Annotated in this window: 100 protein-coding genes and 6 pseudogenes (2 of these 106 running past the window's edge); 55 read left to right on the top strand and 51 right to left on the bottom strand. The window is 72.7% G+C overall.

Translation table 11 applies throughout. The features are described from left to right. From ACH4LD_RS19400 to ACH4LD_RS19430, 7 genes and pseudogenes are all read left to right on the top strand, one after another. Positions 1–721 (top strand): annotated as a pseudogene (locus ACH4LD_RS19400) (DUF6397 family protein); its annotated part reaches 116 nt to the left of the window's first position; the annotation flags it as partial. 582 nt (positions 722–1,303) lie between these two features. Continuing rightward, a pseudogene (locus ACH4LD_RS19405) lies at positions 1,304–1,536 on the top strand (PucR family transcriptional regulator); the annotation flags it as partial. Further along, a pseudogene (locus ACH4LD_RS19410) lies at positions 1,529–1,684 on the top strand (sodium-independent anion transporter); the annotation flags it as partial. The pseudogenes ACH4LD_RS19405 and ACH4LD_RS19410, both read left to right, overlap by 8 nt. A 46-nt stretch (positions 1,685–1,730) precedes the next feature. Continuing rightward, positions 1,731–2,089: pseudogene (locus ACH4LD_RS19415) on the top strand (DUF4396 domain-containing protein). A gap of 40 nt (positions 2,090–2,129) precedes the next feature. Next, positions 2,130–2,513, top strand: a complete 384-nt coding sequence (locus tag ACH4LD_RS19420; protein WP_398056341.1) for a hypothetical protein — start codon at positions 2,130–2,132, stop codon at positions 2,511–2,513. Positions 2,514–2,586: 73 nt separating this feature from the next. Continuing rightward, complete coding sequence (locus tag ACH4LD_RS19425; protein ID WP_398056340.1) at positions 2,587–3,600, top strand: YihY/virulence factor BrkB family protein; 1,014 nt, start codon at positions 2,587–2,589, stop codon at positions 3,598–3,600. 576 nt (positions 3,601–4,176) lie between these two features. Next, positions 4,177–4,812, top strand: a complete 636-nt coding sequence (locus ACH4LD_RS19430; RefSeq protein ID WP_398056339.1) for a LysE family translocator — start codon at positions 4,177–4,179, stop codon at positions 4,810–4,812. Between the two features lie 55 nt (positions 4,813–4,867). Here the strand turns inward: ACH4LD_RS19430 and ACH4LD_RS19435 are convergent, their stop codons facing one another. Then, a complete protein-coding gene (locus tag ACH4LD_RS19435) occupies positions 4,868–5,590 on the bottom strand; it encodes a LuxR C-terminal-related transcriptional regulator (RefSeq protein ID WP_398056338.1) in 723 nt (240 codons plus the stop codon). 225 nt (positions 5,591–5,815) lie between these two features. On the opposite strand from ACH4LD_RS19435, the gene ACH4LD_RS19440 reads away from it, so the two are divergent. The 4 genes from ACH4LD_RS19440 to ACH4LD_RS19455 are packed head-to-tail and all read left to right on the top strand — an operon-like array spanning position 5,816 to position 9,695. Then, positions 5,816–7,363, top strand: coding sequence for a tryptophan halogenase family protein (locus tag ACH4LD_RS19440; protein ID WP_398056337.1), 1,548 nt, complete (start codon positions 5,816–5,818; stop codon positions 7,361–7,363). After that, a complete protein-coding gene (locus ACH4LD_RS19445) occupies positions 7,363–8,637 on the top strand; it encodes a cation:proton antiporter (RefSeq protein WP_398056336.1) in 1,275 nt (424 codons plus the stop codon). The genes ACH4LD_RS19440 and ACH4LD_RS19445 overlap by 1 nt, the downstream gene beginning before the upstream one ends. 1 nt (position 8,638) lies before the next feature. Next, a complete protein-coding gene (locus ACH4LD_RS19450) occupies positions 8,639–9,208 on the top strand; it encodes a flavin reductase family protein (protein WP_398056335.1) in 570 nt (189 codons plus the stop codon). A gap of 1 nt (position 9,209) precedes the next feature. Continuing rightward, positions 9,210–9,695: an aminoacyl-tRNA deacylase gene (locus ACH4LD_RS19455; protein ID WP_398056334.1), complete on the top strand. Its 486-nt coding sequence runs from the start codon at positions 9,210–9,212 to the stop codon at positions 9,693–9,695. 122 nt (positions 9,696–9,817) lie between these two features. On the opposite strand, the gene ACH4LD_RS19460 is transcribed toward ACH4LD_RS19455, so the two are convergent. The 5 genes from ACH4LD_RS19460 to ACH4LD_RS19480 are packed head-to-tail and all read right to left on the bottom strand — an operon-like array spanning position 9,818 to position 15,703. Beyond that, positions 9,818–11,005, bottom strand: a complete 1,188-nt coding sequence (locus ACH4LD_RS19460) for an NAD(P)/FAD-dependent oxidoreductase (RefSeq protein WP_398056333.1) — start codon at positions 11,003–11,005, stop codon at positions 9,818–9,820. Continuing rightward, entirely contained in the window at positions 10,995–12,002 is a 1,008-nt protein-coding gene (locus ACH4LD_RS19465) for an L-tyrosine 3-hydroxylase (RefSeq protein ID WP_398056332.1), read from the bottom strand. The genes ACH4LD_RS19460 and ACH4LD_RS19465 overlap by 11 nt, the downstream gene beginning before the upstream one ends. Further along, the gene (locus ACH4LD_RS19470; protein ID WP_398056331.1) at positions 11,999–12,499 is read right to left on the bottom strand and encodes a VOC family protein; all 501 of its coding nucleotides are present in this window, start codon (positions 12,497–12,499) and stop codon (positions 11,999–12,001) included. The genes ACH4LD_RS19465 and ACH4LD_RS19470 overlap by 4 nt, the downstream gene beginning before the upstream one ends. A gap of 24 nt (positions 12,500–12,523) precedes the next feature. Continuing rightward, the gene (locus ACH4LD_RS19475) at positions 12,524–14,326 is read right to left on the bottom strand and encodes a gamma-glutamyltransferase family protein (RefSeq protein WP_398056330.1); all 1,803 of its coding nucleotides are present in this window, start codon (positions 14,324–14,326) and stop codon (positions 12,524–12,526) included. 9 nt (positions 14,327–14,335) lie between these two features. Beyond that, complete coding sequence (locus ACH4LD_RS19480) at positions 14,336–15,703, bottom strand: TrpB-like pyridoxal phosphate-dependent enzyme (RefSeq protein WP_398056329.1); 1,368 nt, start codon at positions 15,701–15,703, stop codon at positions 14,336–14,338. Positions 15,704–15,936: 233 nt separating this feature from the next. Between ACH4LD_RS19480 and ACH4LD_RS19485 the strand changes: the two genes are divergently transcribed. The 4 genes and pseudogenes from ACH4LD_RS19485 (at position 15,937) to ACH4LD_RS19500 (ending at position 18,313) form a co-directional block, all read left to right on the top strand. Further along, positions 15,937–16,311, top strand: coding sequence for a nuclear transport factor 2 family protein (locus tag ACH4LD_RS19485; RefSeq protein WP_398056328.1), 375 nt, complete (start codon positions 15,937–15,939; stop codon positions 16,309–16,311). Between the two features lie 150 nt (positions 16,312–16,461). Next, complete coding sequence (locus ACH4LD_RS19490) at positions 16,462–17,229, top strand: SAVMC3_10250 family protein (RefSeq protein WP_398056327.1); 768 nt, start codon at positions 16,462–16,464, stop codon at positions 17,227–17,229. A gap of 92 nt (positions 17,230–17,321) precedes the next feature. Further along, positions 17,322–17,480, top strand: a pseudogene (locus ACH4LD_RS19495) (IS256 family transposase); the annotation flags it as partial. 32 nt (positions 17,481–17,512) lie between these two features. Beyond that, complete coding sequence (locus ACH4LD_RS19500; RefSeq protein ID WP_398056326.1) at positions 17,513–18,313, top strand: alpha/beta fold hydrolase; 801 nt, start codon at positions 17,513–17,515, stop codon at positions 18,311–18,313. An 83-nt stretch (positions 18,314–18,396) separates the two neighbouring features. Here the strand turns inward: ACH4LD_RS19500 and ACH4LD_RS19505 are convergent, their stop codons facing one another. Together ACH4LD_RS19505 and ACH4LD_RS19510 are read right to left on the bottom strand one after the other, a co-directional pair. Next, positions 18,397–19,266, bottom strand: a complete 870-nt coding sequence (locus ACH4LD_RS19505) for an acyl-CoA thioesterase II (RefSeq protein ID WP_132788283.1) — start codon at positions 19,264–19,266, stop codon at positions 18,397–18,399. A 40-nt stretch (positions 19,267–19,306) separates the two neighbouring features. Further along, positions 19,307–21,820 carry a DUF3516 domain-containing protein gene (locus tag ACH4LD_RS19510; protein WP_398056325.1) on the bottom strand — a complete coding sequence of 838 codons (2,514 nt, stop codon included), beginning with the start codon at positions 21,818–21,820 and terminating at the stop codon, positions 19,307–19,309. A gap of 145 nt (positions 21,821–21,965) precedes the next feature. Here ACH4LD_RS19510 and ACH4LD_RS19515 point away from each other — a divergent pair, with 145 nt between their 5' ends. Then, positions 21,966–22,760, top strand: a complete 795-nt coding sequence (locus tag ACH4LD_RS19515; RefSeq protein WP_398056324.1) for a metal-dependent hydrolase — start codon at positions 21,966–21,968, stop codon at positions 22,758–22,760. A gap of 32 nt (positions 22,761–22,792) precedes the next feature. On the opposite strand, the gene ACH4LD_RS19520 is transcribed toward ACH4LD_RS19515, so the two are convergent. The 6 genes from ACH4LD_RS19520 to ACH4LD_RS19545 form a co-directional block, all read right to left on the bottom strand. Next, positions 22,793–23,056: a type B 50S ribosomal protein L31 gene (locus ACH4LD_RS19520; RefSeq protein ID WP_014671210.1), complete on the bottom strand. Its 264-nt coding sequence runs from the start codon at positions 23,054–23,056 to the stop codon at positions 22,793–22,795. Positions 23,057–23,106: 50 nt separating this feature from the next. Beyond that, positions 23,107–23,574, bottom strand: a complete 468-nt coding sequence (locus ACH4LD_RS19525) for a DUF5709 domain-containing protein (RefSeq protein WP_103815734.1) — start codon at positions 23,572–23,574, stop codon at positions 23,107–23,109. Between the two features lie 649 nt (positions 23,575–24,223). Continuing rightward, entirely contained in the window at positions 24,224–26,005 is a 1,782-nt protein-coding gene (locus ACH4LD_RS19530; RefSeq protein ID WP_398056323.1) for an ABC transporter ATP-binding protein, read from the bottom strand. Then, complete coding sequence (locus tag ACH4LD_RS19535) at positions 26,002–27,807, bottom strand: ABC transporter transmembrane domain-containing protein (protein WP_398056322.1); 1,806 nt, start codon at positions 27,805–27,807, stop codon at positions 26,002–26,004. Before ACH4LD_RS19535 ends, ACH4LD_RS19530 begins: the two co-directional genes overlap by 4 nt. A 422-nt stretch (positions 27,808–28,229) precedes the next feature. Further along, complete coding sequence (locus tag ACH4LD_RS19540; RefSeq protein WP_398056321.1) at positions 28,230–30,167, bottom strand: N-acetylmuramoyl-L-alanine amidase; 1,938 nt, start codon at positions 30,165–30,167, stop codon at positions 28,230–28,232. 260 nt (positions 30,168–30,427) lie between these two features. Beyond that, positions 30,428–32,005, bottom strand: coding sequence for a M1 family metallopeptidase (locus ACH4LD_RS19545; RefSeq protein ID WP_398056320.1), 1,578 nt, complete (start codon positions 32,003–32,005; stop codon positions 30,428–30,430). A gap of 148 nt (positions 32,006–32,153) precedes the next feature. On the opposite strand from ACH4LD_RS19545, the gene ACH4LD_RS19550 reads away from it, so the two are divergent. After that, complete coding sequence (locus tag ACH4LD_RS19550; protein WP_398056319.1) at positions 32,154–33,764, top strand: peptide-N4-asparagine amidase; 1,611 nt, start codon at positions 32,154–32,156, stop codon at positions 33,762–33,764. Between the two features lie 101 nt (positions 33,765–33,865). Here ACH4LD_RS19550 and ACH4LD_RS19555 read toward each other — a convergent pair whose 3' ends face one another. Further along, a complete protein-coding gene (locus ACH4LD_RS19555) occupies positions 33,866–34,315 on the bottom strand; it encodes a MarR family transcriptional regulator (protein WP_132788271.1) in 450 nt (149 codons plus the stop codon). A 112-nt stretch (positions 34,316–34,427) separates the two neighbouring features. Here ACH4LD_RS19555 and ACH4LD_RS19560 point away from each other — a divergent pair, with 112 nt between their 5' ends. Together ACH4LD_RS19560 and mltG are read left to right on the top strand one after the other, a co-directional pair. Next, positions 34,428–36,233: an ABC transporter ATP-binding protein gene (locus ACH4LD_RS19560; RefSeq protein WP_398056318.1), complete on the top strand. Its 1,806-nt coding sequence runs from the start codon at positions 34,428–34,430 to the stop codon at positions 36,231–36,233. 62 nt (positions 36,234–36,295) lie between these two features. Then, positions 36,296–37,201, top strand: coding sequence for an endolytic transglycosylase MltG (gene mltG / locus ACH4LD_RS19565; RefSeq protein WP_398056317.1), 906 nt, complete (start codon positions 36,296–36,298; stop codon positions 37,199–37,201). Between the two features lie 19 nt (positions 37,202–37,220). On the opposite strand, the gene ACH4LD_RS19570 is transcribed toward mltG, so the two are convergent. The 5 genes from ACH4LD_RS19570 to ACH4LD_RS19590 form a co-directional block, all read right to left on the bottom strand. Then, the gene (locus tag ACH4LD_RS19570) at positions 37,221–38,297 is read right to left on the bottom strand and encodes an NAD(P)-binding domain-containing protein (RefSeq protein ID WP_132788267.1); all 1,077 of its coding nucleotides are present in this window, start codon (positions 38,295–38,297) and stop codon (positions 37,221–37,223) included. Between the two features lie 42 nt (positions 38,298–38,339). Beyond that, positions 38,340–39,353 (bottom strand): ABC transporter substrate-binding protein, encoded by a 1,014-nt coding sequence (locus tag ACH4LD_RS19575; protein ID WP_398056316.1) that lies wholly within the window; start codon positions 39,351–39,353, stop codon positions 38,340–38,342. A 31-nt stretch (positions 39,354–39,384) separates the two neighbouring features. Beyond that, positions 39,385–40,122 (bottom strand): ABC transporter ATP-binding protein, encoded by a 738-nt coding sequence (locus ACH4LD_RS19580; RefSeq protein ID WP_398056315.1) that lies wholly within the window; start codon positions 40,120–40,122, stop codon positions 39,385–39,387. Beyond that, the gene (locus ACH4LD_RS19585) at positions 40,095–40,997 is read right to left on the bottom strand and encodes an ABC transporter permease (RefSeq protein WP_398056314.1); all 903 of its coding nucleotides are present in this window, start codon (positions 40,995–40,997) and stop codon (positions 40,095–40,097) included. Before ACH4LD_RS19585 ends, ACH4LD_RS19580 begins: the two co-directional genes overlap by 28 nt. Before the next feature lie 164 nt (positions 40,998–41,161). Beyond that, positions 41,162–41,245: a putative leader peptide gene (locus tag ACH4LD_RS19590; protein WP_313884353.1), complete on the bottom strand. Its 84-nt coding sequence runs from the start codon at positions 41,243–41,245 to the stop codon at positions 41,162–41,164. 122 nt (positions 41,246–41,367) lie between these two features. Between ACH4LD_RS19590 and ACH4LD_RS19595 the strand changes: the two genes are divergently transcribed. Then, positions 41,368–41,790 carry a secondary thiamine-phosphate synthase enzyme YjbQ gene (locus tag ACH4LD_RS19595; RefSeq protein ID WP_103815746.1) on the top strand — a complete coding sequence of 141 codons (423 nt, stop codon included), beginning with the start codon at positions 41,368–41,370 and terminating at the stop codon, positions 41,788–41,790. A gap of 128 nt (positions 41,791–41,918) precedes the next feature. Here ACH4LD_RS19595 and ACH4LD_RS19600 read toward each other — a convergent pair whose 3' ends face one another. After that, the gene (locus tag ACH4LD_RS19600; protein ID WP_398056313.1) at positions 41,919–42,734 is read right to left on the bottom strand and encodes a response regulator transcription factor; all 816 of its coding nucleotides are present in this window, start codon (positions 42,732–42,734) and stop codon (positions 41,919–41,921) included. 270 nt (positions 42,735–43,004) lie between these two features. After that, positions 43,005–43,415: a DUF5997 family protein gene (locus ACH4LD_RS19605; RefSeq protein ID WP_398056312.1), complete on the bottom strand. Its 411-nt coding sequence runs from the start codon at positions 43,413–43,415 to the stop codon at positions 43,005–43,007. 376 nt (positions 43,416–43,791) lie between these two features. On the opposite strand from ACH4LD_RS19605, the gene ACH4LD_RS19610 reads away from it, so the two are divergent. Beyond that, positions 43,792–44,607, top strand: coding sequence for a LysR family substrate-binding domain-containing protein (locus ACH4LD_RS19610; protein WP_398056311.1), 816 nt, complete (start codon positions 43,792–43,794; stop codon positions 44,605–44,607). 5 nt (positions 44,608–44,612) lie between these two features. On the opposite strand, the gene ACH4LD_RS19615 is transcribed toward ACH4LD_RS19610, so the two are convergent. From ACH4LD_RS19615 to ACH4LD_RS19625, 3 genes are all read right to left on the bottom strand, one after another. After that, the gene (locus ACH4LD_RS19615) at positions 44,613–46,112 is read right to left on the bottom strand and encodes an MFS transporter (protein WP_398056310.1); all 1,500 of its coding nucleotides are present in this window, start codon (positions 46,110–46,112) and stop codon (positions 44,613–44,615) included. 358 nt (positions 46,113–46,470) lie between these two features. Next, positions 46,471–47,160 (bottom strand): HAD family hydrolase, encoded by a 690-nt coding sequence (locus tag ACH4LD_RS19620; protein WP_398056309.1) that lies wholly within the window; start codon positions 47,158–47,160, stop codon positions 46,471–46,473. 20 nt (positions 47,161–47,180) lie between these two features. Beyond that, positions 47,181–47,657: an Lrp/AsnC family transcriptional regulator gene (locus tag ACH4LD_RS19625; protein ID WP_398056308.1), complete on the bottom strand. Its 477-nt coding sequence runs from the start codon at positions 47,655–47,657 to the stop codon at positions 47,181–47,183. 237 nt (positions 47,658–47,894) lie between these two features. On the opposite strand from ACH4LD_RS19625, the gene ACH4LD_RS19630 reads away from it, so the two are divergent. Then, positions 47,895–49,385: an FUSC family protein gene (locus ACH4LD_RS19630; protein ID WP_398056307.1), complete on the top strand. Its 1,491-nt coding sequence runs from the start codon at positions 47,895–47,897 to the stop codon at positions 49,383–49,385. A gap of 167 nt (positions 49,386–49,552) precedes the next feature. After that, complete coding sequence (locus tag ACH4LD_RS19635) at positions 49,553–50,590, top strand: lactonase family protein (RefSeq protein WP_398056306.1); 1,038 nt, start codon at positions 49,553–49,555, stop codon at positions 50,588–50,590. A 125-nt stretch (positions 50,591–50,715) separates the two neighbouring features. On the opposite strand, the gene ACH4LD_RS19640 is transcribed toward ACH4LD_RS19635, so the two are convergent. The 3 genes from ACH4LD_RS19640 to ACH4LD_RS19650 all read right to left on the bottom strand — a co-directional run bounded on the left by ACH4LD_RS19640 (position 50,716) and on the right by ACH4LD_RS19650 (position 53,792). Next, positions 50,716–51,642 carry a hypothetical protein gene (locus ACH4LD_RS19640; RefSeq protein ID WP_132788246.1) on the bottom strand — a complete coding sequence of 309 codons (927 nt, stop codon included), beginning with the start codon at positions 51,640–51,642 and terminating at the stop codon, positions 50,716–50,718. Between the two features lie 275 nt (positions 51,643–51,917). Next, positions 51,918–52,595, bottom strand: coding sequence for a uracil-DNA glycosylase (locus ACH4LD_RS19645; protein WP_398056305.1), 678 nt, complete (start codon positions 52,593–52,595; stop codon positions 51,918–51,920). Positions 52,596–52,703: 108 nt separating this feature from the next. Continuing rightward, positions 52,704–53,792, bottom strand: a complete 1,089-nt coding sequence (locus ACH4LD_RS19650; RefSeq protein ID WP_398056304.1) for a WD40/YVTN/BNR-like repeat-containing protein — start codon at positions 53,790–53,792, stop codon at positions 52,704–52,706. Positions 53,793–54,065: 273 nt separating this feature from the next. Between ACH4LD_RS19650 and ACH4LD_RS19655 the strand changes: the two genes are divergently transcribed. Beyond that, on the top strand, positions 54,066–54,659 hold the full coding sequence (locus ACH4LD_RS19655; protein WP_398056303.1) for a hypothetical protein: 594 nt from the start codon (positions 54,066–54,068) through the stop codon (positions 54,657–54,659). A 146-nt stretch (positions 54,660–54,805) separates the two neighbouring features. Here the strand turns inward: ACH4LD_RS19655 and ACH4LD_RS19660 are convergent, their stop codons facing one another. Then, positions 54,806–56,806: a HEAT repeat domain-containing protein gene (locus ACH4LD_RS19660; RefSeq protein ID WP_398056302.1), complete on the bottom strand. Its 2,001-nt coding sequence runs from the start codon at positions 56,804–56,806 to the stop codon at positions 54,806–54,808. 163 nt (positions 56,807–56,969) lie between these two features. Further along, positions 56,970–58,649: an acyl-CoA dehydrogenase family protein gene (locus tag ACH4LD_RS19665; protein ID WP_398056301.1), complete on the bottom strand. Its 1,680-nt coding sequence runs from the start codon at positions 58,647–58,649 to the stop codon at positions 56,970–56,972. 70 nt (positions 58,650–58,719) lie between these two features. Between ACH4LD_RS19665 and ACH4LD_RS19670 the strand changes: the two genes are divergently transcribed. Then, complete coding sequence (locus ACH4LD_RS19670; RefSeq protein WP_398056300.1) at positions 58,720–59,490, top strand: PaaX family transcriptional regulator C-terminal domain-containing protein; 771 nt, start codon at positions 58,720–58,722, stop codon at positions 59,488–59,490. Between the two features lie 557 nt (positions 59,491–60,047). Here ACH4LD_RS19670 and ACH4LD_RS19675 read toward each other — a convergent pair. Further along, positions 60,048–60,836 (bottom strand): pectate lyase, encoded by a 789-nt coding sequence (locus ACH4LD_RS19675; RefSeq protein WP_398056299.1) that lies wholly within the window; start codon positions 60,834–60,836, stop codon positions 60,048–60,050. A 356-nt stretch (positions 60,837–61,192) separates the two neighbouring features. On the opposite strand from ACH4LD_RS19675, the gene ACH4LD_RS19680 reads away from it, so the two are divergent. The 4 genes from ACH4LD_RS19680 (at position 61,193) to ACH4LD_RS19695 (ending at position 68,941) form a co-directional block, all read left to right on the top strand. Then, complete coding sequence (locus ACH4LD_RS19680) at positions 61,193–62,509, top strand: PHB depolymerase family esterase (RefSeq protein WP_398056298.1); 1,317 nt, start codon at positions 61,193–61,195, stop codon at positions 62,507–62,509. A 125-nt stretch (positions 62,510–62,634) separates the two neighbouring features. Then, positions 62,635–63,960, top strand: a complete 1,326-nt coding sequence (locus ACH4LD_RS19685) for an SGNH/GDSL hydrolase family protein (RefSeq protein ID WP_398056297.1) — start codon at positions 62,635–62,637, stop codon at positions 63,958–63,960. Between the two features lie 136 nt (positions 63,961–64,096). Then, the gene (locus ACH4LD_RS19690) at positions 64,097–64,642 is read left to right on the top strand and encodes a hypothetical protein (protein ID WP_398056296.1); all 546 of its coding nucleotides are present in this window, start codon (positions 64,097–64,099) and stop codon (positions 64,640–64,642) included. A gap of 9 nt (positions 64,643–64,651) precedes the next feature. After that, positions 64,652–68,941, top strand: coding sequence for an HAD-IC family P-type ATPase (locus ACH4LD_RS19695; RefSeq protein ID WP_398056295.1), 4,290 nt, complete (start codon positions 64,652–64,654; stop codon positions 68,939–68,941). 41 nt (positions 68,942–68,982) lie between these two features. On the opposite strand, the gene ACH4LD_RS19700 is transcribed toward ACH4LD_RS19695, so the two are convergent. Further along, a complete protein-coding gene (locus ACH4LD_RS19700; protein WP_398056294.1) occupies positions 68,983–70,062 on the bottom strand; it encodes an NADH:flavin oxidoreductase/NADH oxidase in 1,080 nt (359 codons plus the stop codon). 132 nt (positions 70,063–70,194) lie between these two features. On the opposite strand from ACH4LD_RS19700, the gene ACH4LD_RS19705 reads away from it, so the two are divergent. Continuing rightward, positions 70,195–70,551, top strand: a complete 357-nt coding sequence (locus ACH4LD_RS19705; protein ID WP_398056293.1) for an ArsR/SmtB family transcription factor — start codon at positions 70,195–70,197, stop codon at positions 70,549–70,551. Here the strand turns inward: ACH4LD_RS19705 and ACH4LD_RS19710 are convergent. Continuing rightward, positions 70,468–71,859, bottom strand: a complete 1,392-nt coding sequence (locus tag ACH4LD_RS19710) for a nucleobase:cation symporter-2 family protein (RefSeq protein WP_398056292.1) — start codon at positions 71,857–71,859, stop codon at positions 70,468–70,470. The two genes, ACH4LD_RS19705 and ACH4LD_RS19710, sit on opposite strands and share 84 nt — an antisense overlap. A gap of 120 nt (positions 71,860–71,979) precedes the next feature. Continuing rightward, positions 71,980–73,317: an FAD-dependent oxidoreductase gene (locus tag ACH4LD_RS19715; RefSeq protein ID WP_398056291.1), complete on the bottom strand. Its 1,338-nt coding sequence runs from the start codon at positions 73,315–73,317 to the stop codon at positions 71,980–71,982. Positions 73,318–73,515: 198 nt separating this feature from the next. Between ACH4LD_RS19715 and ACH4LD_RS19720 the strand changes: the two genes are divergently transcribed. Next, positions 73,516–74,166 (top strand): DUF6214 family protein, encoded by a 651-nt coding sequence (locus tag ACH4LD_RS19720; RefSeq protein ID WP_398056430.1) that lies wholly within the window; start codon positions 73,516–73,518, stop codon positions 74,164–74,166. A 17-nt stretch (positions 74,167–74,183) separates the two neighbouring features. Here the strand turns inward: ACH4LD_RS19720 and ACH4LD_RS19725 are convergent, their stop codons facing one another. The 4 genes and pseudogenes from ACH4LD_RS19725 to ACH4LD_RS19740 form a co-directional block, all read right to left on the bottom strand. Continuing rightward, positions 74,184–74,852: a TetR/AcrR family transcriptional regulator gene (locus ACH4LD_RS19725; RefSeq protein ID WP_398056290.1), complete on the bottom strand. Its 669-nt coding sequence runs from the start codon at positions 74,850–74,852 to the stop codon at positions 74,184–74,186. A 153-nt stretch (positions 74,853–75,005) separates the two neighbouring features. After that, positions 75,006–75,690: pseudogene (locus tag ACH4LD_RS19730) on the bottom strand (HAD family hydrolase). A 10-nt stretch (positions 75,691–75,700) separates the two neighbouring features. Then, the gene (locus ACH4LD_RS19735; protein ID WP_398106178.1) at positions 75,701–76,468 is read right to left on the bottom strand and encodes a phosphatase PAP2 family protein; all 768 of its coding nucleotides are present in this window, start codon (positions 76,466–76,468) and stop codon (positions 75,701–75,703) included. Between the two features lie 285 nt (positions 76,469–76,753). Further along, positions 76,754–77,323, bottom strand: coding sequence for a DUF5134 domain-containing protein (locus ACH4LD_RS19740; protein WP_398056288.1), 570 nt, complete (start codon positions 77,321–77,323; stop codon positions 76,754–76,756). Between the two features lie 163 nt (positions 77,324–77,486). Here ACH4LD_RS19740 and ACH4LD_RS19745 point away from each other — a divergent pair, with 163 nt between their 5' ends. From ACH4LD_RS19745 to ACH4LD_RS19755, 3 genes are all read left to right on the top strand, one after another. Further along, positions 77,487–79,199, top strand: coding sequence for an FUSC family protein (locus ACH4LD_RS19745; protein ID WP_398056287.1), 1,713 nt, complete (start codon positions 77,487–77,489; stop codon positions 79,197–79,199). Beyond that, positions 79,196–79,789, top strand: coding sequence for a MarR family winged helix-turn-helix transcriptional regulator (locus tag ACH4LD_RS19750; protein WP_398056286.1), 594 nt, complete (start codon positions 79,196–79,198; stop codon positions 79,787–79,789). The genes ACH4LD_RS19745 and ACH4LD_RS19750 overlap by 4 nt, the downstream gene beginning before the upstream one ends. A 129-nt stretch (positions 79,790–79,918) precedes the next feature. Continuing rightward, positions 79,919–80,482: a GNAT family N-acetyltransferase gene (locus ACH4LD_RS19755; RefSeq protein ID WP_398056285.1), complete on the top strand. Its 564-nt coding sequence runs from the start codon at positions 79,919–79,921 to the stop codon at positions 80,480–80,482. 3 nt (positions 80,483–80,485) lie between these two features. Here ACH4LD_RS19755 and ACH4LD_RS19760 read toward each other — a convergent pair whose 3' ends face one another. Next, positions 80,486–81,799 (bottom strand): cytochrome P450, encoded by a 1,314-nt coding sequence (locus tag ACH4LD_RS19760; protein ID WP_398056284.1) that lies wholly within the window; start codon positions 81,797–81,799, stop codon positions 80,486–80,488. A 548-nt stretch (positions 81,800–82,347) separates the two neighbouring features. On the opposite strand from ACH4LD_RS19760, the gene ACH4LD_RS19765 reads away from it, so the two are divergent. Beyond that, positions 82,348–83,202, top strand: coding sequence for an N-acetyltransferase (locus ACH4LD_RS19765; RefSeq protein ID WP_398056283.1), 855 nt, complete (start codon positions 82,348–82,350; stop codon positions 83,200–83,202). A gap of 29 nt (positions 83,203–83,231) precedes the next feature. Here the strand turns inward: ACH4LD_RS19765 and ACH4LD_RS19770 are convergent, their stop codons facing one another. Further along, positions 83,232–83,624: a VOC family protein gene (locus ACH4LD_RS19770; protein WP_398056282.1), complete on the bottom strand. Its 393-nt coding sequence runs from the start codon at positions 83,622–83,624 to the stop codon at positions 83,232–83,234. 70 nt (positions 83,625–83,694) lie between these two features. On the opposite strand from ACH4LD_RS19770, the gene ACH4LD_RS19775 reads away from it, so the two are divergent. Further along, positions 83,695–84,234, top strand: a complete 540-nt coding sequence (locus ACH4LD_RS19775) for a GNAT family N-acetyltransferase (protein ID WP_398056281.1) — start codon at positions 83,695–83,697, stop codon at positions 84,232–84,234. 40 nt (positions 84,235–84,274) lie between these two features. On the opposite strand, the gene ACH4LD_RS19780 is transcribed toward ACH4LD_RS19775, so the two are convergent. After that, complete coding sequence (locus ACH4LD_RS19780; RefSeq protein ID WP_103816195.1) at positions 84,275–84,958, bottom strand: glycerophosphodiester phosphodiesterase family protein; 684 nt, start codon at positions 84,956–84,958, stop codon at positions 84,275–84,277. Positions 84,959–85,313: 355 nt separating this feature from the next. Here ACH4LD_RS19780 and ACH4LD_RS19785 point away from each other — a divergent pair, with 355 nt between their 5' ends. The 5 genes from ACH4LD_RS19785 to ACH4LD_RS19805 all read left to right on the top strand — a co-directional run bounded on the left by ACH4LD_RS19785 (position 85,314) and on the right by ACH4LD_RS19805 (position 89,786). After that, positions 85,314–86,711, top strand: coding sequence for a DUF6421 family protein (locus ACH4LD_RS19785; RefSeq protein WP_398056280.1), 1,398 nt, complete (start codon positions 85,314–85,316; stop codon positions 86,709–86,711). Positions 86,712–86,749: 38 nt separating this feature from the next. Further along, positions 86,750–87,505, top strand: a complete 756-nt coding sequence (locus ACH4LD_RS19790; protein WP_132790852.1) for an SDR family NAD(P)-dependent oxidoreductase — start codon at positions 86,750–86,752, stop codon at positions 87,503–87,505. Next, a complete protein-coding gene (locus ACH4LD_RS19795) occupies positions 87,502–88,572 on the top strand; it encodes a threonine aldolase family protein (protein WP_398056279.1) in 1,071 nt (356 codons plus the stop codon). The genes ACH4LD_RS19790 and ACH4LD_RS19795 overlap by 4 nt, the downstream gene beginning before the upstream one ends. A gap of 91 nt (positions 88,573–88,663) precedes the next feature. After that, positions 88,664–89,254 (top strand): transglutaminase family protein, encoded by a 591-nt coding sequence (locus ACH4LD_RS19800; protein ID WP_398056278.1) that lies wholly within the window; start codon positions 88,664–88,666, stop codon positions 89,252–89,254. A 31-nt stretch (positions 89,255–89,285) separates the two neighbouring features. Next, entirely contained in the window at positions 89,286–89,786 is a 501-nt protein-coding gene (locus ACH4LD_RS19805; RefSeq protein ID WP_398056277.1) for a hypothetical protein, read from the top strand. A 96-nt stretch (positions 89,787–89,882) separates the two neighbouring features. Here the strand turns inward: ACH4LD_RS19805 and ACH4LD_RS19810 are convergent, their stop codons facing one another. Beyond that, the gene (locus ACH4LD_RS19810; protein ID WP_398056276.1) at positions 89,883–90,611 is read right to left on the bottom strand and encodes a lysophospholipid acyltransferase family protein; all 729 of its coding nucleotides are present in this window, start codon (positions 90,609–90,611) and stop codon (positions 89,883–89,885) included. Positions 90,612–90,920: 309 nt separating this feature from the next. On the opposite strand from ACH4LD_RS19810, the gene ACH4LD_RS19815 reads away from it, so the two are divergent. From ACH4LD_RS19815 to ACH4LD_RS19835, 5 genes are all read left to right on the top strand, one after another. Continuing rightward, positions 90,921–91,322: a thioredoxin family protein gene (locus ACH4LD_RS19815; protein WP_132790862.1), complete on the top strand. Its 402-nt coding sequence runs from the start codon at positions 90,921–90,923 to the stop codon at positions 91,320–91,322. A gap of 208 nt (positions 91,323–91,530) precedes the next feature. Further along, complete coding sequence (locus tag ACH4LD_RS19820) at positions 91,531–92,040, top strand: flavin reductase family protein (RefSeq protein ID WP_398056275.1); 510 nt, start codon at positions 91,531–91,533, stop codon at positions 92,038–92,040. Positions 92,041–92,268: 228 nt separating this feature from the next. Beyond that, entirely contained in the window at positions 92,269–93,054 is a 786-nt protein-coding gene (locus tag ACH4LD_RS19825) for an electron transfer flavoprotein subunit beta/FixA family protein (protein WP_132790863.1), read from the top strand. A 52-nt stretch (positions 93,055–93,106) separates the two neighbouring features. Further along, entirely contained in the window at positions 93,107–94,069 is a 963-nt protein-coding gene (locus tag ACH4LD_RS19830) for an electron transfer flavoprotein subunit alpha/FixB family protein (RefSeq protein WP_132790865.1), read from the top strand. 185 nt (positions 94,070–94,254) lie between these two features. Further along, positions 94,255–95,553, top strand: a complete 1,299-nt coding sequence (locus tag ACH4LD_RS19835; protein ID WP_398056274.1) for a DUF6986 family protein — start codon at positions 94,255–94,257, stop codon at positions 95,551–95,553. Between the two features lie 179 nt (positions 95,554–95,732). On the opposite strand, the gene ACH4LD_RS19840 is transcribed toward ACH4LD_RS19835, so the two are convergent. After that, positions 95,733–96,782 (bottom strand): LacI family DNA-binding transcriptional regulator, encoded by a 1,050-nt coding sequence (locus ACH4LD_RS19840; RefSeq protein ID WP_398056273.1) that lies wholly within the window; start codon positions 96,780–96,782, stop codon positions 95,733–95,735. Between the two features lie 211 nt (positions 96,783–96,993). On the opposite strand from ACH4LD_RS19840, the gene ACH4LD_RS19845 reads away from it, so the two are divergent. Next, complete coding sequence (locus tag ACH4LD_RS19845) at positions 96,994–97,947, top strand: ROK family protein (protein WP_398056272.1); 954 nt, start codon at positions 96,994–96,996, stop codon at positions 97,945–97,947. Positions 97,948–98,323: 376 nt separating this feature from the next. Here the strand turns inward: ACH4LD_RS19845 and ACH4LD_RS19850 are convergent, their stop codons facing one another. Further along, entirely contained in the window at positions 98,324–100,342 is a 2,019-nt protein-coding gene (locus ACH4LD_RS19850; RefSeq protein WP_398056271.1) for an NPCBM/NEW2 domain-containing protein, read from the bottom strand. A 197-nt stretch (positions 100,343–100,539) separates the two neighbouring features. Between ACH4LD_RS19850 and ACH4LD_RS19855 the strand changes: the two genes are divergently transcribed. Next, complete coding sequence (locus ACH4LD_RS19855; RefSeq protein ID WP_103816181.1) at positions 100,540–100,731, top strand: hypothetical protein; 192 nt, start codon at positions 100,540–100,542, stop codon at positions 100,729–100,731. 153 nt (positions 100,732–100,884) lie between these two features. Continuing rightward, positions 100,885–101,928 (top strand): NUDIX domain-containing protein, encoded by a 1,044-nt coding sequence (locus ACH4LD_RS19860; protein WP_132790875.1) that lies wholly within the window; start codon positions 100,885–100,887, stop codon positions 101,926–101,928. On the opposite strand, the gene ACH4LD_RS19865 is transcribed toward ACH4LD_RS19860, so the two are convergent. Both ACH4LD_RS19865 and ACH4LD_RS19870 read right to left on the bottom strand, forming a co-directional pair. Further along, entirely contained in the window at positions 101,898–102,632 is a 735-nt protein-coding gene (locus ACH4LD_RS19865; protein WP_398056270.1) for an MBL fold metallo-hydrolase, read from the bottom strand. The two genes, ACH4LD_RS19860 and ACH4LD_RS19865, sit on opposite strands and share 31 nt — an antisense overlap. Before the next feature lie 62 nt (positions 102,633–102,694). Then, positions 102,695–104,050 (bottom strand): dipeptidase, encoded by a 1,356-nt coding sequence (locus ACH4LD_RS19870; RefSeq protein ID WP_132790879.1) that lies wholly within the window; start codon positions 104,048–104,050, stop codon positions 102,695–102,697. Positions 104,051–104,178: 128 nt separating this feature from the next. Here ACH4LD_RS19870 and ACH4LD_RS19875 point away from each other — a divergent pair, with 128 nt between their 5' ends. After that, complete coding sequence (locus ACH4LD_RS19875; RefSeq protein WP_398056269.1) at positions 104,179–105,420, top strand: geranylgeranyl reductase family protein; 1,242 nt, start codon at positions 104,179–104,181, stop codon at positions 105,418–105,420. Here ACH4LD_RS19875 and ACH4LD_RS19880 read toward each other — a convergent pair. Further along, positions 105,410–105,859 carry a nitroreductase family deazaflavin-dependent oxidoreductase gene (locus ACH4LD_RS19880; RefSeq protein ID WP_398056268.1) on the bottom strand — a complete coding sequence of 150 codons (450 nt, stop codon included), beginning with the start codon at positions 105,857–105,859 and terminating at the stop codon, positions 105,410–105,412. The genes ACH4LD_RS19875 and ACH4LD_RS19880 overlap by 11 nt on opposite strands. Before the next feature lie 165 nt (positions 105,860–106,024). Here ACH4LD_RS19880 and ACH4LD_RS19885 point away from each other — a divergent pair, with 165 nt between their 5' ends. The 3 genes from ACH4LD_RS19885 (at position 106,025) to ACH4LD_RS19895 (ending at position 108,773) form a co-directional block, all read left to right on the top strand. Beyond that, positions 106,025–106,717 carry a TetR/AcrR family transcriptional regulator gene (locus ACH4LD_RS19885; RefSeq protein WP_398056267.1) on the top strand — a complete coding sequence of 231 codons (693 nt, stop codon included), beginning with the start codon at positions 106,025–106,027 and terminating at the stop codon, positions 106,715–106,717. Positions 106,718–106,890: 173 nt separating this feature from the next. Next, positions 106,891–108,111 carry a sensor histidine kinase gene (locus ACH4LD_RS19890; RefSeq protein WP_398056266.1) on the top strand — a complete coding sequence of 407 codons (1,221 nt, stop codon included), beginning with the start codon at positions 106,891–106,893 and terminating at the stop codon, positions 108,109–108,111. Then, on the top strand, positions 108,108–108,773 hold the full coding sequence (locus tag ACH4LD_RS19895) for a response regulator (RefSeq protein ID WP_398056265.1): 666 nt from the start codon (positions 108,108–108,110) through the stop codon (positions 108,771–108,773). Before ACH4LD_RS19890 ends, ACH4LD_RS19895 begins: the two co-directional genes overlap by 4 nt. Here ACH4LD_RS19895 and ACH4LD_RS19900 read toward each other — a convergent pair. Both ACH4LD_RS19900 and ACH4LD_RS19905 read right to left on the bottom strand, forming a co-directional pair. Beyond that, entirely contained in the window at positions 108,734–109,018 is a 285-nt protein-coding gene (locus ACH4LD_RS19900; RefSeq protein WP_398056264.1) for a DUF6332 family protein, read from the bottom strand. The two genes, ACH4LD_RS19895 and ACH4LD_RS19900, sit on opposite strands and share 40 nt — an antisense overlap. A gap of 79 nt (positions 109,019–109,097) precedes the next feature. Beyond that, positions 109,098–110,588, bottom strand: coding sequence for an MFS transporter (locus tag ACH4LD_RS19905; RefSeq protein WP_398056263.1), 1,491 nt, complete (start codon positions 110,586–110,588; stop codon positions 109,098–109,100). 86 nt (positions 110,589–110,674) lie between these two features. Here ACH4LD_RS19905 and ACH4LD_RS19910 point away from each other — a divergent pair, with 86 nt between their 5' ends. Continuing rightward, positions 110,675–111,076 (top strand): MarR family winged helix-turn-helix transcriptional regulator, encoded by a 402-nt coding sequence (locus ACH4LD_RS19910; RefSeq protein WP_398056262.1) that lies wholly within the window; start codon positions 110,675–110,677, stop codon positions 111,074–111,076. Positions 111,077–111,182: 106 nt separating this feature from the next. Here ACH4LD_RS19910 and ACH4LD_RS19915 read toward each other — a convergent pair whose 3' ends face one another. After that, on the bottom strand, positions 111,183–111,923 hold the full coding sequence (locus ACH4LD_RS19915; RefSeq protein ID WP_398056261.1) for a maleylpyruvate isomerase family mycothiol-dependent enzyme: 741 nt from the start codon (positions 111,921–111,923) through the stop codon (positions 111,183–111,185). 80 nt (positions 111,924–112,003) lie between these two features. On the opposite strand from ACH4LD_RS19915, the gene ACH4LD_RS19920 reads away from it, so the two are divergent. Beyond that, the gene (locus tag ACH4LD_RS19920) at positions 112,004–112,483 is read left to right on the top strand and encodes a hypothetical protein (RefSeq protein ID WP_398056260.1); all 480 of its coding nucleotides are present in this window, start codon (positions 112,004–112,006) and stop codon (positions 112,481–112,483) included. 46 nt (positions 112,484–112,529) lie between these two features. On the opposite strand, the gene ACH4LD_RS19925 is transcribed toward ACH4LD_RS19920, so the two are convergent. Next, positions 112,530–112,611, bottom strand: partial view of an aminopeptidase C gene (locus ACH4LD_RS19925; protein WP_398056259.1) — the 3' portion only. It continues 1,280 nt past the right edge of the window; 82 of the gene's 1,362 nt are visible here — the last part of the coding sequence; the start codon falls outside the window, past its right edge — the gene reads right to left on this strand; its stop codon occupies positions 112,530–112,532.

Genomic DNA, 112,611 nt, shown 5'->3' on the forward strand with positions numbered 1-112,611 from the left:
CCGGACCGTGCCCGACGAGGGCGGCGGAGGAGGCCGGCGCGTGGAACACGCGGAGATCGAGCGCCTCCGCGCGCAGGACGGCTTCCCCGAATCCCTGCGCGAGCGGGTGCAAGTCGTGGGTACGGCGGAGGGCGCCGCCCTCATGGAGATCCCGGCCGGCCGGTTCAGCCGGCTCGCCCGACTGGGCCTGCTCGTGCCCGTGAAGTTTTACCTCAACCGCTATCGTGCCGTGGTCTGGCTCTATCTCGCGGAGGAGCTGCGCCAGTTCACGGCGAGCCCGGAGCACGCGCACCTGCTCAAGGGGCGGACGCCCGAGACCCTGAGGGGCCAGCTGGCTGCGGGAGTGGATCTGCGGGCCCGCAACTGGCGCGCACGCCAAATCGGATTCCTGTTGCGGCAGGCCGAGGACCCGTGGGCCCGTGCCGGAGCCATGGCCGCCTTCCTCGCGCCGGTCGAGGTCGCCGACATCGTCAAGGACCCCCACGAGCGCGCTCACCTGCACCGGTTCCGGCCCGCGTCACCAGGGCACGGGGCTTCCGGCTCTCCTTCCGCTCATCTTGCCGAGCGGATCATGACGGCGCAGGACGCGGACGAGGTCGGCTGGCTGCGCAGCGAGTTGGCGCGCTCGGTCGAGGAGGCCCGCGACAACTCGCCGGCCCCGCGCCCGGCCACCCACCGGGTTCCGCCGGCGATGCGAGCGGTCGCACGACCCATCCCACCGATGGCACGGACGGTCACCCGCCCCACGGAAGAGGCGACGAGGCCGTGGGAGCCGGCCGCACGGTACCTGAAGCCGGCGGCGCCCCCTGCGAAGCCGACAGCACGGTCCCCGGAGCCGGTGCGCGGGGCGACACTGTCCCCGGAGACGGCGACACTGCGCCCCGATCCGGCGACACCGCTCCCCGGTTCGATGCCACCGCTCCTCGATTCGGCGACACCGCTCCCCCATCCGGTGACACGGCATCCGCAGGAGGCGACACGGCCCCCGGAGCTTGGACCCCGCGTCCTGCGGATGCGGACGCGGCTTCCCGAGTCGGTGGCGACACAGCTCATGGAGGCCGCGACAGCGCACACGGATTCCGCCGTGCGGCACCCCGAGTCGCGGGTGCGGCCCAGGGCGCTGTACGTCGTTCACCGGGAGCCGGCCGTCCGGCCGGCGGTGCCACCGGTCCCTCGCGACCACGAGCCGGCGCAGCCCGGTCCGGCGCCCTCGTCCCGGGGTCTTCGGGCCTGGCTACGGCGGAGAAGCGCACGGCCGGCGCGGCCCGCGGGGGTCTGATCAGCCGGTGCCGGCTTCCGTCGCCGGCTGCTGTGCATCACCCCCGGCCACGAGGACGAGGTCCTGCCCTACGTCGCCAAGCAGACACACGCCGCCACCGACGGCGGTACGGTCGCCATCGGCCGCCCGCAGCCCGGCCCCGGCGGGGTCGTCCAGTCGTACGAGGAAGCCTTGAACGCCCTCGAACTGGCTGAGCGGCGGGCCTGGACGACCCCGTACTGCGGGCCGCTGACCTGCTGGTCTACCCCGTCCGCACACATCTGGGGCGCCTCCTCCGTCGCCGCGCTGGACGCCTTCGAGACGAAGTACGCCCAGCGCGGCAAGACCGTGGAGATCACCGGCCTGAACGACCCCAGCGCGCACCTGCACGGCAAACTCACCGGCGAGCTGGCGGCCAGCCACTGAGGAACGAGGCCAGCCGGACGCCGAGAAGTCGCCCGAGTGGCAGGTGATGTCCAAGGCGGTCAGTCACTGCGGTGCCGGCTGCACGCTCGGTGACATCGCCGGCGAGTGGATCATCTTCGCCACGGGACTGACCATCGGTACTTCACCATCGTGCCGATGCGCGATATGGGGCGAGCGGAAGGAATCCGTGCCGCCATCAAGGCCGACACCCTTTCGATCGTCGCCTTTCAGACGGGTCTCCTTCTCGCGATGCGGGTGTACCAGGACGTCATCTTCTCGCCGGGCCTGCCGATGACATCGGCCGTGTACTGGATGATGATGCAGGTGTCGATGGTGATCGGATGCTTCACCGCGTGGCCTGTGAACGCCTGGCTGGTCAGGGCCGGGCTGAAAGAACGGATGTGACATCGTCCAGCACGCATGACCTCCGAGGAGGCGAAGCGACATGTGGAAGCGCCGGAAGAAGCGGGTCCGCGCGGTCCGTCTTGAGCTGTGTGACCTCTGCGCGGCGACGTTCCCCGAGGACGAGGCCGTACGCGGATACGTGCCCGACTCCTCGTCCGTAAGTCTCCGGAACGACTGGTTCGATGGCCTGCGGCTCATCACGGCGTGCAGCACCGAACACTTCGCCGCGCTGAGGACGACCTATGAGCGGCGGCCCTTCACACAAGAGGAACTCTGGGCGGCGAAGGTCAACCGCGTTCTGACCAGTGGCCCGCCGGCCCTCACGTTCGTAGAGCTGGAGTGCCGCACCGGCTTGGACGAGACGGAGATCAGGCGTGCCATCGCCTGGCACAACGAACACGGCTGGTGGCGAACGGTGCAATGACCACGTTCCCGCCGGACGGACCTCGTTCGCTGTCATCGCAGTCCCCCGGACCGATACGACCCACGTGCCGGCCATGAGGTTCCTCGCGCGCGCCGACGGTTTCCAGAGACGGCACCGCTGGGTCGGGCTGCCGGTGGCCGTCGTGTACAAGTTCTACGACGATCAGGCCGTCTACCTCGCGGCCCTCCTCACCTACTACGGCTTCCTCTCCCTCTTCCCGCTGCTCCTGATCCTCTTGGCCGTCCTGAGCACCTTCCTCAGCGACGATCCCGCTCTGCGCCAGCGGATCATGGACTCGGCGCTGAGCGAGTTCCCGGTGATCGGGGACCAGCTCGGACACAACATCCACTCCTTCCACAGCAGTGGCGTCGCCCTCGCCGTGGGCATCGCGGGCAGCCTCTACGGTTCCCTCGGCGTGGCACAGGCCGCGCAGTACGCCCTCAACAAGATCTGGGCGGTCCCCCGGCACGCGCGCCCCGACCCGCTCCACTCGCGGTTGAAGGGCCTGCTGTTCCTGCTGCTCCTCGCCGTGGGGCTGGGCGCCTTCACCCTGCTGTCGGTGGCGGCTTCGCAGAGCTACCTGTTCGGCGCGCCGCTGAGAGGCGGGACTCGGATCCTTGCCACCGTGGCGTCCGTGTGTCTGAACGCCGTTCTGCTCCTCCTGGGATACCGGCTGCTGACGCACCGAGCGCTCCCGCTGCGTCGGCTGGCCGGCGTCGCGCTGGGCGGAGCCTGTGCCTGGGAGGTGGTTCAGTGGGCGGGCACCTACTACGTCAGCCACGTCCTGCGCGGCGCAACCGCGACCTATGGCATGTTCGGCATCGTCCTGGGACTGCTCGCCTGGCTCTACGTCGGCGCGCTGATCTTCGTCACGGCGGCCGAGGTGGCGGCCGTTCGGGTGATGCGCCTTTGGCCGCGCAGTCTGCTGACGCCGTTCACAGACCGAGTGCACCTGAGTCCCGCAGACCGCCGTGCTTACACGTCGTACGCCGACACCGAGGCGTTCAAGGGGTTCCAGAAGATCCGGGTTCACTTCGACCAGCCACCGAAGCCCCTGCACGAGGAACCGCCGGACGACACCTCCTGAGCGAGCAGTTCATGGGCCTTTCACGAGACGTATGACATCCCCCCGGGTGCCGTATTTGATCCGTCAAGGGATGGCTGCCCGAGGGCTGCGGGGGAGACAGCGGAGCCCAGGATGTTGATCTCTTCGGACGCGACGGGCAACGTCGAGTGAGGTGGATGCCAGGTGATGATGTGGCACCCTTCGTCGCTGTGGTGCCGATCGCAGCAGCTCCGAGCCGGCAGGTGGCTGCCCAACTGTCCGCGCCGACGCCCCTGCTCCCGTCCCCGGTGACCAGTGCGGGGCGTTGGCTGTCGGCGGGCTCGGAGGCCGTGGCATCGGCTGGTGTGGCCGGATCGCTGCACTCGTGCCGTGGCCGATGCGATCCCATGGGGTGCTGGAGCGGCGTGTTCAGGAAAGAGTGCGTGCGCGCCCCGGTGTTGTCCTGTTGTCCTGGTGTAGCTCTTTGCCCATATACCGCAGATGCTTTCTTGGAGAAGGCGGCTTGTTGTCGAGCATGCCGGACAAGACCCGGATGAGAAGAGCTGCCGATTTCCTCGAATCGCAGGGCGGCGAGGGCGGGGCGCGTATCCTGTGGTGGTGATCGGATTAGATCGTCTGGCTGTCTTCCTGACTGTGGTGACCGTGCTGATCTCTGTGCCGGGGCCGAGTGTCTTGTTCGTGGTGAGCCGGGGGGTGGCGCTGGGGCGACGGGCCGCCGTATCCACTGCGGTGGGGAATGAGGCGGGACTCCTCGTTCAGGTCGTACTGGTGGCGTTCGGGTTGGGGGAGGTACTAGCGCGATCCCTCCTGGTCTTCTCGATCCTGAAGTTCGCCGGCGCGCTCTACCTCGTCTATCTCGGTGTTCAGGCCTGGCGGCACCGCAAGCTGCTGGTGGTGGGGGAGAAGGCCGAGGCGTCGGCCGGCCGTCCGGGACGGGTCTTCCGGGAAGGTTTCATCGTCGGGGTGAGCAATCCCAAGGGCCTGCTGATCTTTGGTGCGGTCCTGCCGCAGTTCGTCGACTCCTCGGCGGGGAATGTCCGGGTGCAGTTGTTGCTGCTGGGCCTGATCTGCGTCCTGATCGCGTTGGTTTCCGACGCGACATGGGGCCTTCTCGCGGGAACGGCCCGCAATTGGCTTGCCAGGTCACCACGTCGGCTGTCGTGGATCGGCGGAGCGTCGGGAGTGGTGATGGTCGGACTGGGAATCCGGCTGGCGTTCAGCGGACGCGAATGAGGGAGGCGCGAATGAGGGAGTCAAGGGGTCGCCTCAGCTGACCCGTCCGACCACCTCACCGCGGCCATTCACCTCGGGTGATGCCCAGTTCGTATGCGACCGCGACCGCGCTGGCCCGGTTCCGTAGGCCGAGCTTGATCAGCAGATTCTGTACGTGTGTCTTGACCGTACTCTCGCTGACCACCAGTTCTCCGGCGATCTCGGCGTTCTTCATGCCGCGCGCCAGGAGTTTGAGCACTTGTCGCTCGCGGAGTGTGAGCAGGTCGAGTGCCGTATGGCGGACGGACTTCCTGGGAGGCAGCCTGTTGTCGGGCTCCTCTTGGTCAGGTATGCCGATCCGGTAGCCTCCGGAGACGAGCCTGATGGCGGACACCAGGAATTCCGGTTCTTCCCAGGCCAGCACCACACCCCCGGCGCCCAGCTTGTCGGCATCCGCGCGGATGGGATCGTTCGCGTCATTGGTCACCAGCAGCATGCGCGAGACACCAGAACCGGAGTAGTGGACAGCCCGGTGCATCAGGTCCACTACGTTGATGGACCGGCACGCGGTGTTGATGATGAGCACGTCCAACGCGGAGTCGAGGGTGGCTTCGAGTGCCGTCGGGCTGTCCCGGGCGCTGCCGACGAGGGTGAGGTCGGGGTACTCCCGCAGAACATGCGCAAGCCCGGCGTGTACCAGGCTCGAATCATCGATCAGGAAGATCCGTAATGGTTCCGGCTTCTCACCGCCGGCCAAGTCGCTCGACGCTGGATTCCGGTCGGATCGAACTTCGTCCACGAGCCCCCCTGCACCGCGAGTAGCGGCTACGGACAGAGTCGAACACGCCTCATCTAATCCCACGGCCGCGACCCAGAGCACACGATTTCTTGCCACATTCAGCTGGCAAATGCAGAAAGGGTGAGAGCCGGTCACTTCGGCCTAGTCCGTTCGGCTCCTGGCCTGCCGTGATCCGTCCGATCTACCGAAGACACCACCCGGAGATCACGCCTAGAGTCACGAGCCATGACACAGAGCGTGGTGATCCTGGGTGGTGGAACGGCTGGGTGGATGACCGCTTCCTACCTGCGGGCGGCCTTCGCGGACAGAGTCGACATCACTGTGGTGGAGTCCCGGCGGATCGGCACCATCGGGGTGGGCGAGGCCACCTTCAGCACGGTCCGCCACTTCTTCGACTACCTCGGTCTCAGCGAGGCCGACTGGATGCCGGAGTGCAACGGCACGTACAAGCTGGCGGTGCGCTTGGAGAACTGGCGGGCGCCCGGCACGTACTTCTATCACCCGTTCGAACGGATGCGGGTCGTCGACGGGGTGCCACTCACCGACTGGTGGCAGAAAGTCGGCGGGACGGACCGCTTCGACCGGGACTGCTTCCTCATACCCTGGCTCTGCGACGCGAAGGCGTCCCCCAGGTATCTCGACCACCGGCTCTTCGAGCAGGACTTCGACGAGGACCCCGACCGTCCGCTCTACCGGACCACGCTCGCCGAACAGAACACCCAGTTCCCCTACGCCTACCACTTCGACGCCTCGCTCCTCGCCGACTTCCTGTGCCGCCACTCCGTCGGACGCGGCGTCCACCGAATCATCGACGACGTCGTGGACGTGCGCCTCGACGAGCGGGGCTGGATCGACCGTCTCGTCACCCGCGAGCACGGAGACCTGACCGCGGACCTGTACGTCGACTGCTCCGGCTTCCGCAGCCGGCTGCTCGGCGACGCACTCGGCGAGCCCTTCATCTCCTTCCAGGACTCCCTCCCCAATGACCGCGCGGTGGCACTGCGGGTCTCCGTCGACACCGCGGTGCGGGGCATCAGGCCGTGCACCACGGCCACCGCTCAGGACGCCGGATGGATCTGGACGATCCCGCTCTACGACAGGATCGGCACCGGATACGTCTACGCCTCCGACTACTGCGAACCCGAGGAGGCCGAACGCGTCCTGCGCGACTTCGTCGGGCCCGCCGCCGCGGACCTGGAGGCCAACCACATCCGGATGCGGATCGGCCGTTCCCACCGGGCCTGGGTCAACAACTGCGTGGGCATCGGACTCTCCGCCGGCTTCGTCGAACCGTTGCAGTCGACCGGCATCTTCCTGATCCAGCACGCGATCGAACAACTCGTCAGGTACTTCCCCGGCACGGACAGGGATCCGGTGCTGCGCGACACCTACAACCTCAGCACAGCCCGGGCCATCGAGGGCGTCCGGGAGTTCCTGATCCTGCACTACCGGGGCGCCGCGCGCGTGGACAACGACTACTGGCGCGACGCGAAGAAGCGCGCGGTGCCCGAGGACATGGCCGTGCGCATGGAGCAATGGCAGAGCAAACTGCCCGACAACGACACCACCTACCCCTACTACCACGCCTTCGAGCCCTACAGCTACGTCTGCATGGCCCTCGGCCTCGGAGGCATCCCGCTGCGCCACCCGCCCGCGCTGGACCTGTTCGACACCCGTGCGGCGCGGGCCGAGCTGGCCCGGGTCCGGGAACAGGCGCGCAAGCTGGTCGACACGCTGCCCAGCCAAGTGGAGTACCTCTCGGGGCTGCGCTGATGGTCGCAGCCCTCCACGCCATGGTGGTGCTGGCCGTGGTGCTCCTGGCGGCCCGGCCGGCCCGCCGAGCGGCGACGCTGATACGCCAGCCACCCGTCATCGGGGAAATCGCCCTCGGCCTCGTCGTCGTCCCCGTCCTGACGACGGCCGCCGGACCCGGCCTCGTCGAGACGGCGCTGCCGTCCGGGGTCACCGGCCACCTGCACACCATCGGCCTGGCCGGGCTCGCGTTGTACCTGACGGGCGTCGGACACAGCGCCCGCCCGCGGCGCGGCGAGGTGTCACCGTGCTCTTACGGGTGGCTGCTGGCGGGCTCCCTGCTGCCCGGGCTGGTCGCCGGGGCGTTGGTGTCCGTGTGGGTGGTGTGGCGGGACGCGGCGGGGGAGCGGGGTACGGCACCCACCGCCGCGCTGGTGCTGCTGCTGGCCACCGCCTTCGCCGTCACGGCCGTTCCGGTGCTGGCGCGGATCCTCACCGACCGGGACATCGCCGACACGACCGAGGGCCGACTGTCTCTCCTCGTCGCCGTCTCCATCGACGCCCTGACCTGGCTGCTCCTGACCTCCGCGCTGGCCGCCGCCGCGGGCGGCGGCAGACAGGTCGTCCGCTCCGCGGCGGTGATCGCCGTCGGCACGGCGGTGGCCGTGGCGCTCCGGCGGCTGCTGGACCGGAAGGCCGTCGGCAGACTGTGCGCCCGGTGGCCGGCCGCCGCCTCGGCCACCCTGGGCGCGGTCGCGATCGCGGCGGCCCTGGCCACCGAGCGGGCGGGACTCACAGCGATCTTCGGTGCGGTGCTGGTCGGTCTCGCCGTTCCCCGGGACGGCGAACAGGGACCGCGGACCGAAGCCGTACGGAGCGTCGAGCGATGCGGCCTGCTCCTGGTCCCGGCGTTCTTCGTGACGGTGGGCTTCCGGACGGCCACTGACGGGCCGGACGGTTTCTCCTGGATGACCCTCGCCCTGGTTCTGCTTCTCGCCACGGTGGCCAAGCTGGGCGGCGGCTACGCCGGCGCGCGTGCCGCGCGGTTGCCCGTCGGGACGGCACTGCGCTTCGGGGTGCTGATGAACACCCGGGGTCTGACGGAGATCGCCGTACTCCAGGCCGGACTGTCGGCCGGGATCCTCTCGTCCGGACTCTTCCTCGTCATGCTGCTGATGGCGCTCGTGACCACGGCTGCCACCGGCCCGCTGCTGTCGTTCGCGGACCACCGTTTCCCCGCCACCGGGGCCCTGCCACGTTCCGCGTCCGAGGAGCTGTCCCATGACAAGGCCTGACATGTCTGCCACGGCCATCCGGGAAACGACGGTGGGTGAGGGCGACTTCAGGACCCTGATGTCCTTGTTTCCCACCGGCGTCGCGGTCATCGGGGCCCTGGACGGCGCTCGCCGGCCTTGGGGCATGACGTGCTCGTCCCTGTGCAGCGTGTCCCTGAACCCGCCCATGCTCCTGGTCTGCGTGCGAACCGGCAGTCCCACGCTGGCCGCGCTGGAGCGCACCGGAGCGTTCAGCGTCAACCTGTTGCACGACTCTGCCCGGGACGTGGCGGAACTGTTCGCCTCGGGCGACCCGGACCGGTTCCGGCGGACGGCCTGGGACCTGCCCGACGCGGCGGCCGGCCCGCACCTGCTGGACGCCGCGCACGCCGTGGGCGACTGCCGGGTCGACGTGGTGCGGCAGGCAGGGGACCACACCATCGTCTTCGGCCGGGTGTTCCGCGTCAGTGTCCGCACCGAGCACGGACGGTCCCCGCTGCTGTACGGGCTGCGCCGGTACGCCGCCTGGCCGACGAGCGGTAGCGTGGCGGAGCCCGGCCGGTCCCGGCCGGACCGAGCCGACGAGGAGTGAGATGTCGCAGCCGGCGGAGCCCACCAGTGTCCTGTCACCCGAGGAGGTGCTCCGCAGGTCCGGGGTGCCGTTCACGGTCCTCGACCACGTCCCGATCGTCGGCCGGGAGGATGCCGAGACCACACTCGGCCTCACCACCGAGCAGTTACTGAAGACCATGGTCTTCCGGACGGCCGACGGCGGCTTCGTGCTTGCCGCCCTGCCCGTCACCGGACGCGTCAACTACGGCCGGCTGGCCCGGGCGGCGGGCGTCTCCCGCGCCAAGCTCCGGCAGGCCGAACCGGGGGAGCTGAGCCTGCTGGGCATGGAACCGGGCGGCGCGAGCCCGGTCTGCGATCTGCCGGACGTCGTGATCGTCTTCGACACAGCGGTAACCCGGATGGGCACCGTGTACTGCGGCAGCGGTCGCGCCGACCGGACCGTACGGATCGAGGCCGCGCAACTGATCGAGCTGGTCGGGCCGAAGGTCGAGGAACTGTCCCAGTGATGAGGCAGGCCGTGTCACGCAGTGGCCCGACCTCGGCCGGACGCCCGCCCGGGTGAACCGGAAAGGCGGTGCGAGCCGGATGTTCGGACCGCACCGCCTCCCTCATGAGGGGGACACCTGTCCTACTCCCGGTCGTCGAACCGTTCCGGGGCGAACGGGTCGGCACCCGCCGGTCGCCGGCCGGACACGAGGTACTCCGTCAGGAGCCGGGCCGTGCCCGGTGCCAACGGCATGCCGTCGATGCCGAACCCGGTCAGGAGCCACAGTCCCGCGGCCCCGGACGCCGGGCCGACAATGGGCAGACCGTCGGGGGACATGGGGCGCACACCCGACCACGCCGCGCGCACCGGTGTCTTGGCCAGCACCGGGGCGTGCCGGGCCGCCGCCGCCGCGATCAGCGGGACCGCCACGTCGCCGTCCCGTACGTCATCGAGCTGGAGTGCCGGACCACTGCTGGAACCGAGCACCACCTCTCCACCCGGCAACGGCTGCAACGAGAAGACCACCTGAGTGGCCGTGGCCTCGGGAGCGGCGATGTCGGCCAACAGCGGGGGGCCGTTGCGCCTCAGGCCGACCGGGCCGTGCCAGGTGGACTGCATCAGGGTGTGGCGGAACACCGCGCCCGTGACCGGCGCGGTGCGCAGCAGCCAGCCACGTGCCCCGAACACCGGCACATCGCTGCCGGCCTGCTGAGTCAGGCTCCGTGACCACGGCCCCGCCGCGAGCACCACGTTTCCCGCCGCCAGTGGCCCGTCGTCCGTGACCACACCGGTGACCCGGTCGCCGGCCGTGGTCAGACCCCGGACCGGTGCGTGCGTCCGGATCTCGGCGCCCGCGCGGGCGGCCCGCCCGGCCAGGGCCGCGGCGGCCAGTACCGGGTGGAGGGCGTACGCCCCCTCGACGATCACCGCTCCCGCCAGGTCAGGCGCGAGACCGGGTTCCAGATCCCGCAGTTCATCAGTGCTGACCGCGTGGGCCGGGAACCCGGCCGCGGACAGCGCGTGGCCGTGGGCGTGGGCCCGGTCCATGTCCTCCGCGCCCGCGGCGACCAGCAGGTAGCCGTGCGGGCGGAACCTGAACGGCACCTCGCTCTCCAGTCCGGCCTGTTCGTAGTAGGCCACCGCCTCGGCGAACAGCCCGCCGCACGCGGGCAGCGGACTGGGGAGCAGACCGCCCTGGTTGCGGCCGGTCGCACCGCCGGCCAGGGCGCCGCGCTCCAGCAGAAGCACGCTCAGCCCCTGCCCGGCCAGCCGCTCGGCGACCGTGCAGCCCGCTATACCGCCGCCGACCACGATCACGTCATGTGCCATGGGATCCGCTTCCTTCCAACGGGTGCTGGTACACGCGGGTGGGGGACGGAGCGCGTGCCTCGGGAGTGGTGAGCCGCACGCAGTCGCGGGCGATCCTGCCGAGGAGCTGGGGAACGGTGCGCTCGATCTCCTCGACCCGTGCCGTCCGCAGTGCGTCCGGCTTCTCGGCCCGGCTGGAGGCGGCGGCCGGGTACAGGCCGTTGGCCGCCAGGTCGTCCCGCACCACCCGTATCCGGCGCAGGAGCTGGGCGGCGACCTCCGCGGGCGAACAGGGCGCGCGGAGGGTGAGGAAGTACGTGTCGAACAGAACTGCCCGGACGTCGCGCGGCAGGGCCCGGCCGTCGCCCGCCGCCGACTGGAGCAACGAGGGGGCGTCGGGCACCAGCTTCGCGGCGATGCCTTCGTGCACGGCGTCGTTGAGCGCGCACTCGTCGAGCAGGACGTCTGCCCAGCCGCCCCAGGCTTCGGGGAGCCGCCCCCGCAACAAGGCCCGCACGGGGCCGTAGTCACGCGCCCAGGCACCGCTGAACGCGGGATGGTGCAGTGCCATGCTCGGCCGGATGATCCGGTGGTAGACGTCCCGGGTGCACGACGCCGTGTACAGCAGCATGGCCGAGTAGCCGCGCATCAGTCGGGCCGCGGCGGACACCTCCTCCGGTGGCGCTGGGACGGCGGCCTCGGCGGCCCGCCGTCCCAGCTCCTGCCAGAGCATGAAGGTGAGTTGGTGACCGGTGATCCACCGGAACCAGAACAGCTGCTCCTCGGAGCCCGCGGCACCCAGTGGCACCAGGGCACCCGGATCGACCGCACCAGGCTCCGTGCGGGTGCGGGGGGTGCCGAGGAGTTCCGCGTACCGTCGGGTCAGGTGACCGTCGCCGTTGCTCGGCACTGGGGCGGGCGGCAGCACCAGAGGTTCGAGCCCGTAGGCGCGGCCGCCGTACTCGGCGACGCCGGCTTCCAGCAGACCGGTGGTCGAGTTGCCGTCCAGCGCGCTCACCGTCCCTCTGCCTCCACCGGTATGTGGGTGAACTCGTACTCCAGCCCGTTGACGTCGTAGGCGTAGAAGCTGCTCACCCCGTCCGAGTCCACGACGATCTCCGTCGATGGCTCGGGACGGGCGAAGACGTAGCGTCCGGAGGCGAACAACCGCTGCCAGCGGTCCCGCCAGGCCCGTAACTCCTCGGCCGTCGCCGCGGCCATGCACACATGCTGGAACTGGAACGTGTCCGGATGCGGGAGGGAGTAGGCGGCCGAGCGGGTGAACAGATGGAACCGCATGCCGGCGGCGGCCACCTCGGTCAGCCGGGTGATGCCGGGCAGGCGGTCGCGGGTCAGGTCGGAGAAGGTGTCGAGGGTCCAGGTGGCGGTGCCACGGAAGAAGTCGGTGTACCACGCGACACAGTTGTCGAGGTCGGCCGTTTCGACCGCCAGGTGGTGCAGTCCGGCCCGCAGGGCTCGACCGGCCGCTGGGGGTCCGTCAACAGGGAGGGGCACGGTTCGGGAATCCTTTCCGATGGTTCATCGGGCGACGGCGTACGCCTGCTCGCCGCGCGGTGACGCTGCGGCGCGCAGCAGGCCGTCACCCGGTTCGACACCCACGGCGCACACCTTGCCCAGCGACCAGTCCGGTACGGAGACCAGAGCGTGCCCGCGGCGGGTGAGGCCGGCTGCGGCCTCGTCGCTGCGACGGCTTTCGATGCGTACCGCGAGCGGCCGGTGTGTACGGGGCGTGAACGAGGAGGGGACGTGCTCGGAGTGGAAGGCGAGGGTCTCGGCGGCGCGTTGCAGGTCCAGTCCGAACTCCGCGTGGGCCAGGAAGAACCCCAGCGTCCACTGGTCCTGCTGGTCCCCGCCCGGCGTGCCGAACGCCAGCCGGGCCTGGCCGTCCTGGACGACGAGGGTCGGGCTCAGGGTCGTACGGGGGCGCTTGCCCGGTGCCAGGGAGTTGGGGTGGCCCTCCTCCAACCAGGCCATCTGGCCCCGAGTGCCCAGTGGGAAGCCGAGCCCCGGGACCACGGGGGAACTCTTCAGCCAGCCGCCGCTGGGCGTCGCGGCCACCATGTTGCCGTGCCGGTCGGTGACCGTCAGGCAGCAAGTGTCACCGCGGGCCTCGGTCGCCGCCACGACCGGGGGAACCACCGTGGGTAGTCCGTCGTACAACTGGCCCTGCCAGGAGGGTCCGACGGGCGGTTCCGCACGGTCCAGCGGCGGGATCCGTGGCGGCCGTCCCGCCGGCGCACCGGGACGCAGCGTGTCGGAGGCGCGGTCGCCGACCAGTCGTCGGCGCTCTTCGGCGTAGTCACCGGCCAGCAGCGCGGACAACGGTACGTCGGTGAAGTCCGGGTCGCCGTACCAGGCCTCCCTGTCCGCATAGGCCAGCTTGGCGCACTCGATCACGGTGTGCAGATAGTCGGCGCTGTCCAGGCCCATCGCCGCGAGGTCGAACCCCTCCAGCAGGGCGAGTTGCTGGAGGAACACCGGGCCCTGCGACCAGGGGCCCGGCTTGTGCACCTCCAGACCCCGGTAGGCGCGGTGGACCGTGGCCTCCGTACGCGGTTCCCAGCGAGCCATGTCGTCGCCGGTCAGCAGGCCCGGGTGCCGCCTGCCCGTGGCGTCCAGGGCGGCGGTGCGCAGATGCGCGTCGATGGCCTCGGCGACGAAGCCGCCGTAGAACGCCTGGTGGGCGGCGCGTATCTGCTGCTCACGGCCGGGTCCGGCGGCCTCGGCTTCCTTGATGATCCGCCGGTAGGTCTCGGCCAGCGCCGGGTTGCGCAGCCGGGAACGGGGCCGGGGCGGCGCGCCGTCCACCAGATACGTGCGGCCGGACTGCGTCCATTCGTCACGGAACAGCTCCGCGAGAACGGCGATGGCCTCGGCCGCCTTCGGCAGGACCGGGTAACCGTCCGCCGCGTAACCGACGGCGTACTGGAGGACCTGCGCGAGCCGCATCGTGCCATGTTCCTCCAGCAGCCGCAGCCAGGCCCCGAACGCGCCGGGGACGGTGGCCGGGAGCAGACCGGAGCCGGGGATCCGGGGCAGGCCCAGCGCCCGGAACGCCTCCGGTGTCGCCGCCTGCGGCATCGGCCCCTGCCCGCAGATCACCTGGGCGCGACCCGATGCGGCGTCGAAGAAGAGGATCGGCACATCGCCGCCAGGCCCGTTCAGATGGGGTTCCACCACCTGGAGTACGAAGCCTGTCGCGGCGGCGGCGTCGAAAGCGTTGCCACCGGCCTCCAGGGTCGCCATGCCCGCCGCGGAGGCCAGCCAGTGTGTCGAGGACACCGCGCCGAACGTACCCCGCAGTTCGGGACGCGTCGCCATGACCGCCCCTCAGACCGAGGCGGAGGGCGACGGCAGATCGCTCAGGCTTGCCGCGATCTGCTCGTCCGTGACCGTCGGATTCTCCATCGTCCCGGCCAGGAAGGAGTCGAAGGCGGCCAGGTCGAAGTTGCCGTGCCCGGAGATGTTGAACAGGATGACCCGTTCCTCCCCGGCCTCGCGGGCAGCCAGCGCCTCGACGAGCGCCGCCTTCAGCCCGTGCGACGACTCGGGGGCGATGACGAAGCCCTCGCTCCGCGCGAAGCGCACCGCCGCATCGAAGATCTCTGTCTGGGGAAAGGCCCGGGCCTCCACCAGACCGTGCTCCTTCAGCAGGCACAGGCTGGGCGCGTCGCCGTGGTAGCGGAGGCCGCCGGCGTGGATGGAGCCGGGGATGAAGCCGTGTCCCAGGGTGTGCATGTACAGGGGCGGGGTCAGGCCGGTGGTGTCCGGGTAGTCGTAGGCCAGCTTGCCGCGGGTGAGTGTGGGGCATGCCTCGGGCTCGGCGGCGACGAACCGGGTCCGCGGGCGTTCGCCGCTCAGCCGGTCCCGCAGGAACGGGTAGGCGAGCCCAGCGTAGTTGGATCCGCCGCCGACGCAGCCGATCACCACATCGGGGTACTCGCCCATGATCTCCATCTGCTTCCTGGCCTCCAGACCGATCACGGTCTGGTGCAGCAGCACGTTGTTCATGATGGAGCCCAGCGCGAACTTGGTGTCGTCGCGGCTCAGCGCGTCCGCCACGGCCTCGCTGATGGCGATGCCGATGCTGCCGGGCGAGTCCGGGTCCTGGGCCAGGACCTGACGGCCGGCCTCGGTCCGCCGGGTGGGCGAGGCGTAGACCTGGGCGCCCCAACTCTGCATCAGCGACTTGCGGTAGGGCTTCTGCTCGAAGGACGCGCGGACCATGTAGACGTTCACTTCCAGGCCGAACAGAGCACCGGCGAACGACAGCGCGGAACCCCACTGGCCTGCCCCGGTCTCCGTCGTCAGCCGGCGGACGCCCTCCTCGGCGGCGTAGTACGCCTGGACGACCGCGGTGTTCGGCTTGTGCGAGCCCGAGGGGGAGACACCCTCGAACTTGAAGTAGATGTGTGCCGGGGTGTCGAGCGCGCGCTCCAGTCGCTCCGCCCTGACCAGCGGGGAGGGCCGCCAGATCTTGTAGACGTCCCGCACCCGCTCCGGGATCTCCACCCAGCGGTCCTGAGTGAACTCGTGCTCGATGACCTTCTGCGGAAGCAGGTCGACCAGATCCCCGGGCTGTAGCGGAGCCATCGTCATGGGGTTGAGAGGGCCGGGGAGAGGCGTGGGAAGATCGGGAAGGATGTTGTACCAACGGTCGGGCAGGTCGGTCTCGGAAAGCAGGACTCGCTTCAACACCGGTGATTCCCTTCGAACGCCACGACATTCCTGTTGCAGAATCATAGGAAGAGGAAAGCCGGACAGCTTCGCCCTTTCTGCCTGCTTGCGGGGATGAGCACTCCGCAGATCTGACTAGTCACAAATGCGCACGACTCTCCACCCTGCCCGGATGCAAACTGGCTGCTCGAATGCACTGCGAGTCGCACCTGCCAAGCTTGTGGCATCAAGGCGGGCCCTGGGCGGAGGAACACGTGGCGGCAACTGACACGGACGTCATTCGTGAACTGGAGAAACGCCGTTTCGGCACCCTTGTGGCACACGACCTCGCAGGCTTCGCCAATCTCTGTCATCCCGACCTCACCTACGTTCATTCGAGCGGAACCCTGGACACACTCGATTCGTTCGTCGAGAAGTGCGAGAATTCCCATTACGTGTACCATCGAATCGATCATCTTGTGGAGAGCGTCAAGGTGATCGGCGACACCGCCGTGGTAGTCAGCGACATGCATATCGACATCACCGCGGGGGGAGTGCGAAGAGAATTGACCAACCGCGCGCTCGGAGTGTGGACCCGTGTCGATGGCGGATGGAGGTTCCTCGCGCACCAAGCCACGCCGAAGCGGTAGGGGGCTGGGCGTCGCCATTGTCCACGCCCCGCTGCCGACGTCGCCGCAGCCCGGCCACTTCGGGCGCGTGCCTGCGTTCTCACGGCGGCCGCGCCACAGTCCCCACGGCCCGGACCCTAGAATCAGGGCACTCGACATGGGGGTGGCTCGATGCAGGAATTGGTCTACTTGTCGGACGCCAAGTTGCGGCAGTTCGTCCCCGAAGGGAGGCCCTTGACCTGGCTCCGCCGCCTCACCAGGGCACGCATGGATGTCACAACGCCCGCAGGAGGGGGTGGCGTCGAGGTAGAGCTGGCAGAGCCCCAGAACGGGCAGAGCGTCCCAGACCGTCTCGCTGCGGTGATGAAGCATCTCGACGAGCGCTCACTCTGGTACCAGGACCCAGGGGCTCGTGCGGGACGGTGGGTGTACTTCGAAGCCCCCTTCAACACCGTTGTCGTAGAAACCGGTGAGAGCTCGAAAACCGTCTTGTTTCTGGACTCGATGGCAACGAGGGCGAACGAGTCGGAGCGCGACGGGGTCGGGCTCCTCCTTCATGGCAGTGCCCGCCATTTGCGAGTCGATATGTCCTCCACCATCTCCCGAACTTCACTGTACGGTATCGTGGGAAGTGGGCTTCACATGGCCACGCGTCGTCTTGAATCAACTCCTCCGCTTCCAGCGGCGGAACGCCTGCTTGAGACAGAAATCGAACCTGTTGAACTGCCGGGCGCCGAGCGGAACAGGTTCTTGGCAAGATTCATTCAGGCGAGCAGTATGAGCCCTGAAACTGCGGCTTGGATGCGCGGTTACGCACGGGTGACGATGCGAGCGGACCGACCCGAGCACCGTTTCGGACTGCCATCGGTGCTCGCGGCGACACCGCTGTACGTCGAGTATGCGCACGACCTACCTGAGTCGGGCGAGGTATGCCGCTGACCGGCCAGGCGAGTGCGGCAGTCAGCGGGGATCGGTGTCCTGGCCGTCGGCATGCCGGCGGCCAGTGCCGTCGTCCACGCGCAGGCGGTCGCCCCGTAGCCCGTTGTGCCGGCGTTCCGGTCAAGCTCGTCGAGTCCGCCCAGCAGCCGTGGCGGGCCGTGAACGCGCCCCACCTCGTCGCCCTCGTCCAGGCTAGGGCCCGCTTCGAACGCGGCCGGCTCGTCGAGCGCACCGAGGCGGTTGCGGCATGATCAGGGCCAGCCGATTTCCCTGGGGGGCCGACGTGGCATGGTCTGAACACGTGGTGGTGCGAGAGGGTGTCCGGATTTCCTGCCGGGACTGGGGCGGGCCGGGACAGCCCATCGTGTTGTTGCACGGCCTGGCCGGTCACGCGGGTGAATGGGACGTACTGGCACGGAGGTTGAGTTCCCGGTATCGGGTCGTCGCGGTCGACCAGCGCGGGCACGGCGCCAGCGAGCGCCACCCGCAGGACGTCTCCCGCGCCGCCTACGTCGCCGACGTCATCGCCGTTGTCGATCAGCTGGTGCTGCAGCGGCCCGTCCTGGTCGGCCAGTCGCTGGGCGGACACACCGCCATGCTCACCGCCGCCGCACATCCCGAAGCCGTCCGCGCGCTCGTGCTCGTCGAGGCCGGCCCCGGCGGACCGAACCCGAACGGCCCTGTAGACATCGGCGGATGGCTCGACTCATGGCCGACACCGTTCCCCTCACGCGAAGCGGCAGCCGCGTTCCTCGGCGGCGGACCGGTCGGCGCGGGCTGGGCGGCCGGGCTGGAGGAACGCGAGGGCGGATGGTGGCCCCGCTTCGACCGGGACGTCATGGTCCGCTCGCTGGCGGAGAACGCCCAGCGTTCCTTCCGGCACGAGTGGGGGCAGGTCGCGTGCCCCACCCTGGTCGTCCTGGCCCAGTCCAGCTTCATCCCCGCGCGGGAAGCCGACGAGATGCTCCGGCAGCGACCCGCCACCATGGCCATGAGCATCCCCGGCACCGGCCACGACCTGCATCTGGAACAGCCCGAGATCCTGCACACCGCGCTCACGGGCTTCCTTGAGGGCCTCGGCTGAAACTCCTGCGCGGCCACAGGACACTGAAAGGCCAACCAGCCGCGTCCCCCACCTCACAGGGCAATACAACGCGAGACCGCAGGTCAGCCCAGCTTCCGGAACAGTCCCTCCTGGACCACGGACACGATCAGTTGCCCCTGGAGGTTGTAGATGCGGCCCCTGGCGAGGCCGCGGCCGCCCACCGCGATCGGCGACTCCTGGTCGTACAGGAACCACTCGTCCGCGCGGAACGGCCGGTGGAACCACATGGCGTGGTCGAGCGAGGCCATGTCGAAGTTCCGCGGTCCCCACAGGGGCTCCACCGGGAGGCGCACCGCGTCCAGGAGGGTCATGTCGCTGGCGTAGGTGAGCGCGCACGTGTGGACCAGCGGGTCGTCACCGAGCGGGCCGACGGCGCGCATCCACACGGCGCTGCGCGGCTCGGCGCCGTCGATCTCCTCGGCGTTCCAGCGCAGCCGGTCGACGTACCGGATGTCGAACGGCTGGCGGCGCGCCATCCGCTCCAACTGCTCGGGCAGGGCTCCCAGATGCTTGCGGATCTCCTCGGAGACCGTCGGCAGCGACTCGGGGTCCGGCACCTCGCGGGCCGGCGGCAGCTGGTGCTCGAACGGTCCTTCCTCGGGCTTGTGGAAGGAGGCGGTCAGATTGAAGATCGTGCGGCCCTGCTGTACGGCCGTGACCCGGCGCGTCGTGAAGGAGCGTCCGTCGCGGACCCGCTCCACCTGGTACACGATCGGCACGCCCGGCCGGCCCGGGCGCAGGAAGTACGCGTGCAGCGAGTGCACCGGGCGCTCGCCGTCCGTGGTGCGGCCGGCGGCGACCAGCGCCTGGCCCGCCACCTGGCCGCCGAAGACCCGTTGCAGGGACTCCTGCGGGCTGCGGCCACGGAAGATGTTGACCTCTATCTGCTCCAGGTCGAGGAGGTCGACCAGTCTCTCGGCCGGATTCGTCATCGGTGGGGTTCTCCTTGGCTTGCCACTGGCCGGGGACGGTTCACAGCTGGCCGACGTCGGTGACGCGGACGATCGCGCGCCCCTCGGCGTCGGAAGCCGCGAGGTCGATCTCCGCGCTGATGCCCCAGTCGTGGTCGCCGTTCGGGTCGTCGAAGATCTGGCGGACGCGCCAGAGGCCGTTCTCCGGCTCCTCGTGGATGACGAGCAGCTTCGGGCCGCGGGCGTCGGGCCCGGTGCCGAGGTCGTCGTACTCGTCCCAGTACTTGTCCATCGCCTCGCCCCACGCCTCGGCGTCCCATCCGGACTCGGCGTCCAGCTCGCCGAGTTCCTCGACCTGGTCCAGGGCGGCCAGCTCCACGCGGCGGAACATGGCGTTGCGGACCAGGACGCGGAAGGCGCGGGCGTTGGTGGTGACCGGCTTGACCTCGTCCGCCTTCTCCTGGGCCTCCTCGGCGGTCATCTCCTCCGGGTTGGCGAGCTGCTCCCACTCGTCCAGCAGGCTGGAGTCGACCTGGCGCACCATCTCGCCCAGCCACTCGATCAGATCCTGCAGATCCTCGGACTTCAGGTCGTCCGGGATGGTGTGGTCCAGGGTCTTGTAGGCGCTGGCGAGGTAGCGCAGGACGATGCCCTCGGTGCGGGCCAGCTCGTAGAAGGACACCAGCTCGGTGAAGGACAGGGCCCGCTCGTACATGTCCCGGACCACCGACTTCGGCGACAGCGGGTGGTCGCCGACCCACGGGTGGCTCTTGCGGTAGGTGTTGTACGCGTGGAAGAGCAGCTCTTCCAGCGGCTTCGGGTACGTGACGTCCTGGAGCCGCTCCATGCGCTCCTCGTACTCGACGCCGTCCGCCTTCATCGCGGCCACGGCCTCGCCGCGCGCCTTGTTCTGCTGGGCGACGAGGATCTGCCGGGGGTCGTCCAGGGTGGATTCGACGACGGAGACCATGTCGAGCGCGTAGGACGGCGATTCGGGGTCGAGGAGTTCGAACGCGGCCAGGGCGAACGTGGACAGTGGCTGGTTCAGCGCGAAGTCCTGCTGGAGGTCGACGGTGAGCCGGACGATGCGGCCCTCGGCATCCGGCTTGTCCAGCTTCTCCACGATCCCGCCGTCCAGCAGCGAGCGGTAGATCGCGATCGCCCGGCGGATGTGCCGCAACTGCTGCCGGCGCGGCTCGTGGTTGTCCTCCAGAAGATGGCGCATCGCCTCGAACGCGTTGCCCGGCCGGGCGATCACCGACAGCAGCATCGTGTGCGTCACGCGGAATCGCGAGGTCAGCGGCTCCGGCTCCGACTCGATCAGCTTCTGGAAGGTGTTCTCCGTCCAGCCGACGAAGCCCTCCGGCGCCTTCTTGCGCACCACCTTGCGCCGCTTCTTCGGGTCGTCGCCCGCCTTCGCCAGCGCCTTCTCGTTCTCGATGACGTGCTCAGGCGCCTGTGCGACCACGAGCCCCGCCGTGTCGAAGCCGGCCCGGCCGGCCCGGCCCGCGATCTGATGGAACTCACGGGCCCGCAGCGTGCGCACGCGACTGCCGTCGTACTTGGTCAGCGCGGTGAACAGCACCGTGCGGATCGGTACGTTGACGCCCACGCCGAGCGTGTCCGTGCCGCAGATGACCTTGAGCAGACCGGCCTGGGCGAGCTTCTCCACCAGGCGCCGGTACTTGGGCAGCATGCCGGCGTGGTGCACGCCGATGCCGTGTCGGACGTAGCGCGAGAGGTTACGACCGAACTTGGTCGTGAAGCGGAAGTTGCCGATCAACTCGGCGATCTGGTCCTTCTCCTCGCGCGAGCACATGTTGATGCTCATGAGCGCCTGCGCCCGCTCCACGGCCTGCGCCTGCGTGAAGTGCACGATGTACACCGGCGCCTGCTTGCTCTCCAGCAGCTCGGTGAGCGTCTCGGTGAGCGGGGTCAGTTTGTACTCGTAGGAGAGGGGCACCGGGCGGGTCGCCGAACGGACCACCGACGTGGGGCGGCCGGTGCGGCGGGTGAGGTCCTTCTCGAAGAAGGACACATCGCCCAGAGTGGCCGACATCAGGATGAACTGCGCCTGTGGCAGTTCCAGCAGCGGGATCTGCCAGGCCCAGCCGCGGTCACCCTCGGCGTAGAAGTGGAACTCGTCCATGACGACCTGGCCGACATCGGCGTCCTTGCCGTCGCGCAGCGCGATCGATGCCAGCACCTCGGCGGTGCAGCAGATGACGGGCGCGTCGGCGTTCACGGAGGCGTCGCCGGTGAGCATGCCGACGTTCTCGGTGCCGAAGAGCTTGCACAGCTCGAAGAACTTCTCCGACACCAGGGCCTTGATCGGCGCCGTGTAGAAGGTGACCTCGTCCCGGGCCAGCGCGGCGAAATGCGCGCCCGCGGCGATCATGCTCTTGCCGGAACCGGTGGGCGTCGAGACGATCACGTTCGCCCCGGAGACCACCTCGATCAGCGCCTCTTCCTGGTGGGGGTAGAGGGTGAGGCCGCGCTCCTGCGCCCACGACTCGAAGGCTTCGTACAGGGCGTCGGGGTCGGCGGTCGGCGGCAGCTGATCGATGAGGGTCACGCCCCCATCTTGCCTGGCCTTGAGCCCGAGCGGGGAATCGGCTGGGGATGCGAAGATCACGACCGCTACGCTGTGTCGCCGACGCGGCGTCAGCGCACCAGGTCAACTGGTCAGCGGCACACGAGGAATGGGGCGGGAAGCGGCCATGATGGGACCAGCACACTCACTGTCGGGGGCCGCGGCCTGGCTCGGCGTCGGAGCCGCCACCGCGGCGGCCGGACACCCGATGCCCTGGCCGGTCCTCCTCTCCGGCGCCCTGATCTGCGCCGGCGCCGCACTCGCCCCGGACCTCGATCACAAGGCCGCCACCATCTCCCGGGCCTTCGGCCCGCTCTCCCGCTGGCTCTGCGAGATCGTGGACAAGCTGTCCTACGCGGTCTACAAGGCGACCAGGAAGCAGGGCGACCCGCGCCGCTCCGGCGGGCACCGCACGCTGACGCACACCTGGCTGTGGGCCGTTCTGATCGGCGCCGGCTGCTCGGCCGCCGCGATCACGGGGGGCCGCTGGGCGGTGCTGGCGATCCTGTTCGCGCACATGGTGCTCGCCATCGAAGGTCTGCTGTGGCGGGCGGCCCGGGGCTCCAGCAGCGATGTCCTGGTCTGGCTGCTGGCGGCGACCAGCGCGTGGATCCTGGCGGGCGTGCTGGACAAACCGGGCAACGGCTCCGACTGGCTGTTCACCGAGCCCGGGCAGGAGTACCTCTGGCTGGGGCTGCCGATCGTGCTGGGCGCGCTGGTGCACGACATCGGGGACGCGCTGACCGTGTCCGGCTGCCCGATCCTGTGGCCGATACCGATCGGCCGCAAGCGCTGGTACCCGCTGGGGCCGCCCAAGGCGATGCGGTTCCGGGCGGGCAGCTGGGTGGAGCTGAAGGTGCTGATGCCGGCGTTCATGCTGCTCGGCGGAGCGGGCTGTGCAGCCGCCCTCAACCTGATCTGACGGGGCCCCGGAGGGTGGGGACACCCACCTGGTCAGGTCGCCTCGCCCGCGTCCGCCGCACCGTACCGGCGCTCGAAGCGGGCGATGCGGCCCTCGGTGTCGACCGTGCGGGCCTTGCCCGTGTAGAAGGGATGGCTCTCCGAGGAGATCTCCACATCGATCACCGGGTAGGTCTGGCCGTCGTCCCACTCGATGGTCTGCTCGCTCCGCGCCGTGGACCGGGTCAGGAAGGCGTAGCCGGCGGCGCGGTCACGGAAGACCACGGGGTGGTAGTCGGGGTGTTTGTCCTGCTGCATGGCGGCTCCTTGCGCGGGGCGCTCGGGACGGGGGCGGCCGAAGGCCGGGCTCAGCCGGGGAGGGAGTCCTCGTCGACGATGTGCATCGCGGCTTCCTCCGCGGAGGCGGCGGCACCGTCGATGCCGACGTCGGTCGCGACGAGGGCGGCCTCCTCGTCCTCGTGCGCACCCTCGTCGGGGGCCACCAGCCGGCCGGAGCGGAAGTTGCCGACCTCGTTGTCCAGAGGCTCGCCGTCCGTGCCGTCGACGTCGCCGATGCCGTCGCCGTCGGGAGCGGCGAGGTCCGGCTGCTCCTCGGCGAGCCGCTGGTCGAGGGTCTCACCCGCCTGGCGTTCGGCCGCCGTCACGCCGGTGTGCTCGACCGCCCACGGGCGCTCCGGAGGGGACCAGCCGCGGTCGAGGGGTTCGGCGACGCCGTCGAAATCCAGGGTGTCCTCGACGTCGAGCACCCCCGAGTCCTCCGGGATCTCCGAGGGATCGGGCTGGTAGACGTCGTCCCCCCAGCCGTCCGTGTCCACGACTACCTCCAGGTGGTGAGCACGGCCCGGTGCCGTCCCAGTGGGCGGCGGACCGTCGGCACGCAGGGCTCGGGGACACACCGAGAACCGCCAGGTTCCCGGACACACCCCGACCCGGTGCCGCTTTCCAGCCTTCCACCCCTGCTCGGCACCGCGCAACGGCACGGGTCCCGGCGGGACCGCGCGCCCACGCACCCAGGGCCTGGCCGGACTCGCCGGGGCCCGGCCCCGGCAACCCGGCGGCCGGACAACCCGGTGCCGTCCCGGTGCCCTGGGGCCGACAGCGGCGACGGCTTCCACGCCGCGAGGGCGGGCTTCGCCAGCGGTCGAGCCGACCGAGGGGCGCGACGGGGCCGGGCCGATCAAGCGGACCGAGTGGGGGCCGAGCCGGCCGAGCCGATACGACTGCACCGGCCCGGCCGTCCTCATCGCCCTTGCCGTCACCGCGACCCTCATAGCCGCCGCCGGCCCGGCGACCCTGACTGTCCCAACGACGTCATCGCCCCGCCGCCCCGGCGGTCCTCATCGCTCCCACCGTCACAGCGACCCTTGTCGCCCCAGTCACCCCCACCGACCCAGCAGCCCCAGTACCCCCTACCACCTCCGTCGGCCAAGCCGCCTCCCTCGCTGCGGCCCCGCCGTCCAGGTGTCACCCGTGCCAGGACCGCCACAGCGCCGCGTACGCTCCGTCCGCCGCCACCAGCTCCTCGTGGCTGCCCAGCTCGCTGATGCGGCCGTTCTCGACGACGGCGATCACGTCGGCGTCGTGGGCGGTGTGCAGACGGTGGGCGATGGCGACGACGGTGCGGCCGTCGAGGACACGCGCCAGCGAGCGTTCCAGGTGACGGGCAGCGCGCGGGTCGAGCAGCGAGGTCGCCTCGTCCAGGACCAGCGTGTGCGGATCGGCCAGCACCAGCCGGGCAAGCGCGATCTGCTGGGCCTGTGCCGGGGTCAGGGCCAGGCCGCCGGAGCCCACCTCGGTGTCCAGGCCGTCGTCCAGCGCCCGCGCCCACCCGTCCGCGTCGACCGCTCCGAGGGCGGCCCACAGCTCGGCGTCCGTCGCGCCGGTGCGGGCCAGCAGGAGGTTGTCACGCAGGGAGCCCACGAAGACGTGGTGCTCCTGGTTGACGAGGGCCACGTGGGAGCGGACGCGTTCCGCGGGCATCCGGGACAGCTCCGCCCCGCCCAGGGTGACCCGGCCGTCCCGGGGCGCGTAGATCCCGGCGAGCAGCCGGCCCAGCGTGGACTTGCCCGCGCCGGACGGCCCGACGAGGGCGAGCCGGGTGCCCGGCGCGACCTCCAGGGAGACCTTCCGCAGCACGTCGACGCCCTCGCGGTAGCCGAAGTGCACCCGGTCGGCGTGCACCACCCGGCCGTCGGGGGCCAGCCTGGCCTCCCCGGCCTCCGGCTCGATGTCCCGCACGCCGACCAGCCGGGCCAGCGACACCTGGGCGACCTGCACCTCGTCGTACCAGCGCAGTATCAGGTTCACCGGATCGACCAGCATCTGCGCGATGAGCGCGCCGGTGGTCAGCTGGCCCACTCCGATCCAGCCGTGCAGGACGAAGACGCCGCCGACCATCAGGACCGAACCGAGCACGAGGAGGTGGACGGTGTTGATGACCGGGAAGAGCACGGAGCGGAGCCAGAGGGTGTAGCGCTCCCACGCGACCCACTGCGTGATCCTCCGCTCCGACAGGGCCACGCGCCGGGCGCCGAGGCGGTGGGCCTCGATGGTGTGGCCCGCGTCCACGGTCTCGGCGAGGGCGGCGGCGACGGCGGCGTACCCGGCGGCTTCCGAGCGGTAGCCGGACGGAGCCCGCTTGAAGTACCAGCGGCAGCCGGCCACCAGGACCGGGACGGCGAGCAGTACGGCGGCGGCCAGTGGCGGGGCCGTCACGACCAGCCCGCCGAGCAGCAGCAGCGCCCACACGACACCGATGGCCAGCTGGGGCACGGCCTCGCGCATGGCGTTGGCCAGGCGGTCGATGTCGGTCGTGATGCGGGAGAGCAGGTCGCCGGTGCCCGCCCGCTCCAGCACGCCCGGCGGCAGTCCGACGGACCGTACGAGGAAGTCCTCGCGCAGGTCGGCCAGCATCCGCTCGCCCAGCATCGCGCCCCGCAGCCGCACCTGCCGGACGAACCCGGCCTGCACGGCCAGCGCGAGCACGAACAGCCCGGCGGTCAGGCCCAGGTGCAGCTCCGCGGCCTTGTCCGTCACCCGCTCGACCAGACCGCCGAGCAGGTACGGGCCCACCATGGAGGCGATCACGGCCACCGTGTTGACGGCGATGAGCAGCAGGAAGGCCCTGCGGTGCCGGCGGAACAGCTCGGTGACGTAGGCGCGTACGGTCGCGGCGGCGCCGACGGGCAGGGTGGTGGCGGTCGTCGGGGCCGCCGGGTCGTACGCCGGTGGCGCAACGCCGATCATGCGCTCTCCTCGATCTCTTCCAGCTCCTGGAGCGCGTCCAGCAGCATGCCTTCGTCGGTCGCGGTCAGTTCCTCGTCGGTCTCGCGGGTCACCACGGCCCGGTACCGCGGCTCGCCGTCGATGAGTTCACGGTGCACGCCGACCGCCACGACTTCCCCCTCGTGCACCAGGGCGACCCGGTCCGCGCGGTCGAGGAGCAGCGGGGAGGAGGTGAAGACCACTGTCGTCCGGCCCGACCGCAGCCGGCGCAGCCCGTCCGCGATCCGGGCCTCCGTGTGCGAGTCGACCGCGGAGGTCGGTTCGTCCAGCACCAGCACCTCGGGGTCGGTGATGAGCGACCGGGCGAGGGCGAGCCGCTGGCGCTGGCCGCCGGACAGGGAGCGCCCGCGCTCGGTGATCCGGGCGTCCATCGGGTCGGCCGCGTCCAGCGAACCCTGCACGAGCGCGTCCAGCACGTCCTCGCACTGTGCTGCCGCCAGCGCGTCCTCGGCCCGTACGGCACCGGAGGCGGGCACGTCGAGCAGTTCGCGCAGCGTGCCGGAGAGCAGCACCGGGTCCTTGTCCTGGACGAGGACGGCGGTGCGCGCACTGTCGAGGGGGAGTTCGTCCAGGGGGACCCCGCCGAGCAGCACCGACCGGCCCGGCTCCGTGGGGTGGCCACCCAGCCGTTCGGCGAGCCTGCCCGCCGCGTCCGGGTCACCGCAGACGACGGCGGTGAACCGGCCGCTGGGAGCGAGCAGACCGGTCGCGGGGTCGTACAGGTCGCCGCCGGGTACCTCGGCCGCGCGGGTGCCGTCGGTGGCCGTGGACCGCTCCAGCGAGAGCACGCGCGCGGCGCGTTTGGCCGAGGGGCGGGAGAAGGAGTACGCCATGGCGATCTCCTCGAAGTGCCGCAGCGGGTAGTTCAGGATCATGACGGCGCTGTAGACCGTGACGAGTTCGCCGACCGTGATCCGGCCCTGGCGGGCCAGCCCGATGCCGTGCCAGACGACGGCGATCAGCAGCAGGCCGGGCAGCAGCACCTGCACGGCGGAGATCAGCGACCACATCCGGGCGCTGCGCACGGCGGCGTGCCGTACCTCCTGCGAGGCCCGGCGGTAGCGGTCGAGGAACAGTTCCTCGCCGCCGATGCCGCGCAGCACCCGCAGGCCGGCGACGGTGTCGGAGGCCAGTTCGGTGGCCCGCCCCGCCTTCTCCCGCTGCACGTCGGCGCGGCGCGTGGCCCGGGGCAGCAGTGGCAGTACCGCGAGCGCCACGACCGGCAGGCCCACGGCGACGACCACGCCGAGCGCGGGCTGGTACACGACCAGGCTGACGCAGACGACCAGGACCGTGAGCGCGGCGGCGGTGAACCGGGAGACGGCCTCGACGAACCAGCCGATCTTCTCCACGTCGCCGGTGGAGACGGCCACCACCTCACCGGCGGCCACCCGCCGGGTCAGGGCCGAGCCCAGCTGGGCGGCCTTGCGCGCCAGGAGTTGCTGGACGCGGGCGGCCGCGGTGATCCAGTTGGTGACGGCGGTCCGGTGCAGGAAGGTGTCGCCGACGGCGATGCCCGTTCCGCACAGCAGCATCAGAGCACCCGTCAGGGCGAGCCGGGTGCCGGAGCGGTCGACGGCCGCCTGCACGGCGAGGCCGACGCAGAAGGGGAGGGCGGAGACGGAGACGAAGTGCAGCAGGCCCCAGGCGAGCGACTTCAGCTGCCCGCCCAGCTGATTGCGCCAGAGCCACCACAGGAATCGGGGACCCGAGCGCGCGTCGGGCACGCCCGGATCGGAGTACGGAAGGTCTTGAATCTGCATGACGTCCCAGTGGCTCGTGTCAAGGGCAGGGAAGGAGCGGAACGCCGCGGGGAGCGGCGACAAGCCGTGAAAGGTTCGCGTCGCAGAGTGGTGAATTTCAAACGGTTTTCTCTTGGGCGCGCGCAAATCGCCTTTTTCTGGCCATGGCGACAGTTGCGGTCAGGCCGGGCGCTCTCTCTGCCGAGCACCGTGCGGCCGTCCGCCTGCGGCACGACCGCCAGACCGCCGCGCGACCCCGTCCGCCCCCGGGACAGGACTGGAACGGCGGCTTCAGGTCGCCCAGGACCACGGCAGCGGCACCTCGGCCCGTGCCGGTGCCCGCGAGAAGGCCGTGAAGTGCCTGCGCACCTCACGGCCCGGTGAAGGCGCCGTACCGCGGCTCCTTCCGAGTGGGAGGCGGATCGATCCCGGCTTCCGTGACGTCAGCGCCCGCCCGGTCCGGCCGCCTCCTGCCCCTGCGGTCCCGCCGCGCCGGACGAGTTCACCACGTCCACGTCGCCGGCCCGGACGTAGGCGAGCCGGTGGCCCAGCTGGATCTCGTAGTACCGCTCCCGGCCCCACACCACCGGGTTCGGCGTGTCGCTGAAGGACTTGGCGGTGTAGGAACTGCCCACGCCGGCCTGGGTCACGTACCGCTGGCCCGCCAGGATCGGGTACGGGAGCGGCGACTCGGCCGGCCCGTCGACGTCCTCGGGGTAGGCGTCCTCCTCGGGGAGCGCGCGGCCGTACGCCGGGATCTCGTCCAGACCTTCCTTCGGTGTGATCATGCGCCCGCTCGCACCGACGGCGGTCGGGTGCTTCTTGGGGTTCTCGAACCACGCCTTGTGGCCCTGGAACCAGATCGCCGTCCAGTCGCCCCTGCGGTCGGCGACGGCGAAGGTCTGGCCGGTGGAGACGCGTGACCCCAGGTCGTTGACGTCCTTCGTGGAATCCTCGCCGTCGGGCTTGCGGCCCGGGTCCTGGATCAGCGGGGCCTTCGCGTCCGGTTCGGTGTGCAGACGGACGGCGCTGGAGCCGTGCGGCGGGCACGGTTTGCCGCTGCCGCCGCATCCCGTGTAGTCGGGCTTGTGCCGGGCGAAGTCCGGCAGGATCGTCACCATGTCGCTGTCCGGGCCCGCCGTGGCCTTCAGCGGCGCTCCGAGGAGGTCGAAGTAGTGCCGCCAGTCCCAGAAGGGACCGGGATCGTCGTGCATGTCGGGGATGGTGTCGGCGGTCGGGGCGGGCACGTTGTCGTGGCCGAAGATGTGCTGCCGGTCGAGCGGGATGCTGTACTTCTGCGCCAGGTACCGCACCAGGCGCGCCGAGGCCTGGTACATCCGTTCCGTGAACCAGGTTCCGGGCTGCGTGAGGAACCCCTCGTGCTCGATGCCGATCGAGCGGGCGTTCACGAACTGGCTGCCGGAGTGCCAGGCCTCGTCCTTGGTCCTGACGTGCTGGGTGACATGGCCGTCGCTGGAGCGGATCGAGTAGTGCCACGACGACTCCGTCGGGTCCTGCACCGTCTGGAGCATGCTCGGCAGCACGGCCTCGGTGTCGTGGATGACGATGTACTCGATCGGCTGGTCCCGGGGCCGGTCGGCCAGGTCGTGGTTGCCGTAGTCGCCGTCGTCGATCTCCTCGTACGGCGCGCCGAGCCAGTCACAGGCCAGTTCGGCGGGGCACTCGACCTGCTCCGGCCGCTGTGGGCCCTGCGCCCGGGGAGTGTGCGGGTGCGGCTGCAGGCCGGGGGTGGCGGGGAGCGCCACGTCCTGTCCTTCGGCGGTGGTGCGGTGCGCTCCCCGCCGGATCAGGGCGAAGACGTCGTCGGCGTAGGCCGCGGCTGACGCGACGTCAGGGGTGCCCGGGAAGCGCGCGACCGTCTCCCACCAGTCCGCCGGGTTGGCGCTCAGGGGCTTGCCGAGCTGGCGTTGCGTGGCGGCGAGGAGTGCCGCTCCGCCGCGGACGTTGGCGACGGCGTCCGTGCGCAGGCGTTCGGCCGGAACATGGATCAGGCGGGCCGCGTTCCGCAGGTCCGCCGGCTGCACGGCGCGTCGCCCCGTGGCGGGCGTTCCCGCCGCGCCCGTGGGGGGCTGGGTCTGACCGTCGAGCGGTGCCTGTGGTGCGGACGGCGCGGCCGAGGCCTGGAGGCGGTCGGCGTCCACCAGGTGCATGGGCCCGAAGCCACCGGCGACGCTGGGCGCGCCCGGGTGGGAGTCCCAGCGGGACTGCATGTAGGACACGCTCATGAGCACACTGCGCGGCACGTGGAACTCGCGCGCGGCGTTCGTGAAGGCGTCCTGCAGAAGCCGGTCGTCCGCGTCGTCGGCGCCGGACATCGGGAGGATCAGCAGCGGCGGCAGCAGAGCCGCCCCCGCGATCACACAAGCCGTACGGCGGCACCTCCGGATGGCAGCAGGGACATGTGCAGAAACAATTCTTCTCATCGCAGAGGCTCTCCCAACCACGCTCGATCGCACCAGGACAAAGGAGTTGCCCGTAGCGCCACCCCTTGTACGTTTCCGTGCCCCGGGCGCCGTGTCGTGGCGAAGGTCACCGGGGTGGACCAGCGGTCCGGCCGAGGCCACCCGGTCGGCGGCAGCGACTCGGCTGCCTGGGGCAACCACGGGCGACCGGATGCGGCTCAGTCCTCGACCGGGTCCACCTGCCAGTCGGGGTGGCCCGGCATGGGCGGGGTGTGCGCGCCGTGGAGCCACGGATTCAGAAACGGTGTCAGGTCCTCGCCGGCGACCCGGGAGGCGAGCGCGACGAAGTCCCGGGTGCCGGCCGCACGGCCCCGGTACTCGGTCACCCAGGCACGCTCGATCCTCTCGAAGGTCTCCGCGCCGACCTTCTCCCGCAGCGCGTACAGCACCAGCGCAGAGCCGTCGTACCGCATCACCTTGAACAGCGTCGCCTCGGCGGGTTCGGCGGGTGCCCCTTCGTCGTGCCGCCACTGGTCGTGCTGCTCGTACGCCGACCGCATCACCGACTCCAGGCTCACGCCGCCGTGCTCCTCGGAGTACAGGCGTTCGTAGAAACGGGCGTGACCCTCGCTCAGCCACAGGTCGGACCAGCGCCGGATGGCGACGCTGTCGCCCGTCCAATGGTGGGTCAGCTCGTGGACGAGGTTGCGTTCGGCGTCGACCCGGTCGCCCAGCAGGTCGTCCCGCGGCAGGACGGAGAGCGACTGGGTCTCCAGGGCCACCGGCAGGTCGGTGTCCCCGACGAGCACGCCGTAGCGGCGGAACGGGTAGGGGCCGAGCCGCCGTTCCAGCCAGGCCAGATGGTCCGGGGTGAGCGAGCGGTACTCCTCGGTGTCGGTGACCAGTCCGTCCGGGACCACGTCCCGGACGGGCAGCCCGCGCGGGCCGCTGCTGTCGACGAAGGTGAACCTCCCGATCGCGAGCTGGACCAGTTGTGCCGCGAGCGGATGCTCGGAGTCGTACGTCCACCGGGTCCGGCCGTCGGGCCGCCGGACGGTGCCGACGAGCCGGCCGTTGGCCACCGCGCTGAGCCCCGGCGGGGTGGTGATGTGGAACGTGACCGGTGCCCGCAGGCTCGGGTGGTCGTTCGCCGGGAAGATCATGCGGGCGCCGTCCGGCTGCGCGCAGACCACGGTGCCGTCGGAGGTGGGCACCCAGCCGTAGTCCTGGATCGCGTCGTCGCGGTGCCGTCCCTGCGTCGGGTCGGCGGTGTAGGCGACGCGGACGGTGAAGGCGCCGCCGCGCGGGATGGGCCGCGCGGGGGTGACGACGAGTTCGTCGCCGTCGCGTTTCGCGGTGGCGGGCGTGCCGTCGACGGTGACGCGGTGCAGCGCGTTGCCGGCGAAGTCGAGGTCGAAGCGGGACAGGGCCTGTGTGGCGGTGGCGCTGATGGTGGCGGTGGCCTCGAAGGGTGTGCGGGGTGCCCGCCAGTCGAAGTCGAGGGTGTAACGGCGGACGGTGTAGCCGCCGTTGCCGGCGAGCGGCATGAGCGGGTCGCCGATACCCGGTGCGCCGGGGGTCGGGGGTGGGCCCGAGGAGGCGGCCGGACCGGGCGCCGGCGGGCCGTCGGAGCCGTGCGGGAGCATGCCGGTGAAGACGGCCGTACTGGTCAACGCACCCGCTCCGGCGAGGGTGAGGGCCAGGGTCGCGCGACGGGTGCGGAGGACATGGCGGGGCCGTTCGCTCCGGGACTCCTGATGTGCGGATTCCTCGCGGGACCCCTTTGTGATCTCCATGACCGCACTATGCCAGTAAGATCCGTTTATATCATTGAATGTTCCCTCGCTGGGTGCTTGCCCGAGGCCGTGCGGTGACCGGTCTCATCGCGCCGATCTGTCCGAGGCGTCATTGCGGGGCGGCCCGCCTGCCCGTAGAACACCGGCCATGAGAAGACGGATCGTCATGTCCATGCTCGCCGGGGCGACCCTCGTGGTGGGCGCGCTCTTCGGCACGGGAACCGCGACGGCACAGGCGGCCGATGTACCCGCCGAGTTCGGCACCGACTGGCACGACCCCGTGACCGCGGCACCGCCTGTCGACCGGCCGCACACCAAGTCCTGCCAGGTCACCCTCGCCGACGCCCGGTTCCGTGACTTCACGCCCTACCGGGGCGCGTACACACCTCCCGAGGGCTGCGGCGACCGCTGGAGCAAGGTGGTCCTGCGCCTCGACGGCAAGGTGAAGGGCCGTCAGTACGACCGGCTCGGCTATCTGCACGTCGGCGGCGTCGAGATCCTGCGCACCTCCACACCGGAGCCCTCGCCCGACGGCATCGTGTGGCACGTCGAGAAGGACGTCACCCGCTACACCGACACCTTCCGGACCGCCCAGGACGTCGAGATGCTGATCGGCAACGTCGTGGACGACACGTACACCGGTGTCATCGACGTCCACGTCACGCTGACCTTCTACGCGGGACGCCCCTCGGCTCCCGCCCCCGACCGCGTCCTCACCCTCGCCGGCACGCCCGCCGGTACGACCCTCACCACTCCGCGCAACAGCGAACGCGTCGTCGCCGAGGTGTACGCGACGGGCTCGGGCGGTGGCTGCGAGGAGTTCTGGTACCTGACCGTCGCCGACCCGGCGCCGTACTCGTGCAAGGCCGACCGCGGCCCGTACCGCGAGGTGCAGATCAGCGTCGACGGCCGGCTCGCCGGCATCGCGGCTCCGTTCCCGAACGTCTGGACGGGCGGCTGGTCCAACCCCTTCCTCTGGTACGTCGTCCCGGCCCCGCGCGCCTTCGACGTGCGGCCGATCGAGTACGACCTCACGCCCTTCGCCGGGCTCCTCAACGACGGCCGCCCGCACCGCGTCGAGGTGTCCGTCGCCGGTGTGCCCGCGGACCGGCCGGGCTGGAGCGCGCCGGTGAACGTCCTCGTCTGGCAGGACCCGCACCGCGCCCGTGTGCCGGGCGCGCTCACCGAGGACAGGGCGACCGGCCTCGCCGACTCCTCCACCTTCACCCCCGGTGCGGAGAACCGCGTACGCACCGAGGCGGGGCACCGGCTCGCCGTCTCGGGACACCTGGACACCTCGCACGGCAGTGTGACCACCACCGTCACCCGGACGCTCGCCCACACCTCCGTCCACCGCTGGACCGACGGCGAGGCGGTGGACGGGCTCGACGCGACCTGGACCGACGACGAGGCGGTCGCGGTCGTCGGCCACGGCCCCGCGCGGACGACCCGCACGCACCGGACGTACACCATGAACGGCGCCACGACCCTGGGCCCGGACGACCGGCTGCGCACCGTGCTGACCCTGGGCGACCGGGCGTCCGCGGTGACGCGCGAAGGCGGCCGGCGCACCGCGTGGTCACGGCTGGACGACACCTACAGCGGCGACGCCACGTACACGGTCGACGTCCCGCGCGACCAGCGGCACGCGGTCGGCACATCGGCCGAGCGCTACCGGCTCCTGGGCCCGGACGGCTGCTACGACCGTTCGCTGACCACGGTGCAGGGGGTGCTGACGGAGGACCGCAGCCGCTGCTGAGACGCGTGGCGCGGGACGCGCCCCCCCCCGTGGGCCGAGCCGCGGGGCCGGGCGGTCGGGGGACCGCCGTCCCGCCGGAGGCGGGCAAGGGGCGTCGCCGTTCAGCAGCGCTGGGCGGCGTCCCCGTCGATCAGGCTGTCCAGCAGGACGCCGAGCACCTGGCGCTCCTTCTCCGTCAGCGGCGCCAGTATCTCCTCGGCCGCCGAGCGGCGGGCGCCGCGCAGTTCGCGCAGGGTCGCGCGTCCCTCGTCCGTCAGCTCGATCCGGGTCACGCGGCGGTTCGCCGGATCCGGCACCCGTCGCACCTTGCCGCTCGCCTCCAGCCCGTCCACCAGCGTCGTCACCGCGCGGGGCACGACCTCCAGGCGCTCGGCGAGGTCGGCCATGCGCGGAGGGGAGCCGTAGTGCGCGAGGGTGCGCAGCAGCCGGGACTGCGCCGGGGTGACGCCCAGGTCGCGCTGTTCCAGATGGCGCTTCTGGATGCGGTGCACCCGGCGGGTGAGCCGCAGCAACTGCTCGGCGAGCAGGCCGTCGGGATCGGGGGTGGTCATGCGGGAACAATATCAGGATGCCGTTCATTGTGAGTATAGGTAACAATGAGCTATGATCCGTTCCGTTGCCGCCGGTCGGCCCCGACCGGCGCCCCGCTCACCGTAGGAGCCCATGCACCCCGACCGTGAACCCTCCTGGACCCCACCTGCCGACGCCGGCGAACAGCCCCGGCAGGTGCGCCGCATCCTGCGGCTCTTCCGCCCCTACCGCGGGCGCCTCGCCGTCGTCGGCCTGCTCGTCGGCGCCTCGTCGCTGGTCTCGGTGGCCACACCGTTCCTGCTGAAGGAGACGCTCGACGTCGCGATCCCGCAGGGCCGCACCGGCCTGCTGAGTCTGCTCGCGCTCGGCATGATCCTCAGCGCCGTCCTGGGCGGCGTCTTCGGCGTGCTGCAGACCCTGATCTCCACCACCGTCGGCCAGCGGGTCATGCACGACCTGCGCACCGCGGTCTACGGCCGTCTGCAGCGCATGTCGCTCGCCTTCTTCACCCGCACCCGCACCGGTGAGGTGCAGTCCCGCATCGCCAACGACATCGGCGGCATGCAGGCCACCGTCACCTCCACCGCCACCTCCCTGGTGTCCAACGCCACCAGCGTGGTCGCCACGATCGTCGCGATGGTCGCCCTGGACTGGCGGCTGACGATCGTCTCCCTGCTCCTGCTGCCGCTGTTCGTGTGGATCAGCCGCCGTGTCGGCAACGAACGCAAGAAGATCACCACCCAGCGGCAGAAACAGATGGCCGCGATGGCGGCCACGGTCACCGAGTCGCTCTCGGTCAGCGGCATCCTGCTCGGCCGCACGATGGGCCGCTCCGATTCGCTGACGGCGTCCTTCGCGCAGGAGTCCGAGGGCCTGGTCGACCTGGAAGTGCGGTCGAACATGGCCGGGCGCTGGCGGATGGCCGTCATCTCGATCGTCATGGCCGCGATGCCCGCCGTCATCTACTGGACCGCCGGCCTCGCCCTCCGGTTCGGCGGCCCCGAGGTCTCCCTCGGCACCATCGTCGCCTTCGTCTCGCTCCAGCAGGGCCTGTTCCGCCCGGCCGTGAGCCTGCTCGCGACCGGCGTGCAGATACAGACCTCACTCGCGCTGTTCCAGCGCATCTTCGAGTATCTGGACCTGCCCGTCGACATCACCGAGCGCGAGCGGCCGGTCCACCTGGACCAGATCAAGGGCGAAGTCCGCTTCGAGGACGTCGAGTTCCGTTACGACGACAAGGGCGGCCCCGTCCTCGACGGCATCGACGTCACCGTACCGGCCGGCACCAGCCTCGCCGTCGTGGGCCCGACCGGCGCCGGGAAGTCCACGCTCGGCCATCTGGTGCCCCGCCTGTACGACGTCACCGGTGGCCGCGTGACCCTGGACGGCGTCGACGTCCGCGACCTCGACTTCGACACCCTCGCCCGAGCGGTCGGCGTCGTCTCGCAGGAGACGTACCTCTTCCACGCCTCGGTCGCCGACAACCTGCGCTTCGCCAAGCCCGACGCCAGTGACGAGGAGCTGCACGGGGCGGCCAGGGCGGCCCAGATCCACGACCACATAGCGGCGCTGCCCGACGGGTACGACACCGTCGTCGGCGAACGCGGCCACCGCTTCTCCGGCGGCGAGAAGCAGCGCCTCGCGATAGCCCGCACCATCCTGCGTGACCCGCCGGTCCTCATCCTGGACGAGGCGACGAGCGCGCTCGACACCCGCACGGAAGCCGCCGTACAGGCCGCCATCGACGCGCTGTCGGCCGACCGCACGACGATCACCATCGCGCACCGCCTGTCCACGATCCGTGACGCGGACCAGATCGTGGTGCTGGACTCCGGCCGGGTCGCCGAACGGGGCACGCACGAGGAACTCCTGGAGCGGGACGGCCGGTACGCGGCCCTGGTACGCCGGGACGCGCAACTGCAACCCACGACGAACTGAACCGTGACCGACAAGCTGAATATATGCCGGGTTTGCGAGGATATGCGTATTACCGTGCCCGCATGCAGACGAACACTCCGTCACGGAGCAGGACCCGACTGACACGCCGCGGCAGACTCGCCGTCCTCGTGACCGGCGCCGTCATGGCCGGCACCGCCGTGGCGGTGCCGCTGCTGACGCTGGCGACCGGCAGTGAGCAGGCGAAGCCCGCCACGCTGGTCATCCCGGAGGGCTGGCGCGCGAACCAGATCTACGACGCGATCGACAAGGCCCTCAAGCTCTCCCCGGGCAGCACCCGCGCCGCCCTCGGCAAGGCCGCCCTGAAGCTGCCGAAGGAGGCCGGAGGCAATCCGGAGGGCTATCTCTTCCCGGCGACGTATCCCGTCCGGAAGGGAGCGACGCCCGAGTCCATGCTGCAACTCATGATCGACACGGCGGACCAGAAGTTCAACGGCGCCCCCGTCGCGGCCGGGGCCCAGCGCAACGCGATGAACGTCTACCAGGCGGTCACCATCGCCAGCATCGTCCAGGCGGAGGCGTCGACGAAGGCGGACATGGGAAAGGTCGCCCGGGTCATCTTCAACCGGCTGAACAGCGGAATGCCGCTCCAGATGGATTCGACCCTCCACTACGCGCTGAACCGCAGCACCGTCGGCACCAGCCAGAGCGACACCCAGGAGGAGAGCCCGTACAACTCCCACCAGCGCACGGGTCTGCCGCCCACGCCGATCGACAACCCCGGCGAGGACGCGATGCGCGCCGCGCTCAACCCGACGCCGGGCGACTGGCTGTACTTCGTCACGATCGCTCCCGGGGACACCCGCTTCACCGCGGACTACAACACCCACCTGCGGAACGTGGCCGAGTTCAACGCCCTCCACCAGAACGCGGGGACGGGCCAGCCGACCGGTGACGGCCCGCCGGCGCCCCCGTCCGCGCCCTCCGCTTCACAGCCCGCGCTCCGCTGAGGCGGCGGCGGGGGGACCGTCACGCGGCGACGGGCTCTCCGGCGAGCAGCCGCCTGATGTCCCGGACGGCCGAGCGCCCGGCCCGGTTGGCCCCGATGGTGCTGGCCGAGGGGCCGTAGCCGACGAGGTGGATCCGCGGATCGGCGACCGCCCGCGTGCCCTCCACCTGGATACCGCCGCCCGGCTCGCGCAGCTTCAGCGGAGCGAGATGGTCGAGCGCGGCCCGGAACCCGGTCGCCCACAGGATCACATCGGCGGACACCTGCCGGCCGTCCCGCCACGCCACGCCGTCGGGGGTGATCCGGTCGAACATCGGCTGCCGGTCCAGGACCCCGTTCGCGAGGCCCTGCCGGACGGCGTCGTTCAGCGGGAGCCCGGTGACCGAGACCACACTGCGCGGCGGCAGCCCCTGACGCACCCGCTCCTCCACCAGCGCGACGGCCGCGCGACCCGCCTCCTCGTCGAACGGACCCTCGCGGAAGACCGGGGGCCGCCGGGTGACCCAGGTGGTCGCGGCGGCGTACGGGGCCAGCTCCAGCAGGTGCTGGGTGCCCGAGGCACCCCCGCCCACGACCACGACCCGCTGCCCGGCGAACTCCTCGGGACCGGCGTACTGCGCGGTGTGCAACTGCCGGCCCCGGAAGGTCTCCTGCCCGGGGTAACGCGGCCAGAACGGGCGGTCCCAGGTGCCGGTGGCGTTGATCAGTGCCCGCGTCGACCAGGTGCCGTCGGACGTCTCCACGAGCAGCCGCCCGCCGGGGCCCTCGCGCACCGCACGCACATCCACGGGCCGCCGCACCCGCAGGTCGAAGGCGCGCTCGTACCGGTCGAAGTACTCCCGGACGACCTCCGCCGAAGGCCGCGCCGGGTCGGCGTCGGTCAGCTCCATGCCGGGCAGCGCGTGCATCCCGTGCACCTTGCCGAAGGTCAGCGAGGGCCACCGGAACTGCCAGGCGCCGCCCGGGCCGGGGGAGTGGTCGAGGACGACGAAGTCGCGGTCCGGCTCGAAGCCGGTGCGCCGCAGGTGGTAGGCGCCGGCCAGACCCGCCTGACCGGCACCGATGACGACGACCTCGACCTCACGCACTCCGTTCACGCCTGGGGCAACAGCGAGCCGTGCACGGATCTTCCCCGCCGCTCAGTCCTTGGCCGGAGTCGTCGACGGCGGCAGCCCGCCGTTGTACCGAGGGTCCGTGAAGGCGGCGAAGTCGACCTTCCCCGGAATCAGCTTCAACTCGGTGAAGGTGTCCGCGATCCGCTGCTCGGAGGCGATGAGCGGCTTGTCGACGGCGACCGCGACGCGGGTGGAGTTCGTGCGCTTCACCGAGGCCAGTGCCACCTCGTACGGCAGCCCGGTGTCCTTCGCCCACACCTTGGCCCACTCCTGCTGGTGGTCGTGCACCCAGGCCGTGGCCCGTCGCAGCCGCGCCAGGTAGTCCTTGATGGCGGCGGCCTTCTTCGGGTCCTTCAGCGCGGCCGGCGCGGCGACCTGGAAGGTGAGTCCGTTGGTGATGCCGTCCCCCGTGGTCAGCACGCGGCCCTGCCCGGCCTGGAGGATCTGCGAGGTGTACGGGTCCCAGACCGCCCACGCGTCGACCTTGCCGGAGGTGAACGCGGCGAGCGCGTCGGCCGGCTGGAGGTACTTGACCCGGACATCGGCGAGGCTCAGCCCGGCCGCCTTGAGGGAGGCGACCAGCTGGTAGTGCGCGGAGGAACCCTGCGCGACGGCGACGGACCTGCCCTTGAGCTGCCGCGGACGGGTCAGCTCGGAGCCGTTCGGCACGAGGATGGTGTCGCCCTTGGAGGTGCCGTGCCAGGCGGCGACGACCGTGATCTTCGAACCGGCGCCGGCCGCGAAGACGGGCGGGGTGTTGCCGACGCCGCCGATGTCGACGGCCTTCGCGTTCACCGCCTCCAGCAGTGGCGGCCCGGAGGTGAAGGTCGACCACTTGATCCTGTAGTCCAGGTTCTCCAGCTCTCCGGCGGCGCGCAGGATGGCTTCCGAACCGCCCTTCTGGTCACCGACGTCCAGGGTGACGGAGCCCTTTCCGTCGATGTCGGCGCCGGTCCGGGCGGAGGAGTTCCCGCCGCAGGCGGTGAGCAGGAGCGCGAAGGGCAGGAGCAGCGCGGCGGGGACGAGGCGTCGTCGCATGACGGTTCCGTTCATGTTCGTGGGCGGGCGTTCAGGCGGCAGCGGCGGCGGTGTCGACACCGAGCCGTTCCAGCAGGCGGGCGCGCAGGGCGGCGAACCGGGAGTCGGTGATCTCACGCGGCCGGTCCAGGCCGATGCGCTGCTCATGGGCGATCCGGCCGCTGTCCATGACCAGGACGCGGTCGGCGAGCAGCACCGCCTCCTCGACGTCATGCGTGACCAGCAGCACCGCGCAGCCCCGGCGTTGCCACACCTCCCCGACCAGGCGCTGCGCCTTGATCCGGGTGAGCGCGTCGAGGGCGCCGAACGGCTCGTCGAGCAGCAGCAGATCGGGCTCGCGCACCAGTGCGCGGGCGAGCGAGGCGCGCTGGGCCTCGCCTCCGGACAGGGTCTTCGGCCAGGCGTCGACGCGATGACCGAGACCGACCTCGTCCAACGCCCGTTCGGCGACGGCCCGTTCGGGGCGGCCCGGCAGCCCGAGCAGGACGTTGCGCCACACCTTCTTCCACGGCATGAGCCGCGGTGCCTGGAAGGCGACGGCCCGGCGGCGCGGGACCAGGGCCGTGCCCTTGATGTCCCGGTCGAGGCCCGCGAGGATGCGCAGCAGGGTGGACTTGCCGCAGCCGCTGCGCCCGAGCAGGGCGACGAACTCGCCGGGTGCGATGTCGAGCTTGAGGTCGTCGATGACCGCGCGGCCGTCGAAGGAGCGGGTCAGCCCCTCGACATGGACCGCGGGTCCGGTCACCGTCCGGTGAACGTCGGTCGCCATTGCAGCAGCAGCCTTTCGAGGGAGCGGACGATGAAGTCGGCGAGCAGGCCGAGGAAGGCGTAGACGATCAGGCAGACCACGATCACGTCGGTCCGCAGGAAGTCCCGCGCCTGCACCATCAGGAATCCGATGCCGGCGTCGGCGTTGACCTGCTCGGCGAAGACGAGCGCGAGCCAGGCGATGCCGAGCGAGTAGCGCAGTCCGGTCAGCGCCCCGGGGAGCGCGCCCGGCAGCACCACGTGCCGTACCAGCCCCCAGCGGGACAGCCCCAACGACTCGCCGGCCTCGATGAGTTGGGCGTCCACCCCGCGGATGCCGGCGTAGACGTTGAGGTAGAGCGGGAAGGTCACGCCGAGCGTGATGATCGCGGTCTTCGGGGTCTCGCCGATGCCGAACCAGATGATGAACAACGGGATGAGACCGACGAACGGCACCGTGCGCAGCATCTGCACCGGCGCGTCCACCAGGTCCTCGCCGATCCGGAACAGCCCCGAGAGCAGGGCGAGTCCGGTGCCGGTCACCGAGCCGAACAGCAACCCGAACGCGACGCGCCTGAGCGAGGTCGCCATGGCCGACGGCAGTGAACCGTCGGCGATCAGGTCCCAGCCGACCTGCGCGATGCGGCCGGGTGGGGCGAGCACGTCGGCTGTCAGCACGCCGGTGGCGCTGAGGACCTGCCACAGGGCCAGCAGCAGGAGCGGGCCGGTGGTCCGGCGCAGCCAGCGGGGGACCCGGGCGCGACGGGTGGACGCGGGGACGACGGGTTGGAGGATGGGGGAGGCGGGACCGGCAGCGGCCGTGGCGGGAGCCTCGGACTTGGATATACCCGAAATGTCGGGCTCGGAGGAGTCGGGTGGGGCATGGCTGATGCTCATGAATGCTCCACGGGCAGAGAGCGGGGTGGGGGAGGCGCGACTCGGCGTCGTTACGTCATGTCCCGCTCAACAATGAACGGGTCGGGGGTGCCGTACGGACGCGCTGCGAGATGCTGCCCCGCGGCAGGGAACGCCGCGAAGGGAAGGAGGAAGGGGAAAGGGCGTCAGCGGCCGCGGCGACACGCGGCGGAGGCCACCCGCAGCAGGTCGATGTGACCGCGCGTGGTGAGCAGGGCTGAACGCAACATGCCGCCGAACGTAGCCAGATGGCAGCGGACAGGTCAACGGCGTCTCGTCCTGTGGACCACGTGTATCAGGGAACGTGGGTGCCGCGGGGTGTGGAAACCGGCGCATGGGTCAGGATGAGGGCATGTCCGATGCCTTCACCACACGCGTGCTGAACGTCTCCACCGGTAGCCGGGAACGCGTCGTCGACCTCACCGCCGACTGCGAGGAGTTCCTGCGGGAGGCGGCGGCCGGCCGCGACGGTCTGCTCAACATCTTCGTCCCGCACGCCACCGCCGGAATCGCCGTCATCGAGACGGGCGCCGGCAGCGACGACGACCTCCTCGCCGCCCTGCACACCCTGCTCCCCGCCGACGACCGCTGGCAGCACCGGCACGGCAGCCCCGGCCACGGCCGCGACCACGTCCTGCCCGCCATCGTGCCGCCGCACGCGACCCTCCCGGTGATCGACGGACGCCTGGAGCTGGGCACCTGGCAGTCGGTGTGTCTGGTGGACACCAACAAGGACAACCCCCACCGCAAGGTGCGGCTGAGCTTCCTCGGCTGAGCTTCCTCGGCTGAGCGACGTCGGCTGACGTTCCCAGGCTCACAGGACCGGGCCTCGCGGCACAGGACCGGGCCTCGCGGGCTCACAGGACCGGGCTTCGCCGGCTCACCGGAGGGCCTGGTGCCGGGTCACGAAGGGCGGGCCCGGGTGGCCTCGGCCCGACCGGGCGCCGGCACCAGGCCGAGCCGCTGCGCGCGCAGCACCGTGCCGACGCGGTCGCGGGTGCCCAGCTTGCGGTAGATGTTCTCCACGTGCTTGTGCACCGTGCGGACCGAGATGCCGAGACGGCGGCCGATCGCGTCGGCGGTGAGCGCGTCCGTGAGCAGCAGCAGGACGGCGGTCTCGCGCGGCGTCAGCGCGCAGTCCGCCGCCCGCTGGTCCGGCGCGCCGGCCGGGCCGAGCGCCCGCCGCCACTCCTCCAGGAGTTGCCGCTGCCGCTCGACCGCCGCCAGCAGCGGCTGGGCGCGCTCGGCGATGGCCAGGTGGTCGTCGGTGAAATCCGTACCCGAGCGGTACACCAGGCACCCGGTGATCGGGGCGGCGCTGTCCGGGAGGGGCACGCCCAGCACATGGTCGACGTCCAGCACCTCGCGGAGCATGCGGGCCGTCGCACTGGACGGCCAGGTACGGCCCGCCGCCCGGTGCGCGCTGACCGGCGTACGGTCGGCTCCGGCCGCGTAGTGACCGGCGAAGGGGTAGCCCGCCCGCAGCAGCCCCAGGTCGGCGTCCCCGAGCCGGGCGAGCTCAGCGGCGGCGGCATCCGGCACCGTGCCGATCGTGCCCTCGCTCTCGCTCCACTCGTCCAGCTTGTGGATGACCGCCTCGCCACCGCACACGTCCGCCAGCGTGCCGGCCAGCATCGGCCACAGCCGCTCGGGCTCCCGTTCGTGCAGGGCCGCCACGGCGACGGCCGTCATGCGCTCGTAGGCCTTCTCCAGCCGCACGGGTTCCTCTCCGGTTGCCTCGCGTACCGTCCTCCCCGTCGACGTACGTAGTTGTACGCATACCCCTGCGGTCCCCGGCTGTCGCACACTTCAACCCGGCGACACCGGCCTGGTCGGACACAGCGTGTCCGAGGGGCCGCCGGCACGGGGGAACGGCGGCCCGTCCGGTGTCGCCCTGCGCGTACCTGTTCCCCGCCTGGCCGGCCGTTCCACCGGCGACGGGAGACGCCCCCCGGGCGGATCCGGAGGGCGTCGGGACGGGCGGACGGATCAGCCGCGCTCGGTGCCGCTCTCCGCCTTCTCCGCCTTCTCCTTCTTCAGGTCCTTGAGCCGCGCGGCCTCCTTGCGGACCTCCGCCTGGGTGGCGCGCTCCTTCTCCAGCCACTCGGGCCGCTCCTGCCTGAGCGCCTCGATCTGCTCGGTGGTCAGCGGCTCGGTGACGCCGCCCCGGGCGAGACCCGCGATGGACACGCCCAGCCTGGCGGCCACCACCGGACGCGGGTGGGGACCGTTGCTCCGCAGCTCGCGCAGCCACTCCGGCGGGTTGGTCTGCAACTCGTTCAGCTCGGCGCGCGTGACCACACCCTCCTGGAAGGAGGCGGGGGTGGCGGGGAGGTACACACCCAGCTTCTTCGCCGCGGTCGCGGGCTTCATCGTCTGGGTGCTCTGCTGCGACTTCATGCCGTCCAGGGTATCGGCCACGTGCGGAAGGGCAGACCACGGCCGGTGACGAGCACGCGGACGGGGGCTGCGCCGAAGCGCGGGCGGCGCCTGCGGGCGAGGGCCGGTGCCGCGGTGGAGCGGGCGCCTGCCGGGGAGGCCCGGTGCCGTGGGGGAGGCGCTGCCGGTGCTGTGGGGGAGGTCCTGCCTGCCGGCGAGGCCCGGTTCCGCGGTGGAGCGGGTGCCTGCCGGCGAGGCCCGGTTCCGCGGTGGAGCGGGTGCCTGCCGGCGAGGCCCGGTGTCGCAGGGGTGCCGGCACGGCCCGGTGGGTCCGGTGGCGGAGAGCGTGCCCGCGGCCCGTGGCCGAGGGTTCCGGCCGGGCCGGTAACCTGGCCTGATGACAGGCTCGGAGGATTCACCGTCGTTCCGGCTCGCGTACGTTCCCGGAGTGACGCCCGCCAAGTGGGTCAGGGTCTGGAACGAGCGCCTGCCCGGCATCCCCCTCACCCTGGCCCAGGTCCCGGCCACCGAAGCGCCCGAGGTGCTGCGCGCGGGCGAGGCCGACGCGGGCCTGGTCCGGCTGCCGGTCGACCGTACGTTCTTCAGCGCGATCCCGCTCTACACCGAGACCACGGTGGTCGTCGTCCCCAAGGACCACCTGATCACGGCGGCGGACGAGGTGACCCTGGCCGACCTCGCCGACGAGGTGCTCTTCCACCCCCTGGACGACGTCTTCGACTGGGACGCCCCGCCCGGTGAGCCGGCCTTCGAGCGTCCCGCCACCACCCCGGACGCCATCGAGCTGGTGGCGGCGAACGTCGGCCTCCTGGTCGTCCCGCAGTCCCTGGCCCGCCCGTACCACCGCCGGGACCTCACCTACCGCCCGGTCGTCGACGCCCCGCAGTCGAGCGTCGCCCTGTCCTGGCCGGAGGAGGCCACCACCGATCTGGTGGAGGAGTTCATCGGCATCGTGCGCGGACGCACGGTCAACAGCACCAGGGGTCGTGCGGCGGTGAAATCGTCGGCCGACGAGCAGCGCAAGCGTTCCGACCAGGGCGGGACCCGCGAGGCGCCGGCCGCGAAGTCGCAGGCCAAGTCGTCCGGGAAGCCGTCGGCGAAGTCCTCGGGCAAGCCTGCCGGCCGTACGGCACGCGCCCGCACGGGCGGCGGAGGCAAGCCGGCCAAGCGGGGGAAGCCGCGCCGGAGGTCGTGAGGCCCTTACGGACCGGGCCGCACCCCCTCCACGGCACCTCCCTCTTCCCAGCCCCGCCCGACGGGCTCCCCGGCCTTCTCCGGTTCCGGGCGCACCTGGCGTTCGCGCAGGTCGGCGATCGCGAGCACGAGTGCGACCACGATGATCCCCGCGACGGCGAGCAGCCCGAGCTGGAGTGCCGTGTCCGCGCGGCCGTGATTGGCGAGGTGGGCGAAGTACACCGCGCCCACCACCGCGATCCCGGCGGCCGAACCGACGCGCTGGCCCGTCTGGAGGACGCCGCCGGCCGCGCCCGCTCGGTGCACGGGGACGCGGGTGAGGGTGAGGGTGGTGTTCGGGGAGACCGTCAGGCCGGACCCGATGCCGCCGACGAGCAGGGGCAGCGCCGACGCCCATCCCACGTTCCGTCCCGGCACCAGCTCCACCGCCGCCACGACCCCGAGCACGCCCACGGCCACCCCGGCCAGCCCCAGGACGACCAGCTTGCGGCCGAAGCGCACCACCAGCCGGCCGCCGATGGCCGCGCCGACCGCAGAGGCCGCCGCGAAGGGCAGGACCGTGAGCCCCGACGCCAGCGCGCTGTATCCCACGCCGTTCTGGAGGTACAGGGCGTAGAGGAAGAAGACGGTGGTGAAGCCCGCGAAGTAGCTCAGGCTGATCAAAGCGCCGAGGGTGAAGGAGCGCAGGGAGAACAGCGCCAGGTCGACCAGCGGGGCCCGGCCGAGCCGCCCCTGCCGTCTCTCCCACGCCCAGAACGCGCCCAGCAGCACCACGGCCAGCGGCATCAGCGCCCACTTCTCCCGGCCGGTCCACTGCTGCTCCTGGACCAGGGGCAGCATGAGCGCGAGCACGCCCGCGCCGAGGAGGAACACTCCGAACAGGTCGAACTCCTCGTGCTTGCCCGTCACCGGGAGACGCGGCAGCAGCCGGAGGCCCGCGGCGAAGGCGGCCACCCCGATCGGCAGGTTGACGAAGAACACCCAGCGCCAGCCGTCGTCGGTGCCGGCGGCATCGATCAGCAGGCCGCCCGCGAGCGGGCCCGCCGCCGTGGACACCCCGATGACGGTGCCGAGCACACCGAAGGCCTTGGCCCGCTCGGAGCTCTGGAACATCTGCTGGATCAGCCCCGAGGTCTGCGGCGCGACGATGCCCGCCGCCGTGCCCTGGATCAGCCGGAACACCACCAACCAGCCGGTACTGGGCGCGAATCCGCACGCCGCCGATGCCACCGTGAACAGGGCGAGCCCGAAGAGGAAGGCCTGGCGCCGGCCACGCATGTCGCCCAGCCGGCCGGCCGGGACCAGCGCCAGTCCGAAGGTGAGGGCGTACCCCGAGACGACCCATGCCTGGGTCGCCTCGGAGGCCCCGAGTCCGCGCTCCAGCGAGGGCAGCGCCACGTTCACGATCGAGGTGTCGAGGAGCGAGATGAAGCCCGCTGCAAGACAGACCCCGAGCGCCTTCCACCGCCGCTCGTCGGGGGCGGTCCGGGCCTGTTCTGTGCTCATGGGGTCACGCTATGCAGTCATGGCCGCTCGCGCACGCCGGGACCGGCCGCGGGCACCCGTCGGACAGCGCCTTCCGGGCCGCCGGCTCCCTCACCGCGCCTCGCCGCCCAGCCGTCCCCGGGCAACCCGGGCGACCCGGGCGCCCACGGTCTTCCGGGGGACGAGCAGCGTGCCCTTGCTCCGAACGGGCGCCCCCGCCCACACGGCGTCGAACGGGATGGTGACCGCGTCCGCCGCAGAGGATCCGCGCCCTCCTTGGAAGAGACCGAGGAACCGACGCCCACCCCGGGTGCGCCGTCCGGGGTACGGGCCGGCGACGCCGCGACCGACCGGGCCGACGGGGCGGTGATCAGCGGGTTCAGCGGGTCGTGTCCCGCAGCCACGCGTACGCCGACCGCGCCGTGAACTCGGCCTGGCCGCCCGGCAGGAGCAGGGTCGCGGTGCCGAACTCGGGGGCGTCGGCCTGGGCGGGGACGTACGGGACGGCCAGGCAGCGCATGCCGGCCGCGTGGGCGGCGGCGGCCCCGGGGGCCGCGTCCTCCAGGACCACGCAGTCGGCAGGGTCCGCGCCGAGCCGGCGGGCCGCCTCCAGGAAGACGTCGGGGGCCGGCTTGCCCTGCGGGACCTCGTCGGCCGAGACCACCGTGCGCAGGAAGGCACCCAGTCCGGTGCCCGTCAGGATCGCCCCGATGGCCTCCGGGGACGAGCCCGACGCCACCGCCATCGGCACGTTCCGCGCGGCCAGCAGCTCCACGAACGCGCGCATCTGCGGGTACACGCGCGTGCGGGTGCGGGCCAGTTCCAGATAGCGGCGGTTCGTCGCGGCCAGCAGCTCCGCCGCCGGGGCACGCAGGCCGTAGCGCTCCCGCCAGATCGTCACCGTCTCCCGGGTGCTGATGCCGACGTAGCTCTCGTGGTCCTCCCAGGTGAAGTCCGGGACGCCGTGCTCGGCCAGGACCTGCCGGCTCGCCTCGTAGTAGTTCGGCTCGCTGTCCACCAGCGTTCCGTCGAGATCGAAGATGACCGAGAGGGCGCCGAGATCGCTCATGGCGTCCAGGATGCCAAGCGTCAGGCGCGGGCCGCCCGGCCCACCGACTCCACCAGGGGCAGCAGCCGGTACGGGACGCGCTCGCGCAGTGCCACCTCGGTACGGGTGCGCACCACGCCCGGGAGGCTGATCAACTTCTGGATCACGTCCTCCAGATGGGCGTTGTCCCGGCCCACCACGCGCGCGAGCAGGTCCCCGCCACCGGTGATCGAGAAGGCCTCCACGATCTCCGGTACGGCCGCCAGCGCGTCTCCCACGTCGTCCAGGTGGCCCTGGGTGACCTCGATGTGCACGAACGCCAGCACCGGGTGGCCGAGCGCGGCGGGGGACAGGGAGGGACCCGTGCCGGTGATCACGCCGTCCCGTTCCATCCGGTCCAGCCGGGCCTGGAGCGTGCCGCGGGCCACGCCGAGGATGCGGGCGTACTCGCGCAAGCTGGTGCGCGGCTGCTCCAGGAGCAGCCGCAGGATGCGGGTGTCGAGTGCGTCCACGGCCATGATGGACGACTGTACCAATGGTCCAGGTCTTCCAGAGACGCGTGTGCCGTCCCACCTGGTCCGTTGGCATTCCGGTGAGCGTGCGTACTGACCCGGTGCTGTGCCATTGGCTCAGCGATTCGCGTCACACTTGAGCCAGTGACCCCGGTGATGCTCTTATGGACGTGTCGATGGCGCTGCGGATCCCGCGGCGCCTTTTCTGTGCCGGTGTACCCATGCACCCAGGGGAGGGCAGCAGTGCTGAAGAGGATGTTCGTGGCTCCGGACCCGGGACGGGCGCGGTTGCGCTTCGCCGCGCGGGCCGTCCTCGGCATCGGACTGGCGGTGGTGGTCTGCGGGCTCGCCGGACACTCCCTCACCGGCGCGGTCACCGGCGGCCTCGCCGCGCTGCTCGCGCTGTTCACCGTCGCCGACCCGACCGTACGCGGGCAGGCGGTCACCACCGCCCTGCTGCCCGTCGTGGGCGTGCCGGTGCTCGCCGCCGCAGCCGAGCTGCACGACCACCCCGTCGCCCGCGACCTCACCTTCCTGGCCGTCGTCGGCGCCGGCGTCTACGCCCGCCGCTGGGGGCCGCGCGGGCACAGCCTCGGTGTGTTCGCCTTCATGACGTTCTTCGTGGCCCAGTTCCTGCACGCCGCCCCGGGACAACTGCCCGAGCTGTACGCCGCCGTCCTGCTCTCCGTGCTCAGCGCGGCCGTCGTGCGGTTCGGTGTCTGGTGCTACGAGCGCCGGCTGCCCCCGGCCGCCGTACCGGCTCCGCCCGCCGGGACCGGGCTGGCCCGGGTGACCACCCGGCAGGCCGTCCAGGCCACCGCGGGCGCCGGGTTCGCGCTCGTCGTGGGCCAGCTGGTGTCCGGGCAGCGCTGGTACTGGGCCGTCGGCGCCACCTGGTGGATCTTCGTCAACACCGCCTCGCGCGGTGAGACGCTGGTCCGGGGCTTCCGCCGGGTCCTCGGCACGGTCATCGGCATCTGCCTGGGCTTCCTGATCGCCGTCCCGGTGCACGGCGCGCCCCTGCCGACGGCCGTCCTCGTCGCGGTCGCCGTGTTCGGCATCTTCTACACGGCCGCCGTCTCCTACACCTGGATGATGCTCTGGGTGACCCTGCTCGCCGAGTCCCTGTACGGCCTCCTCGGCGTCCTCAGCCCCGGACTGCTCGCGCTGCGGCTCGTCGAGACCGGTGTCGGGGCGCTCGGCGCCGCGCTCGCCGTCCTGTTCGTGCTGCCGGTCACCACGCACGCCACCACCGACGCCTGGATCCAGCGGGCCCTGCGCTGTGTGCACGCCTGCACGGCCGAGGCCGCCGCCCGACTCGCCGGCTCCGCCACCGCGGACCCCGCGCCGCGCGTGGCCGAACTGGAGCAGTTGCTCGGCCGGGTCCGGCTCTCGGTGGCCCCGCTGGTGCACCCGCTGAACCCGATGCCGGCGCGCAAGGCGCGGGCCCGCCGGGTCCTGGCGCTCCTCGACGACTGCGCCCGCGAGATCCGGGGCCTGGTCGCGGTCGCCGCCGACCCCGAGGCGTCCCACGACGCCCGCCTCGCCGCCGCCTGCTGGCGTGTGGAGGCCGCCGTGGAGGCCCTCACCGAGGGCCGCGCCGAATCCCCGCACCGCCCCGCCGAGCCGTCCGCCGAACCCGCCCTCGCGCATCTGCACGGCCTGGAACGCGCGCTCGCCGAACTCGCGGAGCCGCTGCGCACGCCGTCGGGCTCCCGGCTGGTCGGCGCGTGACCGGAGTGGGGCGCACGAGAACTGAGTGCGCCCCCACTTCGCGAGGAAGTGCGCCCGCTCCCGGAAGAACCGCCCTGCCACCCCGCCCCCTTGGTCTAGACCTCGGGTGATCGACTGCTACCGTCGGCCCCGACCGGCTCGACGGGCTCGACCGAGAGGGGACAGCGGTGGCACAGGACGGCAGGGCGGGCAGGCGCCGGGCGTTCATCGGATCGTTCACGGCGGCGGGCGGCCCCGGACTGGTGACCGCCGAGGTCGCGCCGGACACCGGGGCGCTCGCCCTCGTCTCCTCGGTGCAGGACCTCCCCGACCCCTCCTATCTGGCCCTGTCACCGGACGGGCACACGCTCTACGCGGTCAGCGAGACGGCCGAGGGCGCCGTCGCCGCCTACCGCGTCACCGGTGAGCGGCCGGAACCCGCCGGACCCCCGGTGCCGGTGGCCGGCAGTGGCCCCACCCACCTCAGCCTGTACGCCGGCCACGTGCTGACCGCCAACTACGGCTGCGGCAGCGTCACCGCCGTCCCCCTGCGCCCGGACGGCACGCTCGCTGGCGTGCCCTCCGGACGGCTCCAGCACACCGGCTCAGGACCTCACGACCGGCGCCAGCGCGGCCCGCACGCCCACCAGGTGCAGCCCGACCCCAGTGGGCGGTGGGCGGTCAGCGTCGATCTCGGGACCGACTCGGTGCGCGTGTGCACCCTCGCGGACGGCAGTCCCGCCGTGCACCGGGAGATCGCCCTGCGCCCCGGCTCCGGGCCGCGCCACCTCGCCTTCCACCCGGACGGCGAACACGCCTACGTGGTCAACGAGCTGACCCCCACGGTCACGGTGTGCCGCTGGGACGCCGCCGGCGGCTCCCTGAAGCCGCTGACGGAGGTACCCGTGCTGCCCGGCGCACCCGCCGGCGACGCCTACCCGTCGGGCATCGTCGTCTCGCCCGACGGCCGCTTCGTGTGGACGGCGACCCGGGGCGAGGACGTCCTGTCCGTCCTCGCCGTCACGGCGGACGGGCTCCGGCTCACCGGTACGGTGCCCTGCGGCGGACACTGGCCGCGCGCGCTGGCCGAGCACGACGGCTTCCTCTACGCCGCGAACGAGCGCTCCGGCGAGGTGACCTGGTTCGCCGTGGACGAGGCGACGGGCGTCCCCCGCTACGACGGCTCCGTACGGGTTCCGGCGGCCTCTTGCGTGGTGTTCGGCTAGCGGGCGGGGTGGGAACCGACGGGCTCGGGCAGAGCGAAGGGCTCCGGTAAGGCGAAGGGCCCGCTCCCGGGAAGGGAGCGGGCCCCGTGTCGTACAGGTGCCGGGTGGTCCGGACGCCGGGGGCGTCAGCGGACCGGTGCGCTCTGCGGTTGCTGCGGGGCGATGCCCAGGGCCGTCGTGTACTTGGCGAGCGCCAGCTTGCCGATCGCCGGGTACGCGCCGAGCGCCTCGGCCGTGGAGCAGCCCACCTCCTCGGCGGCCGCGGCCAGCAGCGCCGGGTCGATCTCCGGGCCGATCAGGTACGGCGCCAGGGCGAGCTGCTGCGAGCCCGAGGAACGCAGCTGCTCGGCCACGGAGGCGATGGAACCCTCCTGGTCCAGGGCCGCCGCCATCACCGGCACGGCCAGACGCGCGGCGAGCAGCATGCCGGTGATCCCGGCGGCCTGGACGGCCTCCTCGCCGCCGACGGAGGCCAGGATGATGCCGTCCGCGGCGGTGGCCACGGTGAACAGCCGGGCGCGGTCGGCGCGGGCCAGGCCCGCCTCCGAGAGCCGCACGTGCAGCGCCTCGGCGAGCAGCGGGTGCGGGCCGAGGACATCGGTCAGCTCGGCGGCGACCCGGCTGTCCATCACGGCCTGACGGATCTGACGCAGCAGCGCGCTGTCCGGACCGGCCAGCAGCGGGACGACGACGGCGACCGGGCCGTCGGGCTCCTTGATTCCCTCGACCCCCGCGGCGACGGCCTGCTCGTACCGGGCGGTGCGCTCCTCGGCGGCGCGCGCCAGCACGGAACGGAGCGCGGGGAACTCGGAGTCGTCCCCGTCCAGGTACCCGATCCGGGCGTCGAGGCCGGGCAGCTCGGAGCGGGCGATGCTCACGACCTCCTCGGCGAGGCTGCGCGTGGTGGTGCTGGGCACACCGGGCACCGCGAGGACGAGCGCGGGCGCGCCCTCGGGAGCCACCAGCGGTTCCGGACGGCGGTGCCGTCCGGGCTGGCGGGGTCGCGGCATTCGTACGGGCAGGCCGGACGCGGGTCCAGTGGGGGAGCTCATGGCGCCGCATGTTACTGGCTTCCTGGCCTCCGCCGTTCGGGGAGGGTGCAGGTGAGCGGTATCCGTCCTGTTTTGTCTGATGAGTTACGCCCGCAAGACACGTGCGGCCGGCACGTGCCCCGCGCATGTGCCGGCCGCGGTGGAGGAACCGGAAACGGAACCGCTGGTTCGAGGCAGTGCCGAGCCGCGCCGGGAGCCCGCGGGGCCCGCTCAGCCGCCTCGAAGAGGCCGCCGCTGAGTTCCGCTTCGCCGTCCGCCCGCGTGCGCCGACGCGGTCACGGCAGACGCCAGTCCACCGGCTGCCCGCCCTGCTGGATCAGCAGGTCGTTGGCCCGGCTGAAGGGGCGCGAGCCGAAGAAGCCGCGGTCGGCCGACATCGGCGAGGGGTGCGCGGACTCCACCGCCGGCAGACGGCCCAGCAGCGGGCGCAGATTGCGTGCGTCACGGCCCCACAGGACGGACACCAGCGGCTTGCCGCGTGCCGCCAGGGCCCGGATCGCCTGCTCGGTGACCTCTTCCCAGCCCTTGCCGCGATGCGCGCCCGGGCTGCGCGGTGCGGTGGTGAGCGCCCTGTTCAGCAGCAGCACGCCCTGCTCGGTCCACGGCGTGAGATCTCCGGTGGAGGGCTGGGGCAGACCCAGGTCGCCGGTCAGCTCGCGGAAGATGTTGATCAGGCTGGGTGGCAGCGGGCGCACGTCGGGTGCCACGGAGAAGGACAGGCCCACCGCGTGCCCCGGCGTGGGATACGGGTCCTGACCCACGATCAGGACCCGTACCTCGTCGAAGGGTTGCTGGAAGGCCCGCAGGACGTTCGGTCCGGCCGGGAGGTACGTGCGCCCCGCGGCGATCTCCGCGCGCAGGAAGTCGCCCATCGCGGCGATCCGTCCGGCGACGGGTTCCAGGGCCTTCGCCCAGCCCGGTTCGACGATTTCATGCAAGGGTCGTGGTGCCACGGGCGTCACCCTACTGCCGTACACCCGTCGGTGATCAACCGATGGCCGGAGCACGACAGCGGGCGGCGCCTCGCCCGCCCTCTCCCCGAGAGGCCGGGCGATGAGGGGTCAGCCGATCACCGCCGCCCGTACGCAGAGCACGTCCGGCAGGTGCGCGGCCAGCAGCTGCCAGCTGTCGCCGTCGTCGGCCGAGGCGTACACCTCGCCGTTGCGGTTGCCGAAGTACACCCCGGCGGGGTCGGAGTCGTCCGTGCACAGGGCGTCCCGCAGGACCGTCCCGTAATGGTCCTCCTCCGGCAGCCCCTTGGACAGCGGTTCCCAGGTGCGGCCCGCGTCGGTCGTCCGGAAGACACGGCAGCGGCGCCCGGCGGGCACCCGGTCCTCGTCCGCGGTGATCGGGAAGACGTACGCCGTGTCGCCCCGGCGCGGATGCGCCGCCGCCGCGAAGCCGAACGTCGACGGCAGGCCCTCGCCGATGTCGGTCCAGTGCGCGCCCGCGTCGTCGCTGCGGTACACCCCCCAGTGGTTCTGGAGATACAGCCGGTCCGGGTCGGCCGGGTCCCTGGTGATCTTGTGCACGCACTGGCCGAACTCCGGGTGGGGATCAGGCAGGAACACCGCCGACACACCGGAGTTGGACGGCGACCAGCTCGCGCCGCCGTCCGTCGTGCGGAACACGCCCGCCGCGGAGACGGCCACCGTCACGACCCTGGGGTCGCGCGCGTCGGTGAGCACCGTGTGCAGGCACTGCCCGCCCGCGCCCGGCACCCACTGCGAGCGGGACGGGTGCTCCCAGAGCGGCCGGACCAGCTCGAACGTCTCGCCGCGGTCCTCCGAGCGGTACAGCGCGGCCGGTTCCGTGCCCGCGTACACCACATCAGGCTCGGCGGCGGACGGGTGGAGCTGCCAGACGCGCTCCAGGGAAGCGCCGGTCTCCTTCGGGAACCTGACGGCGGGCCGGGCCGGTTCGGTCCAGGTGCGGCCGAGGTCGTCGGAGTGGAACACCGACGGGCCCCAGTGCGCGCTGTCACCGCCCGCCAGCAGCCGGGGCCGGGCGCCGCGGGTGTCGATCGCCACCGAATAGACCGCCTGCGCGTTGAAATACGGACTCTCGTCGAACTCCCAGGGGCCGTCGCCCCTCCGCCGCGCGATGAACAGGCCTTTGCGGGTGCCCACCGCGAGCAGTACCTCGGTCATGCCGATCACCTCCGGGACGCCGTTGTCCCGATAGCCGTCAGATACCGGTCAGTGTGCACCCCACCACTGACACTCTCCCCCGGAGTACGGGTTCGCCCAGCTCACCGCCTGTGTCGCCGGGGCGCGCCGAAGGTCGGCCGGTTCCGTTCCGGCATGCGCCTGCGCGAAAGCGGTGTCTCGTGCGACCGTCGGGGAGACGGCTCGTCGTGAGCAACGGAGCGGTCTCCCGCGTATGGGAGGGCGGTCCGGCCGGTCGGTGCGCTCGTGAGGAGGATGCCTTTGAAGGCGTTCCGTGGTCCGAAGGTGTGGCTGTGGCGCTGGCGGCGCAACCCGCTCAAACGCCGGGCCGACGTCGTGGAGGCATGGGTGGTGCTCGGCGCCTGTCTGCTGACCGTCCTGGCCGGCGTGCTCGCCGGCCTCGCGGCGGCCGGCTCGGTGGAGCACGGACTCGCCCGGGAGCGGGCCACCTGGCGGCCCACCGTGGCCCGGGTCGTCGCGCAGGTCCCGGGGAAGCCCCCGGTGCACAGCGGCCATGCCTCCGCGGGGGAACGGATCTGGGCCGAGGTCCGCTGGACGGTCACCGACGGCTCCGCCCACACCGGCCGGATCCGGGTGGAGCCCGGCAGCAAACCCGGTACACCGGTCACCGTCTGGACCGACCCGCAGGGCCACCTGGTCTCCCGCCCCACCTCCGCGTCCGAGGCCGCGTTCCGGTCCACCCTGACAGGCCTCCTGGTCGGCGCGAGCACCGCCGCCGTCCCGTTCGTCGCCGGCCTGGCCGTACGGAGTCGTCTGGAACACCGGCGCATGGAGGCATGGGACACGGAATGGGCCAGGCTGGGCCCGCAGTGGGGCCGAATGGTCTGACCTCGCCCGGTACGCCGGTCCGGCGCGGGCGGGGGTTGCGGAGGCCGTCGGCGGCCCGCTCCACGGCGTGGGGAAGCGGGTGCCGTCGCGGCGGCGCCGTGGGGCCCATCGGCCTCGCACGGCGGACCGGAGGCGTCCGACGGGCCCTACATCCCCGCCAGTACCTCCCGGCACCTCGTCAGCAGTTCCTCGTCGTCCGGGATGTCACGGCCGGCGTACGCGCCCTGGAGCGCCGTGTGCCGGCGAGGGTGGGCCAGTTCGACGGTGACCAGGTCGCGCAGCGGCCCTGCGGCCGGACCCATCGTGACCAGGCAGCGGGCGATCGGGCCGCGCGCGCGGGCGTCCGCCGTCCAGACGGACCGGAAGACGGGCCGCACCGGTCCGGGGTCCCCGGTGATGCGCCACAGCGCGCACGCGGCCGGTATCCGCTCCCGCGCTGGTCCCCACCGGGCCAGGCCGCGCAGCTCCGGCAGCGCGGGGCGCGCGGCCGGGCCCAGCCTGCCGAGCTGCCGGGCGGCGGCGCGCCGGGCGTCCGGATCGTCCCGCGCCAACTCCCGGCGCAGGACGGGGAGTACGGCGGTGGCGTCCCCGTCCGCCGACCACAGCGCGCCCGCCGCGGTGGCCGCGTGCCGGGTGTGGAGCAGCCGGCGCAGGAGCGGTGCCGTCTGTGCGGCGGCGCCCAGGTCCGCCAGCGTCTCGATCACCTGGCCGGCGACCGCGTCCCGCGCTCCCAGGCCGTCGGGGGCGCCCGAGAGCAGCCGTACCAGTTCGGGGACGGCCTCCTTGTCGCCGATGGCCCTGATCGCCGTCAGCAGCGGGGTGGCCAGCCGGGCGGCGGTGGGGGAGGCGAGCGGGACGCGCCCGAGGCGGAGCCTCAAGGCGGGGGCCAGCGGAGCCGCGGCGCGGCCCAGGTGCGCGGCTTCGCGGCCCAGTCCTACGGGCGCCGCCGGACCGGCCAGCAGCAGGGCCAGAGCCGGGACCGCGCGGGGGTCACCGGTCCTGGCGAGCGCCTTGAGCGGGCCGCCCAGCGTGGGGGAGCCGCGCTCCCAGCGGTGCGTCCACAGGTCGGGCCGGGTGCTCACCAGCGCGTGCAGGTCGTCCGCGGCGGGCGCCGCCAGCGCGTACAGCTCCGCCAGGACGGAGACCGCCGCGTCCTGCAACCGGTCCTGATCGGTGTTCAGCTGGGCGCCCAGCAGCCGGACGGGCGCGCCGTAGTCGCCGCGCCAACCGCGGAACAGGCCCGCCGACATCCAGACGGCATTGCACCGGTCGACCGGGTCCGGGCTGGTCAACTGCCCGGTGAGCAGGGCGATCCGGTCGTGCACCCGGTCTCCGAGCGCGCTGTGCAGGGTGCGCAGCAGGACGGCGCCCTGTTCGTCCGAGGGGCGCAGCCGCCGTATCCGGCGCACCAGGGTGTCCGTACCCGCGCGCTCCGCGGGCGGCCGGCGCTGCGCGGACCGCTCGTGCAGCAGCCGGACCGCCGTGGGCACCAGGTCGGCGGGGAGCCGGACGGGTGCGTGGAGCGCGAGCTGGCCGAGTGCCGCCAGCCGGGGGCCCGGCGCGTAGGGCGCCGCGCTCTGCTCGGCCAGAAGGTCCAGCGCGCCGTCGGCAAGGGCGGGACACCGGTGCGCGAACAGGGCGAGTGCCTCCGTCAGGGCCGGCAGGACGTGGTCGTCCCGCTCGGCCCGCAGTCGGCGCCGCAGCACGCCCAGGACCCGCGCGGGGTCGTCCAGGAACCGCACCAGGGCGCCGGCCGCCGCCCGGCGCACCACCGGATCCGGATCCCCGGCGAGCGTGACGAAGGCGTCGGCACCGGCGCACACCGCCTCCCACGCGGCGTTCGCCGCACCCCCCGCGCCCGCGCTCTCGGTGCCGTCACCACCGATGCCGACCAGCAGCTCCACGATGCAGCCCCGGTCCGGTACCTCCTCGCGGGCCGCCAGCGCGAACAGGAAGGGCACACAGGCCGGCGTCGCCTCGTACACCCTCCCCTCGTGGTGCAGCGCGTCGTGCAGCCCGTCGAGCGCGGTCGCTCGCTCGACGGTGTCCGGGGACGCCAGGGCCCGTAACCACCCGGGCACGTCCTCCGCGCTGCCGTGCGCGTGCCGCAGCGAGGCCCAGTCGACCTCGTCGATCCCCGTGAACACGTTGTCCTCCCTGTCCTCCCTGTCCCCCCGGACGAGTGGCACCTGATCGGGAGTGTGCACCACGGCACTGACAACGGTCCGGAACCGGGCGCTGACTGTGTGCGATCCGTCGGCGGTGACCGGCCACCCGACGCGACCGGCCCGGCACGCGCGCGTGAAGGGATCAGTTCCGGTCGGGCAGGGCGCGCTCCAGGACGGCGTCGAGGTCGGTCCCCGGGGGCAGGGTGCCGAACGAGTGGCCCCAGTCGCCGCCCAGCCGGCTCGCGTAGAAGGCGTCCGCGACCGGGTGCGGAGCGTACCGGACGAGCAGGGAGGCCTGGAGTGCGAGCGCCATCCGCTCGACCAGCCGGCGAGCGCCCACCTGATCGGTTCCGGCCACGTCGTGCCTGAGCGCGGCCACGGCCGTGTCGAGCCGGGTGTCCGCCCCGCGCGCGAGGGCGAGTTCGGCGAACAGCGCCTCGGCGGTGTCCGGTTCGCGGCCGAGGGCGCGCAGCACGTCGAGCGCGTTGACGTTGCCGGAGCCCTCCCAGATCGACAGCAGCGGAGCCTCCCGGTAGTGCCGGGGCATGCCGGAGTCCTCCACGTACCCGTTCCCGCCCAGGCATTCCAGGGCCTCCGCGGTGAAGGCCGGGCCGCGCTTGGTGACCCAGTACTTGCCGACGGCGGTGGCGATGCGCCGGAAGGCCCGCTCCCCGGCGTCCCCGCGCACCGCGCGGTCGGCCGCGCCGGCCAGCCGCAGGGTGAGCGTCGTCGCCGCCTCCGACTCCAGCGCGAGATCGGCCAGGACGTTGCGCATCAGCGGCTGGTCGATCAGCCGGGCGCCGAACGCGCTGCGGTACCGGGCGTGGTGTCCCGCCTCGACCAGCGTCTTGCGCATCAGGGTCGCCGAGGACATCACACAGTCCAGGCGGGTGCAGTTGACCATCTCGATGATGGTCTTCACACCCCGTCCCTCCGGCCCCACCAGCCAGGCCACGGTGTGGTCGAACTCCGGCTCCGATGAGGCGTTGGACCGGTTGCCGAGCTTGTCCTTCAGGCGCTGGATGCGGAAGGTGTTGCGGCTGCCGTCCGGCAGGACGCGCGGCACCAGGAAGCACGACAGCCCGCCCGGGGCCTGCGCGAGCACCAGGAAGACGTCGCACATCGGCGCCGACGTGAACCACTTGTGCCCGCGCAGCGTGTAGACGCCCGCCTCCCCGGTGGGCGTGGCCGTGGTGGTGTTCGTCCGGACGTCGGAGCCGCCCTGCTTCTCGGTCATGCCCATCCCGGCGAGCAGCCCGGGTTTCTCGGTGGGAACGCGCAGCCGGGGGTCGTACTCCCGGCTGGTGAGCAGCGGCTCGTACACCTTGGCGAGATCCGGCTGTGCGCGCAGGGCGGGCACGGCGGCGTACGTCATCGACGTGGGGCAGCCGTGTCCCGCCTCCGTGTGCCCCCACACCAGGCCCCCCGCGGTCCGGGCGACGTGCGCGCCCGGCCGGTCGTCGGCCCACGGGGCACCGGCCAGGCCCTCGGCGACCGCCGTCCGCATCAAGTGGTGCCAGCTGGGGTGGAAGTCCACCTCGTCGACACGGTGACCGTAGCGGTCGTGGGTGCGCAGCACCGGCTCGTACCGGTTCGCCAGCTCGCCCCACTCCTGCGCCTCCGCGCTGCCGGCGCGCGCCCCCAGCCGCCGGACGCCCTCCTCGGCCCATCCCGCGCCCTCCCGGCGCAACCCCTCCAGGAGGGCCGGGTCGTCGGAGGCGTCGTAGGGGGCGAGCGGCGGGGGCTGGTTGGTCACGTCGTGCGTGGCGTACGACGGCTGGGACGGCGACGGCAGCTTCGACTGCCCGGAAATCGAGACCATGACAGCATGTTGCACTCTTCCTGCGGCTGTGGCAATGATGCAACAAGGGAACGACGTACAGTACGGGGCCATGCGCATGAACGTCTCCGCGGAACCGGACGCGGATGCGGCCGGCCTGCGACCGCTGTCCGCCCGGTCGGTCGTGCTGAGCCTGCTCCTCGGCGTGCATCCGCCCCAGCTTCCGGTGAAGGACCTGGTCCGGCTGGTGGAGCCGTTCGGGGTCGGCGGCTCCACGCTGCGGGCAGCGCTGAGCCGGATGGTGGCCGCCGGGGACCTCCGGCGCGGCGACGCCGTCTACCGGCTCAGTGACCGGCTGCTGGCCCGGCAGCGCCGCCAGGACGACGCCGTGCGTCCCCGCACGCGCGCGTGGGACGGCGACTGGGAGATGGTGGTGATCACGGCGACGGGTCGCGGCCCCGCCGAACGCGCCGACCTGCGCGCCCGGCTGACCGCCCTGCGCCTGGCCGAACTCCGCGAGGGCGTCTGGCTGCGCCCGGCCAACCTCGACCGCCCGCTGCCGGAAGATCTGCGTCAGGTGGCGCTGACGTGCACCGCGCGCCCCGACGAGCCCCCGCGCACCCTCGCCGCCCGGCTCTGGCCGCTGGCCGACTGGGCGGCCACCGCGCGCTCCCTGCTCGTCCACGCGACCGGGGCCGGCCGTCCGGCCGTCCGGCTCACCGCCTACGCGGCGGCCGTCCGTCACCTGCTCACCGACCCGGTTCTGCCGTCCGCGTTGCTGCCCCCCGACTGGCCGGGGGAGGACCTGCGGACGGCCTACGCCGACTACCGGCGGGAACTGGCCACGACCCTGGGCGCGCCGGAACCGGAAGCCGAACGCTGACCGCACGGCCCGCCAGGGGCACCGGAGGTGGATCAGCCCGCCGCGACGGCTCAGGCGGGGCTCCTTCCCGCGGGTGGACAGCGGCCGGTGACGGTCCGACAGAGCGGCGCCCTCCAAGGCTGCTTCCCGCGCGCGTGGACAGCGGCCGGGTGATGGCCCGGTGGAACCCGGCCCCTCCCACGGCTCCTTCCCGCGCGCGTGGACAGCGCGCCGCCGGGCCCCGCGGGGGGGGGGGGGGGGGGGGGGGGGGGGGGGGGGGGGGGGGGGGGGGGGGGGGGGGGGGGGGGGGGGGGGGGGGGGGGGGGCGGGGGGGGCCCCCCCCCCCCCCCCGGCCCCCCCCGGGGGGGGGGGGGGCGCCCCGCCCCCCCCCCCCCCCCCCCCCCCCCCCCCCCCCCCCCCCCCGGTCGCCGCCGGCTCCTCCCCGCGCGCGTGGACAGCGGTCCCGCGCGGGACGGCCCCGTGGGCGCCGGCCGGCGCGGGTGTCCCGCTCGCCGCGGTGTCCCGGCCGTGCGAGTGCCCGGGGGCGGCGGTGCCACCCCCGGGCACTCAGCCGGCGATCACTTGTAGGTGATGTCCGAGCTGGAGTACTTGCAGTACGTGCCGTCCGGGCCCGAGCCGTTCGTGGTCGGCTCCTTGCCGGTGTTGTTGCCGATGTACTTCTGGCACGGAATGATCTTCTTGCTGGTGTCCCCGACGATGGTGATGTTCCGCAGGGTGGCGCTGTCGCCGTAGTTGGTGTTGATGCCGACGAGCTTGCTGCCCTTGTAGGTCGCCTCGATGCCGCTGAGGTTGATCGTCCGCTTGTACTGCGTCTTGCAGTTGCCGCAGGAGCGGGCGAACGTGCCGAAGTTCTTCACCGCGAAGCCGGAGACGTTCAGGGTGCCGGCGCCGTTGAACTGGAACACCTTGTCGCCGGCCTCCTTCGCCCCGCCGCCGCTGACGGTGTAGACGTTGGACGACGAGGAGCCGAGGAAGGTGGCCGCGTCCTCGCCGACGTCCTCCCACCAGACGTTCTGGAGCGTGCAGCTGCCGAGGCAGTGGATGCCGTCCGCGGCGGGGGAGCCGATGATGACGTTCTTGAGGACGGTGCCGGGGGCGAGTTCCAGCAGGGGCCCCTGGTCCTCGTCCTGGCTGTCGCTGCCGAGGTCGCCGGTGCCGTACAGCCGCTTCATCCCGTAGTCCTTGGTGCCGGACAGGGAGATGGTGGCGGAGACCGCCTGGCTGCCGTTGGCGCTGGGCCAGGTGGCCGCGCCCGCCGGCGCTCCGGAAGTCATGATCATGCCAAGCGTCAGGCCGAGGGTGGCCAGGCCGCCCAGCAGACCGCGCGCGCGTCCTGATGAGGTCATGTCCCGAATGCCTTCTTCCGAGTGAGGTCAGATCGAGGTCAGTGTGGGGTTCGGGTAGCCGGCGTGCCCCGCATGGCTCGGTTATGTACGTGAATCATGTACGCCATGAGGAACGAGCGCCGGGGTTGCGTGGCCGACAGGGTCAGCTGAGGCGTGCGTCGGTCACGCTGATGAACGGACCGTAGAGTGCAAGCGCTTTCTAGTCAACAGGTCTCGCAGCGCGCTTCCGCTCGCCACGAAGTCTCGTGGGAGCGCTTCCATGAATTGCGTGTCCATGCCACCATGCCGGGTGTTCCTCCCACGACGCGCACCGCAGCGCGCCCTCGCACGAGCCGCGAACCGAAGGGACAAGGGACGTGCCCCCCACACCGCACCGCTCAAAGACCGGCCCTCGCAGGGCACTTGTCACCCTCCTGGGCGCCCTCCTGCCGCTCCTCGCGGCGCTGGCCCTGGCCGCGCCCCCGGCCACGGCCCGGGAGCGGGCCGTCCCCGCTGCCACGCTCACGGAGGTCACCGGCTTCGGCGCCAACCCCAGCAACCTCCAGATGTACGTCTACGTGCCGGGCGGCGTCACCGCGCACCCGGCGGTCGTGGTGGCCGTGCACTGGTGCGGCGGCTCCGCCTCCGCGATGTACTCCGGCACCGAATGGGCCTCGCTGGCCGACCGGTACGGGTTCGTCGTCGTGTACCCGTCGGTGACCCGGAGCAGCAAGTGCTTCGACGTCTCCTCCCCGCAGGCGCTCCGCCGCGGCGGCGGCAGCGACCCCGTCGGCATCCGGTCCATGGTCGACTGGGCGACCCGCACCTACGCCGCCGACACCGGCAGGGTCTTCGTCACCGGCGTCTCCTCCGGCGCGATGATGACCAACGTCCTGCTCGGCGACTACCCCGACGTGTTCGCCGCGGGCGCCGCCTTCTCCGGGGTCCCCTTCGGCTGCTTCGCCACCACCGACGGCTCCGAGTGGAACAGCGCCTGCTCCGGCGGCACCGTCAGCCACACCCCGCAGGAGTGGGGCGACCTGGTGCGCGCCGCCTACCCGGGCTACACCGGTCCGCGCCCGCGGATACAGCTGTGGCACGGCACCGCGGACGACACCCTGCGCTACCCCGACCTCGGGGAGGAGATCAAGCAGTGGACGAACGTGCTCGGCGTGAGCCAGACCCCGGCCGCGACCGACACCCCCGTCTCCGGCTGGACCCGCACCCGCTACGGCGGCACCGGTGACCGGGCTCCCGTCGAGGCGATCAGCCTCCAGGGCGTCGGACACAACCTCTACGGCCCGGGCATGGCCTCCCGGGCACTCACCTTCTTCGGTCTCGACGGCGGCGGAACCACCCCGCAACCGCCCGCCGGCGCCTGCGCGGTCACGGCCGACGTCAGCGCCTGGAGCAACGGTCTGACCGCCTCCGTGACCGTCACCAACACCGGTACGAACGCGCTGAACGGCTGGAGGCTCGGCTTCACCCTCCCGGCCGGCCAGACCCTCACCAACGGCTGGAACGCCACGTTCAGCCCGGACTCCGGCGCCGTGACGGCCACCAACGCCCCGTACAACGCCACCCTCGCCCCCGGCGCGAGCGTGACCATCGGCTACCAGGCCACACACACCGGCAACAGCGCGGCACCGGCCGCGTACAGCCTCAACGGCCGTGCGTGCACGGTCGGTCGATGACCCGGGGGTGCGCGCCGCAGCGGCATGAACCGTCGGCGCGCGCCCCACCGCACCGGAGCCTCGGGCAGCCCCCTGTCCCCGCCACATCCCGCACCCGTCGTCGCCCGCACCCTCGAAGGGTTTCCGTGAAGTCGCCCAGCAGAACGCCGCTCGCCACCGTCCTCAGCACCTGCGTCCTCGTCCTCGCCCTCGCCGTGACGGCCTCAGCGCTCACGGCGCCGGCCGGGAGGGCGGCTCCGGCCACCGCCGCGGCCGGCCCCGGCCGGCACTGGGTGAACACCTGGACCGGCATGCCCCAGCTGACCGAGCCCGCCAACCTGCCGCCCGCGCCGTACACCGGTGAGAAGGCGGTGCTCGTCGACACCACCCTGCGGCAGACGGTGCGCGTCACCGCCGGCGGCCCCCGCATCCGGCTGCGGTTCTCCAACGCGTACGGCGACACCCCGCTGCCGCTGACCGCCGTCACCGTGGCCCTGCCCCGCGACGGCAGGGCCGGGGTCAGCGCGGTCGAACCCGGGACCCTGCGCCGGGTCACCTTCGCCGGCCGGGACTCCACGACCGTCCCGGTGGGCGCGCAGATGGTCTCCGACCCCCTCGACTTCGAACTGCGCGCCGGGTCCGAGCTGACGGTGACGGCGTACACCGCGCGCGGCCAGGCGTCGCTCGCGCTCACCTCCCATCCCGGCTCGCGCACCACCTCGTACCTCGCGCACGGCGACCACACGCGTGACCAGGACCTCCCGGGCGCGACCGCCGTCGACCACTGGTACCTGCTCAGCGACGTCGAGGTGCTGGCCGCACGCCGTACCGAGGCGGTGGCCCTGGTCGGCGACTCCCTCACCGACGGACGCGGCTCCACCACCAACGGCAACGACCGCTGGCCCGACCAGTTCTACGACCGTCTGCACGAAGACCCGGCCACCTCGGACATCGCCGTCCTCAACCAGGCGGCCGGCGGCAACCGCGTCCTCGACGACGGGCTCGGCCCCAACGTGCTCGCCCGCCTGGACCGGGACGTCCTCTCCCGCAGCGGAGTGGCCTGGCTGATCCTCTTCGAGGGCGTCAACGACCTCGGCACCGCCGACGCCACCCCCGAGGCGCAGCGCGCGGTCACCGAGGACCTGATCGCCGGGTACCGGCAGATCGTCGTCCGCGCCCACGCCCAGGGCATCCGGGTCTACGGCGCGACCCTCACCCCGTTCGGCGGCAGCACCCTGTACGACGATCCGGCGGGGGAGCGGGAGGCCGCCCGGCAGCGCGTCAACGCCTGGATCCGCACGCCCGGCCACTTCGACGCGGTGCTCGACTTCGACCGGGCGGTACGGGACCCCGAAGCCCCGGACCGGCTCCGGCCCGCACTGCACGCGGGGGACTGGCTGCACCTCAACCCCGAGGGGTACGGCGTGCTCGCGGCGGCCGTGCCGGCGAGGCTGTTCCGGCACGCCTCCTGACGGGTGGGGCGGGTGGCGCCGAGGGGATTCGTGGCATTTCCTAGGAAATGGTGGTTTCCCCGCGCAAGGAGGGGATGACCAGCACGGTCGTGGGCACTCGGTGGGGCACGCAGGACGATCTCACCCGAGGAGAGTCATGGCTGAGCAGAAGTCGTCGGCCCTCACGGCGCCCCTGCGCGGCGCGGCCTCGGTACTGCGCAGGGTGCCCGGCGCCGGAACGGTGACGAGGGCCGCCGAGGAAACACTGGACAAGGTCGGCGCGGTCTCACCCCGTGGACGGCGCATGGCGGTCTACGCGGGAGCAGGGGTGCTCGGCGCCGCGGGCGTGGTGGAGTGGCCCGTGGCTCTCACCGGTGCGGCGGTGGCCTGGCTCACCCAGCCCCGGCCCGCACAGCCGGCGGGCGCCGCGGAGCCGGCCCCGCCTTCCGAACCGGCCCATGACCTGGGCACCGCGGCGCTCAGGTCCGGCAGCGGGGACCCCGGGCCCGCACCGGCGACCGGGACCGTGACCCCCGCGGGCACCCAGGCGCCGGCCGGTACGGCACCGGGGCCGGCCAAGGAGCCCGGTCACACGGCGGCGGCCGGCCCGTCCGAGGCCTCCCACGGTGCCCGGGCGTCGGTGGGCAAGACATCCTCCGGTCCACTCGGACCCACCGCGCGACCCGATCGCACCACGCTCTGAGGAGGTCATGTGCCCGGTCTGCTGACAGCGCCGTCGTCCGCCGCCCGCCGGCTGCCGGCGGCGCCACGCCTGCTCGCGCGGGCGGCGGCACCGGTGGTCGGACTGGCCGCCGGTGCCGCTGCGGGAACCGCGCGCGCCGGCGTGCAGGGCCTGGACGCCGCCACGCGCGTCGCGCGGGTGGCGCGCAACGCGCTGCCCGGCGCCGGTGACCACTGGCGGTCCGGCGCCCGCACCCACCTGGCCGTACGGCCCCTGGAACAGGACCAGGCGCGGCGCGCAGGCGGCACCGAACACCTGGCGCGCCGGCTGGCCGAGGCGCTGGCGGACCATCCCGACGTCCTCGTCGCCTACTGGGACCAGGGGCTCGCCCGCCTGGTGGTGACCGCGACCGGGGAGGAGGCCGCCGACCGGGTCCTGGACCACGCGGCCGGCCTCGCCGAGCGGCACGGGCTCGTCCTGGCGGGCGCGGACGTGGAGGAGACCACACATCCGGCCGACCCGGCCGGGGTACGCGCCGCGGTGGCCACGCTCTCCGCCGACGGCGCCGGCATCGCGGTGGCGCTGACCGTGTACGCGCTGCGGCTCCCGCCCTCGCCCCGGATGGTGACGGCGGTCGTGACCCTCCTGCGGGAGAACCCACGGTTCCGCGCATGGCTGCGCGCCCGGCTCGGCGACTCCGGGATGGACCTCCTGCTGGCCTGCGCGAACGCCGCCGTGCACGGTGCCGGCCAGACCCCCACATCCCTGGTGCTCGACGGCGTCCTGCGGGCCTGCCAGGTGGCCGAGACGGTGGCCCGCTCGGCCGCCTTCGACGCCGTGCACGACCGGTTGTGCACCCCCGACCGCGTCAGCCTCGCCGCGCAGGGCCCGCCGCGCCCGCCGTTGCGCGTCTCCCCGGCCCAGGAGTACGCGGCCCACGCCTCCGCCGGCAGCCTCCTGGGCGCGGCGGCCACCCTCCTGGTCAAGCACGACGGCGCCGAGGCGGCCGAAGCGGTGCTGGCCGGTTCCCCGAAGGCCGCCCGCTACGGTCCCGCCGCGTTCCACGCCGTGCTCAGCGCCGCCCTGGCCCGCACCGGCGTGCTGGTCCGGGATCCGGAACGGCTGCGCCAGCTGGAGATGGCGGGCACGGTCGTCCTGCACCCGAGCGCGCTGCGCACCGAGGACGGCGAGGCCGACCCGTGGGCCGAACCGGTGCTGGACGCGGCCCGCCGGGCCGGGCTCCGGGTCGTCCTCGTGGACGACCCGGCCCTGGAGGACTTCACCGGCCTCGCCGACCAGGTCGTCGACGCCCGCAGGCCGCTGGACGACGTCGTGTACGAGGCGCGTGGCGACGAGGGCGCCGTCCTGGTGGTCGCCCGGGTCCGCACGGCCGACGAGCACGACGTGCTGGACGCCCTGCGGGCCGCCGATGTCGCGCTCGCCCTCACCGACCGGGACGGAGCGGTGGTCTGGGGCGCGGACATCCTCGCCCTGCACGGCCTGCCCGACGTGTGGCGGGTGCTGACCGCGGTCCCGGCCGCCCGCCGGGTCGGTCACCGGGCCCAGACCCTGGCCCGCTCCGGTGCCGCGCTGTCCGGGCTGCTCGTCGCCGTCGGCGAGTCCGGCGGCGGACGCGGCCGCCGGTCCGTACTGCCGGGGCTCCGGCACGCACCCGTCGACGCCGGCGCAGCCATGGCCCTGCTGTCCGGGATGCGGTCCGCACTCGGCGTGGCGGCGGCCCGCACCCCGCACCCGCGCCCCCGGGTGCACTGGCACGAACTGGACCCGGAGCAGGCCCGTGACCGGCTGGCCCACGAACCGGCGGCCGACACCGGCCCGTTCGACACGCTGACGGCCAAGATGCGCAAGGCGGCCGTGGGCGTCGGCCGGCATCCGGTCGCCGCGCCCGCCCGCTGGTCCTACCGGCTCGGCCGCGCCGTCCGCGGCGAACTCCAGGACCCGCTCACCCCGGTCCTGGCCGTCGGCTCGGCCGCGTCGGCGATCCTCGGCTCCGTCATGGACGCGCTGCTCGTCGTCGGCGCCCTCGACCTGAACGCCCTGGTCGGCGGTATCCAGCGGTTGCGGGCCGAGCGGGCGCTGTCCGGGCTGGTCGCCGAGCAGAAGCAGCGGGCGCGGCTGGTACCGCCGGAGACCGAGGCCCCGGTCGGCGGCACCCGCACCGTGGAGGCGGGCAAGCTGCGGCCGGGCGACGTGATCCAGCTCAAGACGGACGACGTGGTCCCCGCCGACGCCCGGCTGCTGTGGCAGGAGGGCCTGGAGGTGGACGAGTCGGCCCTGACCGGCGAGTCGCTGCCGGTGGAGAAGCAGACGGACCCCACCCCGCACGCCCCGGTGGCCGACCGGCGGTGCATGCTCTTCGAGGGCACGACCGTGGTGGCGGGTGACGCCCGGGCCATCGTGGTCGACACCGGCGACCGCACCGAGGCCGCCCGTGCCGTCCACCTCGCCGCCCGTACGCCCCCGGCCGCCGGCGTCCAGGCCAGGCTCCAGGAACTCACCCGCAAGGCGCTGCCGCTGACTCTGGCGGGCGGCGCCGCGGTGACGGGGCTGGCGCTGCTGCGCGGCACCCCGATCCGCGAGGCGGTCAGCGGCGGGGTGGCGGTGGCCGTGGCGGCCGTACCGGAAGGGCTGCCGCTGGTGGCGACGGTCGCGCAGCTCGCGGCCGCCCGGCGGCTGAGCCGGGGCGGCGTCCTGGTGCGCACCCCGCGCACCCTGGAGGCGCTGGGCCGCATGGACACCATCTGCTTCGACAAGACGGGCACGCTCACCGAGAACCGGCTGCGGCTGGTGCGCACCTCTGACACCGGGGGCACGGTCCGCGCGGTGGACGACGCCGGCTCCGAGGGGACGATCCGGGCCGCCGCGCGGGCCTGCCCGCGGCTGAACGGCGGCTCCGACCGGCCGGTGCACGCCACCGACGAGGCCGTGCTGGCCGCCGCGCCGCCCGACCCCGACTGGACCCAGCTCGCCGACCTGCCGTTCGAGGCCGCGCGCGGGTACGCCGCCGCCGTCGGCCGGAGCGGGAACGGCCCGGCCGCCCTGGTGGTCAAGGGCGCCCCGGAGACCGTGCTGCCCGCCTGCACCGGACTGCCCGCGCACGCCTCCGAGTCCGCCCACACCCTGGCCGGGGCCGGTCTGCGGGTCCTGGCGGTGGCCGAACGCCGGCTCGGCGCGGGGGAGCAGGAGTCGGACGTCCTCGAACAGCCGCTGCGGGACCTGGAGTTCATCGGTCTGCTCGCGCTGTCCGACGTACCGCGCGAGACCTCCACGGCGCTGGTGAACGGGCTGAACGGGGCGGGTGTGCGACCGGTCATGCTCACTGGCGACCATCCGCAGACCGCGCGGGCCATCGCCGCCGACCTGGGCTGGCCGGAGGACACGGTGGTGGTCACCGGCGACGAGCTGGCCGCGGCCGACCGCGCGTCCCGGGCCCGGATGCTGCGCGACGCGGGTGTGGTGGCCCGGGTGGCGCCCGAGCAGAAGCTCCAGGTCGTGGAGGCGCTGCGGGACGCGGGCCGGGTGGTCGGCATGGTCGGTGACGGCGCCAACGACGCCGCGGCCATCCGCGCGGCCGACATCGGCGTCGGCATCAACGCGCGCGGGTCCGCCGCCGCGCGCAACGCCGCGGACATCGTGCTGACCGACGACGACCTGACGGTGCTGATCGACGCGGTGGGCGAGGGACGCGCGCTGTGGCACAGCGTGGCCGACGCCATCGCCATCCTGATCGGCGGCAACGCGGGCGAGGTCGGGTTCGGCATCCTCGGCACACTGGTGTCCGGCCGGGCGCCGCTGTCCACCCGCCAGATGCTCATGGTGAACCTCTTCACCGACCTGTTCCCGTCGATGGCGGTGGCGGTGACCGAGAAGGAGGGCGAGGCGGACCTGGGCCATGTGGAGGAGGCCGCCGGAGTGCTGGGCGACCCCCTGCTGCGGCAGATCCGGCACCGGGCCCTGACCACCTGCCTGGGCGCGCTCACGGCCTGGCTGATCGGCCGCTTCACGCCCGGCACCGCCCGGCGCTCCAGCACCATGGCGCTGTGCGGAGTGGTCGGCACCCAGCTCGTGCAGACCCTGCTCGACCGGCGCGACAGCCGCCTGGTGCAGATCACCTCGCTGGGTTCCGCGCTGGCCCTGGTGGCCGTGGTGCAGACCCCGGGCATCAGCCGCGTCTTCGGCTGCACCCCGCTCGGCCCGGTCGCCTGGGCGGGTGTCGTGGCCGCGATCGCCCTCGCCCTGGCGGGCCAGCGCACACTTCCCCGGCTGGAGCGGACCGTCGGGCGGCTGCTGCCGACCTGACCCGCGCCGCCGGGCCGGGGAACCGGCCCGGCGGCCCCGGCTCAGACGGAGCGGTGGTACTGGTCCGGCACCCGGACCTGTGCCTTGAGTTCGCGGGCCGCCTGGCGCGCCCAGGACGGGTTGCGCAGGAGTTCCCGGCCGAGCAGGACCGCGTCCGCCTCGCCGTTCGCCACGATCTTCTCGGCCTGCTCGGGCTCGGTGATCAGACCCACGGCGGCGACCGGCATCGGGGTCTCGTCCTTCACCCGGGCGGCGAACGGGACCTGGTAGCCCGGCCCGGTCGGGATGGTGACGCCGGAGGCGTTCCCGCCGGTGGAGACGTCGAGCAGGTCGACACCGTGCGTGTGCAGGTCGCGGGCGAGGCGGACGGTGTCCTCGGGGGTCCAGCCGCCGTCCTGGAGCCAGTCGGTGGCCGAGACGCGGAAGAACACCGGCTTGTCGGCGGGCCACACCTCCCGTACGGCGTCGACGACCTCCAGGGCGAACCGGGTGCGGTTCTCGTACGAGCCGCCGTAGGTGTCGGTGCGGTGGTTGGAGTGCGGGGAGAGGAACTCGTTGATCAGATAGCCGTGGGCACCGTGGATCTCGACGGCCTGGAACCCGGCGGCGAGCGCCCGGCGCGCGGCGGCGGCGAACTGCCCGACGATCTCGGTGATCCGGTCCACGGTCAACTCGGTGGGGACGGGGTGGCGTTCGTCGAACGGCAGCGCGCTCGGGGCGAGCGGCTGCCAGCCGTGCGCCTCCGGCCCGACGGGCGCGCCGCCCTTCCACGGCCGGTCGGTGGACGCCTTGCGGCCGCTGTGGCCGAGCTGGACCGCCGGCACGGTGCCCTGGGCGGTGAGGAAGCGGGTGATCCGGCGGAAGGCCTCCAGCTGGGTGTCGTTCCACAGCCCGAGGTCGTACGGGGAGATCCGGCCCTCGGGTGAGACCGCGGTGGCCTCCACCACGATCAGGCCGGTGCCGCCGGCGGCCCGCGCCGCGTAGTGCGCGAAGTGCCAGTCGTTCGGAACACCGGCGAGCGGCCCCTCCGGGTCGGCCGAGTACTGGCACATCGGGGGCATCCACACCCGGTTCGGGATGGTCACTTCGCGCAGGGTGATGGGCTCGAAGAGCGCACTCACGACGGACTCCATTCGTCACGGACCGCTGATCGGTGCTCGTACGGTACTCCTCGTACTACGACAGGTGTCAAACTACGATGGTTCTCGTACAATGCAGTCAGTCGAGCCACTCGTGAGGAAGGGGCGGTCGCCGTGACCGACACCGCCACCGCCGGCCGCGCGCTGCCGCATCCGGTACGGGAGCAGATCCGGCTGGAGTCCGTGCTGCACGCGCTCTCCGACCCGATGCGGCTCCAGATCGTGCGCGAACTCGCCGCGAAGGAAGGTGAGTTGACCTGCTCGCAGTTCGACCTGCCGGTCACCAAGTCCACCAGCACGCACCACTTCCGGGTGCTGCGGGAGAGCGGGGTCATCCGGCAGGTCTACCGGGGCACGGCCAAGATGAACGGCCTGCGCCGGGACGATCTAGACGGCCTCTTCCCGGGGCTGCTCGACAGCCTCCTCACCGCCGCCGACCGGCAGTCCGGCCGACTCGGCGCCGGCGGCTGAACCGCGCTTTCCCGGAAGGTGGTTGAAGAGCAGGTTCAGCACGATCGCGGACAGACAGCCCGCGCTGATGCCGCTGTTCATCACCGTCTGGAACCAGTCCGGGAACTTCGCGTACACCCCGGGCACGCCCACCGGCAGCATGCCGATCGCCACCGAGACCGCCACCACGGTCAGGTTGTCGTTGTCCTTGAAGCCGACCCGGGCCAGCGTCCGCAGCCCGCTCGCCGCGACCGTCCCGAACATCACCAGGCCGGCCCCGCCGAGCACCGGTGCCGGGATCGCCGCGACCACCGCGCCCAGCTTGGGCAGCAGACCGAGCAGCACCAGCATCCCGCCGGCCGCCGCCACCACCCAGCGGCTGCGCACCCGGGTCATGCCGACCAGACCCACGTTCTGCGCGTACGCCGTGTAGGGGAAGGTGTTGAACACCCCGCCCAGCACGGTCGACAGGCCGTCCGCGCGCAGCCCGTCGGCGAGGTGGCGCGGCTCGACCTTCCGGCCGGTCAGCTCGCCGACGGCGATCAGGTCACCCGTCGTCTCGGTCATGGTGACCAGGGCGACGACCAGCATGGACACGATCGCGGACACGCGGAACTCCGGCGCCCCGAAGTGGAACGGCGTGCTGACGCCCACCCAGTCGGCGTCCCCGACCCCGCCGAAGTCGGTGAACCCGAACGGCACGGCGACCGCCAGACCGACCGCGATGCCGAGGAGCACGGCGATCCGGGAGAGGAAAGCGGGCGCGAACCGCTGCACGCCGAGCACCACGGCCAGCACGAAGCCCGCCAGCGCCAGGTTCCTCGGCTCCCCGAAGTCCTTCGCCCCGGCACCGCCCGCCGCCCAGTTGCCCGCGACCGGCAGCAGCGAGACCCCGATGATCAGGATCACCGTGCCGGTCACCAGCGGCGGGAAGAAGCGCAGCAGCCGGCCGAAGAGCGGCGCGAGCAGCATGATGGCCAGCCCGGCGACGATCACCGAGCCGTAGATCGCGGGCAGCCCGCCACCCGTCGTCCCGATGAGCACCATCGGTGACACGGCGGCGAACGTGCACCCCTGCATGACCGGCAGCCGGACCCCGAACCGCCAGAAGCCGACGCACTGGATCAGCGTGGCGATGCCGCACACCAGCAGGTCCGCAGTGATCAGATACGCCAGGTCGGCGGGCGACAGCTTCAGCGCGCCGCCCACGATCAACGGCACGGCGACGGCGCCCGCGTACATCGCGAGCACGTGCTGCAACCCGAAGGCGGCGAGCCGGCGTACCGGCGGTATCTCGTCGACGGGGTGCACGTCTGCGGTCGTGGCCATGGGAGCTCCCTCAGCGGCGGGTGGGGGTGGCATGCGGACAGGACGAGACCGTAGGCGCCTTGAACAGTTTGTTGATTTCCGGTCTGTTGCCGGTGTGTGTCCCGCCCCCGGACAGCCGCGCTACGGCACCCGCGCCGCTCCGAGAAGGGCGTCCCAGTCGGAGAGTTTGACCACGCCCCGCCCCAGCCGAGCCCCCAGCTCGGCCTCGGCCTGCTCGATCGCCAGCCAGCCCTCCCACGGCACGGGCTCGACGCCCGCCGCCCGCAGGGCCGCGACCGGGTCCTCCGGCACGTCCGCGTGGGCGAGAGCGGGCGCGTCCGCGAGCAGCGAGGTCACCGTCTCCTTGGCGCAGGGCCGGTTGGTGCCGATGACCCCGGTCGGACCCCGCTTGATCCACCCGGCGACGTACTCGCCGGGGCAGGGCACGCCGTCGCGCAGCACCCGGCCCTCCTGGTGCGGGACGGTGCCGCTCGCCGGGTCGAACGGCAGGCCCTCCAGCGGCACTCCGCGATAGCCCACCGAACGCAGCACCAACTGGGCGGGCACGTCCTCGTACCGGCCCGTGCCCGTCACGCCGCCCGTGCCGTCCGGCGCCGTCCGTTCGAAGCGCACGGCACCCACCCGGCCGCCGTCGGCGAGCAGCTCCACCGGCCGCAGGAAGAAGCGCAGCCGGATCCGCCGCGCGGCGGCCACCGCGGGAGGCCGTGCCGCCCAGTCGCGCAGCACCTCCACGTTGCGGCGCTGCCCCGCCGGCAGCGCTCCGGGATCGGCCGGATCGAGCGCCAGCTCGGCCTTGTCCACGATCACGTCGGTGCCCGGCAGCCCGCCCAGTTCGCGCAGCTCCTTGGTGGTGAAACGGGCCTGCGCGGGGCCGCGCCGGCCCACCATCTGCACCTCGGTGAGCCCGCTCGCCGCCAGCGTGTCCAGCGCGGCCTGCGGGATGTCCGTGGGCCACAGTTCCGCCGCACCACGGACCAGCATCCGGGTGACGTCCACCGCGACGTTGCCCACCCCGATGACGACCGCCGAGCGCACCCCGCGCAGGAAACCCGCGTCGGCCGCGTCCGGATGCGCGCTGTACCAGGACACGAACTCGGTCGCCGACCAGCTACCCGTCAGGTCCTCGCCGGGGATCCCCAGCCGGCGGTCGGTGGCCGCGCCCACGCAGTACACCACCGCGTGGTACAGCTCCCTCAGCCGCTGTGCCGGCAGCCCGCCGGGGCCGCCCACCCGGACCCCGCCGAGGAACCGCACCCGCTCGTCCTCCAGCACCGTCCGCAGGCTGCCCTGGAGGGACTTGATCTTCTCGTGGTCCGGAGCGACGCCGTAGCGGACCAGGCCGTACGGACACGGCAGCCGGTCCAGGACGTCCACCCGGACCCCCGGATCACGCTGAACGAGGCTCTGGGCGGTGTAACACCCACTCGGCCCGGAACCGACGACGGCGACACGCAGCACTGCGGTACTCCTCGCCCGAAGGAGGGTGTGGCGACGCCTCCAGCATGGCACCGCGGGGACCCCGGGGGCAGGGGCCGGTGGGGTGACCCGGGTGCGTGTCCATACGTATGGGTGTGGTCACGACGTTACGTTGCGTGTGTGCCAGAAGCATCCTTTCTTGATCTTCCTGATCGGAACGCGGAGGATGGCGCGGTCTCCGTGTGGCCCGCGTGGCAGGTGCGGGAGCACGACGGCGTCACGTCCTGGTTCCAGGTCCGGCTGGCCTTCCCCGACGGGGCCCGGGTCGACGCCCTGGCCGTGGTGAGCGCGGGGCGTGTCTCCATCGAGGACGTCCAGGCCGAGCCGGCCCTGTCCCTCGCCGACCTGACGGCGCTCGCCGCCTGGATCGAGGGACCGCTGTCCGAGGCGTGCGGTGTCGTCGCCGGGGCGGACCCGGTCTGCGGTGTCGTCGCCGAGGCGGACTCGGTGTGCGGTGTCGATGCCGGGGTGGACCCGGTGTGCGGCGCCGTCGCCGAGGCTGACCCGGCGTGCGGCGCGGACACGGCCGGGGCGGGTGACGGCGCGACCCTGGACGCTTACGACGCGACCCCGGACGTCGGGAGCTCGTCGGCAGAGGAACCCGAGCCGGACGTCGGCCACCCCGTGGCGCGCCGTGCCCGGCCGCCCTGGCCGCGTGGGACCGAGGGCCGCCGGCTGGTCGCGCGGGAGTACCGCGCGGCGCAGGACGAGGGCGCCGACCCGGTGCTCGCCGTGATGAACGCGACCGGACGCGGTCGTCGGCGCGCCCTCCGGCTGATCGCCCAGGCGCGGGACGCGGGTCTTCTGGCCCCCCGTCACGCCCGGCGCTGACCAGCGGCCGGACCCCGTCAGGGGGTGCCCGGCCGCTCCTCCGTGGCGAAGAACCGGGACAGGTCCTCCGGCCCCGCCCCCGGCTCCGCATCGCTCTCCGGAGGCACACCCGACTCCCAGTCGAGCCCGTACCGCTGGAACAGCTCCGCCCGCAGCACCGGCACGGGCATCGGAACGCCCGGCACCAGCGCCGCGTACACCGCGCCCATCAACAGGGCCCGCAGCATCGGGTAGTCGGCCGGGACGTTCTGCGCGCCGTACCGGGCGACGGTGTCGCCGAGCAGCTCCGCCAGCCGGCGCTGCTCCGGGCACTGCACGAAGCCCTCGGCCTGGAGCAGACCCGCCATGTGCTGGCGCATCAGCACGGGCCGGTCCCGGGCGAGGCCCAGGATCGCGTCGATGGCCCGGGCCAGCCGCTCCCGGCCGTCCTCGGTGCGCGGCTCCCGCTCCAGCGCCTCCTCCAGCGTCCGGTGCATCAGCCGGTGCACGGCGGACTGCACCAACTGGCGTTTGCCGGGGAAGTAGTACGACACCAGGCCGCGCGCCGAACCGGCCCGGTCCGCGATGTCGCCCAGCGTCGTGGCCTCGAACCCGCGCTCGCCGACCAGCTCCACGGCGGCCTGCAGCAGCCGCTCGCGGGAACGCCGCCGCAATTCTTCATTGACCGAGGCGCTGCGCGGGGACATTCTGTAACTCCTGCGTTGACTGGCTGCCAGCCAACTATACTCAACGCAGCGGGCACGGCCATGCCCGGGCCCGCCCGGAACAGCCGTCCGTCTGGGGCGACGCGGGGGATCGTCTCAGACGGACGGTGCGGCATGCCCGTCCGCGGCCGGCGCTCAGCCCACGAGATCCAGCACCGGCAGCAGCGCGTCCGGGCGCTGGGACACCGGCAGGTGGTCCACGAAGTGCACCCGGCAGCCGAGCGCCGTGGCCCCGCCGTCCGCCGCCCGGTTGTCGCCGACCATCAGCACCCGCCGCGGATCGGCGCCGAGCGCCTCGCAGGCGATCGCCCACAGCCGCGGATCCGGCCTCTGCACCCCGTGCGCGTACGACAGCACGTACACGTCCACATACGCGTCGAGCCCGTGTTCCCGAAAGACCGGGCGCGGATCCCAGCCGATGTTGCTGACCACGCCGACGCCGACCCCGCGCCCGCGCAGGGTGCGCAGCACCTTGTCGGCGTCGGGGTACGGCATCCAGGCGGCGGGCGACATGTGCCGTTCGTACAGGGCGTCGTGCAGCCCGGGATCCGGCAGCCGCACCCGTCGGGACAGGCCGGTGCAGGCCGGTGCAGGCGGCCCGGTGCAGCTCCGCGCTCTCGTCCCGCACCGCCCGCAGCGCCGCGAGGTCCGCCGGCGGCTCCACCGGCTCCGCACCGGCCGCCTCCGGAGCCCGGGCGCAGCCGACAAGTTCGGGCTCGGTCAGGGTGTGCCCGGTCTCGTCCAGCACCGCGCGCCACCATGACTCGGCGGACTCGGCGCGGAACAGCGTCCCGGAGAAGTCGAACAGCACGGCGGTCATGCGCCGGACCCTACCGGCCGGGGGGGGGGGGGGGCGGCGCCCCCGCCCCCCCCCGCCCCCCCCCCCCCCCCCCCCCCCCCCCCCCCCCCCCCCCCCCCCCCCGCCACTCGTGAACCGTCACCGCCGCCGCGACCAGTGCCGCGCCGGCCAGCCACCCGCCGAGCACGTCCGAGGGCCAGTGGACGCCCAGCCACACCCGGGTGACGCCCACGCCCACCACCGAGACGAGCGCCGCCGTCACCGCCGTACGCCACAGTGCGGGCCGTGGGCCGTGGCGGTGCAGCAGCCACAGCAGCAGGCCGCAGACGACGGTGGCGGTCAGCGCGTGACCGGACGGGAAGGCCGCGTAGTGCGCCGAGTCGACCGGGTCCGGCCAGACCGGGCGCGGCCGGCCGACGACGGCCTTCACGGTCTGCTGCACGAGCGTGGCCACCGCGCAGGTGATCCCCAGCCACAGCGCCGTCCACCAGGCCGCCCGCCGCCAGACGAGCCACACGGCCGCCGCCGCGCAGACCAGGCGCATGGTGGTCGGGTCCCACACCCAGTCCGTCAGCACCCGGAAGACATGCGTCAGCTCGTGGTCGCGGACCGCCCAGCGGTGGGTGGTCCGGGAGATGTCGCCGTCCACGGTGATCAGGGGATGCCAGCGCAGGGCCACGAGGACCAGCAACACCACGAAGCAGGCGCCGAGAGCGGCGCCCACGCGGGCGGCTCTGCGGAGCGTCGCCGGTGGCTCGGGGGCGGGGGGCAAGGGGGGAGCGGAGGGCCGATGGTGCATGCCGTGATCCTTGTGGAAGCGAGACGCCGTGGCCAGCCCCGGTGCGACAGGGCTGCCATGGCCACGCTGCCGGTGGGTGGCCCCGTCAGGCGAACGGCATCGGCCCAGCGCCCGCGGCCCGGGCGATGCGCAGCCCGACGGGCACCCCCGGCCACGCCCACACGGCCACGGGGACCGTCATGGTCGGCACCCGATGAGTGCGAGGTGGAACCCGTCGCCCGCGTCACCTGTGCGCCGCCGGCCGTACCGCCGGCGCGAGGGCGGGCGTCTTGCGGAGTCCGGCCGTCACATCGCCAGCAGCATCGCCACCATGCCGATCCCCATCGACAGCCGGCAGGCCCGGGCCAGCTCGGGACGGTCGCCCCAGTGGGCTGGGCCGCCTCCGTCCGCCGGGCCGGTGCCGCCCGCCGGGGCGGGGGCGGGCACCAGTCGGGCGCCCGAGAGCAGCACGTAGCCCGTGAAGTACAGCAGCAGGACGCCGGTCAGCAGCGGCACCCCCGCGCCGCCGTGCCCGTGGTGGGCGGCGGGCGGTGACGCGGCCATCGTCACCGCCATGTAGACCATCGCGGCACTGCCCACCAGGTGGTGCAGATGGTGCGGGGCGCCGCGCGCGGCCCACAGCGCGCGCAGGGCCGCCGCGCCGAACACGGCCGCGTACACCGGCCAGGCCCATCGCGGCGGCGTGAACACCGCCGCGGGGACGGCCATCGCGGCCATGCCGAAGCCCATCAGCGCCTCGCCGCCCGCGGCCCGGCGCTGCTCCTCGACGCCGCTGCGCATCCGCAACAGGCAGTAGGCCCCGGTCAGCGCGCACAGCGCGACCAGCAGCCAGGCGATCGACACCGGTCCGTGCACGCGCACCTCCACGCTCGACGGTCGGTCGAGGGTGCGATGCCCACTGCCGGCGGAGCGCACGCGAGCGCAAGGATGTACACGGGGAGCATGTGGGGGAGCACGGTCCGTGACCAGGCCCTCCTTGCAATTGTTTTACTGGTAAAACACATGCTAACTTAATGCTATGAGCAGTGCGACCCCCCACCGTCTTCCCCTCGCCGCGACCCTCCGCCTCGGGCGCCCCTCCGACATCTGGTTCAAGCCCGCGCTGAGCGTGGTGGCCGCGGTCGCCCCGCCCAACCTCACGCTGCTCGCCCTCGGCCGCCTCGACCTTGCGATGTACACGATGGCCGGCTCACTGTGCGCGCTCTATGGCCACAACCGGCCGTACGCCGCCCGGGCCCGTGCCCTCGCCTGGGTCGTGCTCGGCATGGTCGGCGGCCTCGCCGTCTCCCTGCTCGCGGCGGCGCTCACCACGAACGCGGTCGTCCTCGTCACCGTCGGCGCCGTCCTCGCGGCGGTGCAGAAGACCGTGTGCGACGCCACCCGGATCGGGCCGCCCGGCAACGTGGTCCTCACCTTCATCAGCTCCGCCTCGCTGTTCGCGCCGCAGACCCCCGGCCAGGTCCCGGGCCACCTCGGGCTGGCCCTGGCCGCCGGTGCCTGGGCCTGGCTGGTCGGCATGGCACCCGGGCTGCTCCGCCCGCACGGCCCCGAGCGCCGCGCCACCGCCCAGGCCCTGAACGCCGCCGCCGCGTACGCCGACACGCGCGGCACCGCCGACGGACACGCCCGGGCCCGCGCCGCGACCGCCGCCGCGATCCACGCCGCCTGGCAGTCGCTGCTCGCCGCCGGCGCCCGCCCCGACCGCACCCGGCGCGCTCTCGAACAGCTCCTCGTCCGCGCCGAGGTCGCCATGGCCGCGCCCGCCGACACCGACCCCGCCCGGCTGCGCGCCTGGGCCCGCGACCTGCGCGGCACCGGCCGTGTCCCGCGCGTCGAGGCACCGCGCGAGTCGGCCGACGAACTCCTCGGCCTGGCCGCCGAACAGGCCCTGCCGCCCCGCTCGCCGTGGCACCGCCTGGCCCCCCTCGCCCCGCTCGCCGTGCGCACCGCGCTCGGCTGCGCCCTGGCCGGATACGCCGCCCTGGCCCTCGGCGTCGGCCGCCCCTACTGGGCGCTGGTCACCGCGGCCTCGCTCTACCAGGCCAACGTCACCCTCACCTGGAACCGGGGCGTCCAGCGGGTCGTCGGCAACCTCCTCGGCGTCCTCCTCTTCGCCGCGCTCGCCCCGCTCGCCCATCTGCACCCCGCCGTCCTGGTGCTGTGCTGTCTCGCCCTCAACTTCGGCGCCGAGGCGCTGATCGGCCGCAACTACTGGCTGGGCAGCGTCTGCGTCACCCCGATGGCCCTGCTCATCACCGAGTTCGCCCGCTCCCAGGACGCGGCCGAACTGATCACCGACCGGATCGCGGACACCCTCGTCGGCGCCCTGGTCGGCTTCGTCGCCGCCGTCGCCGTCACCAACCGCCGTGCGGGCGACCGCCTGGAGCGCGCGCTGAGCACGGCGGAGCGGGCCCGCGAGCACGCCGCCCGCCTGCTCGCCGAGCCGCACCCCGAGCCCCGCGCGCTGGAGTCCGCCCGCCGGGCCCTCGCCGCCGCCCTGGTCGATCTGCGCGCCACGGCCGACGCAGCCGCCGGCGAGTGGTGGCAGCGCGCCCTGCCCGAGGACCGGGTCGTGCTCACCGAACAGGCCGGACACCGTACGCTCGCGGCGACGGTACGGCGTCAGGGCCTCGTACCGCAGTACCGGGACAGCCACCAGGCCCCGGGCCGTGACCAGGAACGGGACCGGGTCCAGGACCCGGGCAGGACGACGGAGGACATACGGCCATGACGGCGACGAACGGCGGACCGACGCCCGGAAGCGACGCGCCCGGTACCCGGCCCGGGGACGGCACCGACCCCGCGCGCGGCGACACCGTCTCCGCCGTCGTCCGCCAGTGGCGGGCCGTCCACCCCGAGCTGGACACCGGTCCCATGGAGATCATCGGCCGGATCAACCGCTGCGCCGCCCTGCTCCAGCAGGCCGAGGACGCCCCGCTGCGCCGGGCCGGCCTGAACCGCGCCGAGTTCGACCTGCTCGGCGCGCTCCGCCGCACCGGACACGAGCTGACCCCGGGTGAGCTGGCCCGGGAGACCTTCTCCTCCGGAGCCGCCGTCACCAAGCGGATCAAGCAGCTCACCGAGCGCGGCCTGGTCGAACGGCGCGGCGACACCCGCGACCGCCGCGTGGCCCACGTCCGCCTCACCGACACCGGCCGTGACCTGGTCGACGGCATCCTCCCCGAGCAACTCGCCTACGAGACGGCCGTACTGTCCGTCCTCGCCCCGGCGGGACAGGGCGAACTCGCGGCCCTCCTCGCCGAGTTGCTCAGCCGCCTGGAGGGCCGGATGAGCGGCCTGCGGGTCAGTACGCCCGGCTAGTACGTCGGCGGCGCCGCGGACGGCGGGCCGGGGCCGGAGACCACCGGTGGTGGGACCGGGGACGGTGGGCCGCGCCTGTCCCGGCGTGCCCCTCGGCCCGCCGCGCACCGCGACGTGTTCCAATCGGGCATGGCATCGTCCTGGACCGGCGAACGGGTACGCCTGCGTGCCGTCGAGCCCGACGACTGGACAGCGTTCGCGCGCTTCGCCGACGACGGGTGGCGCGCGGGCCGGCTGGAGCTACCCCGGTCCGCCGAGAGCTACCGCGCCTGGGCCAGGGAACAAGCCGTCGCCGAGGACGAGGGCGACCGCTTCCGGCTGGCAGTCGAGACGACGGCGGGGAAGGAGCTGGTCGGCACGGTCGCCTCGCAGCGCACCGGGCGTCACTCGGGCTGGTTCGAATTCGATGTCATGATCGGCGCCGAGCACCGGCGCAGGGGCTACGCCGCGGAAGCCCTGACGCTGCTGCTGCGCTTCATGTTCGCCGAGCGTCGCTATCACAAGTGCCTGGGAGCGATCTTCGCCCACAACGAGGCGTCGCTGGCACTCACCCGTCGGCTCGGCTTCACCGAGGAGGGACGCCTGCGGGAACACGTCTTCTTCGCCGGCCGGCACCACGACCTCGTCATGATGGGCCTGCTCGCGGGCGAGTTCGAGCAGCGGCACACGACGAGCCGGACGAACCGACCGTGACGGTCACCGGGAACGGGACGGTACCCGGTCTCGCGGGGTGGCACGCAGGTGCAGGCCGGCGGTCGCGAGACCTTCGAAGGTGGTGACCTGGTAGCCGGGTTCCGGTCCGGGCGGCTCGCTCAGGCGGAGGCAGCGGGCCGTGTGCGCGGTCAGGAGCGTCAGCATCGCCATCGCCAGGGCGGCTCCCTCGCAGCCGTGCGGCCCGGTGCCGAAGGAGAGGAAGGTCCCGGGGTCCGCCGGCGAGCCCGGCTCGTCCAGCCAGCGCTCGGGCCGGAACGCGTCCGGCTCGGGGTGTTCCCGTGCGTCCCGGTGCGCGGTGTAGGGGCACACGAGGACGGTGGACCCGGCGTCGATGGTGTAGTCGGCGAGCTGCGTCTGCCGAGCGGTCTGCCGGGTCAGCAGCCAGCTCGGGGGGTGCAGCCGGAGCACCTCGCGTACCAGTGCCTGGGTGTATCGCAGGTCGTCGAGGTGGGCGCTGGTCGTCGCGGCCGGGTCCGCGGGCAGCGCGTCGGCTTCCGCCGCGACGCGGTCCGCCGCCCGCGGGTGCCGGGCCAGGCGGAGCAGGATCCATCCGGCCGCCCGGGTGGGTGCCTCGAAGGTGGCGACCGTGATTCCGGGGAGGGTGTCGAGAACGGCCTCGTCCGGTAGTGGGCCGTAGCGGGCGGACGGCTGGAGCATCTGCCCGAGCACGTCGTCGCCGAGCCGGCCCGATGAACGGCGCCGGCGGACGATGGGCCGCAAAGCCTCGGTGAAGGCGGCCTGCTGCCGTGTGCGGAACCGCCGTGCCGGTGTGGGCACCCACCGCGGCCATTCCCAGCGGGAGGGGCGGGCGAGCGCTTCCCGGGCCAGGAAGAGCTGTGCGGCGAAGGGCAGCAGGGTCGGAGCATCCTCGGAGAAGAGGTAGCGTACGCCGATCTCAGCCAGGGCGTGCCGGGCCGCGGGCAGGACCTCGACGTCCCGGCCCGTGGGCCACTGGTCGGCGAAGAGTGCGGCTCCGGGCGCGATCTCACCGACCCGGGCCGCCACCGCCTGCGCGCGCAGTCCGCGCATCCGGGCGGCGTGGGCGTGCGCACGCTCCTCAGCCGTAGGTGCTCGATTCGACCCCTTCAACGGCGGGAAGAGGGGCGATGGCGCCTTGGGGAAGTCCTCCGCGCTGCGCAGCACCGCTTCGCACGGTGCGGCCGTGGCGGCTACGTAGACACCCGGCTCAAGCTGCCAGACGTCTCCGCACTCCTCGGCGCCACGGCGTGCCACGGCCAGCCGGTCACGGCTCCAGGCTGCGAAGCCCGCTCCGGGCAACCGCGGGGGCTCGTTCATCCGGCTCATGAGATCGTCCCCGACCTTCGAACCTGTCCAGGCCGATGTCGTCTCCAGCGTGACTCAGAGCCGACGGGCGCCCGGGGCGCCCGCCGGGAGTCCCGTCAGTCGCCGGCGTACGCGTCCCACTCGTGGGCGCCGTACGCGCCGTAGTGGCGGGTGAAGGACAGCTTGCCGAGCAGCTTGGCGATCATGATGCGCTCCTCTCGCCGGTCTGAGCCCTGCCGGCCGAGGGTTCCGATGAACCCGCCAGCAGCAGATGCCAGATACACCATTTTCCCATACATGCCCTATATGTCATATCCGGCGCATCGGCCGCATGACCGAGCCCGACCCGCGCACGGGGCGGGCACCCGGCATTCCGGCGCTCGGCCTTCGGTGAACCCTGTCCGGCGGCCCCCCGCCGGGCGCACCGTGCGGCGCACGAGCCGGAGAACGCCGGTCCGTCCCGCCCGCACCGGCGTAGCATCTGCGGCGTACCGCACCGCACGGCGGCCCTCCCGATCCGTCCCTTCCGCCGCGACGACCGCGACCAGCTCACCGACCTGGTGAACGCCCACGTGGCCGCCGTCGTGCCCGGCGTCTCCGTCTCCGTGAACACCGTGCTCAGCTCGCTGGAACGGGAGCCCGTGGAGTTCGTGACCGATCCGTGGGTGAGCGAGCGGATCACGCTCGTCGCCGAGGAGCGCGGGCACGTCGTCGCGGCGGCCCACCTGAAGCGGTACCGCGCCGACGACGAGGAGGTCGGCCCGCACCACCGCGACTCCGGCGAGATCGACTGGTTCCTCTGGCATCCGCCCGCCTCCTTCCGGCCGGGCACCGAGCAGGCGGCCGACCTGCTGATGAGCGCGTGTCTGGCCTGCCTGTCCCGCTGGCGGGTCCGGGTCCGGCGCGCCTCCGGAGACCTGCCCGCCCCGGCCGTGTACGGCCTGCCCCGGCCCTGGCCGCACGTCCGGGCCCTCTACGAACGCTCCGGATTCCGCCACACCGGGGTCACCGAGGTGGTCCTCCTCGCCCGAACCGCCGACCTGCCCGGGCAGAGCCGTGCCCCGGGGTCACGGTGGAGCGCACGGTGGGGGAGTGCGGCACCCGTTTCACCGCCCGCACGGACGCGGGCATCGTCGGCTTCGTCGAGACCGACACCTCCCTTGTCCGCCCCGAACGGCACGCGCGCGGCCGGCCTGGCCGACATCGGCGACCTGCGCGTCGAAGCCGCCCACCGGGGGCGGGGCTGGGAGCGCCGGCTGCTGGGCCACGCCGCCGACTGGCTGCGGCTGTGCGGAACGGACCGGGTGCCGGCCTACGAGCCCGCTGAGGACACGGCCGCGATCGAACGCCTCCTCGACGCCGGCTTCCACGAACTGACCCGGACGGACCGCGGCTGGGAACACCACCCGTGCTGACCGGACCCGCCCCGTACCCGTCGGCCGCCCTAGATCCCCGGCCGGTACCGCAGTGGATGGTCCGACGGGACCTCCACCAGGACGATCGGGGTGCCGTCCGGGTCGGCGATCCACATCTCGACCAGGCCCCACGGCTCCCGCACCGGAGGCCGGACGATCTCGACGCCCCGCGCCCGCAGATCCTCGGCCGCGGCCTTCACGTCCTCGACCTGCAACCACAGCCGCACCGCGGGCGAGGGCGGGCCCTCGGACCGGCCGGACACCTCCAGGAACCCGCCGCCGAGGAAATAGACCGTGCCGCGCTCGGGGCCGGTACCGAACTCGCGGTAGACGGACAGCCCCAGCTGCTCGCCGTAGAAGGCCCGGGAGCGCTCGGGGTCGGTGGGCCGGAGCAGGGTCCGGCTGCTGAGTACATGCACCATGCGGGGGGAGCCTAGCGCCAGGGTTACCCTCGTCCATGGCTCAGCCACGCCCGAGATCGGAGACCGCACCATGGACACCCTCGCCACCGGACTCACCTTCCGGGATGCCACCGACGCCGACGTCGACGCCCTCGTCGCGCTGATCGAGTCGGCGTACCGCGGGGACAGCAGCCGGGCCGGGTGGACCACCGAGGCGGACCTCCTGGAGGGGCAGCGGACCGACCCGCAGGGCGTGCTGGAGGTGATCAAGGCCCCCGACAGCCGGCTGCTGACCGTCGAGCGGGACGGCCGTGTCGTCGCCTGCTGCCAGCTGGAACACCGTGGCGACCACGCCTACTTCGGCATGTTCGCGGTCAGCCCCGCCCTCCAGGGCGCGGGCCTCGGCAAGACCGTCATGGCGGAGGCGGAGCGCCTGGCGCGGGAGACCTGGGGCGTCACCGAGATGCAGATGACGGTGATCGCCCAGCGGGAGGACCTGATCGCCTGGTACGAGCGCCGCGGCTACCGCCGTACGGGCCGGACGCAGCCCTTCCCGTACGGCGACGAGCGTTTCGGGGTCCCGCAGCGCGCCGACCTGCGGTTCGAGCTGCTGGTCAAGCCGCTGGTGTGACGTCACGGCGGGCGTCCGGGCCGGTGCCCGGACGCCCGGGTCACGCGGTGAAGCGGCCCGTGCGTTTGATCTCCGGATAGTCGGTCGTCGCCCCGTCCAGCTCCAGGGCGCGGACCAGCCGTAGCTGGTCCTGCGTGTTGACCACCCAGCCGATGATCCGCAGCCCGGACGCGCGCGCGTGCTCGACGATCTCCAGGGTGAGCCGGCGGATGTTCAGACACACCGTGGCGGCACCCACGGCGACGGCGCGGTCCACCACGTCGGTGCCGTACCGGCTCGCGACGAGCGCGGTGCGCACGCCCGGCACCAGCCGCGCGATCTCGGCGACCGCCTCGTCGTGGAACGAGGACACCTCGATCCGCGCGGTCAGGTCACGCGCGCGCATCACCTCGGCCAGTGCCCGCGCCGCCGCGACGTCCTTGATCTCGGCCTGCAACGGCGCGTCCACCGCCTCCAGGACCTCCTCGAACACCGGCACCCGCTCGCCGCGGCCCGCGTCCAGGGCGCGGAGCTCCGCGAGGGTCTTCTCGGCGATCGGCCCCGAGCCGTCGGTCGTACGGTCCACCTCGGCGTCGTGCATGACGACCAGGGCGCCGTCCTTGCTGAGATGCAGATCGAGTTCGATCAGGTCCAGGCCGGCCTGCTGCGCGGCGACGAAGGAACGAAGGGTGTTCTCGGGCTCGACGCCCATGACACCGCGGTGTCCGATGGTAAGGAAGTTCAAGGTTCAACTCGCTTCCGTCGACGGCGGCTCGGCGACGCGCGGACCGACGGCCCCCGTACCGGACGTCGTCGTCCACGCGGCAGGCTCGCAGCCTAATGGCCGGGTCGCGCGTTGAACCCGTGGCTGCGCCGGGCATCCGGCACCCGGACGGCCGCCCGCCGGCCGGTACCCATCGGATCATGACCAACCCGGGCTCGCACGTTGTCGCCGAAGTGAGCGTCGTCACGGTTTACGACAGGAAAAACATCGGTGACCAAGGGGGTGGACAGAATAATTTCCCGATCCTGCTCTTGCTGAGAGAAACCGGGTATGCATACGGTGTCCATACGCGAGGTTCTCCTGTGGAGGATGGGACATGACGGAAATTCTTGTGCAGTCGGGCGCGGAGGATCAGGTTTCTCCGCTGACCAGGGTGGTGGAGCACCCGGCCTGGCCCGTGCTCAAGGATGCCGTGGAGCAGATCCGGCCATGGCAGTCGAAGGACGGTTCGATCGACTTCGACGCCGAGGGCGCCCCGCAGCGGGCCGACGCCCTGGCGGCCGTGGAGGGTGTCGCCGGCGCGGTGGAGCAGCTCTCCCCGCTCCTGCCGCACGACGCCGCCTACCACCAGGCGCTGGTGAAGGACCTCCGCCGCTGGGCCGAGGGCGGCTTCCAGGTACCGGACTTCCTGGACTCCCTGCTGGCCTTCAACCCGGCCGCGAACCGCGCCGACGGCCTGCAGCACCTGGTCGTCTTCCCGATGTACACGCAGAACGGCAACCCCGACCGCAATTTGGAGGCGGTCGTGCTGCGCATGGTCTGGCCGGACTGGCTGGCCGAGCTGGAGCGCACCCGCTACGACAACCCGCTCTTCTGCGGCATCACGTTCGAGGACTTCACCTCGGGCTACGACACCAACTCCGCCGTCCTCTTCCCGGAGACGATCGCCGTACGCGAGGCGCCGGAACGTTTCTCCTGGGGTGGCATCTTCTGCGACCGCGAGGCCGCCCGCTTCCGCCGCGTGACCGAGGCCGCCGTCGACCTCCTGGGCCTGGAGCTGCCCGAGGACATCGCCGCGATGGTCCACGACCAGAAGCGCTGCGAAGAGGCCTTCGTGCTCTGGGACATGGTCCACGACCGCACCCACAGCCACGGCGACCTGCCGTTCGACCCGTTCATGATCAAGCAGCGCCAGCCGTTCTGGATGTACGGCCTGGAGGAGCTGCGCTGTGACCTCACCGCCTTCAAGGAGGCCGTGAAGCTCCAGGCCGACGGCGTCCCGCAGGCCCGTGACGTGCAGTACGCGGTCCTCTTCGACCGGATGTTCCGCTTTCCGGTCACCGGCGACCGCAACCGCAACTACGACGGCCTCGGCGGTCAGCTGCTCTTCGCCTACCTGCACAAGCACGACGTCGTCCGCTGGACCGACAACAAGCTCTCCATCGACTGGGAGCGTGCCCCGCAGGTGACCAACCAGCTGTGCGCCGAGATAGAGAAGCTCTACCGGGACGGCATCGACCGCCCGAAGCTGGTGCACTGGTTCGCCGGCTACGAGCTGGTCTCCACCTACCTCGCCCCGCACCCCGGCTCCAAGTGGGCCAAGGGTCCGGACGCCCTGGACCTGACCCAGCCCCCGCGCAAGCTCGTGGACGACGTGCTTCCGGACGAGTTTCCGCTGAGCATGTTCTATGAGGCGCTGTCCAAGAAGCTGAAGAATGTGATCGCCTCCACCAAGGGCATCACGGCGGACACCGCCGAGCGGATCGCCGCGTGAGCGACCGCGTCCAGGACACTGCTTCAGAGGGGAAGAACATGAGGAACGGCGCGAACGGGCCTCTCAGCGGTGCGGTGATCGCGGTGGCCGGCGCGGGCGGACCCGCCGGCCGCGCGGCCCTGCTGCGCCTGGCCGAGGCCGGGGCGACCGTCGTCGGGGCGGACAACGACCCGCAGCGGCTCTCGGAGGCCGTCGACGCGGCCCGGTACGCCTCCGGTGGCGCGGCCGTCACCGGTGACACGGTGGACCTGCTCGACCTGCAGTCCACCCGGGACTGGGCCGCACACATCGAGAAGGACTTCGGCCGGGTCGACGGGCTCGTGCACCTGGTCGGCGGCTGGCGCGGCAGCGAGACGTTCACCAAGACCAGTCTGGACGACTGGGACTTGCTGGAGCTGCTGCTCGTCAAGACCGTGCAGCACACCTCCCTCGCCTTCCACGAGGCGCTGCAGCGCAGCGAGCGCGGCCGGTACGTGCTGATCAGCGCGGCCGGCGCGTCGAAGCCGACCGCCGGCAACGCCGCGTACTCCGCGGCCAAGGCAGCGGCCGAGGCGTGGACGCTGGCCCTGGCCGACTACTTCCGCAAGGCGGGCGGCGCCGAGGGGCCGACGTCCGCGGCTACCATCCTGGTGGTGAAGGCGCTGGTGCACGACGCGATGCGCGCCGACCGCCCCAACGCGAAGTTCGCGGGCTTCACGGACGTCAAGGACCTGGCCGAGGCCATCGCAGACGTCTGGAACAAGCCCGCCGCGGAAGTGAACGGAACCCGTCTGTGGCTGACCGAGAAGCCGTGAACCCTCCGAAGACCGACGCGCGTCGCCACCACGACCCGCAGGTCCGCGGTTTCGCCAGTGACAACTACGCGGGCGCCCACCCGGAGGTGCTGGCCGCCCTGGCCCTGGCCAACGGCGGCCACCAGGTGGCGTACGGCGAGGACGACTACACCGAGAACCTCCAGCGGATCATCCGGAGCCACTTCGGGGCCACCGCGGAGGCCTTCCCGGTCTTCAACGGCACCGGCGCGAACGTCGTCGCGCTCCAGGCGGTCACCGACCGCTGGGGCGCGGTGATCTGCGCCGAGAGCGCGCACATCAACGTCGACGAGGGCGGTGCCCCCGAGCGCATGGGCGGGCTCAAGCTGCTCACCGTGCCGACGCCGGACGGCAAGCTCACGCCCGAGCTGATCGACCGGCAGGCCTGGGGCTGGGAGGACGAGCACCGGGCGATGCCCCAGGTCGTGTCGATCACCCAGAGCACCGAGCTGGGCACCCTCTACACGCCCGAGGAGATCCGCGCGATCTGCGAGCACGCCCACGCCCGCGGCATGAAGGTGCACCTGGACGGCTCCCGGATAGCCAACGCCGCCGCCTCCCTGAACGTGCCCATGCGGACGTTCACCAACGCGGTCGGCGTCGACATCCTCTCCCTGGGCGGGACGAAGAACGGCGCCCTGTTCGGCGAGGCGGTCGTCGTCCTCGACCAGGACGCGGTGCGGCAGATGAAGCACCTGCGGAAGATGTCGATGCAGCTGGCCTCGAAGATGCGCTTCGTCTCCGTGCAGTTGGAGGCCCTCCTCGCCAAGGACCTGTGGCTGCGCAACGCCCGGCACGCCAACGAGATGGCCCAGCGGCTCGCCGAGGGCGTCCGCGCGGTGCACGGCGTGGAGATCCTCTACCCGGTGCAGGCCAACGGTGTCTTCGCCAAGCTGCCGCACGACGTGAGCGAGCGGCTCCAGAAGCGGTTCCGGTTCTACTTCTGGGACGAGGGCGCCGGGGTGGTGCGCTGGATGTGCTCCTTCGACACCACGGAGGACGACGTCGACATGTTCGTGGCGGCGCTGAAGGAGGAGATGGCGCGCTAAGGGCCGACGCCACCCGCAGACTCTGCATAGGTATGCGATCACTCGAAAAATCATTGACGCTCGGGTGATCGCGTTCCTATGCTCTGCGGGCATGGAGCTCATCCAGGACACCGCTGATCTGTCCGCCTACTTGGCCGCCGACGACGCCATCGACCACCATCATCCGGTGGTCCGGCAGACCGCCGCCCGTCTGGCGGCGGACGTCGCCGACTCGTATGACTATGCACGGGTTGCCTATGAATACGTCCGGGACGTCATCCCGCACTCCCAGGACTCCGGTGACCTCCGCGTCACCTGGCGCGCCTCCGACGTGCTGGCCCTCGGTACGGGCATCTGCTACGCGAAGTCCCACGCCCTGGCCGCCCTGTTGCGGGCCGAGGACATCCCGGCCGCCCTGTGCTACCAGCGGCTGGCGGACGACGAGGGCGGGCACGCGGTCCACGGCCTGGTCGCCGTCCGCTTCCGCGGTGCCTGGCACCGGCAGGACCCGCGCGGCAACAAACCGGGCGTCGACGCACAGTTCTCGCTGGACGGCGAGCGGCTGGCCTGGATCCCGGACCCCTCGTCCGACGAGCTGGACTATCCGGTCCTGTACGCCGCACCGCACCCGGCCGTCCTCACCGCCCTGCGGGCCGCACCCGACCGGCCGTACCTGTGGAAGACGCTCCCCAGCGCCCTCTGAGGCGGAACGGTCGTGAGGTGTGCCGAGGAGGATGAACGTGTCCGGTGAGCGGCTCGACCCGGAGTGGGTGCGCGGCTGGTGCGAGCGGGCTTCTGCGGAGCTCAAGGCTCTGACGTCGTCGTTTCAGAAGACGCACGGTTTCCCACCTGGCGAGAACGTCGTCGTCCTCGCGACGGACGAGAGCCACGCGGCGACGGGTGCACTAGTGGACCTGACGCCGGTCCCCTCTGACCTGACCACCCTGTACTGGGTGATCCAGGAAGTCTCCTTGCCTGATGTCGAGCACGGATACTTCGTCCACCCGGCCTCCACGGTTGCCGAGCACTTCCGTGCGTACGGATCCGTCCAGGCCGACGACGAGCCACCTGCCCTCGTGTTCGCCGGCGATGGTGGCGGCCATCTGTTCGCGGTGGCGGGCAGTGGACGAGTCTGGAGGTCGACCACGGCTTCCTGGTCCGACGAGTTCGAGGTCGCCGCGGTATCGATCCAGGAGTTCCTCGAACAGTTGTGGCGGTCCATGCTCCACGGGTAGGCGCGGCGCGCCGTGAACCGACGGCCGGATTGAGCTGGCGCTCCGTTCGCCGAGCCCCCGGCCGGGACCCCGTTTCGTCAGCCCGCGTCGGAGGCCTCAGTGGGCCTGGACCGTGCGCAGTTCCTCGGTCGTCGGTGCCGTGCCACCCAGGTGGGAGGGGAGCCACCAGGTGTCGTCCGGGCCCTTGGGGCGGCCCGGGTACGCGCGCTGGGCGGCGTCCAGGAGTTCCTGGACGCGTTCGCGCAGGCGGCGGGTGATCGCGCCGGCGTACTGGTCGCGCGGTGCCTCCACCGGGTCGCCGACGCGGATGGTGACGGGCAGGTGGTTGCGCTTGAAGTTGCGGGGATGGCCCTTCGTCCACAGCCGCTGCGTGCCCCACACCGCCATCGGGACCAGCGGGACGCCCGCCTCCTGGGCCAGCCTGGCCGCGCCCGACTTGAAGCTCTTGAGCGTGAAGGACTGCGAGATGGTCGCCTCCGGGAACACCCCGATGACCTCACCGGAGCGCAGCGAGTCCAGCGCGTGCTCGTACGCCGCCTCGCCCTGTGCGCGGTCCACCGGGATGTGCTTCATGCTCCGCATCAGCGGCCCGGAGACCTTGTGCCGGAAGACCGACTCCTTCGCCATGAACCGCACCAGACGCTTCTGCGGCAGTGCGGCCAGGCCGTTGAAGATGAAGTCCAGGTAGCTGATGTGATTGCTCACCAGAACCGCGCCGCCCGCGCGCGGGATGTTCTCCGAACCCTTGCAGTCGATCTTCAGATCCCAGACCTTGAACATCGTCTTGGCGAAACCGATGACGGGACGGTAGACCAGCTCTGCCATGGGCGGGGTGGACCCTTTCTGCTCTGCTCGGGAAAGGGGCTCCCGGCGGGAAAGTTACGCAGCCGTAGGTTTACGGCGTCTCGCAGATCGTGCCCGAAGAACGGACGGGGAGCCAGTCCTGGTGCCCCGCGGCGGCGAGATCCTCGTCACGTCGGCCTACATCCCACCGTGGATGCTCATGTCCCTTTACTCCACTCGTGTCCTCGTTCCCCGGGGAGGCGGGAACATGCCGGACGGTGACGCAGCCGTCGGGTCCGGCACGGTCCGGGAATCTTCGCGGTCGCGGGAACGCTTCTACGTGAATGACCGGTGGTGTGCCGGACGGTGCCCGCTTCGGCGGGCGCCCAGGGAGAGCCGCACGAGCGGCGGAAGGGGAGAACGCGGGTGCGCGGGCACGACGACGGCAGGCGGCTCGGTGCGGCGGAGCTCGGCGGCGAACTGGGGGAGCGGGCCACGCTCGTGCAGTTCTCCAGCGCCTTCTGCGCGCCCTGCCGGGCCACCCGGCGCGTCCTCGCCGAGGTCGCCGGAATGGTCCCGGGTGTGACCCACGTCGAGGTCGACGCCGAGGCCCACCTGGACCTCGTACGCGAACTGGAAATTCTCAAGACGCCCACCGTCCTGGTCCTCGACGCCGGTGGGCGGGTGGTGCGGCGCGCCACCGGACAGCCACGCAAGGCCGACGTCATCGCCGCGCTCGGGGAGGCCGTATGAGCCGGTGTCAGGGAACGGTGGGACATCTTCCGGATCCCGGAACCAGCTTGACTGCACACGCCACCTATCGTCAGCCTGACCGTATGCCGACCGAACTCCTTCTCTACGGCCGGGTCCACGTCGACCTGGCCCGCACCGCGAGCGCGCGCTGTCCGGGCCGTTGAGCTGCCACGGACCCATGCCCCGACTCTCGCAGAAGGACAGTTCCATGACGGCCACGCCCGACCTCGGCACCGCTCAGCTCGCCTCCCCCGACCTGCTGCGCTCCACCTTCCGCCGGCACGCCGCCGGTGTGGCGGTGATCACCGCACGTGGCGCCTCCGGCCCGGTCGGCTTCACCGCCACCTCCCTCACCTCCGTCTCCGCCGACCCGCCCCTGGTCTCCTTCGGCATCGGCACCGGCGCCTCCAGCTGGCCCGCGGTCGCCGAGGCCGACCACGTCGGCGTGCACATACTCGGCGAGCACCAGAGCGAACTGGCCACCACCTTCGCCCGCAGCGGCGCCGACCGCTTCGGCGCGCCCACCGTCTGGCGGGAGGGCCCGGAAGGCGTGCCCGTGCTGGACGACGTGCTCGCCTGGCTGGTGTGCCGGATCGTCGGGCGGGTCCCGGCCGGTGATCACCGGATCGTGCTCGCCGAGGTGGTCCTCGGCGACCCCTCGGGCGCCGGCCGCCCGCTCCTCTACCACCAGGGCCGCTTCAGCGGTCTGCGGGATTGATCACCTTCTGATCGCCCCCGCCCCCTCCTGCGGAGCCGTCGAGTTCCGGTTACGCTGCGTTGCGAAGGTCACAGTTCAAAGCGCTTGCTTAGCGGGCATTCACTAGGTGTACTGGCGAGTAATATTTCGTTCGGAGCGCGCGGACGCCCCGACCGGGATCGGCCGCTTGAGGCGCCTATGCTGCCTGCAAGAGGCAGCCCGAAATGACGATGCAGTAGGAGAGCCGGCGTGAGCTTGAGGATCGTTGTCACTGTGAAGTACGTGCCCGACGCCACTGGCGACCGGCACTTCGCCGATGACCTGACCGTCGACCGCGACGACGTGGACGGTCTGCTCTCCGAGCTGGACGAGTACGCGGTCGAACAGGCCCTCCAGATCGCGGAGAACGCGGACGACGCCGAGGTCACCGTCCTGACGGTCGGCCCCGAGGACGCCAAGGACGCGCTCCGCAAGGCCCTCTCGATGGGTGCCGACAAGGCCATCCACGTCGAGGACGACGACCTGCACGGCACCGACGCCATCGGCACCTCCCTGGTCCTGGCCAAGGCCATCGAGAAGGCCGGCTACGACCTGGTCATCTCCGGCATGGCCTCCACCGACGGCACCATGGGTGTCGTCCCGGCGCTGGTCGCCGAGCGCCTCGGCGTCCCGCAGGTCACCCTGCTGTCCGAGGTCTCCGTCGAGGACGGCACGGTCAAGGGCCGCCGCGACGGCGACGCCGCCTCGGAGCAGCTGGAGGCATCCCTCCCGGCGGTCGTCTCCGTGACCGACCAGTCCGGCGAGGCCCGCTACCCGTCCTTCAAGGGCATCATGGCGGCCAAGAAGAAGCCGGTGGAGTCCTGGGACCTGTCCGACCTCGACATCGAGGCCGAGGAGGTCGGCCTGGACGGCGCGTACACCAAGGTCGAGACCGCGACCGAGCGTCCGGCGCGCACGGCCGGCACCATCGTCAAGGACGAGGGCGAGGGCGGCAAGCAGCTCGCTGAGTTCCTCGCGAGCCAGAAGTTCATCTGAGGCTCGCCCCCGCTGACCGCCCCTCAACTTCGTTTCGCAGGAGAGCAATCCCATGGCTGAAGTCCTCGTCTACGTCGACCACGTGGACGGTGCCGTCCGCAAGCCCACCCTGGAGCTGCTGACCCTGGCCCGCCGCCTCGGCGAGCCCGTCGCCGTCGCGCTGGGCAACGGCGCCGCCGACACCGCCGCCACGCTCGCCGAGCACGGCGCGGTGAAGGTGCTCACCCACGACGCGTCCGAGTACGCCGAGTACCTGGTCGTGCCGAAGGTGGACGCCCTGCAGGCCGCCCACGAGGCCGTCTCCCCGGCCGCCGTGCTGGTCCCGTCCTCCGCCGAGGGCAAGGAGATCGCCGCCCGCCTGGCGCTGCGCATCGGCTCCGGCATCATCACCGACGCCGTCGACCTGGAGGCCGGCGACGAGGGCCCCGTGGCCACCCAGTCGGTGTTCGCCGCGTCCTTCACCACCAAGTCCCGCGTCATCAAGGGCACCCCGGTCATCACGGTCAAGCCGAACTCGGCCGCCGTCGAGGCCGCCCCGGCCGCGGGCGCGGTCGAGGCCCTGTCCGTGACCTTCTCGGACAAGGCGACCGGCACGAAGGTCACCGGCCGTACGCCGCGCGAGTCGACGGGCCGCCCGGAGCTGACCGAGGCCGCGATCGTGGTCTCCGGTGGCCGCGGTGTGAACGGCGCCGAGAACTTCTCGATCATCGAGGCCCTCGCCGACCAGCTCGGCGCGGCCGTCGGTGCCTCGCGTGCCGCCGTCGACGCCGGCTGGTACCCGCACACCAACCAGGTGGGCCAGACCGGCAAGTCGGTCTCGCCGCAGCTCTACATCGCCAACGGCATCTCCGGTGCGATCCAGCACCGCGCCGGTATGCAGACCTCGAAGACCATCGTGGCCGTCAACAAGGACGCCGAGGCCCCGATCTTCGAGCTGGTCGACTTCGGTGTGGTCGGCGACCTGTTCGACGTCGTCCCGCAGCTCACCGAGGAGATCAAGACCCGCAAGGGCTGAGTCTCCCAGGGCGCGCCCGAGGCCCCGGTGACCGATCCGGTCACCGGGGCCTCGGTGCATCCTGGTGCCGGGCGGGCAGGCGCGGTGGCCAGGGTCCGGACGGGGTGTTGACCAGGGAGAACCACCCGGATAACTTCATTCTACGGATTGTTGATTCCGTAGAGCGGAAACTTGGAGGGTGTGGGATGGGTCAGCAGGAGAAGGTGGCGACGAGCCTCGCGGGTGCCGTCAGCGAGGAGATCAGCGCCTCCCTCGCACCGGTCGACGCGGAGCTGGAGCGCCGCTACCCCGGGGACCCGGGCACCCGGCAGCCCGTCCACACCGTGTACGTCCCCGGGGACGCCTTCACCGCCGGCACCCTTCGCTCCTGGGGCGACCAGGCGCTCGCCCTGCTCGACGAACACGCCCCGGACGCCGCCTCCTTCGCGGCGGTCCTCGGCCTGTCCGACGAACTGGCCGAGCCGGTCCACTCCCGCGTCCGCGCCAAGCTGGAGCGCGAGCCCGTCGAGGACCTGCGCGTCGACTTCGAGGACGGCTACGGCCCCCGGCCCGACGCCGAGGAGGACGAGACGGCCGCCCGCGCGGCGCGTCTGATCGCCGAGGCGTACGCGAACGGCACGGCGGCGCCGTACATGGGCATCCGCATGAAGTGCATGGAGGCCGCCGTACGCGACCGGGGCATCCGCACCCTCGACGTCTTCCTCACCGGCCTGATGGAGGCCGGCGGCCTGCCCGAGGGTCTGGTCCTCACCCTGCCCAAGGTCACGTACCCCGAGCAGGTCGGCGCCTTCGTCCGGCTCCTGGAGGCCTTCGAGAAGGCGCACGGCCTGGACGCCGGACGCCTGGGCTTCGAGATCCAGATCGAGACCAGCCAGGCCATCCTCGCCACCGACGGCACCGCCACCGTCGCCCGCATGATCCAGGCCGCCGAGGGCCGCGCCACCGGGCTGCACTACGGCACCTTCGACTACAGTGCCTGCCTCGGCGTCTCCGCCGCCCACCAGGCCAGCGACCACCCGGCCGCCGACCACGCAAAGGCGGTCATGCAGGTCGCCGCGGCCGGCACCGGCGTCCGGGTGTCCGACGGCTCCACCAACGTCCTCCCCGTCGGCCCGACCGCCAAGGTCCACGACGCCTGGCGCCTGCACTACGGCCTCACCCGCCGCGCCCTCGCCCGCGCCTACTACCAGGGCTGGGACATGCACCCCGGTCACCTGCCCACCCGCTACGCGGCCGTCTTCGCCTTCTACCGCGAGGGGTTCGAGCAGGCGGCGGCCCGCCTCGCCCGGTACGCCAACCGGGCCGGCGGCGACGTCATGGACGAGCCCGCCACCGCCAAGGCCCTCAGCGGCTACCTGCTGCGCGGCCTCGACTGCGGCGCCCTCGACCTCGCCGAGGTCGCCGGCCTCACCGGCCTGACCCGCACCGACCTGGAGGGCTTCGCCTCCCCCCGTCGCGGCGACCTGACGGCGTCCGCGCAGTAGCGAGGGCACGGCCCTTGAGAGGAGGGGCTGCGGCGACCGGACTGCTCCTCCCGGGCGACGGTGGAGGCGGCGGCACATGACCGCCGGCTCCGGGGTGGCGAGGGCAGCACCGTCGGCGTCGCCGGCGTGCGGGGATCGACCCTGGACGTACGGCCGCGGGGCCCGCCGCCGGTACGCCCTCAGACCGCCGGCGGCAGCTCGCCCGAGCCGCGGGTGATCAGGCGGGTCGGCAGTTCGATGCGTTCGGGGGCGAGGAGGGTGCCGTCGAGCTGGCGGAAGAGGCGTTCGGCAGCGGTGCGGCCGAGGGCCGCCGCGTCCTGGGCGACGACCGTGACGCCGGGCTGGAGCAGATCGGCGAGCTCGATGTCGTCGAAGCCGACGAGCGCGACCGGGCGGGACTGCTCGGCGAGGACCCGGATCACGGTGACCGTCACCCGGTTGTTGCCGGCGAAGACCGCGGTGACCGGGTCGGTGCCGGACAGCATCACCTCCGCCGCCCGGCGCACCCGCTCCGGGTTCGTCGCGCCGAGGGACATCCAGCCCTCCTCGACGGCTATGCCCGCGTCCTCCATGGCCGCCCGGTAGCCGCGCAGCCGCTCGGCCGCGGTGTGGATGCGGGGCATGTCGCCGATGAACCCGATCCGGCGGTGGCCGTGCGCGATGAGGTGGGCGACACCGTCGCGGGCGCCGCCGTAGTTGTCCGACAGCACGACGTCCGCGTCGATCCGCCCGGCCGGACGGTCCACGAACACGGTCGCGACACCCGCCCTGATCTCCGGCTCCAGATAGCGGTGGTCGTCACCGGCCGGGATCACCACCAGACCGTCCACCCGGCGCGCGCACAGCGCCAGCGCCAGCTCCTGCTCGCGCTCGGGGTCCTCGGCGCTGGAGCCGTTGATCAGCAGGGCGCCGTGTGCGCGGGCCACCTCCTCGACCGCGCGGCTGAGCGGGCCGTAGAACGGGTCCGCGAGATCCTCCAGCACCAACCCGATGCTCGCCGTCCGGCCCTTGCGCAGCACCCGGGCGCTGTCGTTGCGACGGAAGCCGAGCGCCTCGATCGCCTCCTGCACCCGGCGCTCGGTGTCCGGGGTGACCCCCGGCTCACCGTTGACCACCCGGGAGACCGTCTTCAGTCCGACCCCGGCGCGCGCCGCCACGTCCTTCATCGTCGGGCGGTTGCCGTACCGGTTTCCGGGAAGGCGGTCTGCGCGGCGGGTGGTCTCGGGCACGATGCGTCTGTCCTGTCTCTCGTCCGACTCGTCCACGGGGGTGGTGCGCGAACCGTGGGCTTGTATGAGGATGTGGCGTCGAGCATAGAGCCTGGACAACGTTGTCAGATGCGCGAGAGACTGTCCATCGCTGTCTCCGGCCTGCGCCCCCACCGCCTGACCGGCCTGCCTCTCTTTGGTTTTCAAGCTTGAACGGGGAGATCTGACTCTTATGCACACCGACCTCGTGGCGGCCCTGGACATCGGCGGCACCAAGATCGCCGGCGCGCTGGTGGACGGCGGCGGCCGGATCCTGGCCCGGGCCCAGCGCGCCACGCCGGCCCAGCAGGACGGCGAAACGGTCATGCGGGCCGTGACGGACGTGCTCGGCGACCTCGCCGTGTCCCCCCTGTGGGAGCGCGCGGCCTCGGTCGGCATCGGCAGTGCCGGGCCGGTCGACGCCTCCGCGGGCACCGTGAGCCCGGTGAACGTGCCGGGCTGGCGCGACTTCCCGCTGGTGGACCGGGTGCGTACGGTCACCGGGGGCCTGCCGGTGGAGCTGATCGGCGACGGTGTCGCGATCACCGCGGCCGAGCACTGGCAGGGCGCCGCGCGCGGCCATGACAACGCGCTGTGCATGGTCGTCTCGACGGGTGTCGGCGGTGGCCTGGTGCTGGGCGGACGCCTGCATCCCGGTCCGACCGGCAACGCCGGGCACATCGGTCACATCAGCGTCGACCTGGACGGCGATCCCTGTCCGTGCGGCTCACGGGGCTGCGTGGAGCGGATCGCCAGCGGTCCGAACATCGCCCGCCGGGCCCTGGAGAACGGCTGGAGCCCCGGGCCCGACGGTGACACCTCGGCCGCCGCGGTGGCCGCCGCCGCCCGTGCGGGCGACCCGGTGGCCGTGGCCTCCTTCGAGCGGGCGGCGCAGGCGCTCGCCGCCGGCATCGCGGCCACCGCGACCCTGGTCGAGATCGACATCGCGGTGGTCGGCGGGGGCGTCGGGAAGGCGGGCGACGTCCTGTTCACGCCCCTGCGCAAGGCCCTCACCGACTACGCGACCCTGTCCTTCGTACGGCACCTCACCGTCGTGCCCGCGCAGATGGGCACCGACGCGGGTCTGGTCGGCGCGGCCGCGGCAGCCCTGATCCGCACCCCGGACGCGACGGCGGCGAGCCGCTAGGGTTCGCCGGTTCCGGCGGCGGGGCGGGCCAGGGGCCGCTGGACCGGGTGGGCGACCAGCGAGCCCCCGGGCCCAGCTCCCGGCGAAGCGCTGGGTCCGGCTCCGGGCGCAATTCCGGCCCCGGCTCCTGGCGGAGTCCCGGGCGGGGTGCCGGAACCACCCGCCGGCGGAGCCCCTGGCCCAGCTCCCAGCGGAGCCTGGGTCGCAGCTCCGCGCGGAATCCCGGGCCCAACTCCTGGGCGGAACCCCGGCCCCAGCTCCCGGCGGAGCCCCCGGCCCAGCTCCCGGCCCAGCCCCGGGCGGGACCCGGGGCGGAGGCCGAAAGCGGAGCCCCGTGCGGAGCCCGGAGCGGGGGCCGGGGTGGAGCTTCGGTGGGTCAGCAGGTGAGTTGGGCGTTCGCCCAGTCCGCGTGGTCCGAGTCGACGCCGTCGCCGCCGTCGGTGACGACCAGCCGGACCACCTGGGCGCCGGTGACGTCGGCGGTGAGGGGCTGGGCGGGCATCGCGTTGGTGAGGACGCCGGTGGACGCCGCCTTCGTGCCGTCCGCCCAGATCTCGAAGGCGACGGTGCCCTTAGTGCCCTTCTCGTCGTCCACGCCGACCTCCGCGGTGACCTTCTCGCAGGCCCTGCCGGTGTAGAAGGAGATGTCGCTGAGCGCGTGGACGCCGAGCCCCTTGGCGTACACCGTCCCGCCGATGGTGAGCGGATTCCCGTCACCGGCGGCGCTCTCCCCGTTGCTGGTGTTCCGCTCCACCGGCCCCCAGCCGCTGGTCGCCGACAGCCACGGCAGGTCGCCGAGGTACGACGTCCCGGCGGGCGGCGGCACGACGACGGACGCGGTCAGTGGAAGGGTGCTGGTGACCGGTGTGCCGGACGGCGAGCGGTAGTTCGTCGTGAGGGTGAGGCCGTAGGAGCCGGCCGGGGTGCCGGACGGCACGGTCACCCGCCAGCCGGTGCGCAGTGTCCCACCGGGGGCGAGCGCGGAGGCAGAGGTCGCCGAGGTGGGCCGTACCGTCCAGCCGGCGGGGCCGGTCAGCGACACGGAGACCTGCCGCGCGGGTGTCCGGCCGAGGTCGGCGACGGAGCTGGTGAACGTGGCCGGAGCGGCCGCCTCCAGCAGTGTGCTGCCGTCCAGGCCGAGTTCGACGGCGGGCGGATGGGAGGCCCAGCGGGCGTCGGCCGAGACGCGCAGCAGGACCGTGCCGTGGGCCGGGACGGTGGCGGCGATGGTGCCGGCGGTGTTGTACGTGCGGTGCTGCCACAGGTCCCGCAGGGCGTAGGCGTCGGCGTCCGGCAGGCCGACGGCACGCGCGCTGGTGGCGATCCGCTGGGCGGTGCCGGACTCGTTGAAGAGGGCCACCGCGCGGCTGCCGTCCTTCATCTCCTTGGCCACGACCCAGCGCCCGCCCTCCGAGGAGACGACGGTGCCCTGCTTGCCGAGCGGGTCCTGGTCGACCGCGATGACCTCCTTGTTGCCCAGGATGTCGTAGGTCGCCGGGGAGGCCTTGCGCAGGTCGGTGCCGATGAGCAGGGGTGCGGCCATGACCGACCAGAGCGAGAAGTGCGAGCGGTACTCGGTGTCGGTCATGCCGCCGTTGCCGACCTCCAGCATGTCGGGGTCGTTCCAGTGACCGGGGCCGGCGTACGGCGCGAGCGGGAGGTTCTGCTTCAGGATCGACAGCATCGAGCTCCAGTTGTCGCTGATGTCACCGGTGGTCCGCCACAGGTGACCGACGTCCGAGGCCCACTCCCAGGGCTTGTTCTGCCCCCACTCGCAGATGCTGTAGACGATGGGCCGTCCGGTCGCCTTCAGCGCGTCACGCATGGTCCGGTAGCGCTGCTGGGCGTCCACGCCCTGGTTGTTGCAGTTGTCGTACTTCAGGTAGTCCACGCCCCAGTCGGCGAACTGCCGCGCGTCGCTGTACTCGTGGCCCAGGGCGCCCGGGAAGCCCGTGCTGTCGCAGGTCTTGGTGCCGGCGCTGGTGTAGATGCCGAGCTTGAGCCCCTTGGCGTGGACGTAGTCCGCGACCGCCTTGATCCCGTCCGGGAACCGGGCGGGGTCGGGTACCAGCTTGCCGTTCGCGTCACGGTCCGGCAGGGCCCAGCAGTCGTCCAGGTTGACGTACTGGTAGCCCGCGTCCTTCAGGCCCTTCTCCACGAAGAGGTCCGCGATGCCCTTGACCATGGACGCGTTGAAGTCGGCGCGGCAGTGGGTGGAGTTCCAGTTGTTGAAGCCCATCGGCGGGGTGAGGGCGAGCCCGTCGGCGAGGGCGGGCGCGGCGGGGGCCGCCAGGGCGGGGGCGGCGAGGCCCGCCGCGCACAGCAGGCCGGCGGTGAGCGCTCCGGCCACTCTTCGGCGCATGGTGCGGGTCGTGCGGGTGTGAGGGTGACGCATCGTTGACGTTCCTCCGACTCGCGATACCGGGATGACTGCATGTCCGCGTCATCGGTGCGCGTTTACGGTAGGACGTGTCTGACTGTGTTGGAAGAGGGCTGGCGAGTGTTCGGGTGTGTTCGCTTGCGGCGGGTCCACGGCCCGGTGTGCGCGAGCCACGGCGTGACTCCCGGGCCCTCCGCGCAGTTGATCAGCGCATGAAGAAGCGCAGCATGCTCGCCATCGCCACCCTCGCCGCCGGATTCGTCGTGGCCGCCGTCACCCCGTCCCACGCGGCGGACGAGGCACCCCTCGGCGACCTCAACGTCTCGGACACCGTCGACTCGGCCGGCCACCTCGTCGCCCAGGACAGCCTGGACGTCGACCACGGCGCCCTCGGACACGAGTAACCCCCGACGGCGTACGGCGTGCGTGCCGGTGCCCCCGTCGCGGGGGCGCCGGCACTCCCTTGTGCGCGCGGACAGGCGCCCTCAACGGGAGGGGGTTTCCGTGGCAGGGTGGAGCGGGCAAGCCTCAGGGGGCCGACACAGGAGGGGGAGTCCGTGACCGTCGTCTGGATCAACGGCGCGTTCGGTGCGGGGAAGACCACCACGGCACGCGAACTGATCGAACTGATCCCGAACAGCGCGCTCTTCGACCCCGAGGTCATCGGCGGGGCGCTCACGCACCTGCTGCCGCCCAAGCGCCTCGCCGAGGCCGGCGACTTCCAGGACCTGCCGATCTGGCGCCGGCTGGTGGTCGACACCGCCGCCGCGATGCTCGCCGAGCTGGGCGGCACCCTCGTGGTGCCCATGACCCTGCTCCGCCAGGAGTACCGGGACGAGATCTTCGGTGGTCTGGCCGCCCGCCGGATCACCGTGCACCATCTGCTGCTCACCCCGGCCGAAACGATCCTGCGCGAGCGGATAGCCGGGCGGGAGATCCCGCCCGACCTGCCCGACGGCGAGATGCGCGTACGGCAGTGGTCGTACGACCACATCGAGCCCTACCGCGCCGCCCTCGCCTCCTGGCTCACCGCCGACGCCCACCCGGTCGACACCAGCGACCTCACCCCGTACGAGACCGCCGTCCGCATCGCCGACGCCGTCGGCAGCGGGACCGTACCCGTCTGCGACATAGTCCAGACCCCCGAGCCGACCGCCGAGACGCTCGCCGCCGGCGTGCTGCTCTTCGACGAGCACGACCGGGTGCTGCTGGTCGACCCCACCTACAAGCCCGGCTGGGAGTTCCCCGGTGGCGTGGTGGAGCGGGGCGAGGCCCCGGCCCGCGCTGGGATGCGCGAGGTCGCCGAGGAGACCGGGATACACCTGCGCGAGGTGCCCCGGCTGCTCGTCGTGGACTGGGAGCGGCCCGTCCCACCCGGGTTCGGCGGGCTGCGGCTGCTGTTCGACGGGGGCCGGCTGGGGTCCGGGGAGGCGTCCCGGGTGCTGCTGCCCGGCCCGGAACTGCGCGCCTGGCGGTTCGCCACGGAGCAGGAGGCCGCCGCGATGCTGCCACCCGTCCGTTACGAACGGCTGCGCTGGGCGCTGCGCGCCCGGGAGCGGGGCAGCGCGCTCTACCTGGAGGCGGGCGTGCCGGTCGGCTGACCCGGCGCCGCGACGATCGCGCGGAGTGCGGCGGTGGCGCCGCTCAGCACCGGACCGCCGTGGCCGAAGCAGGCCACCTCCGCCCCGAGGTCCGCCAACCGCCCGATCGAGGCGAGCAGTCGGGACCGGTCCAGGTTGAACACCCCCGCCATCGGCGTCCCGTCGTCCGGTGCCGCCGCCACCGTGTCCCCGGTGAAGAGCACACCGTGCGCGGGCAGGAACAGCGCGATGCTGCCGTCCGTGTGCCCCGGGACGTGCACCACCCGGGCCCCGCCGCCGAAGCCGAGGACGTCCCCGTCCGTCACCTCGGTGAGGGCGGGCGGGGGCACCGCGGGGCCCTCGGGCAGGTGGCGGGCCGCCTCCGCGTGGACCGGCAGCTCCCACTCCTCGAACCGCGGCGGCGGACCCGGCCGTTCACCCCGCACGAACGGCGCGTCCAGGGGGTGCGCCAGCACCTCGGCCCCGCTCAGCGCGGCGAACTCGCCCGCCCCGCCCACGTGGTCCTCGTGGAAGTGGGTCAGGACGACGCGTCGTACGTCCTGCGGGGCGCGCCCCAGAGCGGTGATCGCGTCGGCGATCGTCCGGCCGGAGCCGATCGGACCCGCGTCGACCAGGGTCAGTTCGTCACCGTCGCGCCAGAGGTGGGCCTGGCCGACCGGGAAGCGCAACAGATGCAGTTCGGGCAGTAGTTCGATGACGTCCATGCGCCGACCGTAGGGAGGGCCCCCACCCGGGGGCGAGGGCCCTCTGCCCTGGGCAGAACGGTTCAGCCCGCCGCGTAGTTGCGCAGGAACAGCGCCTCCGCGACCGACAGCCGCTCCAGCTCCTCGGGGGACACGCTCTCGTTCACCGCGTGGATCTGCGCCTCCGGCTCGCTCAGCCCGATGAGCAGGATCTCCGCCTGCGGGTAGAGACCGGCGAGCGTGTTGCACAGCGGGATGGAGCCGCCCTGGCCGGCGTACTGCATGGTCTCGCCCGGGTAGGCCACCGCCATCGCGTCGGCCATCGCCTGGTAGGCGGGGCTGGAGGTGTCGGCGCGGAACGGCTGGCCCTGACCGATCTGCTCGGTGCTGACCCGGGCGCCCCACGGGGTGTGCGCCTCGATGTGCGCCTGGAGCAGCTTGGTGGCCTCCGCCGCGTCCACGCCCGGCGGCACCCGCAGGCTGATCAGGGCGCGGGCGCTCGACTGCACCGACGGGGTGGCGCCGACGACCGGCGGGCAGTCGATGCCGAGGACGGTGACCGCCGGGCGGGCCCAGATGCGGTCGGCGACCGAACCGTCACCGATGAGCTCGACGCCGTCCAGCACCTTGGCGTCCGTGCGGAACTGCTCCTCGGCGTACTCCAGGCCGTCCCACCGGGCCGCGGCGTCCAGGCCGTCGACCGTGGTGGAGCCGTCCTCGGCGCGCAGCGAGTCCAGCACCCGGATGAGCGCGGCCAGCGCGTCCGGGGCGGCGCCGCCGAACTGGCCCGAGTGCAGGTTGCCGGCCAGGGTGTCGATCCGCACCCGGACCATGGTCATACCGCGCAGCGTGGTGGTCACCGTCGGCAGGCCGACCCGGAAGTTGCCCGCGTCGCCGATGACGATGGTGTCCGCCTCCAGCAGCTCGGGGTGCTGCTCGGCGTACCGCTCCAGGCCGCCCGTGCCCTGCTCCTCCGAGCCCTCCACGATCACCTTCACGTGCACCGGGACGCCGCCGTTCGCCTTGAGGGCGCGCAGCGCGAGGAGGTGCATGATGAAGCCGCCCTTGCAGTCGGCGGTCCCGCGGCCGTACCAGCGGCCGTCCCGCTCGGTCAGCTCGAACGGCGGGGTGGCCCAGCCGGACTCGTCCAGCGGGGGCTGCACGTCGTAGTGCGCGTACAGGAGAACCGTTTTCGCACCCTCCGGGCCCGGCAGGTGGCCGTACACGGACCGCGTGCCGTCCGGGGTGTCCAGCAGGGCCACGTCCGTGAAGCCCTCGGCGCGCAGCGCGTCGGCTATCCAGCCCGCGGCGGCGTCGCTCTCGCTCTTCGGGAACTGTGCGAAGTCCGCCACCGACTTGAAGGCGACCAGTTCGGTCAGCTCCGCCTTCGCCCGGGGCAGCAGCGAGGCGACGGTCTCGGCGACCGGATTCGACGGCATGGGCACGCTCCTCGTAGGTGCGACGTTGTACGGGGTGGGACCGATCCTCCCACAGTGGCCTGCGCGGACGGCCGCCGTAGGATGCGACAGGACACTCGGCAACGGCTTGATCGGAGCGGTAGACCATCGTGAGCGGCGAGAACTCTTCGGCGGACGACGTGCAGCGGGTCTGGGACGTCGTCGTGGTGGGCGCGGGCCCCGCGGGCGCCTCGGCCGCCTACGCGGCGGCGGTCGCGGGACGGCGCGTGCTGTTGCTGGAGAAGGCCGAGTTGCCCCGCTACAAGACGTGCGGCGGCGGCATCATCGGCCCCTCGCGCGACGCGCTGCCGCCCGGCTTCGAGCTGCCCTTCCGGGACCGGGTGCACGCGGTCACCTTCTCCAACAACGGCCGCTTCACCCGCACCCGCCGTTCCAAGCAGATGCTGTTCGGGCTGATCAACCGCCCCGAGTTCGACCAGCAACTGGTCGAGCACGCCCAGAAGGCGGGCGCCGAGCTGCGTACGGGCGTCACGGTGCAGCGGGTCGAGCAGCACGGCTCGGCGGTGCCGGACCGGCGCACGGTCGCCGTCGTCCTCCAGGGCGGGGAGACGGTGCTGGCCCGCGCGGTCGTCGGCGCCGACGGCAGCGCCAGCCGGATAGGAGCCCACGTCGGCGTGAAGCTCGACCAGGTCGACCTCGGCCTGGAGGCGGAGATCCCGGTGCCGGAGACGGTCGCCGAGGACTGGAAGGGCCGGGTCCTGATCGACTGGGGTCCGATGCCGGGCAGTTACGGCTGGGTCTTCCCGAAGGGCGACACGCTGACGGTCGGCGTGATCTCCGCGCGCGGTGAGGGCGCCGCCACCAAGCGGTACCTGGAGGACTTCATCGCCCGGCTGGGCCTCGCCGGCTTCGAGCCCGCCCTCTCCTCCGGGCACCTGACCCGCTGCCGGGCCGACGACTCGCCGCTGTCCCGGGGCCGGGTACTGGTCTGCGGGGACGCGGCCGGCCTGCTGGAGCCGTGGACCCGTGAGGGTATCTCGTTCGCGCTGCGCTCGGGCCGGCTGGCGGGGGAGTGGGCGGTCCGGATCGCCGAGGCGCACGACGCCGTCGACGCCCGCCGCCAGGCCCTGAACTACGCGTTCGCGATCAAGGCGGGGCTCGGCGTCGAGATGAGCGTCGGCAAGCGGATGCTGGCGGTGTTCGAGAAGCGCCCCGGTCTCTTCCACGCGGCCCTCACCGGGTTCCGCCCGGCCTGGCGGGCGTTCCGGGACATCACCCAGGGCTCGACCTCGCTGGGCGAGCTCGTCCGCTCCCACCCGATCGCCCAGCGCGCGCTGACCGCGTTCGACCGGGGCCAGGCCGCTCCGGCGGAGGAACCCGTCAATTCGTGACGGTGACGCGGAAGACCGGATGGTCGGGGGCGATCCGGCGCAGCTCCGCGTCCGGGGAGTCGGGGCCGACGCCGTTGAAGAAGATCCCGACCTCCGCCTTCCAGCGCTTGAGGTAGGCCCGCAGCAGCGGGACCTTGTCGTCGTCGGCGACCTCGGTCGCGGTGAAGACGTCCACGTTCTTCCCGAGCCGCAGTTCGCCGCCGCCGGCCTCCCGCATGTTCCGGGTCCACTGGACGTGACCGCGCGGGGCGACCAGGTACTGCTGCCCGTCCACCGTCAGCAGGTTGACCGGCGTGGTGCGCCACTGCCCGCTCTTGCGCCCCCGCACCGCGAGGACCCGGGAGCCCCAGATGCTGATGCCCCGCCGGGTGAGCCAGGAGACGGTCCGGTTCAAGACGTTGACGGTGAACCAGCCCGGCTGGACGACGTGTGTCGACATGGTGACCCCCACGGTTTGAGAGAGCGGTGCTCTCGTTCGGCTCCAGTGTGGGGGAGACGGGCGCTCCAGAGCAAGAGCGGTGCTCTCTTTTCTGTGCGCTGCTCTCGCCTGCGTCTGCCGCTCTCCTCCGTGTGCACCGCTCTCTCCGCGTGGCACACTGCGGGCATGACCACCGCACAGGGTGCCCGCGCCCGGGCCAGACAGGAAGTCACCGCGGCCATCAAGGAGGCGGCACGCAGACAGCTGGCGGCGGAGGGCGCGGCCAAGCTCTCCCTGCGGGCCGTGGCCCGCGAGCTGGGCATGGTCTCGTCGGCCCTGTACCGCTACTTCCCCAGCCGGGACGACCTGCTGACCGCCCTGATCATCGACGCCTACGACTCCGTCGGCGAGGCGGCCGAGCGGGCCCGGGACGCCGTGGCCGACGCCCCGCCGCCGGAGCGCTGGATCGCCGTGTGCGAGGCGGTACGCGACTGGGCGCTGGCCCATCCGCACGAGTACGCCCTGATCTACGGCTCGCCCGTGCCCGGCTACTCCGCCCCCGAGACCACCGTCCCGGCCGCGGCGCGCGTCGGCATGGTCTTCATCGGCATCGTGCGGGACACCCACGAGGGTCCGGGCCTGTCCGCGCTCTCCCTCCCGGCCGACCTGCGCCCCGAGGGCGCGCGCATGGTCGCCGACTTCGCCCCCGGCGTACCGCCGGAGGCCGCGGTGGCGCTGGTGGCGGCCTGGGCCGAGCTGTTCGGGCTGATCGGATTCGAACTGTTCGGCCAGTTCCACCGGGTGGTGGAGGACCGCGAGGCGTTCTTCCGCCACGCGGCCGGCCGACTGGCGGAAGGAGTGGGGCTGGGGCGGGGCTGAGTGCGGCGTCGCCCCCTTCGGGGTGGTGGTGTCCGGGACGCGGAGCCCCGCCCGGCGGCGCCGCGCGAACCGCGCCACCCGGGCGTCCCGAGCCGTGTACTCCCCCGGGAGTACACCTGATCACCTCGCCCGGCTGACGTCGTCCCGGCGCGTCGGCGTCTAGCGTGGCCCGCATGGACGAGCAGCACGGCGGCGGCCCCTCGCACGGGTGGCGGTACGGGCCGCCCGGGTGGAACCGCCCGGGCGACGCCGAGGCGCACCGCGCCGGGCTGCCCTGGCGTTCCACCGTGCTGATCACCGCGTTCGTGCTGGTCGGCAGCAACTTCGCCGCGCACAGCCAGCCGGACCGGGTGCCGCTCGACGGTTACGCGCGCGTGCTGCTGCTCGTCGCCTCGGCCCTGTTGCTGTGGCGGCACCGCCACCCGGTGGCCGTGGCGTTCGGCACGGCCGCCGCGACCCTGGCCTATCTGGCCCTCGGCCACCCCTACGGACCGGTCTTCCTCGCCGTGGCGGTCGGCTGTCTCGGCGCGGTCGTCACGGGGCACCGGCGGGCGGCCTGGGCGGCCGTCGCGCTGCTGTGGGCGGGACACGTGCTGGTCGCGCTCTGGCTGTACCGCTGGCTCCCGCCCGCAGGGGACCGCCGCGCGGGCATCGGGCAGGAGATCGTCGTCGCCACTTGGGTGCTGGCCGTCGTCGCCCTCGCCGAACTGGCCCGGGTGCGGCGCGAACAGTGGGCACGGGAGCGCGCGGACCGCGCGGAGGCGGCGCGACGGCGGGCGGACGAGGAGCGGCTGCGGATCGCCCGCGAACTGCACGACGTCCTCGCCCACAGCATCTCCGTCATCAACGTCCAGGCGAGCATGGGACTCGCGCTGCTGGACAGCGACCCCGAGCAGGCACGGGCCGCGCTCACCACGATCAAGACCGCCAGCAAGGAGGCGCTGGGCGAGGTGCGCCAGGTCCTCGGCACCCTGCGCGCCCCGGGCGCCGCGCCGCGCGCCCCCGCGCCCGGTCTGGACCGGCTGCCGGAACTGGTGGAGCAGGCCGCGGCGGCCGGCCTGACCGTCGAGACCGAGGGCGAGCCGCCCCGGCTGCCGCCGGGCGCCGACCTGGCCGCCTTCCGCATCGTGCAGGAGGCCCTCACCAACGTCGTACGCCACTCCGGTTCACGGCACGCGCGCGTGCGCTTCGCGTACGCCGACGGCGTTCTGCGGCTGCGGATCGACGACGACGGACCGGCGACCGGGTCGGACGCCGGGGGCAGCGGCAACGGGCTGGCGGGCATGCGGGAACGGGCCGCCGCGCTGGGTGGCACCATCGAGGCGGGCCCGCGCCCCGACGGCGGCTTCCGGGTGCTCGCCGTCCTGCCGTCGCAGCTCAGGGAGGACCAGTGATCCGGGTACTGCTCGCCGACGACCAGTCGCTGGTGCGCGCCGGTTTCCGGGCGCTGCTCGACGCCCAGCCGGACATCGAGGTGACCGGGGAGGCGGCCGACGGCGAGGAGGCGCTGCGCCGGGTGCGCGAACTGCGGCCGGACGTCGTCCTCATGGACATCCGCATGCCGCTGCTGGACGGCCTGGCCGCGACCCGGCGCATCACGTCCGACCCGGCGCTGGTGGACGTGAAGGTGGTCATGCTCACCACCTTCGAACTGGACGAGTACGTCTTCGAGGCGATCCGCGCGGGCGCCTCCGGCTTCCTGGTGAAGGACACCGAGCCGGACGAACTCCTGCGTGCCGTACGGGTGGTGGTCCAGGGGGACGCACTGCTGTCGCCGGGCGTCACGCGCCGGCTGATCGCCGAGTTCGCGGCACGGTCCAAGCAACCCGCGGTCGCGGACGCGCTCGCCCGGCTCACCGAGCGGGAGCGGGAGGTGATGGCGCTGGTCGGTATCGGCCTGTCCAACGAGGAGATCGCCCGCCGGCTGGTGGTCAGCCCGCTCACGGCCAAGACGCACGTGAGCCGGACCATGGTGAAGCTGGGCGCCCGCGACCGCGCCCAACTCGTCGTCCTGGCCTACGAGTCGGGGCTGGTACGGCCCGGCTGGCTGGGCTGAGCGGTCCGCCGGAAGCGCACCAGCACGCTGACCACCCGGGCCACGAACAGGACCGGTGCGACCGTCATGCCGAGCCGCAGCAGGACCTTCGACAGCAGGCCGGGCAGGTCGAAGAGGAGCGCGGGCCCGGCCACGGCCCCGAACAGCACCGCCGCCGCGAACGCGGCGCTGACGAGCGCGTAGCCGGTCTCGACCGTCGCCGCGTCCCGCTCCGCCTTGTTGCGGCGGCCCCCGTAGGTGTCCATTCCGTCAGCTTCACAGGCGTGCGCCCGGCGGGGCAAGCGATCCCCGCCGGGCGCACGTGTGGAGGCGTCCCCCTCTTTCCTAGTCGCGGACCGGTACGCGGTCCGCGTCCGCCTCCTTCAGGGTGGACCTGGCGACCACGACCGACCGTCCCCGGCGCGGCCGGCGCAGCCCGCTGAGCGACAGCAGCAGCCCCACGACGGCGATGACCGCGACCACGACCAGACCGGGCCGGTAGCTGTCCAGGACGGCTTGCGGGGTGGCCTGCGCGGGAGCGTGCGCGGTCACCACCGCCGTCACGACGGCCAGGAACAGCGCGCCGCCCACCTGCACGGAAGTGTTCAGCAGACCGGAGACCATGCCCTGCTCGTGCTCGTCCACGCCGTTGGTGGCCTGGACGTTGAGGGACGGGAAGGTCAGCGCGAAGCCCGAGCCGACCAGCAGCATGGTCGGCAGGATCACGGCCGCGTACACCGGGTGCAGGTCGACGCGCAGGAACAGCGCGTACCCGACCGCCAGCAGGACGAAGCCGACCACGATCAGCCGCGCGGTGCCGAACCGGTCGATGACGGCCCCGACCTTGGTCGCGGAGAGCGCCACCAGCGCGCCCGCCGGCAGGAACGCCAGCGCCGTGTGCAGGGCCGACCAGCCCAGCACCTGCTGCATGTAGAGCGTGACCAGGAACTGGAAGCCCGTGTAGCTGCCGACGAACGTCAACGCGCCGAGCTGGGCCCGGACCTGCGGTCCGGAGCGCAGTACCCCGAGCCGGACCAGCGGGCTCGGGCTGCGCAGTTCGACGACCACGAAGGCGACCAGCATGAGAGCCACGGCGACGAAGGACAGCAGCGTCCGGGCCGAGGCCCAGCCGGCCTCGGGCGCCTCGACGACGGTGAACACCAGCAGCAGCATCGAGGCGGTGCCGAGGACGGCACCCGGGACGTCGTAGCCGCCGTGGTCGCGTTCGCGCTCGCTGCGCGGCAGCAGCCTCGTGCCCACGAGCAGGGCGAGCAGGGCGACGGGGGCGGGCAGCAGCATGGTGAACCGCCAGCTGGCCTCGGTGAGCAGCCCGGAGAAGACGAGGCCCATGGAGTAGCCGGCGGCGGCGCAGGTGGTGTAGATCGACAGGGCCCGGTTGCGCAGCGGGCCCTCCGGGAACGTCGTGGTGATGATCGACAGGCCCGCCGGTGCCGTGAAGGCCGCGCTGAGGCCCTTGATGAAGCGGCTGGCGATCAGCAGCGGGCCGGAGTCCACGAGTCCGCCGAGCAGCGAGGCCAGCGCGAAGACGCCGAGCGCCACCAGGAACACCTGGCGCCGGCCGAGCAGGTCGGCGGTCCGGCCGCCGAGGAGGAGCAGGCCGCCGTAGCCCAGGATGTAGCCGCTGACGACCCATTGCAGGGTCGACGTGGACAGGCCGAGATCGGCACCGATGGAGGGCAGCGCGACGCCGACCATCGACACGTCCAGTGCGTCCAGGAACATCGCGGCACACAGCACCAGCAGGGTGCCCCACAGTCTGGGCGTCCAGCGGACCGCCGGGGACGGGGCCGGGGAGGTGGTGAGCGGAGAGGTCATGCCGCGTACACTTACATGCATGTGCATGAGATGCAAACGCATTTAATGACGGTGCAATAAATGCGCTTGTCTGCTACCGTGCGTTCATGGCGGCGAAGAAGCAGCCCGAGCAGGCGCTCGTGGAGCAGTGGCGGGACATCCTGGCCCTGCATGCGCGCACCCAGTGCGAAGTGGACCGGGCGCTGCACGGGCACGGACTGTGCGCGAGTGACTTCGAGGTTCTCGACCTGCTGGCCGAGGGCGACGCCGCGGACGGCGGCTCGGCCTACCGGGTGCAGGAGATCTCCGACCGGGTCCACCTCAGTCAGAGCGCTCTGTCCCGGCTCATCGGCCGCCTGGAGAAGGACGGCCTGGTCGAGCGGGCCATGTGTCCGGAGGACCGGCGCGGGGTGCGGGTGGTCCTCACGGCCAAGGGACGCGCGCTGCACGGCGAGGTACGGCCGGTGCAGCGCGCGGTGCTGGCCAGGATGCTGACCGAAGGGGACTGACGGCTCCCGGTGCCGGCCGGCACCGGGGAGGGGCCGTCGGGGTCGTCGGACCGACCCCGGGCAGCCTGGACCGCCGGTGCCCGGGACGGGCAGCTGTCGACGGTCGTCAGATCCGGGACCGCTCCCGCCACAGGGCCGCGAGTGACGGGTCGCCGGTCACGCGCGGCACCGCCGTCCGGTTCCACAGCGCCAGGTACAACCGGTCGGCCGGCCCGGAGAGTTCGGCCTCGGCCGGCCCCTCCTCCGCCCGCACGGTCACCGGCGGCCCGTCACCGAGCCGTACGGTCCACACCGCGTCCGGCCCCGCGTCCACCGCGCGCACCCGGAGCGTACGCGGCTCCTCGGTGCGCACGCGGCTGCGCGGACGGGCGTGGAAGCCGCGCAGCAGTTCGTCGATGCCGTCCACCGCGAAGTCCGGCGCGATCGGGGACGGCGTACCGCCGCGCGCCGCCTCGGCGTCGTAGCGGTGCACGGTCGTCTCGTGCGCCTGCCGCCGGGTCCAGAAGGCCAGCGGTGAGGGGCTGGGCGCGGGATGGAAGGTCCAGCACTCCAGGTCGGCGGGCGCGGCGGCCAGCGTCTCCACCAGCAGACGGTGCGCGTCCCGGTACCAGGCCACCAGCTCGGCCCCGTCCAGCGCCGGCGGCTCGTCGAGGGGGCGGGGCGCGGTGCGTGCCTCGGCGACCAGGGCTGCGGCCCACCGGTGCACCGTGCCGGTGTGCCGTAGCAGGTCCCGCACCTGCCACTCGGGGCACGTCGGCACCTTGGCCTCGGCCCCCGCCGCCGCGGCGGCCGCCGCGAGCAACCGGCCTTCGCGGTCCAGGATCTCAAGGAACTCGGCAGTCTCCATGCGCTGAGTGTGCCGGATGGAGCGGGCTCCGGCGGGACGCGCGCACGGTACGAGTCCTCGGCCGAGGCCGACGGACCTGGATGACGCACGGCGACCGTCCGCCGCCATCCACGGATGCGGACAGTGGTGAGTCGGCTGCCGCACAGGCCGCGACGCCGGGCGCGGCCCATTGCCCTGGCGGAGTCGCTCACCGGGCGGGGGCGCTGGACCAGGCCCTGCCCTGCCGCGAGAAGGCCGCCGACGAGGGGGACGCGCAGGCCACCCGTACCCTCGCCGTCGTCCACCGGGCCCCCTGGGACTCCGCGGAGGCCGAGCGGTGGTACCGCACCGCCGCCGACCTGGACGGCGGCTGCGCGCCGGTCGTCGCAGCGATCCTCGGGGAGTTTCCGGAGCGCCTGGACGGCAACCGCTTCGCGGGCGTCCCGGCCCGCCGCCGGGGCGACCTGGAAGCGGCCGGGAGGCACTTCGCGGCGATCGCCGACCGCGACGACGGCGGCAGTACGGTGATCACGTCGCACGAGATCCGCGAGGCGCTCCAGCGGGTCGGTCACCAGCACTGACGTTCACCGACGGGGGGGGGTGAGCCGGCGGTCCTCACCGCCGGGCTCAGTCCGCGAGGGCGCCCATCGGGTCCCAGGCGGGGAGGACGATCGGCGGCTGGTCGAGGGCGACGGACAGCTCCGGCGGC

The organism is Streptomyces sp. NPDC017676, from assembly GCF_044329325.1.
Lineage (GTDB): Bacteria > Actinomycetota > Actinomycetes > Streptomycetales > Streptomycetaceae > Streptomyces.

Bases quoted from the DNA above. Each gene is read 5' to 3' on its own strand.
- ACH4LD_RS19595 (WP_103815746.1), top strand. From the start codon at position 41,368: ATGTCCGATGCCTTCACCACACGCGTGCTGAACGTCTCCACCGGTAGC.
- ACH4LD_RS19545 (WP_398056320.1), bottom strand. From the start codon at position 32,005: ATGGAGATCACAAAGGGGTCCCGCGAGGAATCCGCACATCAGGAGTCC.
- ACH4LD_RS19755 (WP_398056285.1), top strand. From the start codon at position 79,919: ATGGCATCGTCCTGGACCGGCGAACGGGTACGCCTGCGTGCCGTCGAG.
- ACH4LD_RS19475 (WP_398056330.1), bottom strand. From the start codon at position 14,326: ATGGCGACGCGTCCCGAACTGCGGGGTACGTTCGGCGCGGTGTCCTCG.
- ACH4LD_RS19790 (WP_132790852.1), top strand. From the start codon at position 86,750: ATGAGGAACGGCGCGAACGGGCCTCTCAGCGGTGCGGTGATCGCGGTG.
- ACH4LD_RS19625 (WP_398056308.1), bottom strand. From the start codon at position 47,657: ATGGCCGTGGACGCACTCGACACCCGCATCCTGCGGCTGCTCCTGGAG.
- ACH4LD_RS19555 (WP_132788271.1), bottom strand. From the start codon at position 34,315: ATGACCACCCCCGATCCCGACGGCCTGCTCGCCGAGCAGTTGCTGCGG.
- ACH4LD_RS19650 (WP_398056304.1), bottom strand. From the start codon at position 53,792: ATGACCGAGGTACTGCTCGCGGTGGGCACCCGCAAAGGCCTGTTCATC.
- ACH4LD_RS19440 (WP_398056337.1), top strand. From the start codon at position 5,816: ATGACACAGAGCGTGGTGATCCTGGGTGGTGGAACGGCTGGGTGGATG.
- ACH4LD_RS19770 (WP_398056282.1), bottom strand. From the start codon at position 83,624: ATGGTGCATGTACTCAGCAGCCGGACCCTGCTCCGGCCCACCGACCCC.
- ACH4LD_RS19885 (WP_398056267.1), top strand. From the start codon at position 106,025: ATGACCACCGCACAGGGTGCCCGCGCCCGGGCCAGACAGGAAGTCACC.
- ACH4LD_RS19585 (WP_398056314.1), bottom strand. From the start codon at position 40,997: ATGAGCATCAGCCATGCCCCACCCGACTCCTCCGAGCCCGACATTTCG.
- ACH4LD_RS19785 (WP_398056280.1), top strand. From the start codon at position 85,314: ATGACGGAAATTCTTGTGCAGTCGGGCGCGGAGGATCAGGTTTCTCCG.
- ACH4LD_RS19805 (WP_398056277.1), top strand. From the start codon at position 89,286: ATGAACGTGTCCGGTGAGCGGCTCGACCCGGAGTGGGTGCGCGGCTGG.
- ACH4LD_RS19865 (WP_398056270.1), bottom strand. From the start codon at position 102,632: ATGGACGTCATCGAACTACTGCCCGAACTGCATCTGTTGCGCTTCCCG.
- ACH4LD_RS19855 (WP_103816181.1), top strand. From the start codon at position 100,540: ATGAAGAAGCGCAGCATGCTCGCCATCGCCACCCTCGCCGCCGGATTC.
- ACH4LD_RS19450 (WP_398056335.1), top strand. From the start codon at position 8,639: ATGTCTGCCACGGCCATCCGGGAAACGACGGTGGGTGAGGGCGACTTC.
- ACH4LD_RS19735 (WP_398106178.1), bottom strand. From the start codon at position 76,468: ATGCACCATCGGCCCTCCGCTCCCCCCTTGCCCCCCGCCCCCGAGCCA.
- ACH4LD_RS19620 (WP_398056309.1), bottom strand. From the start codon at position 47,160: ATGAGCGATCTCGGCGCCCTCTCGGTCATCTTCGATCTCGACGGAACG.
- ACH4LD_RS19520 (WP_014671210.1), bottom strand. From the start codon at position 23,056: ATGCAGCAGGACAAACACCCCGACTACCACCCCGTGGTCTTCCGTGAC.
- ACH4LD_RS19820 (WP_398056275.1), top strand. From the start codon at position 91,531: ATGACGGCCACGCCCGACCTCGGCACCGCTCAGCTCGCCTCCCCCGAC.
- ACH4LD_RS19655 (WP_398056303.1), top strand. From the start codon at position 54,066: ATGCCTTTGAAGGCGTTCCGTGGTCCGAAGGTGTGGCTGTGGCGCTGG.
- ACH4LD_RS19460 (WP_398056333.1), bottom strand. From the start codon at position 11,005: ATGGCACATGACGTGATCGTGGTCGGCGGCGGTATAGCGGGCTGCACG.
- ACH4LD_RS19535 (WP_398056322.1), bottom strand. From the start codon at position 27,807: ATGCAGATTCAAGACCTTCCGTACTCCGATCCGGGCGTGCCCGACGCG.
- ACH4LD_RS19760 (WP_398056284.1), bottom strand. From the start codon at position 81,799: ATGAACGAGCCCCCGCGGTTGCCCGGAGCGGGCTTCGCAGCCTGGAGC.
- ACH4LD_RS19425 (WP_398056340.1), top strand. From the start codon at position 2,587: ATGAGGTTCCTCGCGCGCGCCGACGGTTTCCAGAGACGGCACCGCTGG.
- ACH4LD_RS19920 (WP_398056260.1), top strand. From the start codon at position 112,004: ATGACGCACGGCGACCGTCCGCCGCCATCCACGGATGCGGACAGTGGT.
- ACH4LD_RS19880 (WP_398056268.1), bottom strand. From the start codon at position 105,859: ATGTCGACACACGTCGTCCAGCCGGGCTGGTTCACCGTCAACGTCTTG.
- ACH4LD_RS19670 (WP_398056300.1), top strand. From the start codon at position 58,720: ATGCGCATGAACGTCTCCGCGGAACCGGACGCGGATGCGGCCGGCCTG.
- ACH4LD_RS19690 (WP_398056296.1), top strand. From the start codon at position 64,097: ATGGCTGAGCAGAAGTCGTCGGCCCTCACGGCGCCCCTGCGCGGCGCG.
- ACH4LD_RS19420 (WP_398056341.1), top strand. From the start codon at position 2,130: ATGTGGAAGCGCCGGAAGAAGCGGGTCCGCGCGGTCCGTCTTGAGCTG.
- ACH4LD_RS19910 (WP_398056262.1), top strand. From the start codon at position 110,675: ATGGCGGCGAAGAAGCAGCCCGAGCAGGCGCTCGTGGAGCAGTGGCGG.
- ACH4LD_RS19850 (WP_398056271.1), bottom strand. From the start codon at position 100,342: ATGCGTCACCCTCACACCCGCACGACCCGCACCATGCGCCGAAGAGTG.
- ACH4LD_RS19845 (WP_398056272.1), top strand. From the start codon at position 96,994: ATGCACACCGACCTCGTGGCGGCCCTGGACATCGGCGGCACCAAGATC.
- ACH4LD_RS19560 (WP_398056318.1), top strand. From the start codon at position 34,428: ATGCACCCCGACCGTGAACCCTCCTGGACCCCACCTGCCGACGCCGGC.
- ACH4LD_RS19830 (WP_132790865.1), top strand. From the start codon at position 93,107: ATGGCTGAAGTCCTCGTCTACGTCGACCACGTGGACGGTGCCGTCCGC.
- ACH4LD_RS19665 (WP_398056301.1), bottom strand. From the start codon at position 58,649: ATGGTCTCGATTTCCGGGCAGTCGAAGCTGCCGTCGCCGTCCCAGCCG.
- ACH4LD_RS19835 (WP_398056274.1), top strand. From the start codon at position 94,255: ATGGGTCAGCAGGAGAAGGTGGCGACGAGCCTCGCGGGTGCCGTCAGC.
- ACH4LD_RS19900 (WP_398056264.1), bottom strand. From the start codon at position 109,018: ATGGACACCTACGGGGGCCGCCGCAACAAGGCGGAGCGGGACGCGGCG.
- ACH4LD_RS19455 (WP_398056334.1), top strand. From the start codon at position 9,210: ATGTCGCAGCCGGCGGAGCCCACCAGTGTCCTGTCACCCGAGGAGGTG.
- ACH4LD_RS19445 (WP_398056336.1), top strand. From the start codon at position 7,363: ATGGTCGCAGCCCTCCACGCCATGGTGGTGCTGGCCGTGGTGCTCCTG.
- ACH4LD_RS19775 (WP_398056281.1), top strand. From the start codon at position 83,695: ATGGACACCCTCGCCACCGGACTCACCTTCCGGGATGCCACCGACGCC.
- ACH4LD_RS19750 (WP_398056286.1), top strand. From the start codon at position 79,196: ATGACGGCGACGAACGGCGGACCGACGCCCGGAAGCGACGCGCCCGGT.
- ACH4LD_RS19580 (WP_398056315.1), bottom strand. From the start codon at position 40,122: ATGGCGACCGACGTTCACCGGACGGTGACCGGACCCGCGGTCCATGTC.
- ACH4LD_RS19610 (WP_398056311.1), top strand. From the start codon at position 43,792: ATGACAGGCTCGGAGGATTCACCGTCGTTCCGGCTCGCGTACGTTCCC.
- ACH4LD_RS19605 (WP_398056312.1), bottom strand. From the start codon at position 43,415: ATGAAGTCGCAGCAGAGCACCCAGACGATGAAGCCCGCGACCGCGGCG.
- ACH4LD_RS19710 (WP_398056292.1), bottom strand. From the start codon at position 71,859: ATGGCCACGACCGCAGACGTGCACCCCGTCGACGAGATACCGCCGGTA.
- ACH4LD_RS19490 (WP_398056327.1), top strand. From the start codon at position 16,462: ATGCAGGAATTGGTCTACTTGTCGGACGCCAAGTTGCGGCAGTTCGTC.
- ACH4LD_RS19915 (WP_398056261.1), bottom strand. From the start codon at position 111,923: ATGGAGACTGCCGAGTTCCTTGAGATCCTGGACCGCGAAGGCCGGTTG.
- ACH4LD_RS19550 (WP_398056319.1), top strand. From the start codon at position 32,154: ATGAGAAGACGGATCGTCATGTCCATGCTCGCCGGGGCGACCCTCGTG.
- ACH4LD_RS19890 (WP_398056266.1), top strand. From the start codon at position 106,891: ATGGACGAGCAGCACGGCGGCGGCCCCTCGCACGGGTGGCGGTACGGG.
- ACH4LD_RS19745 (WP_398056287.1), top strand. From the start codon at position 77,487: ATGAGCAGTGCGACCCCCCACCGTCTTCCCCTCGCCGCGACCCTCCGC.
- ACH4LD_RS19810 (WP_398056276.1), bottom strand. From the start codon at position 90,611: ATGGCAGAGCTGGTCTACCGTCCCGTCATCGGTTTCGCCAAGACGATG.
- ACH4LD_RS19800 (WP_398056278.1), top strand. From the start codon at position 88,664: ATGGAGCTCATCCAGGACACCGCTGATCTGTCCGCCTACTTGGCCGCC.
- ACH4LD_RS19505 (WP_132788283.1), bottom strand. From the start codon at position 19,266: ATGACGAATCCGGCCGAGAGACTGGTCGACCTCCTCGACCTGGAGCAG.
- ACH4LD_RS19590 (WP_313884353.1), bottom strand. From the start codon at position 41,245: ATGTTGCGTTCAGCCCTGCTCACCACGCGCGGTCACATCGACCTGCTG.
- ACH4LD_RS19575 (WP_398056316.1), bottom strand. From the start codon at position 39,353: ATGCGACGACGCCTCGTCCCCGCCGCGCTGCTCCTGCCCTTCGCGCTC.
- ACH4LD_RS19515 (WP_398056324.1), top strand. From the start codon at position 21,966: ATGATGGGACCAGCACACTCACTGTCGGGGGCCGCGGCCTGGCTCGGC.
- ACH4LD_RS19530 (WP_398056323.1), bottom strand. From the start codon at position 26,005: ATGATCGGCGTTGCGCCACCGGCGTACGACCCGGCGGCCCCGACGACC.
- ACH4LD_RS19640 (WP_132788246.1), bottom strand. From the start codon at position 51,642: ATGAGCTCCCCCACTGGACCCGCGTCCGGCCTGCCCGTACGAATGCCG.
- mltG (WP_398056317.1), top strand. From the start codon at position 36,296: ATGCAGACGAACACTCCGTCACGGAGCAGGACCCGACTGACACGCCGC.
- ACH4LD_RS19870 (WP_132790879.1), bottom strand. From the start codon at position 104,050: ATGCCGTCGAATCCGGTCGCCGAGACCGTCGCCTCGCTGCTGCCCCGG.
- ACH4LD_RS19675 (WP_398056299.1), bottom strand. From the start codon at position 60,836: ATGACCTCATCAGGACGCGCGCGCGGTCTGCTGGGCGGCCTGGCCACC.
- ACH4LD_RS19725 (WP_398056290.1), bottom strand. From the start codon at position 74,852: ATGTCCCCGCGCAGCGCCTCGGTCAATGAAGAATTGCGGCGGCGTTCC.
- ACH4LD_RS19905 (WP_398056263.1), bottom strand. From the start codon at position 110,588: ATGACCTCTCCGCTCACCACCTCCCCGGCCCCGTCCCCGGCGGTCCGC.
- ACH4LD_RS19615 (WP_398056310.1), bottom strand. From the start codon at position 46,112: ATGAGCACAGAACAGGCCCGGACCGCCCCCGACGAGCGGCGGTGGAAG.